The sequence below is a fragment of the Variovorax sp. 10L426 genome (genome assembly GCF_056395305.1).
Genome location: NZ_JBFTJF010000020.1, coordinates 1 through 103,427, shown reverse-complemented (window position 1 = coordinate 103,427; position 103,427 = coordinate 1). Strand labels below are relative to the sequence as shown.

The window sequence follows — 103,427 nt, the reverse complement described above, 5'->3', positions numbered from 1 at the left end:
CCCTGCGCTGCTCACGGTACGCGGGGTCCGCGCGAAACTCGCTTCGCTCAAACACGCGCAGCCCTGATCCGCGTACCGCTGCGCTGCTCGGCGGTGCCTCAACGGCCGGCCCAGCGCACACCGCCCGCCTCCGCGGAAAGGGTGGGGGTGAACTGTCCGCCGCTACCGCTCTTGTTGTGGGCAGGCTGTCGACGTCGAGGAGGTGGGCTTGTCCGGCGGAACTTCCGGTTCGGGCCCGAAAGAGACGTTCGCCGCCCTCCAAAGCGGCCTTTCATCGAAGCCTATGGCGCCCGTCTACGTGAGCAAGTCGAAGCGAAATCCTTTCAACCGCAGGCGCTCAACGTCTGCAACAAACGTCTCGTTGACGTAGGTCTGACCTACCCTCGTTTGGGGCATCTTGAATATCGGAGGCAGGTCGACGACCGATTGCTTGAGCACGTGTCGGTCCACCTTCCAGATGCGGCCGCTGCTCTTGAAGCGGGAGATTTCTGACCGCTCCTCGTCCAGCGCATCCACGACAGTCGTCGCGTTGAAAGCGAAGTAGCGCATCGGTTCTGGCACCGCGATTGGAACGAATTCGCCATGTGCGCTCAGCAGCTCTCCCAAGGCGTCAATTGCGCGCTCAGAGAAGGCTGGGATGGGTCGGAGGGCGAAGTCCGTGAAGTCCGGGAGAGGCCCGTCACTCCTTTCGTCGCCCCTCACTGCCTCAACGCCAGGAACGGACGTCCCGCGCGGCGTTCCGTCGAAGCATTCGTCCCACACGTGAATATCCTGCCCGGCGCTGAAGCTGAACGTGCAGCAGGTAGCGAAATCAGCGCGCAAATCGAAAAGCTTCATCGTTGCGTCCCAAGGTAGGGAATTAGGTCGAAGGGCAGCTCATGGCCGGTGACGGCTGTTAACCGTACGCGAGCGAAGACGCTAGGTCGAGCCGTTCATTGCGCACGCCACCTAGCGAAGCAACGCTTGTTCAAGCTCCCGGCCGTATTGGGTAAGGAGGTTGCTGCACACGTCGATTTGGTATGGCATGAAACCTTCGTCTCGCATTCGCTTCCCAGGTTCAGTGCTAGGAGCGGTTGCATCTCTGAACTCCGAATCGAACTCGCTTAGCCACACATCCATCTGTTCGCGGCTGGCACCGAGCTTGGGGGCAACACGCATCAAGTCCCTTTGCATTGCGCCCGCTCGAGAGGTTGACGAGCCGTTTGCGGCCGCCGCCATTCCATACACCACCGAGCACCGCACGGACTGACGGGCGAGTCGCAATTCATCCGGACCGCCTGCAGCGTGTGCTTGGGAAATCCCGGCCTGTGAAGCGGCGAGTAGCGCCAACATCACAAGATTTCTCTGATGAGCCATTCGAAAGAGCACCTATTCGTTGGGGGGCGGCCGATTGTTCATCGTTCGCCAGTTTGTGTGCAAACGCTTCAGGCCAATCAACCTCGACTTCGTACTGCACGTTGTACGCTCGCGTCGAGCGTCTGCTGTCCCGTGAATTCTGCGGCGCCGACGAACGGCCGGTTTTGGCCGACTGTAGCCTGTCGGCTGTCCGGCGCTTCGGGCCCGAAGCGGAAGTAGCACCTTCTCGGAAGCAGACATTCGAGGCCCTCGCCGAGTGTCGTTCGCGGCGTCCGCGTCGAAGGCGCGCTCAACGCCCCTCGGATGGGTCGGCGTCCATGGCCATCTCGACCAGATTTGCCATCGCTCGTTCTTCCTCACGCGCGCTGTTTTGCAAGGCCGCTACTGTGCCGCGCCTATCCTGCAAGGCTTCGTCTTGGCTCGCCTTGAGTTTTCCCTCAAGCCTGTCAATCGGAATCTCGATTCCGACGATGGCGCCCATCAACTTGTCGATGTACGAAGCGGGGGCGTCGTCAATGCGCCACGGTGCCTCCTGCCTAGCCTCCTGAGCACCAGTGAGCCTGTTCAACATATGCAGTAGCCACCCGCGCTCATGAACAGCGCGCGCAACGCCGTGCGCGTGGACGACTGCATAGTTCCAGGTGGGCACGACCATCCCGTGCTCCACCTTGCTCGGATACCACCCCGGCGTGACGTATGCCTGCGGCCCCTGGAACATCACCAACGACGAGGTGTGGGCATCTAGCTCGCGCCAGATGCGGTTGGCTCGAGAAACGTGGCCAATCAGGGCGCCTAGCGGCCCTCTGCTTCTATCCAGCAAGAATGGAACATGGTTGGCGTCAAGGGCACCGCCGACCTGGCAGACCCACGCCCCAAGGGGATGGGACTCCATGAGCGAGAAGATGGCTTCCTGATTTGTCAGCTGGTGATGCTTAGAAACGTACATGGCATTTCACAGAAGAGAAGTTGAATTCTGACGTCAGAAGCCTGTGACGACGCGACCCACTAATAGCGCAGCCAACATCATCATGGTCAGGCCAACCAGACCGTCCAGCATCTGCCAGGCTCGCGGACGAGCAAACAAGGGTGCGAGCCAGTGCGCGCCATAGCCAAGAAGTCCAAACCAAAGCATGCTGGCCGTGGTCGCGCCGGCGACGAACCACCCACGCAGCGCGCCGGGCTGCTGTGCCCCAATGCTGCCCACCAGAAGCAGGGTGTCCAGGTAGACATGCGGATTGAGCAGAGTGAAAGCTGCGGCTTGCGCCACGGCCGCACCCCGGCCGAGGACCGCATTCCCTTCCGCTGCCCGCAGTTGCTGGGGTGTGCGTGCTCGGCGCAGCGCCTGGACCCCATACGCAGCCAGGAAAACGGCGCCAGCCAGTGCCAGCGCGCGTGCCAGCCCGGGACGCCCACCCAAGGCCTGCGCCATGCCCAGGACACCCGCGGCAATCAGCGCCCCGTCTGCCACCGCGCAGAACAACACAACGGTTCCCACATGCTCGCGGCGCAGCCCCTGGCGCAGCACGAAGGCGTTCTGAGCGCCTATGGCGACGATGAGCCCCAAACTCAGGGCGAGGCCCTGCATGAAGACCGGAAGCGCGAGCGAAGCGGAATCTGAAAAGTTCAGCATGGGCGAAGCTTGCCCGGGCGCCACGATGAAGACAAACTATCTTTGCTAAGGCCACTTTAGGGATACTTACGCCATGTTGGACTATTCGGCGCTCTCCGCTCTCTCTGCAGTCGTGCGAGAAGGAAGCTTCGAGCGCGCAGCCCGCGCCTTGAACGTGACGCCATCGGCCGTCTCGCAGCGCATTCGGCTGTTGGAGGAACGTATCGGTTGCGCGTTGGTAGTGCGTGAACAACCGTGCCGCGCGACCGAAATCGGCCGACGCCTATGCCAGCACGTGGACCGCGTTCGCCTGCTGGAGCAAGCCCTTGAAGGAGCCGTTCCGTCGCTGGCACCGGAGGGGATTGCCCGGGTGCCTCTACCCGTCGCGGTCAATGCCGACAGTCTGGCGACATGGTTTGCTCCGGCCGTCGCCGAGTTCGCGGCAGCAGCGCCGGTTCTCATGGAGATTGCGGTAGATGACCAAGACCACACCGCCGAATGGCTGCGCAGCGGCGCAGTGCTGGGCGCCGTCACCGGCAGTAGCCGTGCCCCCGCCGGATGCAACAGTCGACCATTGGGCTCGATGCGCTATTTACCCGCTGCCAGTCCGCAATTCATGGCCCGTCATTTCGCTGACGGCGTCGGAGCGGGTAGTCTGGCCTGCGCCCCCAGCCTCGTGTTCAACGCAAAGGATGAGTTGCAGGCCCAGTGGGCACAGCGCCTGTGCCATCGGCACGTGGAACTACCCCGGCACATCCTTCCGTCTACCCAGGCGTTCGTGACCGCGACCTTGGCCGGCATGGGGTGGGGCCTCCACCCGCAGGCGTTGATTGCGCCGCACTTGAAAGACGGGTCGCTCGTCGAGCTAGTGCCGAAAACGCCACTGGACGTCCCCCTGCACTGGCAGCATGCCCGTGCCGCCTCAGCGCTTCTTGATAGTTTGACCAAGCAACTCGTCGCAGCCGCCCGGCGGGCTCTGTTGCCGCCCTGACTCGGCCTCAGGGTCGTGTGGCGTCTGCCGACAGTTGCGCGGCCTTGGGGCAGAAGGTCTGCTATGTGGCGAATAGCCCCGCTTCAGCGAATGTCGGGTTCTGGCCGAACTTTGCCACACGACAGACGATGGTCAGTCTTGCCCCAAACACCTGAGCAGCAGGCACAGCGGGTCAGCGGTTTGCGCCGGAGCGCTTCTTCGTGGCGACCTTCCCCACTGACGCCTTCTTCGCGGCCGGCTTCTTCTGAGGCACCTTCGTCGCCGCCATCTTCCCGGCAGCCGGCTTCTGTCGCGCGGCCGCGCCGCCCTTGCGCAGGACGGCCTCCCAGGCCAGGCGGGCCCAGCGCGCCGCTTCCTCGCGGTCTTCGTAGATTTCGGGCGGCGCTTCCACGTACGAGGTCGGCGTCAGCTTGCCCGAGCGCATGTACTCGAAGGGCGCGAGCCCCTTCGCCTCAAACTTCGCTCGGCTCTCCTCGTCGGTCTTGAGGTACAGGCGCTCGCCGCTCACCAGGCCGAACATGCGCCCCTCGTGGAAGATGCCGTGGCCTCCGAACATGCGGCGGGCTGACACACGGCCGAAGCGCTCGAACACTTCGGGGAGTTCCTCGGCCAGCTTCACCGTTTTGTGCCCCGTGTCATGAGGAAGTGCTGGCGGACCGATAACCAAGGGCTCATGCCGCGTAGGAAAGAAGAGTGGTTCGGAGCGAAATTCTGACCGAGGTCGGAAAGTGCGGAGTTGGCCGCATCTTGCCCCATTCAATGGCGCACCCTACTTGCGCGCTCGCGCGCCCCCAACCGCATCTTCCTTTGGCCCCACCGCTTCGGCTATGCAAGTCACGGACGCCCTCGACGCATTGCAAGAGGCATATCGCGCCGCCTCATGCGTCCACTGCTTGCTCGTGCACATGGAGGACGTACGCGAAAGCCAGCGCTACTTCACCCGCTCCGAATTGACGGCGCTGCATGCGGTCGTCGATTCGGAAGTCGAACGCCGAAGGCAGATCGCCCACTCGGCGATCCAATCCGCACCCGCGTCGTCGTGATCGGCGCGCAGGCTGTCGGCATTCGAGACGCACGCATCCGTCGCACACCCACGGAGCCCGGTATGCGGTGCGGGCTGTGCGACCCTTCTGCGCCGCCGAAGCGCGCAGCCTCAGGCGGATCAGGGCCGCGTGTGTTTGAGCGAAGCGAGTTTCACGCGGACCCCGCCTGAGGCGAGCACTGCAGGGAAGCCCGAAGGGCCGGCGCAGCGGGGTCGCACAGCCCGCACCGCATACCGGGCGGACCCCAAAAAACGCGCGAAGACATTGCAAATCCAACATAGCTCCCTCCAAAACCGAGCGCCTCCGCCTTCCACACCCGCGCTACGATCCGCCCAATCAACGACCGCGCTGGTCACAAAAGGAGACATCCATGCCAAAAATCCTCGAAGCCCCACGCTGCATCTGGCCCGCTGGTGCCACCCTTGGCGAAGGCACCCTGTGGTCGCAGCGAGAGCAGGCGCTGTACTGGGTCGACATCCTCGAACGCCGCCTGTACCGCCTCGACCCCGTCACCGACGCCCGCGCAAGCTGGCAGTTCGACGAAGAGATCTCCGCCGTCTCCGAACGCGCTTCGGCGCCCGGCTTGATCGTCACCCTCCGCAGAGGCTTCGCTTTCTTCGACCCGGCTGCGCCCGATACGCAGCCCAAGTACCTTCACCAGCCGGAGCCCGAACTCACCGCCAATCGCTTCAACGACGGCAAATGCGACCTGCAAGGCCGCTTCTGGGGCGGCACCATGGACGCCGCCTGCGAAGCGCCCACCGGTTCGCTCTATCGCTTCGACCCGGATGGAAGCTGCAGCCGCCATGACCAAGGCTTCGCCGTGACCAACGGCCCTACCTGGTCGCTGGACGGACAGACCATGTACTTCAACGACACCGTCACCGCCCGCATCCTTGCCTACGACTTCGACGCAGCGACCGGCACCCTCACCAACAAGCGCCAGTGGCATCGCTTCGCGCGCGACGAAGGCTACCCCGACGGCATGACCACGGACGCCGCCGGCCGACTCTGGATCGCCCACTGGGGCGGCGCCTGTGTCACCTGCCATGACCCGTCCAGCGCCGCCGAACTCTGCCGCATCCCGTTGCCGACCAGCCACATCACCGACTGCGCGTTCGGCGGACCGGACCTGAGCACCCTCTACATCACCAGCGCCACCAGCGGCCTCACGCCTGCGCAACGTGAAGCCGAACCGCAAGCCGGTGGGCTCTTCTTCGTTCGGCTTGACACCGCCGGCTTGCCCGCATCGCTATTTGGCGGCTGAAGAGAAAAAAACTTCCATTCTGAAAACAAACAGGTTAATTTTTCAAGCCCCTTACACCAAAGGGCAGGTTGCCATGCCCCTTGCCTCCATGTTCAATGCACCTCGGTTCTCGCTGAATCAGCACCCCAAACCTTGAACAGCCACCGGCAGACGGTGGCCCCGGAGATGTGGAATGAGTGAACTGACCGACCTGAATCCCGTGGATGAATCACCGATCGTCCGCCTGATCGACGACGACGTGTCGTTCCGACGCGCCGTCCAGCGCCTGCTACGAGCAGCCGGGTATCGCGTCGCGGAATACAGCTCGGTCGGCGCCATGCTGCTCGAAGGCATCGGACCATCGCCCGGTTGCCTGGTGCTCGACATCCACATGCCCGGACCGAGCGGGCTCGACCTCCAGGAAATGATCGCCACGCAACCGGAGCCGCTGCCCGTCATCTTCGTGACCGCCGAGGCCACCGTGCACGAGACCTTGCGCGCCATGAAGGCCGGCGCGGCCGACTTCCTCTTCAAGCCAGTGGACGGCGATGCCCTGTTGTCGGCCGTGAACAAGGCCGTGGCCGAAGACGCCACGCGGCGCCAGGCGCGCAGGCGCCTGAACGATCTGCAGAACCGCTACTCGCGACTCAGCCCCCGCGAGCGGCAAGTGCTCGACATGGTCGTCAACGGTGCCCTGAACAAGCAGATCGGCGCCGAACTCGGCGCCGCGGAACGGACCGTCAAGGCCCATCGTGCGCACGTCATGGAAAAAATGGAAGTGACTTCGCTGGCCGATCTCGTGCGCGCCGTCGGCCAGTTGGGCGCACCCGGCAGGCAACTGGGCCGCGTCGGTGCCTGACGCATCGAACACGCCCGGCGTCATCTTCATGTTCATGCCGGCCAAGCCCGCCGCGGGCATCGCGGCATCCGCCCTCGTCATGCTGATGTTCACGATGGTCCGGTCCGGTCGGCGCAAGCCGCTGGGCAAGGCCGCCGCGAGGCAACGCACGGGTTCCGCCGGCGGCATCGATGCACCGACGACAGCGATCACCAGCGAAATCAGCCAGCCGCTCAGCGCCATCCTGGCGAACGTCGACGCCGGCACCCTGCTGTGGAAGCAAACGCCGCTGCCCGCCGACGAACTCAAGAACATCCTTGCCGACATCCGCGACGACGTCCTGAAGATCAGGGAAGCCATCCGGAAGCCCGCGTCGGGGCAGGACGTGCCGGCAGCCAGTGAAGCGCCCCGCGCGACCCGATTGCCCCAAAGGGCAACACGCGCTGCCCGTTGGCCCGATGGGCAATGACCCCAGGGCATTCCATCATCGCTTCGTGAACACTCCCACTCGCGCCGGCATGGTCTGGATCCCCGATGGCGCCTTCCTCATGGGATCGGACCGCCACTATCCGGAAGAAGCCCCGACGCACAAGGTTGCGGTCAAGGGCTTCTGGATGGATGCCCATACGGCCACCAACGCCGAGTTCAAGCGCTTCGTCGAGGCGACGGGCCACGTCACCCTCGCCGAGCGCCCGGCCAACCCGGACGACTATCCCGGCGCGGACCCGGCGATGCTCGTGCCCTCTTCCGTCGTGTTCCGCAAGACCGCCGGACCGGTCGACCTGCGTAATCCGCACAACTGGTGGACCTACCAGCCAGGCGCCAACTGGCGCCATCCGCGCGGCCCCGGCAGTTCGCTGCAGGGCCTGTGGGCGCACCCCGTGGTGCACGTCGCCTTCGAGGATGCCGAGGCCTATGCGAAGTGGGTCGGCAAGGAACTCCCCACCGAAGCGGAATGGGAATACGCCGCTCGCGGCGGCCTGGAGGGCAAGGAATACTGCTGGGGCGACGAGTTCAAGCCGGACGGGAAGTCCATGGCCAACACCTGGCAGGGCGAGTTCCCGTGGCAGAACCTGCTGGAAGACGGCTACGAATGGACCGCGCCGGTGGGCTCGTTCCCGCCCAATGGCTACGGCCTGTACGAGATGGCCGGCAACGTCTGGGAATGGACCATCGACTGGTACCAGGAACACGAGAAGATCACCCACGCCTGCTGCACGCTCGACAACCCGCGCGGCGGCAAGATGGACGAGAGCTACGACCCGCGCACGCCGCAACTCCGCATTCCCCGGCGCGTGATGAAGGGGGGCTCGCACCTCTGCGCGCCGAACTACTGCCACCGATATCGCCCTGCCGCGCGCATGGGACAGCCGATCGACACCGCGACCAGCCACCTCGGTTTTCGCTGCATCGTTCGAGAAGAAAAAGCAGCGTGAAAGGAAGAACGATGGTGACGCGATTTCTCCGCCGGCCCCTGCTGGCGACCATGATGCTGGCGCCGCTCGGCGCCGCGGCGACCGAAGGCGGGATCGGTCGCCCCATCACGGGCCAGCAGGTGACTTCCGACGCGGGGATCGTGCCGCCGACGCCGGGCTTCGCGCTGACGCTCGCCAGCATCTACTTCAGCGGCGACATCGACGGCTCGCGCCAGGTCTCGATCGGCCGGGTCATCAGCGCCGGCGTGGACGTCACGGCCGGCTACAACATCGCCAACCTGACCTACGTCTGGAACACGGGTCCGGGCCAATGGAATTTCGCTTCGGCCATCGGCCTGCCGGTGCAATACACCAAGGTCGAGCTCGGCGTATCGAGCAACCTTCGGCCGGGGCTGAGCAGCACCGACAGCGGCACGCAGTTCGCCGACATCCTGATCAACCCGATCGTGGCCGGCTACCACTTCAGCGAGACGGAGCACATGGCGCTCTCGCTGCCGATCTACGCACCGACCGGCGCCTACAACCCGGATCGCCTGGCCAACGCAGGCCAGAACACCTGGACCTTCTCGCCGACCATTGCCTACACGCAGCTTCTCAAGGGCGGCGGCGAGTTCACTGCCCTCGCAGCCATCGACATCTACACACGCAACACGGCCACCGACTACAAGAACGGCTCGGTCTTCCGCATCGACGCCATGTGGACGACCACCGTCGCGCCGCAATGGCACCTCGGCGTGGTCGGCGGCTGGATCGAGCAGTTCCAGGACGACACCGGACCGACCGCCGACAAGCTCAACGGCTTCAAGGGTCACTCGATCGGCCTGGGGCCGATCGTGACCTGGGGCGGAAAGATCGGCAACCAGCCCGCGGCGTTCTCCGCGCGCTGGGTCTACGACGTCGAGGCAAAGAACCGGCCCAAGGGCAACGGCGTTTCCGTCTCCCTCACGCTGCCCTTCATGTAAGTCTCAGCTCAGCGCGGCAACACGCGCGCGTTCTCGCCGCTGCCCTCGATGTAGACAGCCTGCCCCATGCGCAAGGCGGGATTGACGGGCTGGCTCACCGAGACCAGCACGCCGCTCTTCACCCGCACGACGATCTGCTGGCCCGGCGTCGGGCGGTCGTAGCGCTTCGCGATCTCGTTCCCGGCGATCGCGCCGCCGATCGCACCTGCGACCATTGCAACGTCGCGGCCCGTTCCTCCGCCGATCAGGCTGCCGAGGCCCACACCAGTGAGACCGCCGACGACCGCGCCCACGCCCGTGTGCTGCGAACTCTGAAGGTCCATCGGCGTGATCTGTTCGATCACGCCCTGGCGTATCTCCATCGATCCTGGAGCCTGGGAACCCGGCGCCGCGCAGGCCGCCAAGAAGAGGGCCAGCACGACTGCGCTGATGCGAGAGAAGAGTTTGATCATCAGATTTCTCCTTAGGTGGATAGAGGCTTCGCACGAATGCCGGCGACAAGGTAAGTCAGACCTAGCGCCAGCGTCAACATGGCGACGAGCGAGCGGCGACCGTCGTCCGTCGAGAAACCGAGCACCAGGGCGACTCCGAAGAGCAAGGTGCACGCGCTCGCGATGAGAGCCGGCAATGCGCCGGTACGGCGGCCGTCCACGGCTCGCCGCTTGCTCATCGAAACGTAGATCAGTCCGATCGCGCCCAGGACGATGCACGCGACGACGATCGCGCCCAGGTAGACGACGGCGCCCAGTACTCGCGACTGGATGTTCGGGGCGATGAAAGTCACCACGCCGGTGACGAGCCGCATGGCCCCGTCCGCGAATGCGAGCCCCGACAGCCACCGGCCCGCGGGATCCTTCGACAGCGCAAACCAGAGCGTCAGGCCCAGCACGCCATCGAGCAGCGCGAAGTAGCCGTTGTGACCGGTCTGCTGGTCCGCGGCCGGCATCACGAACATCAGATACGCCCCGAAGAGCACGCTGATGGCCCCCCGCAGCAACAAGACAGTTCGCAGGTTCATGAGATGGCTCCCGGAACGACGGCTTTCAGAGGGCGCTCGCCGGCTGGACAACGAGCGCTTCGCCCTGGAGCAGCGTCGCCTCCACCTGGTCGCCCACCTTCAGCGAAGCGAGAAGCTTCGGATCGTTGACGTCGAACTTCCGGGTTTCCCTCACGCCGCGCAGCGTGACCTTTCCCGTCTTCCGGTCGATCGCCGTCACGTTCGCAACCGCCTGGATCCGGTGCCTCACCACGACCCCGGGCCGGTCGCCGGGCTGCGCCACGTGCACCTCCACCCAATCGGTGCGTTCGCGGATACCACCCGCCACCTTCCGGAGACCGATCAAGAGCGCTTCACCCTGTTTCAGCGTCACGCGATCGCCGACCTTCAACTGGTCGAAGTTCTTCACCGCTTCGCTGGCATGGATCACGACGTCCGGGCCGTTGGGCCGCGACAGCGTGACGTCGCGCGTCGCCGGGTCGATGGCCTTGATGGTGGCTGTGCGCACGCGCACGCTTGCCGCCATCGCCTCGCCGGGCTCCCTGCCGATCACGGCCGCCCCTTCATCGGACGCCGGAACCGCGAGCTTGTCCTGCGACCACGCAGGAACGGCCAGGGTCGCCGACAACGCCAATGCAAGACCGAGAATGCGCTTGTTCATGCAGAAGACTCCTTGTGAAGCTGAATCGGGCTAGGGCCTGTTAACAGGCCCTAGTTGGGAGACCAAGGACTGACCAACTGCCACGGCACCGCCTTGTCGTTCTTGTTCTTGTTCCGGCAGAAGATGAAGTCCCCGGCGTTCTGCAGCGATCCCGCCTTGTTTTCGACGCGCGCCATCCTGCACCCCGGGCGCCCCTTGGGGTCCTTGGCGGGCGTGACGCTGCCGCTATTGGACGTGCCGGCGTGTTCCCATGTGACCGTGACGCCATCTTCGCCGCTCTCCAAGGCACGATTGACGGCCTGGGTCATCAGGTCGATGTCGGCTTGCTTGAACCTCGTGATCGGCGTGTCGCGCATCGCGTTGTAGCGCTGAAACGGCTGCGCTCCGGCGACAGCCGTCGCCAGCATGGCCGCGGCGAACGCCAGAAGCCTCATTGTGCGGATACCTTGCATGGTGGCCCTCCTTGTCCTTATTTGGGAAGAATGAAGTTCACCTGGAAGCGCACGAACCAGTCCGATGCGTTGTCAGGCCGGATGACGTTGTAGCCCGCGCCGACAACAAAATCCATCGGTACGAAGGACTCCGGCTTCACCAGCAGCGAATAAGAGACACCCAGGGGCACCGTCCAGCGCTGGCTCTGCCGCTTCTCGCCACCGCTGCCGGACCGAGGGACCATTTGTCCTGTCCCAGCCGGTCGTCGGTGGCGGAGGGCATCGATGTCCGCGATCGGATTGGCCAGCTTCTCCTGGAGATCCTCGTCGCCTTGCTGGGCCCAGGCACCGCATGCCGTCAAGCACCCGTGGGCCACGCAAACGTTCCGGAGGGCGCAAGGGACATTCGACACTGATGTTTCAAATTGGAACCTGACGGCGATGGGCCCATCTTGAGGGTGGCCACCGAAGCTGCAAATTGGCCTGATGGGCAATGCCGTCTGCCCCTTCGGGCAAGTCAAAGAAACATGCCGATCAGTTTCTGCAGCAGCTTGTCGAACGGCACCAGCGCAAGCACGACGATGCTGAACGGCAAAGCCGTGGCGACGGCGAGCGCCAGCAGGCCCCGCAGGTCGAGCGGCATGATCCGCATCGTGTAGACGTTGTTGGCTGTCTGGTAGAAGTCGGTCGCCGCCGAGAAGTCGCCGGTCGAGAGCGGATCGGCGGTTTCTTCCGCGGGCGGGCCGTGCATCCACTTGTCCTCCAGCGCCACACCGATGCGCTGGGCGAGCGCGCCATAGATGACCACCCCGCCCTCCCAGGCGCGCATCAGCGGGGCGATGAATACCGTCAGCGGCGCGACGAAGATCACGAGGACAAAGACAACGGTCCCGAGCGCTGCCCCGGCGAGTGCTTCGGGCCTGCCGGGCGCGCCGGCCAGGACGTGCGCCAACTCCGTGGCCGCCGCGATCGCGCCGATGGCCATGCCGAGCACGAAGAAGGCGCGCAGCGAATAGCTGACGAACATCAGCCCCGCGGCGCCTTCCGGATGCGACGCCACCAGCCGCAGTTCCAGGCGGGACACCCTTCGGAGGTAGAGCGCCCAGAGATATACGCGCCAAACCCAGCCCATCAGCAGTATCAGCACCAGCGGCAGGCTCACCAGCGCATGCCACCAGCTCGCCAGCGATCGACCCAGCGGCGCGCTCGCGCTGCCGTGATGCCAGTCGGGCAGGAAGGACGACGGCACATAGCGCACCACCAGAAGCGAGAGCGCATAGGCCAGCACGACGGCGAGCGCCTCGATCAGCCACCAGTCGCGCAGCCGGAGGATGGACCTCACGACGGCTTCGTAGGCCTGCGACTGTGAATCCGGAACGATGCCTCGCTGGCGAAAGATCTGCGCGATGGCCCCGAGACGGGGAATGCAGGCGGCTTCGGCGAGCACCAGCATCGGGGCGACGACCAGCGACCGCGCATGAACGGACGCGTCGCGCAGGAACGCGAGGAAGACGTCCTGCTGCCCATCCGCATAGGAAAGCAGCGCCAGCACCATCAGCGGCAGCCAGCCCACGCACACGACGACCAGCGATCGGAACACGACGCGCCGGTGATGCGGATCGAAGCGCCCCCAGAGACGCAACAGGCGCAGCGGCGGCCCGCCGTCGAACATCTCGGCTTCCACGTCGGCAGACAAGGGGACATCGCGGGTCGATTGCACGTCAGGCAAGCCTCCGGGAATCGCGGCGGCAGTCGCGCCGGTACGAACAATAGGCCACCTTCCCCGAAACGCACATTGGTACTCGGGGCAACGCGCTCCGCCCGTTCGGGCAGTTGGGCAACAGGCGATCGTGTGGGCGCGTGACCAGTTCGCAACAAATGCACGCGTGCCCCGCAATAGATCGCTTGGCAGATGGTGTCGCTGGTCGACGCGGCATTAGGATGAAGTGAGCATCAACACATCGCAGGCAAGCAGGGAGCCCCGCATGAAAACGAGTTTCAGCATCGAGGCCATCCTCACGGCGACGGCGGTCGCCATCTTCGTTCCGTTGACGACGAACGCCCAGCCCGTGTCGGCGCCCGTGCCCGCGGAACAACAGGAAGCGGACTATCGCGTGATCGCGGCGCGCTGCGGAACCCCGGCTTTCGAAAAAGCCTTCTACAACCAGTCGCGAGCCGCTGTCGCCGCCGGCCTGGTCAACAAGAACCGGCCACCCGCGGATGTGGAGAAGACCGTCACCGCGCTGCGGCGCAGTCCCTTCGTGCTGATCGCGGCGAATGCCGATTGCCCCGTCCAGCTGAAGCAGCTTGCCGATCTTCAGAAAAGCCGGAGCGAGCTCATCAGGACATCGCGCGGACGCAAGTCGCCGGGCAAGTAGGCGCGCGGCCGCGCTCAGGCGAGATAGTCGAACTCCACGGTGCCGAGTGCGAGCGTCATGTCGGCGATGTAGTGCACGGCGGATTCGACCTTGAGCACCGGCAGTTCGGCCACCGGCGCCAATGCGTGCGGATGCAACTCCAGCGATGCCGGGCCGCTCCAGGCACCGTGCAGCGTGACGTTGACCATGTGATAGCGCACCAGCTCGCAGATGCGGGCCGTGCCGTCGACGTGCGGAATGATCTTGAGCAGGAAGTTCGGCTGCGCGATGGCCGCAAGGATCGGTGCGGGTTCCAGCGTGCGGTGCTTGAAGCCCATCGTTGCCTTCGCCACGCGCACCTTGCCGTAGTCGAGCGTGCCGACCACGACATCCGTCTCATAGTCGAGCACGGGCGAGGCCAGCTTCTTGGGAAAGCCCCAGAGCTCGCGTCCTCCCGCAATGGGCGGGTGGTCGTTCAAATACATCGCGTGCACATAGGCGCCCTGCTCGACCCCGCGGTCGGTTCGCAACTGCACCGGAATGACCTGCCCTGACTCGGTGTAGTCGCCGAAGCCGGTCGAATCGGGCATGCGGATGAACTCGTACTTGACCAGCGGCTCGACGACTTCGAGCGGCTCCGGCACGACCGCGCGCAGCGCATCCGGGTCCGTGCGGTAGGTGACGACCATGAATTCGCGCCGCACGAATCGATAGGGCCCGGGCGGGAACGCCGGGTTCGTGAGGGGCATGGCGAAGGCCTTGCGTCTGACGTCTTGGATGTTCATTGGCGCTTTCGTTGATGGTCTGCCGACAGGGCGACCATCCCACAAGCGTCAGTGTTCGTCGAGCGGCAGGCGCCGGCCGGGCGGCTAGAGCCCGCCGAAGACGCTCGCGTCGGGGTCGGCGTGCTCGTGCCGCTTGGACGCGCTCCGCAGGCTCTGCACCCAGAGCCGGGCGTGGCGTTGCTCACGACTCTCGAAGCGCTCGGCAAAACGCCGGATGGCCGGCCGCTCGATGGCGGCGATGGTCATCCAGTCCGTACCACCGAACGAGGCGGCCTCGCCGCTGCGGTCGACCAGCGCCGGCCGCAGTGCCATGACCCATTCGGTGGGAACGCGCGGATCGCGATCCAGCGTCCGCAACGCGATCTTGGCGGCCATGGGGCTGAGCGATGGAATCTTTTGAAGATGGAATTCGAGGTCCAAGACAGCACCCTCCTTTCAGACACAGGACGATACATCTGTATCTGAAATTTACGCAAGGGTGTTACTGGGTGTTTTTTGCCGGAACAGCACCCGTCGCTACTGCGTACTCATTCGTTTGTATTCATTCCGCTTCATCGCCAGGTAATCGTCCCGCTCGACCTCGTGGAGTTGCCGCGCATAACGCTCCGTGCTGTCGAACCACAGCGCGAGCCGGTCCGGCAACTTCGCCTTCGTCGGATGCTCCATGAAGGCGTCGATCGCGAGGTAGTAGCGCATGGTGTTGCGCTCGACCACGCCGAGCACGCCGCCGACATAGTCGGGCTGCCCCGAGGCGCCCTTGCCGGTGGACGTGAAGCCGACCTTGTCGCTGCCGATCGTCTTGAGATAGCCCTGCATCGCGATCCGAGCCGCGGTTCCATAGGCGTACGAGTAGCCGAGGTGCATGAAGGTCTTGCCGTCCGGCGTTGGGGTCGCCTCCAGTTCGATGCGGTAGTCCCGCGTCGACAGCGGCCCCTTGTCCGCGCTCAACCCGACACTGAGATAGTCCGCCCCGACCGTCGCGGGCTGCCAGACGAAGTCGATGCGCTGGGCTTCCGACAAGGGCTGATCGAACTTGCGGCCCGCAAAAACGGCCAGCGTCTTCGCGTCACCCGTCGACTTCACGGTGCAGCCCTTGGTATTGAGGTGGAGCATCAGCACGTCGCACCAGACCGTGGGCTGGCTGAGCGCTTCGCTCACTTCGCTGAAGGGATGGTTCAAGACCGCGAAGATGTTGCCGCTCAACTGGCCCGATGCCTCGGCCGATTCGAGCACCAGCGGCCGTCCGAAGATGTTCTGCGCAAGCTGGGACTGCACGGCGCCGTATTTGGCCTGCAGGGCTTCGGCACTGCCGAGCTGCCTTTGCGCCAGCGCGACGGCCGGCAGGAAGAGAAGGAAGAGCCAGAGCGCCAGGCGGCGGAACGTCGAGTGCTTCATGATGAATGGCATTCTTTCCGCACGGCGGGAGCTCGGCTTGCAGGTGGACCTGCGCGGGGCAAAGGCACGCTGCGCGCCGTGCGCAACGCAGCATGCCCGCCCCGTGGCGTCAAACCGCCATGATCGACACGGCCTTGGTCACCAGATAGGCCTCCATGGCTTCGGGTCCGCCCTCGGAACCATAGCCCGAATCCTTCACACCGCCAAAGGGCATTTCAGGCGTCGGCGTCGCGGGCTGGTTGATCCACAGCATGCCCACTTCCATGTGCTGCGACAACAGGTGCGCGTTCTTGATCGACTTGGTGAACGCGTAGCCGGCCAGACCGTATGGCAGGCGGTTCGCTTCGGTGATTGCCTCTTCGAGCGTGTCGAAGCCGCGGATCGCGGCGATCGGGCCGAAAGGCTCGTTGTTGAATACGTCGGACTTCAGCGACACATCGGTCAGCACGGTGGGTGCGAAGAAGTTGCCCTCCGTCCCGATGCGCTCGCCGCCGGTCGCGACCTTGGCGCCGGTGGCGCGGGCGTCGTCGATCACCTTGGCCATCGCCGTCAGGCGCCGGGCATTGGCCAGCGGGCCGAGCGTCGTGCCTTCCGTCAGGCCATCGCCCAGCTTCAGGCCTTCGGCGTGCTTGACCATCGCGCGTGCGAACTCTTCGCGGATGCTGTTGTGAACCAGGAAGCGGGTCGGCGAGATGCAGACCTGCCCCGCGTTGCGGAACTTCGCGGCGCCTGCGGCCTTGACCGCCAGCGCGACGTCGGCGTCCTCGGCCACGATCACCGGGGCGTGGCCGCCCAGTTCCATGGTCGCGCGCTTCATGTGCGCGCCGGCCAGCGCGGCGAGTTGCTTGCCCACCGGGGTCGAACCCGTGAAGGTCACCTTGCGGATGATCGGATGGGGAATGAGGTAGCTCGAAATCTCGGCCGGATCACCGAACACCAAGCCGACCGTACCCTTGGGCACGCCGGCATCGACGAAAGCCTGGAGCAATGCGGCGGGCGATGCCGGGGTTTCTTCAGGCGCCTTGACCAGGAAGGAGCAGCCGCTCGCCAGCGCGGCGCCCAGCTTGCGCACGATCTGGTTGATCGGGAAATTCCACGGCGTGAACGCAGCCACCGGACCGAGCGGCTCCTTGATGACCAGTTGCTGCGCCGCCAGGTTGCGCGAAGGCACGATGCGGCCATAGACGCGCCGGCCTTCGTCCGCGAACCATTCGATGATGTCGGCGCCGGCGAGCACCTCGCCACGGGCCTCGACAAAGGGCTTGCCCTGCTCCTGCGTGAGCACGCGGGCGATGTCGGCGGCGCGTTCGCGCACCAGCGCGGCAGCCTTGCGCATCGTGGTCGCGCGCTCGTTGGCCGGGATCTTGCGCCAGGCCTCGAAGCCGCGCTGCGCCGCGTCGAGCGCGCGATCCAGGTCGGCCGTGCCCGCATGGGCAACCTTGCCGATGGTCTTGCCGGTTGCCGGATTGACGACGTTCAGGGTCTTGCCGCTGACGGCGTCGCACCACTCGTTGTCGATGAGCAGGCGCGTGTCGGGATAGCTGGATGTGGTCATGCTGGGTCCTTGAATCCATGAAAGAGGGGTGTGTCGATTCGAGCGGGACGAATGCGACGGAGGCCGGGATGCCGGATGCGGCATTGGGCGCAAGGCCGATCCTAGCGCTGTTTGAAGTCAGACCGGGCGGCATGGGCACTGGGGCGGCCCGCTCTCAGCCGCCCTCACCTTCTAAGGCTGCTTCTTGTCTTTCGCCTCGACCATCCCGACGGGCCGTGGCGTCATCGAATCCGCGATGTCCACCCAACCCCCGCCCATCGCCTGATAGACATTCACGACCTGCGTATAGCGGTCGGTGGTCAGCGACACCAGCGCGAGTTCGGCCGCGAAGAGTTCGGTGTCGGCGACGAGCACTTCGAGGTAGCCGATCAGTCCGCTTTCGAACTTGAGCCTGGACAGCCGCGCGAATTCGCGCAGTTGAATCACGCGCTCGGTCTGGAAGGCCACGCCTTCGATCGTCTTCTGCGTGCCGATGAGCGCGTCGTTGGTGTCGCGGAAGGCGTTGAGGATGGCTGATTGATAGATCAGTTCCGCCTGCGTCTTCTGTGCCTCGGCCGATTGGACCTGCCCTTCGATGGCGCCGAAGGTGAAGATCGGCCCGGTCAGGCTTGCGGCGGCCTGCCAGGTGGTCGCTGGCCCGGTCAGGAAGCTGCCGGCGGCGGTGCTGACGGAGCCGAAGGCGCCGGTCAGCGAGATGGTCGGGTAGTACAGCGCGCGCGTCGCGCCGATGTTGGCGTTCGCGGCCACGAGGTTCTGCTCGGCCGCCAGGATGTCGGGCCGGCGTTCGAGCAAGGTCGACGGCAAGTCCGCGGGAATGAGCGGCACTGCGAGCTGATCGATCGTCTTGCCGCGCGGAATCGGTCCCGGATCGCGCCCGAGCAGGACCGAGATCCGGCCTTCGACCGCGGCGATCTGCTGCTCGATGACCGGGATCGATGCGAGTGCCTGCTGGTACTGCGAGCGCACCTGCGCCACTTCCGTCTTCGACACGATGCCGGACTTGAACCGCAGATCGAAGATCCGCGCGGTTTCGCCGAAGTTGGCGGCTGTGGCCATCGCGATCTCGCGCTGGCGGTCCAGGCCGCGCATCGCGAAGTAGCTGGTCGCGACACCCGTCACCAGCGTGAGAACGACGCCGCGCTGCGCCTGCTCGCTGCCGTAGACCTGCGCCTGCGCCGCTTCGCTCAGGCGCCGCACGCGGCCGAAGAGATCAACCTGCCAGGTGGCGCCGAGCGCAGCCTGGTAGAGCGCGAAGTACGGATCGGCGGGCTCCGGCACCGGCGGTTGGCCCACGCGGCTGGCGCGGGACCGGCTCGCGCCGCCGTTGTAGCCGAGCTGCGGATAAGCCTGCGATTTCGCCGAAGTCAGCGTGCCGATGAATTGGTCGACACGCGCCGCCGCGACACGCACGTCGAGGTTCTGGCGCAGCGCGGTCTCGATCAACTCGTTGAGCACCGGATCGCCGAACTGCTCCCACCACTTCGTGTTGGCGACATCGGCGGCCTTGGGGTAGTCGATCCGCCATGCAGCGGGCACCTGCACGTCGGGGCGAACGTAGTTGGGGCCGACCGTGCAGCCGGCGATGGCAAAGCAGACGGCAGCCAGCGCTGCCAGCGTGAACGTCTTCATTTGGCTTTCCTCACTGGAATGTTCGACAGGGAGATCGATATCGTTTGAAGCATCAGGAGATCCGCCAGGGCATGCAAGTGTTTTTCAGGGTCAGGCTGCGACTGCGAGCAGCCAGACGAAGAGCAGCGTGATGACGAGCAAGGCGATGCAGGCGATCGGCCAGCGCCGCAGGAAGGTATCGCTGTGTTCGAACCCCGCGGCGGCTGCCAGGCTCGCACCCTTCAGCCCGCCCAGCGCGATGCCGATGTCGCCCGCCGGTACGCGCGGGAGAAGCTGTCTCGACCGATCCAGCACGAAGGCGAGCACAGCACCCACCAGGACCGGCCACAGCGCTGCCCACAAGGCCTCGGGCGCGAGGGCCTTGGGCAGTGCGTCGACCGGGAATTCGAGATACAGCATCCACGGCACCACGAGCGATGCCAACGCCATGACCAGCCACGCGCCGACCAGCACCCCGGGCGCGCGTGCGTCGGCATCGGGCGCCGCGTTGTCGCTCAGGCAACGAAGGAAGTGGATCATGAGGAGCGTGGACGCGACCGACGACACAACCGCGATGCTGCCGGCCAGCCCGTCGCCCAGCAGATCCTTGGCCGCGTACTTGGCGAGCGAACCGCCGGTCAGCGGCAGGCCACCCAACCCCAGCGCGATCACCGCGGCCGGTATCAGCATCGGCCACAGATGCCGCCGCCCCGTGAGACCGATCACGCCGACGGCGAGGAACAGCCCGCCCTTCACCAGCAGATGGTGCGCGGCATAGAAAGCCACGGCCATCGGTGTGCTGCCATCGCCGGCGGCTAGCCCCATGCCGATCACGGCCGCGACGAAGCCCATCTGACTCACGCTCGAATAGGCAAGGACGACTTTGGGCCGCGACTGCGTGATGCCGATGAGCACGCCGTACAGGGCGCCGAACAGGCCGACGGTGGCGAGCGGATAACCGAAGTCCGGCAGCGCCACGTCCAGCGGCAGGAAGCGCACCATCGCGATGACGCTGGCCTTGACCACCGCGCCGCTCATCACCGCGGCGGCCGGGATCGGCGCGGCGCCGTAGGCCAGCGGCATCCAGAAATGCAGCGGCACAAGGCCGGCCTTCATGCCGAGGCCGATGAGCAGCAAGGTCAGCGTGAGGTCACGCGTCGGCGACGTGGGCAGCGCGGCCACGGCATCGCGGATCAGCAGGCTGCCGTCCGGCGTCGCGTTCGCCATCAGGATCAGGCCGGCGAGCAGGAAGGCTTCGGCGAGCAAGGCCAGTCCGAGGTAGAGCGCACCCGCACGCAATGCATCGGGCCCTTCACCCTGGAGCACGAGCCCGCTGGCGCCCACGCTCAGCACGGCGAGCAGGAAATAAAAGCCGATGAGGTCCGCCGCGAGGAACACGCCGACGCAACCGGTCAGCGTCATCAGCCAGCACACGACGAGGCCGTCGGGCTCGGACTTGTCGCGCAGGAAGCGCGCGGCATACACGCCGGCGACCATCCACAGCAGCGCGGCAACACCCAGCAACATCGCGCCAGGCGCATCGACAGCGAAGCTGAGCGCGAAGCCTGCATTGCCCACCACGAGGCTCGTTCCATCGTTGTCGAACAAGGCCGCCAGGAGCGCCGGGATGGGCGCGAACACGAACAAGCTCGGCATGCGGCGCCGCAGCGGCTTCCAGGCGCAGGCGATCAACAGCACGAGCGGAACACCGATCGCCAGCGGCACCATGACCTGCACGCCGAGCAGGATCGCGAGGAAGGTCGCGGAACCGATGATCATCGCGCCCCCGTCGGCAACAGCGCCGGGCGGCCGATCTGCGCCACGTCGATCGGACACAACGCAGCGGCACCCAGCAGGAACGAGCACAGTGCCAGCACCAGCACGGCCACCTGCTGGTAGCGCGGGACGGACTTCTTCGGCGTCCAGCCGGGCTCCGCGGGCGCCATGGCGCGCACGACCACCATGAACACGTAGGCGCTGGTGAGCAGCCCGCCGATGAGCATCACGAGCACCCACCACCATTGCGCCGTCGCGATCGCGGCAGAGAGCAGCAGCCACTTGGCGAGGAAGCCGCCCGACGGGGGCAGGCCGATCAGCGACGCGCCGCCGAGCGCGAACGCGAGCAGCGTCATCGGCAATGCACGGCCAACGCCGCGCAGGTCCGCAACGCGGTCGTGCCCCAGCGTGGAATAGATCAATCCCGCCGCCATGAACATCGCGGCCTTCGCGGTCGCATGGGAGATGGCCTGGAGCATGCCGCCGGACACGGCCGATGCGCTGTCGATCTGCGCAGCCTCCAATCCGGCGACGAGCGGGAACATCAGGAACAGATAGCCGATCTGCGCGACCGTCGAATACGCGATCAACAGCTTCAGCCGCGCCTGCCGCAGCGCGACGACATTGCCGACCAGGATCGCCGCAGCGCCGAGCGCCGCGAGCAACTGCGTCGAGGGCAGCGTCAGGACATCCGCGAACACGTCGAGCCACAGGCGCACCACGAGAAACCATGCGCCCTTGATCACCAGTGCGGAAAGCACCGCGCTGGCCGCGGCCGGCGCGCCGGCATGCGCGGGCGGCAACCACAGGTGCAACGGAAAGAGCGCGGTTTTTGCGAGCAGCCCGACCGTCATCAGCGCGGCCGCCGACCAGGCGATGGGCTCGGGCCGGATCTGCGCCGCCAGCAGCGCCATGTCCATCGTGCCGTAGGCGCCGTAGAGCAGAAAGGCGCCCAGCAGGTAGAACATCGAACCGAGCAACGCGAACAGCAGATAGCGCAGCGCCGATTGCAAGGTTTCGCCGCGCCCGTCGAGACTGACCAGCGGAACGCCGGCGAAAGTCAGCAATTCGAGCGCGACATAAAGCGTGAACACGTCGCCGCTCACGAAGACGAGGTTGAGCGAGCCCCAGACCGCCAGCAGCAGCAACCAGAACATGAACGGCGCCCGTGCCTCTCGCACGCCGGCCGGCGTGCCGAAATCGCCGCGCGCATAGATGCCGATGACGCCGATCACCACCGCCACAGCGACCAGCATCACCACCGACAAGCCGTCCGCCCGCAGCGCCACGCCGAGCGGCGGCACCCAGCCGCCGAGGAGATACACCAGCGCGCCGCCCGATTCCACGAGCGCGTCGGCAATGGCGATGGCGATGCCGAGCCCGATGAGAAGCGTCGCCATGGCCACCCGTTGCGCATGGCGGCCGCCGAGCACGAGCCCGACCAGCACGCCCACGAAGGGTACGAGCACGGCCAGCACGAGCAGCAGGCCGCCCGGTGTGGTCAGGTCCATCGGGGCGGAAACCGGCACCTAGTGCCCCCCAAGGGCATCTGTCGCCTCGGGCCTGGGCGGCTCGACGATCAGCGTTGCCGAGCCGGTCTCCTCGAACAACCGCAGCAGCAATGCGACGGCCAGCGCGGAAGCCGCGAAGGCGACGACGATGGCGGTGATCAGCAGGGCCTGCGGCACCGGATCGCCGCCCATCCCGGCACCCGCTCCCCGGCGCGCGATGACAGCGCACACCAGGAAGATGCCGTTGCCGATCAGGTTGAACGACAGGATCTTGCGCAGCGGTTGCGGGCTCACGATCAGGCCGTAAAGCCCGAGGCCGACGAGCACCGCCGCGCAAAGTCCGAAGAGCGTGGGCGCGTTCATTTCGGCTCCGCCCTTTGCGGTGCGCCCGCGAGCAGCAAGCCCAGCGTGAGCGCAAGGGAAGGCAGCAGTGCGAACTCGACCACGAGAATCCACGGCTTCGCGTAGCCCTCTGGATAGGCAAGGAACGCACCGGCCGCGCCGACGCCTGCCAGGCCGATGAGGATGAACACCACGGGCCCGATGGCGAGCCCGATGCGCAGCGACGTGCCGCTCACCGGCGGCGCATCGGCGAGGCCCGCCATCATCACCAGCAGCCACATCGCGGCCAGGATCGTCGCGCCCTGGAACTTGCCGCCCGGGTTGTCCGCGCCCACCCACAGGATGTAGACGGCGATGACGATGCCGATCGGTGGCAGCACGCGCGCGAAGTAGGCAAGGATGCCGTTGGGATCAGACACCGGCGCCGCCCCCGGCCGTCCGCCCCAGGCCCGGTCGGGCGCGAGCGACCACACGCCGATCAGCGCGAACAGCAGCACGACGGCCTCCAGCAGGGTGTCCATGGCGCGGAACGAGAGCAGCACCGCGGTGATCGGGTTGCCGACACCGGTGGACGCGATGTTGTCCGCCACCGCTTGCGCGAGCGTCGGCGCAGGGTCGGGCAGCAGCAGCACGCAGGCAGCGATCACGGCCGCCACCGCGACGGAAACGATGGCCGCCACCACGCGCGTCAGCACCCCGGGCCGCTGGGCGACGGACTGTGCTTCGGTCGCGCGCAGCCGGGCCGCCGCGCCGACCAGCAGCGCACCGGTCAGACCCGCACCGATCGCAGCCTCGGTCATGGCCACGTCGATCGCCGACAGCCGCAGCCACACCGCGGTGAGCAAAAGTCCATAGGGAATGAATCCGGCGACCGCCGAGAACGTGTCGCGCACGAAGACAGTCCAGGTCGCGAGCCCGAGAAAGAGCAGCACCAGCGCGACATTCAACGTCAAGCTCATCGCGATACCTCCCGCGGCGTGGCCGACCCTGAAGCGCCGCTTCGCTCACCGCGTCGAATCGCACGTGCGATCAACTGCGACGAGACCGCAGACGCCAGCAAGACCAGGAACCAGATGAAGATCAGCTTGAGCCCCAGCAGCACGCTGCCGACTTGCGGGAGCAGGCCCAGCACCACGAGACCCAAGCCCAGGTTGTCGGCCTTGGTCAGCGCATGCAGCCGCGTGTACGAATCCGGGAAGCGCAACAGGCCGACCACGCCGGCAAGGAAGAAGAATGCACCCGCCGAGATGGCGACGATGGTGAAGATGTCGGCGACTGCGCTCATGGCTTGTCACCCTCATCGGCATCTTGGTCGACGAGCGAGGACCCTGCCTTCACGAACGCGATCGCGCTGAAGGCCGCAAGGATCGACAGCGTCAACACCACATTGATCACGGACTCCATGTCGTGCAGCGCACCCAGCAGCAGCATCGCCGCGATCCCGCCTGTCCCGAAAAGCTGCGCCGCCATCATGCGGTCGACGTTGCCCGGGCCGCGCAGGACGCAGACGAGCCCCGCGGCCACCATCAGGAAGACAAAGGAGGAAGCGCCGAGAAGGAAGTCATCCATGGCGCTCCCCTGTCACCAGCGCGCCCGTGAGCAGCTTTTCCTCTTGCGCCATCTGCTGCGCGAGCGGCTGGGTGATATCGAGGCAGTGGAAGACGATCGCGTGCTCCGATTCGCCGACCGGCACCGAACCCGGCATGAGGCTCATGATCGAGGCGAACTCGTTGCGCGCAAGCCCCGGCGGGAAGTTCACCGGGCAGTCCACGAAGCCCGGGTTCAGGGGCATGCGCGGATCGAGTGCGCGGCGCCCCACATCCACGCCCGCCAGCACCGACTGCCAGAGGAAGTGCGGGACGAACGCCAGCAGCGAGCGGAAGCGCACATGCCCCGCCTCGCGCGGCAGAAGGCGCACGCTCGTCCACGTCGCGGCGATGGTGGAAATCAGCCCGATGGCGAGATCACCGGGCTTCGCGCTCGGCATCAGCACCACCCACATCGCGAAGAACATCACGCCGCGGGCCAACGCGGTGCGGGCCAGCGTCGGCGTGCGGGCCTCGGCATGATTGGAAGAATCGGTGGTCAAGGCGATCACCTCCGCCGATCACGCCGTTTCGATGACCGGTTCCGCCGGGTCGCCGGGCGGCGTCGGCTCTTCCTTGCCGAACACCGCCACGTACACCGTCGGCAGGAACACCAGCGTCAGCAGCGTGGCCACAAGCAGGCCACCCATGATCGCGAAGGCCATCGAGCCCCAGAACACGGTGGGCGCGATCGGTATCAGCCCCAGCACGGTCGAGATCGACGTCAGCATCATCGGCCGCAATCGCGAGGTGCCCGAGGCCACGACGGCGTCGTAGACGCTCTGCCCCTCGGCGCGGTTGGTCTCGATCTGCACGATGAGAATCACCGCGTTCTTCGCGATCATGCCGATCAGCGCCAGGATGCCGAGGATCGCGACGAAGCCCAGCGGACGGTTGAACAGCAGCAGCGTGATGACCACGCCGATCAACCCCAGCGGCATGATGCAGACCACCATCGCCAGGCGCCGGAAGCTCACCAGCAAGATCATCATGCTCACGAGCATGAGCACGATCATCAAGGGCACGACGGCGTAGACCGATGCGCTCGATGCGGCGCTTTCCTCGAACAGGCCGCCGGTCTCCACCTTGTACGACGTCGGCAGCTTGGCGTTGAATTCCTTGACCCGCGAGGCGATCGCCTCGACCACCGTGTCCGGCAGCTCACCGTGCACGACGTCGGCACGCACCGTCAGCGTCGGCACGCGATTGCGCCGCCAGATGAGCGGCAGTTCCTGCTCTTCGGTGAAGGTCGCGAACTGGCTCAGCGGCACCATCCGGCCGGTGGGCGTCGGCACCTGCAGCGAGCTCAGCGTCGAGAAGGACACCCGCTGTTCGTCGGTCGCGCGGGCCACCACGTTGACGAGGTAGATGTCGTCGCGCACCTGCGTCACGGCCGATCCCGTGATGGCTGCGTTCAGGATGGCCGACAGCGTCGCGGTGCTGACGCCCAGTTGCCGCGCCTCGTCCTGGTTGATGCGCACCTTGACCTGCCGGGCAGGCTCCATCCAGTCGAAGTTGACGTGCCGCACGCGCGCATCGGAGCCCAGGATGTCGGCCAGTTCGAGCGCATGCTTGCGCACCTCGTTCTGGTCAGGGCCGCTCACGCGGTATTGCAGGGGCCATCCCACGGGCGGTCCGAGTTCAAGCGGGGAGACGCGTGCAACGACATCGGGGAACTGCTCTGCCAGTGCCTTTTCGAGCTTGTTCTGCAGCCTGTCGCGCGCATCGAGGTCCTTGGCGACCACGACAAACTGCGCGAAGAAGGGATTGGCCAGCTGCACATTGAGCGTGAGGATGAAGCGGATCGCGCCACGCCCGACGTAGGTGCTGAAGTGGTCCACATCCGGGTCGTCCTTCAGCAGCGCCTCGAAGCGCTCGGCCTGCGCTTCGGTCGCATGGATCGACGCGTTCTGCCGCAGGGTCATGTCGATGGTCAGCTCAGGCCGATCGGAGGCCGGGAAGAACTGCTGCGGCACGAAGCGGAGCAGGAAGATCGTCGCGACAAAAGCCGCAATGGTGAACGCGATGGTGATCCACCTCGCGCGAATCGCGGCCTGCAGGAAGCGGCTGTAGAGCACCAGCACCTTGCCCGGCTTGGCCGGCGCGGCATCGGCCTTGGGCGCCTTCAGGATCGCCTTGCCCACCAGCGGAGAGAAGATCACCGCGCCGAACCACGACACGATGAGCGCGATGGCCACGACTGCGAAGATCGAGAAGGTGTATTCGCCCGCGGAACTCTGTGCAAAGCCGATCGGCACGAAGCTCGATATGGAAACCAGCGTGCCGATCAGCATCGGCGCGGCGAGCGTCCTGTACGCGAAGGTCGCGGCCTGGTCCTTGGTGTCGCCCGCGGTGAGCCGGTTGATCATCGCGTCGACGGTGGTCATGGCGTCGTCGACGAGCAGTGTCAGCGCGATGATCAGCGCCCCCAGCGAGACCCGGTGCAGGTCGATGTGCAGGACATCCATGATCGCGAACACGATCGCCAGCGTCAGCGGGATCGACAACGCGACCACGGTACCGGGCCGCACGCCGAGGCTGACGAAGCTGCACACCAGGATGATGATGATGGCCTGCCACAGCGACGCCATGAAGTCGTTGATCGCGACGTCGACCGTCACCGCCTGGTCCGCGACCAGCGTCGGCTGGATGCCGTGCGGCAAGTTCGCGGTGATGCCGTCCATCTCGTGCTTGAGGTTGCGGCCGAGCGCCAGGATGTCGCCGGCGTCGCGCATGGCGATGGCCAGGCCGATGGCAGGCTTGCCGTTGACGCGGAACATCGGCTGCGGCGGATCGACGAAGCCGCGCCGCACGGTGGCGATGTCGCCCAGCCGGATCATGCGGTTGCCGAGCACGAGGTTGACGGCCTCGATGTCGCGCTCGGAATCGAATGAGCCGCTCACGCGCATGAAGACGCGCTCCTGGTCGGTCTGGATGGTGCCGGCCGGCCGGATGACGTTCTGCGCCTGCAGCGCGCCGACGATCGTCGGATAGTCCAGCCGCAGGCCGGCAAGACGCTCGGTCGAGAACTCGATGTAGATCTGCTCGTCCTGCGCGCCGAGCACTTCGATCTTCGAGACGTCCGGCACCTGCAGCAGTCGCGAACGTGCCGACTCGACGTAGTCACGCAGTTCGCGGAAGGTGAAGCCGTCGGCGGTGAACGCGTAGATGATCCCGTAGGTACTGCCGAAGTCGTCATTGAAGAACGGCCCCACCACGCCCGACGGCAGCGTCTGCCGCATGTCGCCGATGTTCTTGCGCACCTGATACCAGATGTCGGGCACCGCGGCGGCTGGCGTCGACTGCAGCAAGTCGACGAAGATCGTCGTCTGGCCCGCGACCGTGTAGCTGCGGACGCGGTCGAGATGGTTGGTCTCCTGCAGCGTGCGTTCGAGGCGTTCGGTGACCTGCTTGAGGGTTTCATCGACCGTGGCGCCGGGCCACCCGGCGGCGACGACCATGGTGCGGAAGGTGAAGATCGGATCTTCAGCGCGCCCGAGGCGAAGGAATGCCAGCGTTCCAGCGGTCACCGCGATGATCATCAGGAACAGCACCAGCGAGCGCTTGGAGAGCGCCCATTCCGACAGGTTGGGGCCGATCACTGCGCAGCCTCGAGCATGCGGACCTGCTGGCCGGGGCGCAGCGCCTGCACGCCCGCGGTCACGACGATGTCGCCGGGCGACAGGCCGGACGTGACCTGGACGCGCGCCGCGTCAAAGGCACGGACCTCGATCGGGCGCGCCGATACGATTCCGGTCTTCGGGTCCACCACCCATACGGATGCGGCCTTGCCCGAGCGATTCAGGGCCGAGGCGGGGATATCGATCGCGGGCGCGGTTTCGAGCTTCATGCGCCCGGTGACCGTCGAACCCAGCCGCATCGCGGCGGGCGGGTTGACGAGCCGGACTCTCACACTGAATGTGCCCGTCACCGGATCGGCGCGCGGCGAGACTTCGCGCACCTGGCCTGCGGCCGTGATGCTCGGGTCGCTGGTGAGCGAGACCGTGATGGAAGGATTGGAAGGCGCGCTGTTCTTGACCGCTGCAGGCACGTCGAACACCGCGTCTCGTGCGCCCTCTCGCGCCACCTGGACGATCATGCGTCCGGCCTGCACCACTTCACCGGGCTCCGGACCGCGCGCCGTCACGACACCCGAGACACTGGCGTTCAGTCGCGTGTAGTTCACGCGGTTCTGCGCCAGCGTCACCTGCGATTGCGCCGTCTCGACCTGCGACTGCGTGACCTTGAACAGCGCATCGGCCTGGTCGAAAGAAGCGCGCGAGACCGCGTTCTCCTTCAGCAGATCGCGCAGCCGACCTTGATTGGTGCGCGCTTCGACGTTCTGTGCCTGCGCCGCCGCGAGCTGAGCGCGTGCAGACTGCAGAGCCGTCTCTTCATTGAGCGGGTCGAGGCGCGCCAGGAGCTGGCCCGGCTTCACGGTGTCGCCGACTTCGACGTTGCGCTCGATCAGTCTTCCATCGATACGAAACGACTGGTTGATTTCGGTCTGCGCCTGGACATTGCCGGTCAGGCTGACCGTGTCCCCGGCCACCCGAGTCTCGATCTTGATCACGCGCACCGGACGGATCTCCGCGACCGGTGCCTCCTCCCCACGTTTGCAAGCTGACAGCAATACCAGTGCGGCGAGAGCGAGGAGCGTCGTCGTTCTGGGCAAGCGACCAAGGTCTTGAGAGGCAAGTTTCACAGGCACGAGTGACGTCCTATCGAAGAGGTTGACCACGGTCAGCAGCAGGCGGGACCTGCGACATGCGTGACTTAGCATCCGTGGCGCGCAAATCTTTGTCAAGTCGACGAAAGCGAGGCCTGACCTCTCACGCTGCCCGCATAGAGCGGAAATTCGTTCGATTGCACAACGGATTCAATGACGCCGGCATGACGCCGGCGACTTCAAGACTCGCCTGCTAGAAGCTCTTGCGCACGTTGATCCAGTACTCGGTCGAGCTGTAGTTGAAGCCGATCGAGTTGCTCTGGTCGCGAATCCAGAGAATCTCCGGCCGGAGCGACCACGTCGGCGCGAAATCCCAGACCAGATAGGCCCCGACTTCGTAGAGGTTGTCCCGGCGTCGCAGAAGGACGGTGTTGTCGAGCGTGTCCGGATGAAAGTGCTCGACGTTGTCCGCATTGAAGAGGTCACGTTCCCACCACAGGAACGTTCCCCAGGCCAGTTTGCTGCTGACGGTGAAGTCCAGCGCCACTGTGGCGCCGAAGACGTCGGAATCGCCGTCAGGCCGGCTCGTTGCATAGTTGTGGCCGGCATGTCCGGTGACGGACAGGCTTCCGTCTCCCTCCATGAACGAACGGACCCAGCCCGCGGAAACGAGCGCGGTGGTCCGGCTCAAGTCGCGCAACGTACCCTCGGGGTAGCGGCGCCGCCGGATGTCCGCTCCCACGCTGAACTGGTTGTCGGGGTCATACCGCATGCGGTAGTCCGTGTAGATCGAAACATCGTTGCGGTAGTCGCCATTGCCGCGGTAGCTCGTCCGGCCCCTGAAGCCGGCCGCGAGGTTGTTCTCGCCGAAGGACTTGCTGCCGGCCAGGTTCCAGCGCAGGTCGGAGTCGTTCCTGCTGTTGGAGTTGTCGTAGTTCCGGTAGCGATAGTCCAGCGTGGCATCGATCGCATAGCCGTTCTCCAACGCGTAGTTCACACCGCCGCCCGCGCGTGCATTGAAGAAGGTGTCGCGCCGGTCGCCGCCGCCGAGCGCATTGGTGCCTACCGTGTTGTTCACGCGATATTGGCCGACGCCCGTCTCCGCATAGCCGAAGTGCGTCAGTGCCTTGTTCTCGTCGAGCGCCTGCCGCGCGGCCTGGTCATAGATCTGGACTTGCGAGAGAACGTCTTGCGGCACGTTGTCGAAACGCAGCACCGTCTCGAACTCGATCTTCGCCTCCGCGTACCGCCCGAGCAGGGAGTAGGCACGGCCCAATCCGAGGTGCGCCGCCGGGAAGTCCGGTCGCGCCGCAAGGCTGCGCTCGAAGAGTGTCTTCGCCCTTTCCCCCTGCTGCATGCCGAGGGCAGCGCGGCCCAGCAGATAGTTGAAGTCGGCATCGCCTGCGCTGGCGCCCTCGAAAGGCGCGAGCAGGTCGTAAGCCTCCTGGTACTTGCCGTCGCCAACCAGTTGCCGGGCGCGCGCAACATCGGGATCAGCGGCGAACGCAGCATTTGCGAACAGCACGGCCGTCGAGATGACAAGTGCCCGGAATGCGGGCCGCCACCGCGGATGAAGATTGCCACGGCCTTCAGCACGGATCTCGGTCATTTGGATGTCTCCTCGCATGCTTGAATCGCAGCCCGGCGCAGCGCCTTGGGCTCGAACCCTCTTCGGAAGCGCATTAAACACGCGGGCCGCCTCACGCGCAACGCGAACGATCGAGAGGCGCGAAGTCGTCGGATGGGCCATGATGCCGGGCCCCGACGGGTGGCGAATCTAGGGCTTGCCGTTGCGCGACAGCAGGACCGCAAGGGGCCGCGTGCCCGGAAACTCCGAGAAGATGATGGTCATCATCGCGGTGATCGGCACGGCGAGGAAGGCACCGGGAATGCCCCACAGTGCGACCCACACGGCAAGGCTCACCAGGATGGCGAAGGCGCTGAGGTTGAGCGAGCTTCCCATGACGATGGGGTCCAGGAAGTTCCCGATGAGGAACTGAACGATGGTCAGCCAGAGCGCGATCGACACGACGTCGCCCGTGGCGCCGAACTGCGCCATCGCCATGGCGCTCGGCAGCAGGATGCTCAGCACCGAACCGACGTAAGGCACGAAGTTGAGCAGGGCGATCATGACCGCCCAGAACGGCGCGAACTCGAGTCCTTCGTATCGCATGATCACCCAGCTCAACGCGCCGAGCAGGACCCCGAGGAAGGTCTTGAGCGCGAGATAAGCGCCGACACGCGCATTGATGTCGGAGATGACTTGCTTGATGCGCAGCGCATGCTGCGGACTGCGCGCAATACCCGCAATCTTGGCGTCGAGATGGTTCCTCTCGACCAGCAGGAAGCAGGCGTAGAGCGCGACCACGCCCACGCTTGCGAACAGCGACGACACCGATGACAGCGCCGAGCCCACCACCCTTTGAAGGCTCACCTGCGCGAGAAAGTCCCGCCGCAGCGTGGTCCATGTCGGCTCCCCCTCGAAGCGCAGGAACACCGCCACTTTCTGAACCCCGGCGAGCAGCGACTCCTGGTAGCGCGGCGCCTGGGCGATCACGCTGTCCTTGTTGGCGAGGATCGTGTAGACCACCATGCACAGCCCGAGGGCGATGATCAGCACTGACAGGATCGAAATGACCGATTCCGGCAGTGCGGGCCCGAGCAGCGGAATCCTGCCGATGAGGCGCGAGAGGCCGAGGATCACGTACACGACGAAGACGCTGAACATGATCGGCACGAACACATCGCGCCCGACGTAGAACACCCAACCGATCATCAACGCAATGGCGGTGCCATACACGAACGTTTGAAACCGGTGGTTCATCTTGAATGCAGCTCCGTGAAATGGATCAGGAAACGACGGCGGGGCCGATCTTATTCGCGCACAGCCCGTCGAGACCGCGCCGATGCGAGGCCTTCGAGATGCGACAAGAGCAATTTCGCCGCCGGCGACAGTTGCTTCTCGTCGAGAAAGCAGATGGTGAAACTGCGCTGCGCCCATCGATCGGTCAAGGGCAGCACCTTCAGGCCGTAGGCGGCCGCTACCGGTTCCGCCACCTCGCGCGGCATGACGGCGATGCCCAATTCGGCGCGCACGCAGCGCAGGGACGCATCGAAGGTCGACACGACCGCCCGATAACTCAAGGGCCGGCCGATGATGGCCGCGGCGCGCGCCAGCATGGTGTGCACAGCCGTGTTGGCCGGAAGGCCGACATGGTCGAAGTCCACGGTGTCCTCGAACGCGCACCGCTTTCTCCGTGCAATCGGATGCGCGGGATGAGCGACGATCGCGAGATGATCGTTTCTGTACGGCCGCGTCTGCAGGCCTTCGAGGTCGGCAGCATCCCAGCACACGCCCAGGGGTGCGAGGCCTTCGCGTAGGCCACGCACGAGATCGCGGCTCAGGCATTCCTCGATGTCGACGCGAATGTCGCGGTGCGCGGAAAGCTGCAGGAAGGCCGCGATGTCATCGGGAAGAAACTCCGCGATGGACGACACGGTCGCCAGCACCCGGACCTGCCCCTTGATGCCTTTGCCGTAGGCGGCCATGTCGCGCGACACGCGGTCCTGGCCGGCGAGCATCGCGCGCGCATGTTCGAGCAGGATCTCGCCCGCGCCGGTCGGTACGACGCCCCGACGCTTGCGCTCGACCAAGACATTGCCGACCACGCTTTCGAGCTGCGCGATCCGCTTGCTGACGGCCGAGGCCACGATGTGGTGCTGCTCCGCCGCACGCGCGATGTTCCGGGTTTCGCACACGGCCACGAAGAGCCGCAAGGTGGTCAGGTCTAGATCATGCATTCGAGTCATGAGATTCCGATGCGGAACGTCCAGCGTTCCAGAATACCGCTTTCATCATCATTCTGGAATCCCTAAAGTCCTCCCATCGGTGCTGCCCAACCGCACGCCCCCGAGATGGAGACACACATGACACCCCGACATCCGCGCCTGCCTGCGAGCGCCGTGATCCGCGAAGTGGGACTGCGCGACGGCTTGCAAAGCATCGCAACGATCCTGCCGACGGAGCACAAGCGCGAGTGGATTCGCGCTGCGCATGCGGCAGGCCAGCGCGAGATCGAAGTCGGCTCCTTCGTGCCCGCACGACTCTTGCCGCAGCTTGCCGATACCGCGGAGCTCGTCGCTTTCGCGAAGACACTGCCCGGTCTTTTCGTCTCGGTGCTGGTGCCGAATCTGCGCGGCGGCGAGAACGCCATGGCAGCGGAGGCCGATCTGATGATCGTCCCCCTGTCGGCCAGCCATGCGCACAGCCTCGCCAACTTGCGCAAAACGCCGGATGACGTGGTCGGCGAAGTGGCGCGCATTCGTGCGGCTCGCGACTCGACGGGGTCAAGCACCTTGATCGAAGGCGGCGTGGGCACCGCCTTCGGCTGCACGATCCAGGGGCAAGTCGAGAAGAGCGAGGTGTTGCGCCTCTTGCAAGCGTTGCTTGACGCCGGCGCCGATCGTGTCAGCCTTGCCGACACCGTCGGTTACGCAGACCCCGCGATGGTCCGCGACCTGTTCGAGGAAGCCTTGAAGATCGCCGGCGAACGCTTCTGGTGCGGCCACTTCCACGATACGCGCGGCCTGGGGTTGGCCAACGTCTACGCGGCACTCGAAGTCGGCGTGAACCGCTTCGACGCCTGCCTCGCCGGCATCGGCGGTTGCCCCCACGCACCCGGCGCGAGCGGCAATGTATCCACGGAAGACCTGGCCTACATGCTCGGCAGCATGGGCATCGCAACGGGTGTCGACATCGCTCGATTGCTCGCGCTGCGCCAGCGGGCGGCCGGTTGGCTCGCCAGCGAGAAGCTGCATGGCGCGCTGTGGCAAGCCGGGTTGCCGAAGACATTCCAGAGCACTCAAGGCACATTCCAATGACCGACTTCACCTCGCTCCCTCTCGCCGGCATTCGTGTCGTCGAATTCACCCACATGGTCATGGGCCCGACCTGCGGAATGATCCTGGCCGACCTTGGCGCCGAGGTGATCAAGATCGAACCGCCCGGCGGCGACAAGACGCGCAAGCTGCCCGGCCTCGGCATCGGCTTCTTTCGATCGTTCAATCGCAACAAGAAGAGCGTGGTGCTTGACATCACGACCGAAGAAGGCCGCGCGACCGCGACCGAACTGGTCGGTGAATGCGACGTCGTGCTGGAGAACTTCAGGCCGGGTCTGATGGAGAAACTCGGCCTCGACTATCCATCCCTGTCGAAGAAGTTTCCGCGGCTCATCTACGTCACGCACAAGGGCTTCCTGCCGGGGCCCTACGAGCATCGTCTCGCGCTGGACGAGGTGGTGCAGATGATGGGCGGGCTGTCGTACATGACCGGGCCGGTCGGCCGGCCGCTGCGGGCAGGCACGTCCGTCAACGACATCATGGGCGGCATGTTCGGCGCGATCGGCGTGCTGGCCGCGTTGCGCGAGCGCGATGCGACCGGCAAGGGCCAGGAAGTGCAGAGCGCATTGTTCGAGAACTGCGTGTTCCTGAGCGCACAGCACATGCAGCAATACCTGATGACGGGCGAAGCCCCGCCACCCATGCCCTCGCGCGTTTCGGCCTGGAGCGTCTACGACGTCTTCACGTTGGCGGAAGGCGAGCAGCTCTTCATCGGCGCGGTCAGCGACAAGCAGTTCGTGACGCTGTGCAACGTGCTCGAACGGCCCGATCTTCTCGATCACCCGGAATTCGGAACCAACGCTTCGCGCGTCGCCGTTCGGCCGGAGCTCCTGCTGAAGCTCGGCGAGATTCTTGCCGGCCACCGGGTCGAGGATCTGGCCCCCAAGCTCGAAGCAGCCGGCATTCCCTACGCGCCGATCATGCGGCCTGAGCAACTGGTCGATGACCCGCACCTCAAGGCCAGCGGCGGACTCGCACCCATGACGACGGATGAGGGCGACGTGACGGACGTGGTTCTCCTGCCGCTGATGATGGGCGGACGCAGGCCCGGTGTCCGATCGGCACTACCGAAGGTCGGCGAGCACAACGAGGAAATTCTTTCCAGGCTTGCTTCACGAAGCCAACCAGCCTGAATACGGCGATGGTCGAGATCGCCCGCACATACCTGCAAGGAGACAAGACGACATGAAAGACGACAAGAGTAGTTTCGGCGCTTCGAGCGCGGTCATTTCGCGCCGCACGCTGCTGGGCTTGGGCGCCTCGGCGCTGGCCGCCACCGCGCTTCCCGCGCTGGCGGAATCCGACAAGCCTGTGCGCATCATTCTTCCGATCAGCGCGGGGTCCGGCGTGGACGTGATCGCGCGTGCCGCGGCCCCCGCACTCGGCAAGTCCTTCGGCCAGCCGGTGGTGATCGAGAACCTGCCGGGCGCCGGCGGCATCACGGGCGCATCGGTCGTCGCGAAGGCGCTGCCCGACGGGTCGACCTTGGGCCTGTTCTCCAATAATCACGTGATCAACCCGGCGGTCTACAAGAAGATGCCCTTCGACGCGATCAACGATTTCACACCGATCAGCGTGATCGGCGCGACACCGCTCGTGCTGGTGGCCACCAAGACCCTGCCGGCGAAGAACGTGAAGGAACTCATCGCGCTGCTCAAGGCCAAGCCGGAGGAATACAACTTCGCATCGTCCGGCAACGGCACCGTGATCCATCTCGCAGGTGAACTCTTCCTCGATCAGGCGGGCGCGAAGGCGCGCCATATCCCGTACAAGGGCACCGGCCCGATGGTGACGGACCTGATCGCCGGCCAAGTGCAGTTCGGCGTGGTCGCGCTCCCGGCAGCGCAGCAGCACATCAAGAGCGGCGCCGTGCAGGCGATCGGGCTGTGCGGCGCCAAGCGCTCGCCCGCGGCGCCGGACATTCCGACCATCGCGGAGCAAGGCCTGCCCGACTACGATATCGAAGGATGGTTTGCCGTGGTGGGCCCGGCCAAGATGGCGCCCGCCGACGTGAAGCACATCCACGAAGCCTTCGTCAAAGCCTTCACGAGCCCCGAAGTGATGGACACGATGAACAAGCAAGGCAACGTGATCAAGCCCACATCGCCCGAAGACGCCGCCAGGCTCTTTCGCAGCGAAGCAAGCCGCTATGCGGTGCTCGCGAAGAAGGCGAACGTGACGCTGGATTGAGCCACGCGCCTAGACCCAGATCTGCAGTACGTAGTCGAACGGCGCCTGGCCGTTGAACAGGTCGACGCGTTGCAACGCGATGCGCAGCGCGCCGGCCGCATCTCGCACCAGCGTGTGCCGATAGGTACCGCCGAAATGGCGCATCGTGTCGCGCCGCAGCTCCATCATGTGAAAGCGCGAGCGCACCTGGATCGTCGTGCCGTCGACGGATTCGATCGCGACATTGCCGACGACGTGGTGGGTCTCCCACATCGGCGCCTGCGACCACGCATTGGGGTGCGAGACGCGGCCCTTGCGGATTTCCATCATCAGCTTGTCTTCGGCAAAGATCGACGGCGAGCCCTCCCATTCGGTCTGTTCCGGCGTCACCGGCATCCAATAGACGCCGCGCTCGTCGAACAGGTCCATCCACGCTTGCCAGTGCTTGCCGTCGAGCAGTTCGGACTGGAGGTAGAGAAGTTGCTCGACCTCGCGCTGCAGCTCGACGCTCGCGCCTGTGGCGATGATCAGGCCGGCGCGAGGCAGGGCCGCTGCGGTGTCCACGGGCGCGCGCGGCGAATGGTCCGGTGCGATCACCTGTGCGCCGGTGCGCGCCTCGCCCGGGGTCGCCTCGATCACGACTTCCTGCGCGAGAAGATGCTCGAAGTCGGGGCCGGCGTTCGGGATCGCCGCGGTCTTGCTTGATGGGTCCTGGGTACTCATCGCGTGCTCCTGACCTATGCAGCCTGCATGTAGGCAGACCAGGCGCGAAACTGGCTGCGCATGACAGCCTCGGAGGTGCCGTGATTGGAGTAGGTGACGCCACCCTCCTCCCGGTCATCGCCGAAGTAGCGATGGAAGCTGACCCAGTCGCCGCCGTTGGACTGCAGTCCCCATTGGCCTTTGGTCCAGTTCTCGAGATCGTCGGCATTGATCATCGTGGCCGGCGAGTTCACGAGGTTGTAGTACCAGAGGCTGCGACGGTAGATCGCCTCCGGCGCACCCTTCAGGCGGAAGTGCCAGATCTCCGACAGCGTCTTGTCCGCCGAGATCGGCCGCAGGCATCGCAACTGCTGCAGCGGCGATTGCACCGACAGGTACGGATAGACGAGCACATGATGGATGCTGCGCGAGAGGTACTCCTCAGTGCGCTGCTCGCCGTAGGCTTGCTTGAGCAGCGCCTCGTATTCGAGCGTATCGGGGTCCTGGGGACGCAGGCCCATGTAGGCCTTCAGGATGCCGTGGCCATGCGGGAAGTTGATCGTCTGCACTGAATTCCACTGATCGAAGCTCGACGCGAAGGTCGACAGGTAGTGGTAGTACAGCGGCGGGGAAACTCCCTCGGCCTTCAGGCGCTTCTCGACCCTTCCCGCGGCGATGCCGGTCGACTGGTGCGTGACCGAGGGGTGCAGCGCATCGAGTTGGTTCTCCATGAAGAACTTCCAGTTCGAGTGCTGGATCACGCGATGGCAGATCGGGACAACCTCGACCTCGCCCACGGGCGAGCGGTCGCACATGTCGTCGAAGGCGATGCGCGCCTCACCGAGGAAGTCGAGCAAGGAGGGCCCGTCCGCGGCCAGGCTGGCAAAGACGAAGCCGCGGTAGCTGTCGACGCGGGGCGCGCGCTTCACGCTGCAATCAGGGTTTTCGCGTGTCATGCGCGTGCCCTCGTAGCCCTGCGCGAGCGGAATCGCGCGCACCTTGCCGTCGAGATGGAAGCTCCATGCATGGTAGGAGCAGACAATGCTGCTGCCGGTGTTGCCCTTGAGGTTGCCCACCAACTGCACGCCGCGGTGCGGGCATCGGTTGTAGAGCACCTGCACGGAGCCGTCGGTCTGGCGGACCATGATCATCGGCTGGCGGCCGATCGTGACGGCGTAGTAGTCGCCCGGATTCGGCACCTGCGACACATGGCCGCAGTAGACCCAGGTGCGTTCCCAGATCTTTTCCATTTCGGCATCGAAGATCTGCGGGTCGGTGTAGACGGTCTTGTGGACCCGGTCGGGTTCGACCAGCGAATTCAGCTTCATCATCGGCTTCCCTTCATTCATCGGGCGAATGGGCGTCGCCCTGCGCCTGGCGCGCAGTTTGCTCCCCGCTGCGGCCGGCGAGGTCTCAGATTTACCCGCACCACCCCTTCGGCGGGCTCTCGGGGTAACTCAGTGGCCGCTAACCTCGCGTGCTCGGCCATCATCGCTGTGAAGTGGCGCAGACCCGAAAAGGAGCCCCCATGGCATCGCTTGCACTGTTCGACACCGCGGTCGCCGCGCTGACATCGGCGCTGTCGACACCGACGGGCATCGTCGCGCTTTGCTCGGCGGCCATCGCCGGGGCCCTGGTGATCGTCAGCTCCTTCGTCAAGACGATGATCCCGTTGCGTTGCCTCGCGGTGGGCGGCAACCTGGGCTTCCTGATCTACGGCGCGCTGCATCCGTCGCTGATCATGGTGTTGCTGCATGGCACGCTGCTTCCGATCAACATCTATCGGACGGCCGAAATGATCCGGCTCACACGCCGCGTACGCGCGGCGTCGGCATCGAGCGACCTGTCGGGTGTCTGGCTAAGACCCTACATGCGACGACAGAGCCTGAAGGCGGGCGACGTGCTGTTTCACAAGGGCGACGAAGCAACGCACCTGTACTTTCTGGCGCAAGGCCGCATCGACTTTGTCGAGATCGGCGAGACGATGGAAGCCGGCCGCCTGTTCGGCGAGATCGCGTTCTTCGCGCCGAACAAGCGGCGCACCCTGACCGCGCGCTGCGCCACGAACTGCATCGTGCTGCGGATCGACGAGACGACATTCAGGCAGCTCTACTACCAGAATCCGGCCTTCGGCTTCGAGGTCGTGACGATGGTTGCCGGCCGCCTGTTGGCCGATCGGCAGCGGCTGGAGGAACGGCTGGCGGCCGCTCCTCCAGCCGCGTGACGGTTCAGGCGAGATCGAACCGGTCGAGGTTCATCACCTTCGTCCACACGGCCACGAAGTCATCGACGAACTTCTTCTTCGCTCCCGAGGTCCCGTAGACCTCCGCGATGGCGCGCAGTTGCGCATTCGAGCCGAAGACCAGATCGACGCGCTTGGCGGTCCACTTCAGATCGCCCGACTTGCGGTCGCGGCCTTCGAACTCCTCACTGGCATCCGATACAGCCTTCCACTCGGTACGCATGTCGAGCAGGTTGACGAAGAAGTCGTTGCTCAGCGTGCCGGGCTTCTGCGTGAAGACGCCGTGCTTGGCCTGGCCCGCATTGGCGCCCAGCACCCGCAAGCCGCCGAGGAGCACCGTCATCTCCGGCGCGGTGAGCGTCAGCAACTGCGCCTTGTCGACCAGCAGCGCTTCAGCGGGCACGGCGAAACGACCCTTCAGGTAGTTGCGGAACGCATCCGCCACGGGCTCAAGCTGCGCAAACGACTCCACCTCGGTCTGCTCTTGCGAAGCGTCCGTGCGCCCTGGCGCGAAGGGCACGGTGACGTCCTGGCCGGCATCCTTCGCGGCCTTTTCCACACCGGCATTTCCGGCCAGCACGATCAGGTCGGCGAGCGAGATCTTCTTGCCGCCGCTCTGGGCGCCATTGAACTTCTCGCGGATACCCTCCAGCACCTGCAGCACCTTTGCCAATTGCGCAGGTTCATTGGCGGCCCAGTCCTTCTGGGGCGTCAGGCGGATCCGCGCGCCGTTCGCGCCGCCGCGCTTGTCGGAGCCTCGGAACGTGGAGGCCGAGGCCCAGGCCGTCGATACCAGTTGCCCGACGGTCAGACCGGACGCCAGCACGTCCTTCTTGAGGGCCGCAACGTCCTTCGCTTCAACCAGCGGGTGGTCGACCTTGGGGACCGGATCCTGCCAGATCAATTCTTCCTTCGGAACTTCAGGACCCAGGTAGCGGGCCAGCGGACCCATGTCACGGTGGGTGAGCTTGAACCAGGCCCGCGCGAAAGCGTCGGCGAACTGGTCAGGGTGCTCCATGAAGCGACGCGAGATCTTCTCGTAGGCGGGGTCGAAACGCAGCGACAGGTCGGTGGTCAGCATGGTCGGCACCAGCTTCTTCGACGGGTCGTGCGCATGAGGAATGGTCGCGCCGGCGCCCTTGGCGACCCACTGCTGCGCGCCGGCGGGGCTCTTGCTCAGTTCCCACTCGTAGCCGAACAGGTTCCAGAAGAAGTTGGTGCCCCACTTGGTAGGCGTGGTGGTCCAGGTCACTTCCAGGCCGCTGGTGATCGTGTCGCCACCCTTGCCGGTGCCGAAGCTGTTCTTCCAGCCCAGGCCCTGTTCCTCCAGGCCGGCCGCCTCGGGCTCGTGCGCGACATTGGTTGCGGGAGCAGCGCCGTGCGTCTTGCCGAACGTATGGCCGCCGGCGATCAATGCCACGGTTTCCTCGTCGTTCATGGCCATGCGGCCGAAGGTGTCTCGGATGTCCTTCGCCGCGGCGAGCGGATCGGGATTGCCGTCGGGGCCTTCGGGGTTGACGTAGATCAGGCCCATCTGGACCGCGGCCAGCGGGTTCTCGAGATCGCGCGAGTGCGGCACCATGCTGTCGTCGTCTTTCACGAGCACGGCATGATCCTCTTCGACCCCGGGCGAGCCCTTCGAGTAACGGATGTCGCCGCCCAGCCATGTCGTCTCGCGGCCCCAATACACATCATGGTCCGGCTCCCAGACATCCGCGCGACCACCCCCGAAGCCGAAGGTCTTGAAGCCCATGGTCTCCAAAGCCACGTTGCCCGTGAGGATCATCAGGTCGGCCCACGAGATGTTCTGGCCGTACTTCTGCTTGATCGGCCAGAGGAGCCGGCGAGCCTTGTCCAGGCTGACGTTGTCCGGCCAACTGTTGAGCGGCGCGAAGCGCTGCTGCCCGCGGCCGGCGCCCCCGCGGCCGTCACCGATGCGATAGGTGCCGGCGGCGTGCCAAGCCATCCGAATGAACAGCGGACCGTAGTGCCCGAAATCGGCCGGCCACCAGTCCTGGGAGTCGGTCATCAGCGCGGCCAGGTCCTTCTTCACCGCCGCGTAATCCAGGCTCTTGAACGCCTTCGCGTAGTCGAAGTCATTGCCCAAGGGGTCGGACTTCGATGAATGCTGATGAAGCAGGTCCAGGCGCAGTTGGGTGGGCCACCAATCGCGGGTGGTCGTGCCTCCGCCGGCAACTGCGTGGAATGGGCACTTCGCCTCTGTCTTTTCGCTACTCATATAGGGCTCCTATGTTCGTATCGCGGGTGGGAAAGCGGAAAGGAGATTCTGTGGCAGAACCTGCGCCGGCGCGAGCCCAAAAGGCTATCGCCGCGATAGCTCGTCATCCTCCCTGGACGTCAGGAGACTTGGGCAGCGGAAGATTTGCGCGAACTGACGAATGTGCTTCTAACGCAGGCGCTCACCGATGGCAACCGCATCAATGTTGGTTGGATCGGATGGGCTCAATCCGGGGCCAGATCGAGGATGTGGTTGGGCGCCGCCACCACGCACGCAGGCGTGACGACTGCGACCGTAACGGCAGAGCCGTCCGCGCGCTTCAATGTTCGCGTTCCGGTCTGCTGACCGACAACACCGATTTCGCCCCGCTCCGTCAACTCACCTTCGCGAAAAAGTCTGGCGTTCTTGTCGATCGCCACCACCGCCTGGTGGTCGCGCAGGCGAACGAGGAGAATTTCGCCCTGGATCTGCTGGACCATTGCATCGAAGTAGCCAACGCCCTGAGGTGCGCGATAGGCAATTCGACTGATTTCATTTGCCTGAAGCTGGTACCGGTCCAGCCCCCGACCGACCATCCACTGCGCACAATTCTTGGGGGTGATGGTTCCTGCCTTCAGTCCGGCAAGCAGTGCTTGACGACGGGTCTCGTAGTCGTCCGCCTCCTTGCGCGCCTGCGCGCCTTTCGCCCGTTCTGACTCCGCTCGCCGACGCTCCTGCGCCGCATCTGCTTGTTCCTTGTTCCTCTCGTCCTCGTCAAGGGTGGCTGTGCACTTTGCTACCAGCTCGCTCCAGCCACTCCCTTGCACTTTTGCCGGTCGAAACGGGTTCGCGGCCAGTCCGCACCATGAGTCTGAGCCCATGGTGGTGCCGGAATTGCGTTTGCGCTCTCTTGCCTCCTTCACCACCGCTTCCAAGTTTGGCGCCGAATCCACGCCACCTGCTGCACCAGGGTCTGCTGTCCGTTGTGCGCCGCCGGCCCCAGGTTGCTGCAGTCCTTGGAGTGCCCCGAAGAACTGATTGAGCCCCTTCTGAACATTGTCTGACTGCGCTACAGCGGCTTGCACACACAGCGCGATGGCAGCACCTATACACGCGCGGCGCCAAGTAACTCTGGGTCGTTGCACGGCTCTGTCCTCGTAGTTAGGTCTTGAGTTTACAACTGGTAACTCATTACCTCGGCCACGCGCTTTGCGGATAGGTGCATCATTCCGGCCGACCGGGTGCCAAGCGGGAAACGGACTGGATCTCGTTGTGGATCTTCAAGACGGCCTCGACATACGGAAGGCACCGGTCCGAGAAGAATTCCCGTGATCGATTGATGCGGAATGGATCCAGAAGGTGATGAAGCGCCTTCTCAAGTTCTGCATAGTTGGGCGTCTCAAGCTGGAGTACCACTCGAAATGGCATTGCCGCGCTTGTCGTGAACAACTGCTTGATGCGCTGCTCCACGGTCCCGGCAGTGATGCCGATCTTCAAGATCTCGGCACCTTCTCTCGTGTAGGTATGGGTCGCCAGAACGTAAAGCGTGCCGACTCCAGCCTCCAGCTTGGCGATGGTCTCCGCACTCATCTGCGGCACCTCGGGTTCCTCGCTCATTGGAGCAATTGGCTGTTGCGTTGACGGCAGCGCTTCGTCGGATACGTCTGTTAGAAACAGTCGCATCGGCCGGACCGTTTTGTCGGCCTCGACACCCTCGATCTTGGGGTAGGTGAAGTAGATGTCCGCCTTCAAGGCGTGATCCAAGCTTGTGACAGTTTTCTTGGCCAGAGACTCCCGGTGGCGCTCCGTGTTGAACAGGTGCGGCACCTCGCGCTTCATGATTTGCACCATTTCCGCTGGGGATAGTCCTTCCGGATGCTGCCGGAGTACGTGACGAATGGCTGCAGTCAAGTTCATTGCGGAAACTCTATTCCAAAACATCCGGGAGGCGCAGGGAAAGAATATGTCTGGTTCCGGACCGGAAGCCACCATTCCTAACCAATCGGCTATTGGCCCGCGTGACTTCCTCTGTACGCATCTCGGAAACCTCGTGAAACTCGTCGGATCGAATTCGATTTTCACTGATGGGGAATTAGATGGGTAAGGCAAAGGTGCTGGGGCCGTTCATCGACGTTTCAATCTCGACCAGCGTACCGAAGGAGCCGTTCAATTCTTTCTTGAATCCTTCGAAGATCTGGCGCTCCCTTCGAAGCGCACTGGTCAAATACATCAAGATATCCCCTCCCCCTATATCGTTGTATTTTTCCGGCGGCAGCGATCCCTTGACGACGGCGCTCACCAGCTTCACGCCGAGGCCGACTACGGGAAGCTGGTCGGCCACGATGACGCCGAACTCTCCGCCATACTCCAGAACCAAGTCAACAAGACGCTTACCGATCTGGTCGTTCAACGCCTCGCCGAGTTCGTCTTGCAGCTCATCGGCGACCGCATCCTGAACCGCCTGTACGAGTTCGTCGTTCAGCTCATCAACGACCGCATCCCGAATTCGCTTCAAGCTACTGTCGAGATTCTCTCGCCGGAACGCTTTCAGCGTCGCTGCCCGCAACACGATCACGCCCGTGGCCCCGTCGAGCATGTCGACCGTCTTTGCACCGGCCGCTTGGAGTGCGTCATCTGCTTTGCACTTCGCCTCCGCCGCGCGCTGCTGCCGCGCCAGCAGGTCCGCTTGCTGCTGAACCACCCACTGCAGAGGATCGGCACCGACGCTCGGCCCGGCCCCGCCCGGTTCCAAAAATTGCGAAAGCACCAAGAGGTGAGCCGCACTTCCCACCTGATCGAATTTCGCAAACAGCGAGTTCAGCCGCTCCGCGAAACTCACACGGAGTTCGGAGAACGCGCCAATCTCGCTTGTCGCTTCGCGCGTCAGGTCCTGCAGAATCTCCGATTGCATCGCCTCGCGTTGCGCCAGCCGATCGAGAAAGCCTTTGATGATTGCTCGCTCCATTGGGGCGAATAGCTTTTCGTACCGCTCCTCAGCCACGAGGTATCGCGCCTTTGCGGCATTCATGGCCTTGTCATCGAGCGGCATCGCATGATCTCCATCTGGAAAATCGGCAAGGAGCCGATCCTATTCGAGGAAGCACCCACGATGTCTGCGTTTTTGCACCTGCGCACCCAGGTACAGCACCATGCTGCATCCTCCCGACTGCGCCAGAAGAGGCCTCATGAAGCCGACGATCATGTTATGGCGGACGGGTCCGCCGCCACGATTCGGTCATCGGCAAGGAAGCTTGGCGGGCAGGCCGTATCTCCCAATCCTTTTCCCCACCCGAGCGGTCACCTACTCTCGCATAGGCTTCCTGGATCACGGCGGTGAGTGCCTTCTCGGCGGTGCGCCGGGGCTCCAGGAACTCGGGGACTTTGGGCTACGGCTCTTCAAATGCCGCGTCAATTGGCTTGACTGGACGGCGTTAGCTCGACAGTGTAGGGTCCATCCTATCGAAATCGAGGAGCCCTTCGTGCCAACCACTCAGCAAATGAGCATCACTCCGCCGAACGACGTGGCGGACGTTGCGAGGGGCAAGATGCAACGCGTTCTTTGTTCAATCATCGGCACGTTTGCCATCTGGACACTGGCCGCCTGCCAGCATCCGACGCCAGGTCCGTCGATCGGCGTCGGCAATCCCTATCCAGTCAGCAGCTACGTTTGCGATGGGACACGCTTGGCTGTGCGCTTGATGGGAGACAGCGCCTCGGTCTCCGTTGACGGAGCGGCCGCCATCGATCTTCCCGCGCTCGGAAAGTCGGGGACCACGTTCTCCAACGGACGCCAAACGATGATCATCGAGCAGGGCCGCACGTCGTGGGCCATGGGGCGCGCGACGCCGGTTGCTTGCACCGGCGGCTAGCGGCGGATGGGTAAACGGATGGGGCGAAATATCGAACTGGCCGAGCGTCGATGAAAGACATCAACCGCTGGCGGAGAGTGTGACCACTGGGCGGATACCGGCAGAATGCCTCACACAGACTCACCGGCAACCAGCCCCCGATGGTAGTGAGCCGAGCGATCTCTTCAACTCATGTCAGATCGTCTCGCAGAAACGCATAGATTCGGATGGGTATCTGGATGGGGCGGGATCACGACGATGCGCCGTCTGTGCGCGGTTGCTGGTCGACGAAGCTGGCACGTCTACGACGCGGAACCTCGGGCGTCCCGGAGACACGTCCTGACGGATTCTCCAGGATATCTGAGATCGGCTGCCGCTTTCCTCCTGATTTGGCCAATGCCTCCGCCATCTCAGGGAAAAGCACCGACAGGAATCGGTCATACACGGGGTCGCGAAGGTAGGTCGCTTCGCCTGCGCGGATGCTGCCGCGTACCTCGGTCGCCCACGCCTCGAACCAAGACTGCTGAGTGGGTTCAAGCGGCGGGCGGTAGACACGAACCGCGATGAAAAACAGCGTGTTCAACGAACGCTGGGCGCCGCGGCTCTGTCGGATGGCATTGAGCACTCCCATCACGTTCTGCACCCGGTACCCAACCGGTCGGGCGAGCCGGCAGGTCAGAATGCGCGAAAGAATCCCGTGAAAGCCGAGGAGGTTGTCGTCAGCCGCCTCCGGGTAGCCGTGCAGCGCGAGCTTGTCAGAGGCATCGGCGACAAGCTCCCGCGCTGCTTGCTCCGTGACGATTGCGGTCGCTGACTGCCGGCCCTCTGCGTCGGCCTCAGCGCCCGCGTCCAGCATTGAGACGACGGCCTCCAAGTACTCCCTCGCAATGTCAGCGATCGGAGTGGCCAGTACACGCCGCTGACGCTCAGCCAACCAGCGTGCTTGTTCATCAAGGGCCGACTTCTCTCGCGCTACGGCAGCCTGAAGCTCGTGGCGCTTCTCCTCCCGTTCCGGATGGAAGAGCCAGCGCTTCAAGGGCAGTTCCTCGACCACGAGCCGAGCCAGTTCGTCGCGGGTCACCCGGCCACCTGCCAAGCTCAGGTCGATTTCGAGGGTAGCTACACCGTGCTCGCAGATGCCTCGGAGACGTTCTTCGTCGATCTGGTTGGTCACGGTAACCTCGACGAGCAGCGGCCAAATGACCCGCCCGCCAATAGCCGGCCACGACTTGCAGGTAATGTCCGGAACGATGCGCCCGAAACGCTGCTCAAGCTCAACGTGATCCAACGCCAACTCTTCGGCTTCGCAAGACCACCGCTTCCGAAGTGCCCGGCCATCATGCGTCAGCGCTTCAACCACGACGTCAAGACCCGGGACGCATAGCCGACGTTGCTCAGCCAAGATTCGCTTCACCTCGTGGTGCAGTACTGTCTCGCGGCGCAGCGCCGGGTCCATCTCTTCCGGTAGGTCGAGTCCTTCCGGGATGTCATCGAAGTAGAAATGCGCTTTCTCCTTCGCTTCAGCCTCGGCACGGGCCTGCAGTTCTACGTCATTCCAATGGCCGCGCCAGCACAGGTCATCCGGCAACAGTCGCATCCGCCTCCGAATCTCGCCAGGCTCCATTGAGGCCAGTGATGGATCGTCCACTCCGAGGTAGATCGTCGGAACCGGAAGACCATCCGCCCCGAACGGGCCATCGATCTCTCCCGGCGTCCCGGTGAGCTCGACACGTAGCTGGCGTCCATCGTCGAACGTGACGACAGCAAAGGCGCGATCGCGGTAGTCCACCTGAAGAATGTGCAGCTTTTCGGCTGGCATCTCGACCCACGCTTCGTAAAGTTCGCCGGTCAGGCCGATCGCGGTCGCGGATCGGCGACGACGAGGCAATTCGAGCCAGCCGTCCTCCTGGAGTTGCCGTAGAACCGCAACGCGAGCGGCCAGCACCATGCACTCGCTGCGCTCGGCGCCCTCCGGATGACGGAAGTGCGGGCGCTTCCGGAACTCGGCCTTGGCCGCGTTCACCGCCGTGAGCGCCAGGCCGCAGCTCGGGCACACGCAGCCACACTTCGCGCCTGTGTGCTGGGCATCAAGTTCGAGGATGAATCGCGGCTCACCGGTTTCGGCGTCGTTCGCCCACGCCATTACCAGCTCGGCGAGCACCCTCTGGGCGCCGGCGTCCTTGACAACGAGTTTCCCGGGTCCGCTCATGGGCCGACCTCACGAGCGCAATGCGGCAGTGAGTTCCTCCCACCCATCGGGGTAGAAACTCCTGCAGATCAGGGCGGAAGCGGGAGTACGGCTCTTGAAGACGCGCGTGCCAACCAGCGGCGCTAAGGAGGGTACGGCCTTGAACCAAGGGGCCCATGCGCGCGCCATGATGAACAACGCGCCGCGATCAACCAGATGCTCGACGAAGCGCGCGATCGGCTCGCGGCTCGGGAAATTACTCAGCGCCGCATCCAACTTCCCATTGCCGGGCCACTTCTTGCTCGCCCAGGGGCACAGTTCCACCTTCAGCATCTTGCGGCTGATGTCGTGAAGCGTGACGCCTTCCTGCTGCAAGTGCAGGAAGACAGTATTGACGTAGTAGGCACGCGTCGCCGGGTGAACGTGCGAGCCGGCAACCGAGAGGGGCCAGTCGGGGTGCGGTTGGTAGTGCGTCTCGCGTGTGGCGTCGTCGCCGTAGCTCGGGTTGGCCTGCAGGTAGACCACCGGAGCCGATGGGTCGCCATCCATGCACAAGGCGCCGAGATCCGGGCGCAGTCGCCAGCCCTGGGCCTCCTTGATCTTCGCGGCCTTCTTGCCCGACTCGGGATTTGACATACGGCGAGCGACCTCAGCATCAACCTGTTGGTTGTAAGGCCCGATATATGGCAGATCCATGGCCTCCAGCGCATTCGGGGACAACGCTTTCATGTTTGGCATCTGTCAATGACCGCCCTTATGGGCGAAAAATCCTTCGATTAGCCCATCGTCCTCAACCCGAGTGACATTCAGCCAATAGAGCTGATCCATGATGTCTACGGACTCGACTTGGCTGTTCTCGTGGCCGCTGCGGCGCTTACCGTTGAGCGTGATTACCTCACCAGGAATCCCCTTTGCCATGCATTCACGGGCATGTTGGATGTAGAGCCGGCCCGGCACCTCATTGATCCAGGGATCGCCCCCTGCACAAAAGAAGTCGCTCCGTCGAAGGACCTTGTTGAAGCGAATTTCCGATTCTCCGGGGCCCCATACGTCGTTCCATACGGTAAAGATATAGCGGTCAGTGCCCTCAAATCGGTGGCTCCAGCGACTGCGGTAGTCAACGGTTACGCCCTTGGCTCGCCATGCTTCGAAGAATTTCATGATCCCAATTTCTGCCGCCGTCCCGGCGATTCACTGTTTCGCGCCCGGCACGCGGCATTTCTAGCAAGAAGATCATCGTGCCTGATCCGCATCGCCACCAGCATAGACGGAGATACCGTTGGTCTTCACCACAAGCGTTTTGCCGCGTCACCCCTATACGCATCAAGCACTTGCGTCGCTCAACACCCTCAAAATCGTCGAAATCGGGGTTGAGTGAGAAAGATGGGCTAATGCATCGGCGAACCACCGACCCGGGTGAATCGCTCGAGCCCATCCCACTTTGACCGCACAGGCTCGCGCAAGCGCGGATCGGACAGGCCGACCTCCTCGAGCGTGTAGGCCACGCGAGCATAGTTGCAGGCAGCGCAGGCGACGACCATGTTCGAGGGGTCGTTCGTTCCTCCATGGGCATGAGGAACGACATGGTCGTATTGCGCCCACAGCACTTGGAAAGCCGCGTGCTGCAGAGCGTTCTGTCGTCCCCATGGCAGTGCCGTCGGGTAGACCACGGCGATCTTCACTCGCACTTCCTTCCGAATGACCGGGATTCCGCAGAAACGACAGTGATAGCCGTCTCGATCATGCAGCGCCTGCTTCTCCGCCGCAGACGGCATCCGCTGAGCGATCTTCTCGATGGACGCCTTGCTCGGAAGCGGGAGCGCCACTGGCCTGACTCGAACGTATGGGCTATTCGCCCCCCACATGGATTCAATGAAATCACGAAGGATCGGCGTGTTCGTCGAGCGAATCAAGTGCTCGGCACTCGCACGATCGCCGCGTAGATGCGCGCTCACCGCCTCGTCGAGCGTTTGAGCGGCCTCAGCGATTTCTGGGATGGGGTCGCGGAGGCAAAAGCGTGTCGTGCTATCGATCATGGTCGGATGGTCTCTTGTTCGACGGAAAAGGTCGCCAGGGCCGCGTGCATCAAGCTTTGCGCGGCTTCAAGGCGGCGACGAAGATTACCCGAGCGAACTAGAAAACTGGACGGTTGTGACGAAAGTCCGGACTTGGCCCGACTGCTGCAATTGACCAATGTCACACACCCTCAGCAAGTATCACCCAGTCGCACTGCCGGCGGATGGGTACGAGATGGGTAGAAATATCCAACTGCCCGAGCGTCGATGAGAGACATCGCCAACTGGCGGAGAGTGTGAGATTCGAACTCACGGACGGTTGCCCGTCGGCAGTTTTCAAGACTGCTGGTTTAAACCACTCACCCAACTCTCCTGGGATGCCTTCGGATGGAAGAAGGCAGTCGGCGATTTTAGCGGTTGTGTTCCTGCGATCCGGCTGCCGGCGCCCAACCTCGCATGACCAGATCAAGAATACCTTCCGCCCAGGCGCGGCGCTCCTCGGGCCCGGCCAGGGGCTTCGAGATGAAAAAACGCACGCCGCCAAAGGCCAGGGTCGACAACTGCACCGCCGCCAGTTCGGGCGCCGGCACATGCAGCGTTCCGGCCCGGTGCGCTTCGGCGAGGTAATCGACCACGGGCGCGAGCACGTAGCTGTTTTCCGCATAAAGCGATTTCGCCAGCTCCGGGAAGCGCACTGCCTCGGCGATCACAAGGCGCAGCAGTGCCAGGGTCTTCGGCTCCGTGGCGCTCAGGTACATGCGCTCGATCAGGTCGAGCAGGACTTGTCTCTCATCGGCATCGCGCCGCACCAGCGTCGCCTGCATGGTTTCGCGCGCGCTGCTCACGGCGCGGTGGACCACCTCCCGGAACAAGGCTTCCTTGTTGTCGAACTGGCGGTAGATCGTGATCTTCGCGACGCCCGCCTCGCGGGCGATGGCCTCGATGCTGGTGGCCGCGTAGCCCTTTTCCAGGAAGGATTCGAGCGCGGCCGCAAGGAAGGACTCGCGCAGCGCGACCGCCTGCTCTGGGCTGGGTCGTCCACGCGACCGGCGTTTGACTTCTGGGGATTCGAGGTTGTCCATGGCAGTGTCCCTCCTCACGAGTCTGGCAGGAAGATCGCCTGAAGATCGCTCAGGAAGTCGAAGCCGCGCGTCGTCGGCCACACGCGCGCAAGGTCGCGTTCGATCAATCCCTTGCGTTCGGCTTCTTCCAGCCCGCGCTGGATGGCGGTGACGGCCAAGCCCGTCCGTTCCCCGAACTGCGCGAGCGTAAAGCCGTCTTTCAAACGCAAGGCATTGAGCATGAATTCAAAAGGCAAAGCACCAATGCCCACCTCCTCATTCTGCGCAACGGCATGGGCAGCGAGTGCGTTGTCCATATAGAGGCGAGGCTCCCGGAACCGCACTTGCCGCACGACACGATGCGCGAAACTGAGCTTGCTATGAGCACCGGCGCCGATACCCAGATAGTCGCCGAACTGCCAATAGTTCAGATTGTGCGCGCACTGGTGGCCCTTGCGCGCGTACGCCGAGATTTCATAGCGTTCGAGGCCGACCGCCGCCGTGCGCTCGCCGATGCGGTCCAGCATGGCGTAGGCCGCGTCGTCCTCCGGGATCACCGGGGGAAACTTGGCGAAATAGGTGTTCGGCTCGATGGTCAGGTGATAGACCGACAGGTGCGGTGGCGCGAGCGACAGCGCCTGGTCGAGGTCTGCATCGAGATCCTCCGGCGTCTGGCCCGGCAGCGCGTACATCAGGTCGAGGTTGAAGGTGTCAAAAGTCGCGGCGGCTTCTTCCACCGCGGCAATGGCCTGTGCGCGATCGTGCACGCGGCCGAGCGCCTTCAAATGCTCGTCGTTGAAGGACTGCACGCCGACCGATAGCCGCGTGACACCGGCAGCACGGTAGGCGCGGAAGCGATCGCGCTCGAACGTGCCTGGGTTGGCCTCCAGCGTGATCTCGCAATCCGGCGCCAGCTTGAGCCGGGCGCGCATATCCCCGATCAGCCGGTCGATGGATGCCGGGGAGAACAGGCTCGGCGTGCCGCCGCCGATGAAAATCGTGTGAATCATGCGTCCCCAGATCAGGGGCAACGCCGCCTCGAGGTCGGCGACCAGGGCGTCGAGGTAGCGTTGTTCGGGCAGTTCGCCACCCCCATTTCGCCATTCGTGGGAATTGAAGTCGCAGTACGGGCACTTGCGCAGGCACCACGGAAGATGAACATACAGCGACAGTGGGGGCAAGGCCGACAGCTGCAGCGGACCCGGTCGCATCAGGTGCAGCACGTCGTTGGCGCCGGCCGCACCGCCGGGACTGTCGTCAGCGTCTTTCGCGATCGGGATGATGGCGTTCACGACCAGCGCTCGCGCATCAGGGCCAGCATCGCGCGCGCCGCCTGGCCGCGATGGCTGTTTGCGTTCTTCACTTCGGGCGGCAGCTGCGCAAAGGTCTTGCCGAACTGCGGCAGGAACATCACGGGGTCGAAGCCGAATCCGTTGTCGCCGATGGGCTCGCAGGCGATCACGCCGGCAACACGCCCCACGGCGATCAGCGGCTCCGGGTCGTCCGCGCTGCGCAGGGCGACCAAGGTGCTGACCAGCGCGGCGCGGCGATCGGCCTTGGAGGCCAGCTGTTCGAGCAACGCACGCACGTTGTTCGCATCGCCCTTCTCGTAGCCGAACTGCGTTGCATAGAAAGCCGTGTCGACACCAGGAAGCCCGCCGAAAGCTTGCACGCACAAGCCCGCATCGTCGGCGATCGCGGGCAGCCCCGTCTGCGCGGACGCATGGCGCGCCTTGGCGAGCGCGTTCTCGACAAAGGTGCGAAACGGCTCCTCGGCCTCACCGACGCCAAGTTCCGACTGCCGCACCAGGGTGACGTCGAGTGGCGCGAAAAGAGCCTGCAGCTCCGCGAGCTTGCCGGCGTTGTTGGAGGCGAGAACAAGTTTCATCGTCGATGCGCAGGGTGGGTCAGCTCGACAGCGCCTTGGTTTGCAGCGCGGTCAGTTCGATGATGCCTTTTTCGGCCAGGGCCAAAAGGGCGTTCATTTCGTCGCGCGAAAACGCGGCGCCTTCGGCCGTGCCCTGGACTTCGACAAAGTGCCCCGCGCCGGTCATCACGACGTTCATGTCGGTGTCGCAGGCCGAATCCTCGATGTATTCGAGGTCGAGCAGCGGCGTGCCCTGCACGATGCCCACCGAGATGGCCGCGACGTGGCCGCGAATCGGCGAGGCCGGGATCTTGCCTTCGGCCAGCAGCTTGTTGACCGCGTCCTGCGCCGCGACGAAGGCACCGGTGATTGCCGCCGTCCGTGTGCCGCCGTCGGCCTGCAGCACGTCGCAGTCCAGATGGATGGTGCGTTCGCCGAGCGCAGCCAGGTCGAACACGGCGCGCATCGAGCGGCCGATGAGGCGCTGGATTTCCTGCGTCCGTCCGCTCTGCTTGCCGCGAGCGGCTTCACGGTCGCTGCGGGTATGGGTTGCACGCGGGAGCATGCCGTATTCGGCGGTGACCCAGCCCTCGCCGCTGCCGCGCTTGTGCGGGGGCACTTTTTCCTCGACCGAGGCCGTGCAAAGGACGCGCGTCTGGCCGAACTCGATCAGGACCGAACCTTCGGCATGGATGGTGAAGCCCCGGGTAATGCGCACAGGGCGCAACTGGTCGGCGGCACGGCCGCCGCTACGTACGAAAACAGTCATGGTGGAAGGAGGAAAAAAGAAAAAAAGACTCAGCCCTTGCGCGCGGCAGAGCGGCGTATGGCTTCGTTGATTTCAGCGATCGATCGCTCGATGGCGTCCTCGTCGAGGTCATCGAGCTCGCTGTCGGAGGGCATGCCGGCCTGGATGGTCGACGCGAACACGCCGTCGCTGATGCTGTCCGTGGAAACACCGCGCTTCTGCCCTGGCGCGTCGGGGGTTTCCCATTCGAGCGCAATCAGGGTCACGTTGTCGCTGTGGCTGCCGCCATTGCGCAGCGCCATCTCCGCAAGGTCGGGGGCGGCGTCGGACACCGGCTTGCCGGAGGACAGGATGTGAACGATCACGCCGTCGTCCAGGACTCCCCAGAGGCCGTCGGAACACAGCATGATGCGATCGCCGCGTTGCAGTTGTAGCGGCGCGGAAATGTCGAACAGGGGCGGAGTCGGTGAGCCGAGACAGGTGAGCAACAGATTGCGGTTGACTGGCTCCGGCCCGGCGTTGGCGCGCGGACGCTCGGCGTGCGAGTGATCGCGGGTGCGGATGAGCAGTTCGCCATCCCGGACGACGTACAGACGCGAATCGCCGCAATGAATCCAGGTGGCCGTCGTCCCCTGGATCACTGCCGCCACCACGGTGGTACGCGGCGTATCGAGCATTCCCTTGTTGCCCGCGTACCGCATGATCTGCTGGTGCGCCGCCATCACGGACGAGGTCAGGAAGGCCTTCACGTCCTTCACGATGGGCCGCGCTTCGCGCTGGTACAGCGCGGCGATCGTCTGCAAGGCCAACTGCGCCGCGATTTCGCCTTCGGGATGCCCGCCCATGCCGTCGGCCAGCACGAACAACCCCGATTCGCGGGTGTAGCAGTAGCCCATGCGGTCTTCGTTCTTGAGACGACCGCCCTTGCGGCTGACTTGAAAAACAGAAAATTTCATGCCGGGCGTGTCGTCGGCGCTGCCGCCTTCGGCAGCCCCTTCTTTTCAAATGAACGCATGTTGTCGATCGAAAGTCTTACTTTCTCGCCAACCGTGAGCTTGGTATAGCGGCGTTCGCCTTCGCGGCTCAGCTCCTTCTGCAAGGCGAACACCGACTGCGGACGCGAAAGCGGGTCGAGCGACATGCACCATTCGACCACTTCGATCAGGTTGTCGGAGTAGATGCCGCGCAGCCGGGACAGAGAGAGACCAAGGCGATCCTTCTCGATGCGCTGGGGGGCATCGTTCGGGGGATACCCCTGCATGCAGGCGTAGATGCACGCACCGATGGCGTAGATGTCGGTCCACGGCCCCATGGACGAGTCGCGACGGTACATCTCGGGCGCCGCGAAGCCGGGGGTGTACATCGGCCGGATGAAGTTGCCTTCCTTCGACAGCACTTCGCGCGCGGCCCCGAAATCGATCATGACCGCCCGATCGTCGTCCGTCACGAAGATGTTGGCGGGCTTGATATCCAGGTGCAGCATCTTGTGCTGATGAACGATGCGCAAGCCTCGCAGGATCTCGTCGAATAACGAACGAATCGTGGATTCGCGGAATACCTTCTGCTTCTTGAGGTCGCGCGCGGTGACGACGAAGTCCTGCAGGGTCGCCCCTTCCAGGTAATTCATGACCATATAGACCGTTTCGTTCTCGCGGAAGAAATTGAGAACGCTCACAACGGAGGCATGCGAGATCTGCGCGAGCGAACGCCCTTCCTCGAAGAAGCTCTTCAGCCCCAATCGGTAAAGGGAGAGCTTTTCGGGCGAGACCTGCGGCGACAATTCGCCGGTGCCCCGCGTCGCGAGGGACGAAGGAAGATATTCCTTGATGGCAACCTGCTGGCCGCTGTGGTCGACGGCCAGGTAAACAACACCAAAGCCACCGGCTGAAAGCCGGCGCACGACGCGATAGCCGCCAATGACCGTATCAGGCAGCAAGGGCGAAGGTTTGACCTTTGACATAATCCGGGAGTTTCGCCCGAAGGCGATGGTGCGGCAAGCGAACGCCGTGCCGACGTCACGGTGCAAACAACAGATTCACAGCGAGGCGCGATGCCAGTTTACAGCATGACCGGCTACGCCAGCGGGCAGAACAGCCCCGCAGGCAGCCACCCCGAAGCCGAGGCGCGCCCCCACGCCGGAGCTCGTCTTGGGGTCGAAATCCGTTCGGTCAACAGCCGATTTCTGGACCTGACTTTCAAGTTGCCCGAGGAACTGCGCCAGCACGAACCGGCGCTGCGCGAATTGATCACCGGGCAACTCAAGCGCGGCAAGGTCGAAGTGCGCGCCGCCATCGAATCCACGGCCGCCGCCGGCATCGGTGAGCCTTCGTCCAAGCTGCTTCAGCGTCTCAACGGCGTGCAGGACCAGATCAAGTCATGGCTGCCGAGCGCCCGGGATCTCAGCGTTGCCGACGTCCTGCGGCTCGCCGCCGGCGACACTGCGAGCAAGGGAGACTGGGGGCCTGAACTTGCCGAACTGAGCGAAAAGACGCTGAAGGCCCTGCTTTCTTCTCGGGAACGCGAAGGCGCGCGCCTCGCCCGCATGTTGCAGGACCATCTCGCGCAACTGCGCGCGCTCGCGACCCAGGCGCTGCCATTGGTGCCGATGCTTGTCGAGCAGCAACGTACGCGATTCCTTGAGCGCTGGCAGGAGGCCATGGGCTTGAGCGGCGGCGCCATACTCCCGGAAGCGGCCCAGGATCGCGCGCTGACCGAAGCCACCGCCTACGCAATCCGCATCGATGTGGCGGAAGAACTGACCCGGTTGAACTCCCATCTCGACGAGATCGAGCGCCTCGTGAAAAAGGGCGGCGAAATCGGCAAGCGACTCGATTTCCTGATCCAGGAGTTGCACCGTGAGGCCAATACGCTGGGTTCAAAATCCGCGACGCTCGAGCTCACGCGCATCGGCGTGGACATGAAGGTCCTGATCGAGCAAATGCGCGAACAGGTCCAGAACATCGAATAGAGAACCAGCGAATGGACTACCCCGGCAACATCTTCGTGGTCGCGGCGCCCAGCGGCGCCGGCAAATCGAGTCTGGTCAAAGCCTTGATGGAACTCGATTCGGCCGTTCAACCTTCGGTCTCGCACACGACGCGCCCTCCCCGCGGCCAGGAAAAGCACGGCCGGGAGTACTTCTTCGCCTCCCATTCGGAGTTTGACGCGATGGTGGCGGCCGAGGCCTTCGTCGAATGGGCGCATGTCCACGGTCAGCGCTACGGCACGTCCAAGAGGGCGATCGAGGAACGCATCGCACAGGGCGCGGACGTCATTCTCGAGATCGATTTCCAGGGTGCGCTGCAGATCCGGAAGACGTTTTCGAATGCGGTGATGATCTTCATTCTTCCCCCAAGTTGGGAGGAATTGCGTTCCCGCCTGGAGCGTCGCGGCGAGGACAGCGCTTCCGTCATCGAATTGCGACTGCGGAATGCCGCCGAAGAGATGGCACGGGCCAACGAGTTCGATTTCGTTATAATCAACGAGGTATTTGAGCGCGCACTTTTCGACCTGAAAGCGATTGTCCACGCTCAGCGGCTTCGCTACTCTGCACAGCGCCGCGCACGTGCGAGCACCTTTGCCGCGCTGAACATTCCCTGATCCGCCAACCGTCCGCCCACCGCCGAAAGATCCTCATGGCCCGCATCACTGTCGAAGATTGCCTGCAACACATCCCCAATCGATTCCAACTCGTGCTGGCCGCAACCTACCGCGCGCGCATGCTGAGCCAGGGACATGCCCCGAAAATCGAAAGCAAGAACAAGCCCGGTGTGACTGCACTGCGCGAGATCGCCGAAGGCAAGATCGGCTTGGAGATGCTCAAGAAGGTCCCTGGTTGAGTTGATGCAGACATGCAACAAGGAAGCACCGCATGCGGTGCTTTTTTTATGGCTGAATGCGTCTGTTCGGCTGCCACGCTAAAGTGGTAGCTATGAGTGCGGTCGTCAAGCCCCAGTCCGAGGCTCCTCGAAACCCCCAGCCGAGTCCGGCGGCGCTGAATGCGGCCGCCGCGAGTTTCGCCGCCCTGACCGATCGGCTCGACTATCTGGGTGCGGAAGACATCGACCAGGTTCGCCGCGCCTATCGCTTTGCCGACGAGGCGCACCTGGGACAGCTACGCAACAGTGGCGAACCCTACATCACCCACCCTATCGCCGTCGCCGCCCAGTGCGCAGAATGGAAGCTCGATGCGCAGGCACTGATGGCCGCTCTGCTGCACGATGCCATCGAAGACTGCGGCGTGACCAAATCCGAGCTGATCGAGCGGTTCGGCGCCCCGGTGGCAGAACTGGTCGACGGCCTCACGAAGCTGGACAAGCTTCGCTTCAACACCCGCGAAGAGAACCAGGCGGAGTCCTTCCGCAAGATGCTCCTCGCCATGGCGCGCGATGTGCGGGTCATCCTGGTCAAGCTGGCGGACCGGACGCATAACATGCGCACGCTGGACGATGCGCCGCGCGAAAAATGGGCGCGCATCTCCCGCGAAACGCTTGAAATCTACGCACCGATCGCGCACCGACTGGGCCTCAATCAAACGTACAGGGAACTGCAGGACCTGTCATTCCGACACCTGCGCCCATGGCGTTACGCCATCCTCGCGAAAGCAGTTGCCAAGGCACGAGGGCGCCGCCGGGACCTGATTCAGAAGGTCCAACAGGAAGTGGAAACGGCCTTTGCCAACGCCGGGATGAGTGTACGAATCGCCGGCCGCGAGAAAACGCTCTATTCGATCTACCGGAAGATGGACGAAAAGCACCTGAGCTTTGCCCAGGTCACCGACATCTACGGTTTCCGGTTGATCGTCCCCACCGTGATCTCCTGCTACACCGGACTCGGCATCCTCCACCAGATGTACAAGCCGCTGCCCGGTAAGTTCAAGGACCACATCGCGATTGCCAAGCTCAACGGCTATCAGTCCCTGCACACCACGCTGGTGGGCCCTGCCGGCGTCAACGTTGAATTCCAGCTTCGGACCGAGGCCATGCACGTGGTTGCCGAATCGGGTGTTGCGGCGCATTGGCTCTACAAGGCTGCGGAGCCGACTGCGGCAACCAGCGAGCGCCTGGGCGCCAAATGGCTCCAGTCGCTGCTCGACATCCAGGACGAAACGCGCGACGCGGCCGAATTCTGGGATCACGTCAAGGTCGACCTCTTTCCCGATGCGGTGTATGTGTTTACGCCGAAGAGTCAGATCATGGCGCTGCCGCGCGGAGCGACTGTGGTCGACTTCGCCTACGCGATTCACAGCAACATCGGCGACCATACCTCGGCGGCGCGCATCAACGGCGATCAGGTTCCGTTGCGCACCGAACTCAAGAACGGCGATGTCGTCGAGATCATCACGGCGCCGGTGTCGACCCCGAATCCCGCCTGGCTCGGATTCGTGCGGACCGGCCGGGCCCGCTCGAAGATCCGTCACTACCTCAAGACCCTCGCACATGCCGAGTCTGAAGGTCTGGGCGAAAAGCTGCTGGCGCAGGCCTTGCGCGCCGAAGGTCTGGGCAACTTGCCGGAAGACGACGCGGAGCATCAACAACTCTGGGAAAAACTCCTGCGCTTCACCGGCAATCGCACGCGCTCTGAACTGCTGACCGACATCGGATTGGGCAAGCGCATCGCCAGTATCGTGGCGAAACGGCTCATGGCGCTGATGGCCGAGCGCGGGGAAAAACCCGATGCGCTGATGCTCAGCCGCGAGCGCTTCGCGGCGCACGACGCCGTCTCGCAAGGCGCAGTGACGCTGGACGGCAGCGAGAATTCATCCGTGCGCTTTGCGCTGTGCTGCCGTCCTATCCCGGGCGACCCGATCGTCGGCTACCTCGGACATGGCGAAGGACTGGTCGTTCACACCGAGGAATGCGGCGTCGGCCAGCGACTTCGTTACAAGGACAGCGAAAGATTCTTCGCGGTCGAATGGGCCGATGACCCGGTTCGGACTTTCGAGACGGGGGTGGTCATCACCGTGCGAAACGACAAAGGCGTTCTGGCACGCGTCGCGGCGACGCTGGCGGACGCCGAGGCTGACATTACGCATGTGGAAATGGCTGACGAGACGCCGCAGGATTCGACGGATCTGCGGTTCGTGATCGCAGTGCGTGATCGCACGCATCTCGACGCCGTGTTGCGCGCGGTGCGGCGGACATCTTCCGTCCTCGCTGCCGCGCGGACCGTGCCGGTCCCCTGAATCCCCAACCGTTCAACCGACCCCGGTTGAAGGCGCCGGGTAGCTGACCGACAGCACCTCGATCTCATGCACGCCGCCCGGCGTGGCGAGTTTGACCACATCGCCCTCCCGGGACTTGAGCAGCGCGCGCGCAATCGGCGAAATCCAACTGACCTGCGACTGCGCGCTGTCCGCTTCGTCGATTCCGAGAATGGTGACCGCACGCTCTTCGCCGTTTTCGTCGGCGTAATGCACTGTCGAGCCGAAAAACACCTGGTCGCTACCGTGATGCACAGACGGATCGGTGACTTCGGCGACTTCGAGTCGCTTGGTGAGAAATCGAATCCTGCGGTCGATCTCTCGCAGACGCTTCTTGCCGTAGAGGTAGTCGCCGTTCTCGGAGCGATCGCCGTTCTTTGCAGCCCAGTGCACGGCTTCGACCACCTTGGGGCGCTCCGTGTCCATCAGATCGAGCAATTCGGCACGCAAACGAGCATAACCAGCGGGCGTCATGTAATTCTTGCCGCCAGCGGGCAGCGGAGGCAGCGCGCCGCCTTCGCTACCGTCATCGTCGTCGGTTTCGATTTCCTTCGTGAATGCCTTGCTCATTGCTCCAGCCTTCGACCCGCAGCAGGATCGGGCGCCGGTTGTATCACACCACCGGGCCTTCGTCGGACGCTGGAATCGGCCCGTTCCGGGGCCCGCCCGGTTCAGCCCGATTGCTGATCAGGCATGGACACTTCTGAATCTGGCACGGCTTGCTGACTTTGCGGGGTGTCGGCCGATATGTCCAATCCTCGTCTGCCTTGCTCCCCACGAGCGATGCCCTTTACGAGATGCCGCGGCAAGTGGTGGGTTCGCTGCAGGCGGGACAGTGCCTCACTGCGTGCGGGCTCAGAGACCGGCAGGAACATTTGCAATGAACTCATCTTGGTCGTCCCCATGAGCGCCAGAGATGGAAGCGCTCGATTCGCATCAGCTCGAATCGAGGCCAAATGGATCCAAGCGGCGCTGGCGTCGCCGCCGGCAAATTATCGCTGCGGACGAATCCTCTGGTGCTTGCGGCCATGCGCGCGGTAGTGTCAACGCCACCTGCAGCGCGCCTTGTTTACATCAAGTGACCTAGTTTCAACCACAATTTACAGGAGACGCTCATAATTGGTGCTCTCCTCTGGACTCCAAGGTCCTTTAGCCCGCTTCGGCGGGCTTTTTCATGGCCTGTGTACATCGCGTTGGCGCAAAGGTCGCGCCAAAAGAAAAAGGGTTAGCTCGCGTTAACGAGCTAACCCTTTTATGAGAGTGGTGCGGCTGGCAGGAATTGAACCCACGACCCCTTGGTTCGTAGCCAAGTACTCTATCCAACTGAGCTACAGCCGCACAGCTTGCGAGTATAGCATCCAAATCTGGTGCCCTGTCTCGAAGTGCTGAACCTTCGCGCAAAAGCGAAGAAGAACTGGTGGTAGGCCGTGCTGGGCTTGAACCAGCGACCAACGGATTATGAGTCCGCTGCTCTAACCAACTGAGCTAACGGCCCACGCGATGCGGATTCTAGTGGGCCGCAGAGCTCACTCCTTACTTCCGGTGACTCAATGCGTTCGTGAGGAGCTTCGAAGTGATGTCGACGATCTGGATCATGCGGTCATACGGCATTCTTGTTGGCCCGATGACACCGAGCGTTCCGACCACTTGCCCATCGACTTCGTAATTCGCGCTCACGATGGAGAGATCGTCGAAAGGAACGACCTGGCTCTCGCCACCGATGAAGATGCGCACGCCTTCGGCTTGGCTGGAAACATCCAGAAGGCGCATCAGTTGCGCTTTTTGCTCGAACAGTTCGAACGCGCGGCGCAAATGGCCCATATCGCTGGAGAAATCAGTCACCGCGAGAAGATTACGCTCCCCGGCGATCACGACCTCGTCTTGCGCCTCGGTCAGGACTTCGGAGCTCACCTTGACAGCCGCCTGCATCAGTTCGGCGATCTCTCCCCGCAGTTGTTCGACCTCCGACTGAAGGCGATCCCGCACTTGCTCGATCGACAGCCCGGCGTAGTGGGCATTGATGTAGTTGGACGCCTCGACCAATTGCGATTGCGAATAGTCCGCCTCCGGAAAGATCACCCTGTTCTGCACGTCGCCATCTGGCGAGACGATGATCACAAGCAATCGGCGATCGGAAAGTCGAAGGAATTCGATCTGTCGGAAGATCGAGGCGCGCCGCGGTGCCATCACGACTCCCACGAACTGCGACAGGTTGGACAGCAGATTCGCCGCATTGGCGATGACCTTCTGCGGTTGGTCAGGCGCAAGACTCGGCGCGGCAAGGTGCTCGCGCTGCGCAGTCAGCATGGTGTCGACGAAAAGACGGTACCCGCGTGCGGTCGGGATCCGACCTGCCGATGTATGAGGGCTGGCGATCAGACCGAGCCCCTCGAGGTCGGACATCACGTTGCGAATCGTCGCAGGCGAAAGATCCAGCCCCGACGCGCGAGACAGCGTGCGCGACCCCACAGGTTGCCCCTCGGCGATATAGCGCTCGACGAGTGTCTTCAGCAGCAACTTGGCGCGGTCGTCCAGCATCGGGCAATTTTAATGTTGTAATTTGTAGATGAGCTCCCGCTTTCGTCACGTCGCACTCATAGGCAAGTACCAGGCTTCCGGTGCGCGGGCGCAATGCGGCGCGCTCGATGAAGTCATGGAGGGCATCGGTGCCTTTCTCGAAGCACAAGGGTGCACGGTCTTCGTCGAGCAATCCCAGGCCGACGACATCGAGGTAAGTCGCTACAAGGCGCTCACGGTGGAAGAAATCGGCGAGGAGTGCGACCTCGGCCTGGTGGTCGGCGGCGACGGCACCATGCTCGGTATCGGACGGCAGCTCGCGCCCTACGGTGTCCCGCTGATCGGCATCAACCGGGGGCGGCTTGGCTTCATCACAGACATCGCCCTCGACAACTACCAAGCGACGCTGATCCCGATGCTGGCCGGCGAATACGAAGAAGACCACCGCAGCCTCATGCACGCGCAGGTGATGCGCGACGGTGTGTCGGTCTTTGACGCGCAAGCCATGAATGACGTCGTCGTGAATCGCGGCGCGACGTCGGGCATGGTGGAGTTGCGCGTGACGGTCGGCCGTCATTTCGTGGCGAATCAGCGCGCCGACGGGATGATCATCGCGTCACCCACGGGTTCGACGGCTTATGCGTTGTCGGCGGGCGGGCCCCTGCTGCATCCGGCGGTTCCCGGTTGGATCGTGGTGCCGATCGCACCACACACGCTCTCCAACCGGCCGATCCTGCTTCCCGATGCCGAGGAAGTCTCGATCGAACTCGTCGGCGGGCGCGACGCGAGCGCCAATTTCGACATGCAATCCCTCGCAACACTGGCCATCGGCGATCGGGTCGTCGTGCGCCGCTCGGACTACCGCGTCCGCTTCCTGCATCCCAGGGGCTGGAGCTATTTCGACACGCTGCGCAAAAAACTGCATTGGAACGAAGGAGGTTCCTGAAATGGCATTGCGCCGCATCGCATTGCGCGATTTCGTGATCGTGCGCGCCTTGGAGCTCGATCTCTCCAAGGGCTTCACCGTCCTTACCGGGGAGACAGGCGCGGGTAAGTCGATCCTGATCGATGCTCTACAGCTCGCTCTCGGCAATCGCGCCGACGCCGGTTCAGTGCGCGAAGGCGCCGAGCGGCTGGACGTCACTGCAGAGTTCGATGCCGACCCGGCCCTGGGCAACTGGCTGGACGAAGGAGGGTTCGAGGCCGGGGATTCCTTGATGCTTCGCCGGACGGTCGACCTTCAGGGACGCAGCCGTGGCTGGATCAACGGCAGCCCCGCCACCGCGACACAGTTGCGCGAACTCGGCGACCGCCTGCTCGACATCCACGGCCAACATGCATGGCAAAGCCTGACGCGCCCCGAGGCCGTTCGCGGTCTGCTCGACGCCTACGCGGGCGTCACGACCACCGCGCTCGACAGCGCATGGCACGCCTGGCGGCAAGCCATGTCCTCGCTCGAAACCGCGCGCTCGGCACAGGATTCCCTGCAACGCGAGCGGGAACGCCTCCAGTGGCAGGTCGCCGAGGTGATGAAACTGGCGCCCGGTGCCGACGAGTGGGAAGAGCTTTCAGCCAATCACGCACGCATTTCCAATGCGCATGCGCTCATCGATGCCGCCGAGGGCGCATGCGCTGCACTCGAAGACGACGATGGCGGCGCGCTGGCCGCGCTCAGCCGTGCCGTGACGATGCTGCAAAACTGTGAGCACATCGAACCCGAGTTCAAGGTACTCGGCGAGGTCCTGGCGTCGAGTGTGGCGCAAGCCGCAGACGCTGCCCATTCGCTGCACGGGTATCTCCGTCAGGCCGACACCGACCCAGAGAAGCTCGCCGAACTGGATGAGCGGATGGGTCTCTGGATGTCGCTCGCCCGACGCTACAGACGTCAGCCCGGGGAGCTTCCGGCTCTGCTTTCCGGGTGGCAAGACGAGTTGCAGGCCCTGGATGCCCAAAGCGACCTCGACGCGCTCGAACGAGCCGAGCAGGCATCGCAGCAGGCCTATATGAAGGAAGCAAAGACACTGGGCAAGGCGCGCAAGCAGGCTGCGCCCAGGCTCGCCCAAGCGGTGACGCAGGCCATGCAAGAGCTCGGCATGAAGGGCGGTCGCTTTGAAGTCGCGCTACAGCCGTTGCCGCAACCCGGCCGGTCCGGCCTCGAGGACATCGCATTCCTGGTGAGCGGGCATGCAGGCAGCACGCCACGCTCCATTGGCAAGGTGGCCTCCGGTGGCGAGTTGTCGCGCATCGCGCTGGCCATCGCCGTGACAACCAGTGAACTCGGTGCGGCACAGACCCTCATTTTCGACGAAGTCGACGCCGGCGTCGGCGGCGCGGTCGCGGAGACCGTCGGCCGCCTCATGAAGCAGCTCGGCCGCGACCGACAGGTCCTTGCGGTCACCCACCTGCCGCAAGTGGCCGCCTGTGCCGATCACCACCTCGTTGTTGCGAAGCGCCAGACCGGCGCCAAGAGCCAGGACGGTCTTCGCACCGAAAGCGGCGTCTCGGTGCTGGACAGCGAAGGCAGGGCACAGGAAATCGCGCGCATGCTCGGCGGCGAACGCGTATCGCAGACCTCACTGGCGCACGCGCGCGAGATGCTGGGCAGCAAGGCGCGGGAGACCTCAACGTGAGCCTGGAACTCGTCCTGATCACCGGGATGTCCGGCTCCGGCAAGTCGGTGGCGCTGCATGCGCTCGAGGATGCGGGCTACTACTGCGTCGACAACCTGCCGCCAGAACTGCTAGCGCCCTTCATCGCATTGCAGCAGCAACAACAGACGGCGCGGGTGGCAATCGCCATGGACGTCCGCAGCGGTGTTTCACTGCCACTGGTCCCTCAGCAACTCGAAGTCTTGCGGCGCGAAGGCGTATCGCTGCGCTCGCTGTTTCTCGACTCGACGACCGACGCGCTGGTGCGGCGCTATTCGGAAACCCGGCGCCGGCACCCGTTGTCCCGGCACGAAGGCCACACCGACGCACCCGAGCAGCAGCGCGTGCTGGTCCAGGCCATCGAACTCGAGCGGGAGTTGCTCGCTGATCTGCGCGACGGCGCCGACGTGATCGACACCAGCATCATCCGACCGGCGCAACTACAAAGCTACGTCAAGTCGCTGATCTCGGCGCCGCAGAGCACCCTCACCCTGGTGTTCGAGTCATTCGCGTTCAAGCGTGGCGTGCCGCTCGATGCCGACTACGTGTTCGACGTCCGCATGCTGCCCAACCCACACTACGTGGCTGCGCTGCGACCATTGACCGGTCGCGACGCGCCCGTCATCGAGTGGCTGCGGGAACACGACGATGTCGCGCGCATGTACGCCGATATCGAACAGTTCCTCGGAAGATGGCTGGACGCACTCGCGCAAGACCATCGCAGCTATGTCACCGTGGCCATCGGCTGCACCGGCGGTCAGCACCGCTCGGTTTTCCTCGTCGAGCAACTGGCGCGCGGGTTCGGCGCGAAATGGGCAGCCCTCAAAAGGCACCGCGAGCTGGACGGAGCCTGACCGCTCGTGCGGCCTCCTCAACCGCCGTTCGCCAGCAGCTTGCGCACCGGCGCCGGTATTCCGAGTTCTGGCCACTCCCGCTCGTCGAACCATCTCCCACCCTCGCCAAGTGACGACGAGGCACGGCAATCGACGGCGACCGGATGCAAATGAAGGTCCTTGTGCGTGAGCACGTGGACGAATCCCGCTTCGTCGCGTGCCTCCTTGCGGTCGGCAGCCGACAGTTCATCCAGCAACGCGTCGCGGCTCTCAAAGACCGGGAGACAGTAAAGACCCGCCCAAATGCCTCTCGCGGGGCGCTTTTCAAGCCACACGCGGCCCTGGGTATCACGTGCGCGCAGCATCCACAGCGATTCAGCGCTACGGCGGAGCTTGCGGGTCTTGACCGGGTACTTCTCGGGCGCGCCTTGACGTCGTGCGATGCACGCATCTCCTACCGGACAGATGATGCAGCTCGGCTTGCGCGGAAGGCAAACCGTGGCGCCCAGATCCATCAATCCTTGCGTGTAGCGAGCGATGGACCGTTGCTGCGTCGCGGGCGGCAACAGCTCAGTCGCTTCGTTCCACAAGGCGCGCTCCTGGGCCGAGGAAGACAGGTCGCCGTCGAAACCCAGCACCCGCGTGAGCACCCTCTTCACATTGCCGTCGAGGATGGCAACCCGCTCGCCGAAGCAAAAGGCCGAGATCGCCGCCGCGGTGGAGCGGCCGATGCCGGGCAGGCTCTGCAATTCAGCCGCAGTGCGCGGAAACGCTCCGCCGAACCGTGCGACGACTTCCTGGGCGCACCGATGCATGTTGCGCGCTCTGCTGTAGTAGCCGAGCCCGCTCCACAGCGCAAACACCTCGTCCTCGGTACCGGCGGCGAGCGCCTCCACGGTCGGGAAGCGTTCGAGGAATCGCGCAAAGTACCCCAGCACGGTCGAAACCTGTGTCTGCTGCAGCATCACTTCGGACAGCCAGACGCGATAGGGATCCTGCGTGTTCTGCCATGGCAGTTCACTGCGTCCATGGGTGCGCTGCCAGGCGACGACGCTTTCTGCAAAGGTCCGGGCGATCCGCTGCGCCGCCGACCGCGGGTCTTCAGGCTGCACTGAGTTCGCTGCGCACCGGCGCGGCGTTGGGCGCCTCATGGCTCACGAGCAGTGTCGTGAGTTCGCCCAACCGGCGATGCAGCTCGACGAGGTTGCTCTCTTGAGCCGCCAATTCGGCAAGACGCTCGTCGAGGCTGCCGGCAGCACCCTGGATGCGTTCGACCGCCTCGATCCGCTTGGTGAAGGTGCGACGCCGCTCCTTCAGTTGTGCATCGAGCTGTGCGCCGGCGCCCTTGCTCCAGCGCTCGACCTCTGTCATGGCGGCTTCGTTGACCACGCGCAGGCGGCTGGCCAGCGCGCGCACCAGCTTGTCGCAGAAGTCAGGCTGCGCCAGCTTGAGCAGATTGCCGACGCCGAGGTAATGGGTGTGACTGCGCTCGATCTGCGTCAGTTGCTGCTCGAATCCCGTGAGATCGGGCTCGGGCGGCGCCTGCAGCGTGAAGCCATGTTCGGCGTTGAGTTGCCGGAAGGTTGCGTGCAGCATCGCTTGGATCTCGGCGGTGGTCGCCTGGACTTCGCGCAGATTGTTGCGCAGCGCATCGAAGGTTTCGCCGTACACCTTGCCCACGTTGAACTTGATGCCGCGTCGCTTCAGCGCCGCGGACAGTCGGCCCATGTCCGCCTTCAGCGCGGTGCTCCCGAGGACGGCATAGACCTCTCGCAGCAGCTTTCCCTGAACCGACCTCAAGGCAAGGATGCGGGTATTGCTGCCCTCGAATTCGGTCTGTTCCTGCTCGATGCGAACTCGCATGTGCCGGATGACCGAGCCGTTCTTGCCGCGCAGGCCCTGCAGCTCGAGCGCCTGCTCGGACAGATCGCGCTGGCGTACGTGAAGGATGCGGGCCGCCTCCGTGCGTAGCGCGGCAATGCCCGCGTCGACAGCCAGCCGCAGCATCGTCTCGCGTTTGCCGAGCAGCCCTTCGCCCAGCACAGCTTCCAGCGCGGGAAGCCGACTCGCCTGAAGTAGCGGCACATCCCGGCGGATCTTGGCCTGCAATCCCTTTTGAGCCGAAACCGGAAGCACTTGCGACAAGGACACGCCAAGCAGTTCGGCCGCGCCCTTGCGCTGTCGCTGAATCTGCGCGTCGACCTGCGCGGGCGTGCTGAGGATGTCCCACATCGTGTCGATCTTGTTGAGCACGACGATGCGGGTGTCGCTCACATCGCCCTCGGTGACCAGATGTTCGCGCCAGATCGACATATCGGATCGCGTCACGCCGGTGTCGGCACCCAGGATGAACACGACGGCGTGGGCTTGCGGGATGAGGCTCACCGTCAATTCGGGTTCGGCGCCGATCGCGTTGAGTCCGGGTGTGTCCAGGATCACCAGGCCTTGCTCAAGCAAGGGATGCGGCATGTTCAACACCGCGTGACGCCAACGGGGAATCTCGACGCGGCCGTCTGAATCGGGGACGGGGTTGTCGTCGGGCGTGTCGTCGCTCCAGAAGCCGAGTGCCTGCGCCTCATCCACCGGCACCCAGCGCACGTCGGCGACCTTGCTCATCGACTGCGACAGTTGCTCGGCATTCTCGACGTCGATCGCGATTTCGGTCCAGCGGTCCGGTTCGTCACGCCAATGCGCGAGCGAATGGGCTTCGAGACGGGTTTCGATCGGCAACAGTCGCAGGCTGGCCGGATGCATGGGGTCATAGCCCAGCTCAGTCGGGCACATCGTGGTGCGCCCCGCGCTCGCGGGCATGATTCGACGACCGTAGCCCGCAAAGAAGATCGCATTGATCAACTCGGATTTGCCGCGCGAAAACTCCGCGACGAACGCGACCATGACCTTGCTGGTTCGCAGCTGTGCCTCGACATCTCGAAGCCGCTCCGCGACGCTCTGATTCAGCAGCTCGTTCTCGTTCAGCCAGCTCGCAAGCCACTTGAGGCGGTGCGCGAAATTGCGCCGCCAAGTGCCATGCTGGTCGAATTGCTGGTTAAAGGAGGCGGTCAAGGGGACAAATGTAAGGACAATTTACAAAATATAGCATCGGCACGGCTCCAGGAGATCATTCGCCCGAATGGTCTCAGGACTTTTGGCAGTTTGGGCAGAAATACGTCGATCGCTGCCCCTGCCGCACTTGCCGAATCGGTGTCGCACATACCCGACAAGGGTCCCCGGCACGGCCATAAACCGTGGCTTCCAACTGGAAGTAACCACTTTGCCCGTCAATATTTGAAAAGTCACGCAGCGTGCTCCCGCCCCGTTCGACAGCCCTGGCCAGGATCTCTCTGATTGCGGCATGCAGGCGTAAGGCCCGGGGCCGGCTGATCCGGGACGCAGAAAGCGTGGGGCGAATTCCCGCTAGAAACAGCGCCTCCGAGGCATAGATATTCCCCACGCCCACCACGACATCGCCGGCCAGCAGCACCTGCTTCACCGGCGCCCTCCGGCGGCGAATTCCCGCCAGGAATGCATCGAAGTCGAAGCTGTCCCCGAGCGGCTCCATACCCAAGCCGCCCAGCAGCTTTCCCGCGAGCGGCGAGGCCTCGTCCTCAACATAGACCACGGCGCCGAAGCGGCGCGGATCATTGAGGCGAAGGGTGCCCTTGCTTGTCACGAGGTCAAAGTGGTCATGCACGCCTGCGGGTGGCAGTGAGGCGTCGAAGCGAAGGCTGCCGGACATGCCGAGATGCATGAGAAGAAGGCCGGCATCAAGGTCGACGAGCAGATATTTCCCGCGTCTTCGCACTGCCCTCACCGTGCGCCCGACCAGCGAAGTCGGTTCAACGGCGAGCGCCCAGCGCAGAGGCTTGCCGACACGAATCGCCTCGATGCGGGCGCCGGCGATGCGATCGGCAAAACCGCGGCGAGTGACTTCAACTTCAGGTAGTTCGGGCATGGCGGGAAGCCTGACACGATTCGCTAGGGTATCGAAACCCCCGCACGACCATCGTTCAGGAGCCTGGATTATTATGGTCCGATGACCTTTTCGCCTCGTCGATCCCGCCTTGCGGCGGCTGCGCTCTCGGCTCTGATCGCGCTTGCCGCCCAGGCCCAGACAGAACCGCAGGCGCCTGCAATCCCCAGCGACCTCACACCCCTTGTCGAGCCTGCCGCAACCCCGCCGTCCGCCGCTGCCGCCGCCACGGATTCCGACAAGACGGTGGCGCAGCCTTCCGCCATGACGGCCGAGCTCTTCTACGAAGTGCTGGTGGGCGAGCTTGAGGTGCGATCCGGCGACCCCGGCGGGGGCTACACACAGATCCTCAACTCCGCGCGACAGTCGCGCGACAACAAACTGTTTCAGCGCGCCGTCGAGATCGCGGCACAGGCGCGTTCATGGGATGCTGCGCTTGCGGCCACGCGGGCCTGGAAAGAATCCATACCCCAGTCGCGCGACGCGCGACGCTTGGAATTGCAGATCCTGATCGCGCTCAATCGCATCGGGGAAACGGTCGAACCTCTTCGGGCCGAAGTCGCCGCAACCCCTCAGATCGAGAAGCCTTTGTTGATGGCCGTCGTCGCTCGCAACTACGCCAGGGCCACCGACAAGAAGCTCGCCGCGTCGGTCGTCGAGCAGGCTCTTGCCGACGACCTCAAGAATCCCGCCACGGGAGGCGCGGCCTGGGCAGCCGTTGGACGCCTGCGCCTCTCAGCGGGAGACACTGCCGGAGCGCTCGACGCCGCCGTCAAGGGCCAGGAAATGGACCCTTCGTCGGAAGGGCCGGCGGTGCTTGCGCTGGATTTGATCGACCCCTCCCAGCCGCTTGCGGAGCCGATTGTCAAACGCTATCTCGCGAATCCAAAGGCCCAGCCGGAAATGCGCGTTGCCTATGCGCGGGTGCTGGTCGAAGGCCGCCGCTACGACGACGCGACCGCCGAACTCGCCGCCCTCACAGTGGCGCGCCCCGAACTGCCTGAGCCCTGGCTGCTCCTCGGAAGTCTTCAAGCACAGGCGCGCCAGGATGCGGCGGCGGATGCTTCAATCAGACGCTATATCTCGCTGGCCACCACGCAGCCCGACGACGACGCCCGCGATCGGGGACTGACACAGGCCTATCTGCTGATGTCCCAACTGTCCGAACGTCGCAAGGACTTTGCCGGCGCCGACAGTTGGCTGGCACGCATCGACAACTCCGACGATCTCCTGGCTGCACAGGTGCGCCGCGCATCATTGCTGGCGCGGCAGGGGAAATTGGCGCAGGCTCGCGAACTGATCCGCAGCCTCCCAGAGCGCACCCCCGACGAGAAGAAGCAGAAGTTCCTGGCCGAAGTCCAACTGCTGCGCGATGCCAGACAGTACCAAGCGGCCTTCGACATGCTGGCCAAGGCGAGCGCGGCAGCGCCCACGGACACCGATCTCATCTACGACCAGGCAATGGTCGCCGAGAAGCTGAATCGACTCGACGAGATGGAGCGCCTCCTTCGTCATCTGATCGAAATCAAGCCCGATAACCAGAACGCCTACAACGCGCTCGGATACTCATTCGCCGATCGCAAGGTTCGCCTTGAAGAAGCGCGCACGCTGATCCAGAAAGCCGTCCAGCTTGCGCCTGATGACCCTTTCATCGCGGACAGCCTCGGGTGGGTTGAATTCCGGCTCGGCAATACAGGGGAAGCCGCGCGAATCCTCGAAGACGCCTACAAGCGCCGCCCCGACCCCGAGATCGGCGCCCATCTGGGCGAGGTCCTGTGGGCGACAGGCCAGCGCGATCGTGCGCTTTCCATCTGGAAGGAAGCATCACTGGCGGATGCGGACAACGAGACGCTGCAGGAAACGCTCAAACGCCTGCGCGTGAAACTTTGAATCGGCGTTCGCTGCTGTTGACCACCTGCGCCGGTGCGTTGCTCGTCGCGGGCTGCGCAAGCCCGGGTCGTCAGGGCGCGATCGGCGCGATTACCGCCGAGGCCTGGAGCGGACGGTTGTCCCTGCGCGTTGACAGCCAACCCGTGCAGACCTTCTCTGCCCTGTTCGAACTTCGCGGGGTGCCTCAAGCAGGTGAGCTGACGCTGACCAGCCCGATCGGCAACACCTTGGCGCAACTTCATTGGGCGCCGGGCGAGGCGTTGCTCAGAAACGGCGGCAAAACGCAGCGTTTCGACTCGGTCGACGCGCTGATCGAGGCCGCGACAGGCGCGGCCATCCCTGTCGGCGCCTTGTTCGCCTGGTTGGCGGGCCGCGACGAGCGCGTGCCCGGCTGGCGCCCGGATCTCTCGCAGGTCGGCACCGGGCGCTTGCAGGCAACCCGTGAGTCGCCACAGCCTCGAGCCGACCTGCGCATCGTCTTTGAGCGCGCATGAAGGCAATCTACGATCTGCCTGCACCAGCAAAGCTGAATCTCTTCCTGCACATTACGGGACGGCGCGCAGACGGGTACCACTTGTTGCAGTCGGTATTCATGCTGATCGACTGGTCCGACACGTTGCATGTCGAGTGTCGAAGTGACGGCGTCATCAGTCGAGAGGATCTGACCGTGGCCCTTCCAGCCGACGATCTGATCGTGCGCGCCGCAAAGGCATTGCAGGAATTCGCGCGAACAACGCAAGGCGCCCACATCGGCATTGCCAAGCATGTCCCGGCCCAAGCGGGGATGGGGGGCGGCTCGTCGGACGCGGCCACATGCCTCCTGGCATTGAATCGTCTGTGGGGCTTGAACCTGCCGCTGCCACAGCTGGAACAAATAGGCTTGGGACTCGGCGCCGACGTTCCGTTTTTCCTTCGCGGACGCAATGCGTGGGTCGAGGGAATCGGCGAGCAAATTACGCCGGTCATCTTGCCTTCAGGGCGGTTCGCGGTTGTCAAGCCAACCGAGGGGCTGGACACTCGTCAAATTTTTACAGCGCCGGATCTCCAACGCGCAACACCCGCTGCTATAATCTCGGGCTTTGCTGCATACAGCGAAGCGAAGGCAAACAGTTTTCGCTTTGACTTTGGTCATAACGACCTGCAGCCGGTCGCACAAAGGCTTTGCCCCGCGGTCACCGCAGCCATCGAATGGCTCGGCCGGCAGGGATTGCAAGCCCGCATGACCGGTTCAGGAAGTTCGGTGTTTGCAGCAATGCCGCATGAAGCCGAATTGGCAGTGCCCCCTCAGGGCTGGCAGGTTCGCAAATGCAGCAATTTGGTTGTTCATCCCCTCGTGGGCTGGGCGGCCTAAAAAATCAGGCCGCTTGCGGTCTGGTGCGACATATATCGGTTGATGACGTTGGTCATCGACCCGTGTAGGGGAGTCGCCAAGCTGGTTAAGGCACTGGATTTTGATTCCAGCATGCAAAGGTTCGAATCCTTTCTCCCCTGCCAAATCTTCATTCACGAGATTTTTGGCGGCTCCTTCAAGAGCCATTTCGCATTGCCGGATGCACTTTGCCGGGACGCTCATGCAGGCTCATAACCCTGATTTCATGGTTTTCACCGGCAACGCCAATCCTGGGCTTGCCGCCGAAATTTCGCATCACCTCGGCACCTCGCTGGGCGCGGCCCGGGTCGGTCGATTCTCAGACGGTGAAGTCACCGTCGAGATCAACCAGAACGTGCGGGCGCGCGATGTTTTCGTGGTTCAGTCGACCTGTGCGCCGACCAACGAAAACCTGATGGAACTTCTCATCATGGTCGATGCGCTCAAGCGCGCTTCGGCCGAGCGCATCAGTGCCGTGATCCCCTACTTCGGCTACGCACGCCAAGACCGTCGCCCACGTTCGAGCCGTGTGCCGATCTCGGCCAAAGTCGTTGCCAACCTGCTCGAAACGGTAGGCGTGGCCCGCGTGCTGACCATGGACCTGCACGCCGACCAGATCCAGGGCTTCTTCGACATTCCGGTCGACAACATTTATGCGTCACCGGTACTGCTGGGTGATCTGCGCCAAAAGAACTACGAAGACTTGATCGTGGTTTCGCCCGACGTCGGCGGCGTGGTTCGTGCCCGTGCGCTGGCCAAGCAATTGAATTGCGACCTCGCGATCATCGACAAGCGCCGTCCGCGCGCCAACGTGAGCGAAGTCATGCACGTCATCGGCGAGATCGACGGCCGCAACTGCGTGATCATGGACGACATGATCGACACCGCCGGCACGCTGGTCAAGGCAGCCGAAGTATTGAAAGAGCGGGGCGCGAAGAAGGTCTACGCCTACTGCACGCACCCCATCTTCTCGGGTCCCGCCATCGAGCGGATCGCCCAGGGGTCCGCGCTCGACGAAGTGGTCGTGACCAACACGATCCCTCTCTCCGACGGCGCGACGAATTGCGCAAAGATTCGCCAGCTCTCCGTGGCACCGCTGATTGCCGAAACGATTCAGCGCATCGCCAAGGGCGAGTCGGTCATGAGTTTGTTCTCGGATCAGGAAAACCTGTTCTGAACAAAAAGCCGGGCTTCCTTCAGGAGGCCCTTTTTGAAACCGGAGTCGCACTGGTCGCGGTCGACTTCCACAGGAGTCAGTTATGAAATTCGTCGCTTATGAGCGCGCAAAGCAGGGTACGGGTGCGAGCCGCCGTCTCCGCATCTCGGGCAAGACGCCCGGCATCGTCTACGGTGGTGAAGGCCAGCCCCAGCTGATCGAGCTCGATCACAACGCGCTGTGGCACGCCCTCAAGAAGGAAGCCTTCCACTCGTCGATCCTCGAAATGGAACTCGGCGGCAACTCCAGCAAGGTGCTGCTGCGCGACGTGCAATACCATCCGTTCCGTCCGCTCGTGCAACACGTCGACTTCCAACGCGTTGACGCACGCACCCGCATGACAGTCAAGGTGCCGCTGCACTTCAAGGGCGAAGAGGAGTCCACGGCCGTCAAGCTCGACCACAACCTCGTGAACCACGTGATGAACGAACTCGAAGTCAGCTGCCTGCCGGCCGACCTGCCCGAGTTCATCGAAGTCGACCTCTCGGGTCTGACGAAGAACGCAACGATCCACGTCAACGACCTCAAGCTGCCGAAGGGCCTGAAGTTCGTGAGCCACGGCAAGGGCAATCCGGTGGTTGTGTCCGCCGTGTCACCGCTGGTCGCTGAAGAGCCTGCTGCCGGCGCAGAAGGCGCTGTCGCCGCAGAAGGTGCTCCGGCCGCAGCCAAGGCTGATGCCAAGGCGCCCGCGAAGAAGAAGTAATCTCCCCTTCGCTCTTGCCTCCCAAGATGGCCCGCCCTGTGCGGGCCATTTCTTTTTGAGGTCGGCCGACAAGACGCCGACAAGATAATCCACGCATGATCAAGTTGTTCGTTGGCCTCGGCAATCCGGGCCCTGAGTACGAAGCCACCCGCCACAACGCCGGATTCTGGTGGATCGATGCGCTTGCGCGCGATCTGAAACTCACGCTGTCGCCGGAACGGTCCTATCACGGCCTTGTTGCACGCACGCAGGTGGGCGGGCGGCCGATATGGCTACTCGAACCGCAGACGTTCATGAACGTCTCGGGCAAGTCGGTCGCGGCCCTGGCTCGCTTCTTCAAGATCGAACCCAACGAGATCCTGGTGGCACATGACGAACTCGACGTGGTGCCCGGACAGGCCAAGCTCAAACTGGGCGGCAGTCACGCCGGACACAACGGCCTGCGGGACATCCATGCACAACTCGGCACCGGCGACTACTGGCGCCTGCGCCTGGGCATCGGCCACCCGGGCGTGAAGTCCGAAGTGGTCAACTGGGTACTGAAAAAGCCGCTGAAAGAACAGCGCGAAGCCATCGAAGACGCCATCGTCCGCACGTTGCATGCCTTCCCGGCGCTCGTCGCGGGCGAGATGGACAAGGCGACACTGCTCATTCATACGAGCAAGCCGCCGCGCCCCAAACCACCGAGGCGCGAGCCCGGCGACGGGGGCGAACCCGCCGCGGGCTAGCGGAGAGAGAAAGCGAAAGGGAGCAAAAAGAATGAAACTGTCACACTCGAAAATCGCCGCACGCAGTGCCTTGCTTTTAGCCGGGGCCTGCTTCCAGTGGGCCGCGCTTGCCGCAGAGGGCAACGGCGGTGCCTGGCGTTGCGGCAACACCTACACCGACCAGCCTTGCACGGGCGGCAAGGCGCTCGACCTCGATGACGCGCGCGATGCCGACCAGAAGCGCGCAGCCGACGCATCGACTCGCGAAGCACAGGCCGCCGCAGATCGAATGAAGAGCGATCGTCTGCGCCTGGAAGCCAGGCAACCACGACCGATCCTCATCGACGCCAGGCCCAAGGAGTCCAAGAAGACGCCGACTGGTCCGGGCAAGGAAGCCGCGAAGAAGCCCAAAAAGGGAAAGAAGGACCCGGCCTACATGAGCTGGCAAGGCGCCGAAGCCCCGCCGAAGAAGTCGAAGAAGGCCAGCGCCAAGTAATCGGGCGAGCAGCTAGGAAGCGGCCAGGGGCGGGCCGCTATGGGTCGCGCCGTCCTGGACGGCCGCCTTTGCGGCAGTGAGCCGCTGGAACTTCTGCCACAAGGTCTCACGCGACTCGACATGCTCGGGGTTGGTCGGAATACACGCGACCGGGCACACCTGAACGCACTGCGGCTCATCGAAGTGGCCCACGCATTCGGTGCACTTGTGCGGATCGATCTCGTAGATCTCCACGCCCATGTAAATTGCGTCGTTGGGGCACTCCGGCTCGCATACATCGCAGTTGATGCATTCGTCGGTGATCATCAAGGCCATGCGCCGATTATCGATCGGCCGGCACGGAACCGCCCTGCACGCGACCGATGTCCCCACCACGGGCACGCTCGTTGCGTGACTCGGGTTATGCTGCGGCCCGCCCTATGAGTCTGTTTCTTTTCAAGCGCTTCATCACGCTGATTGCCACGCTGATCGGCGCCTCGATCATTGTCTTTCTCGTGCTCGAGATCCTGCCGGGCAATGCGGCGCAGATGCTCATGGGTCCGGACGCGTCGCCCGACGCCGTGGCGGCGCTCGCCACCAAGCTCGGACTCGATCAGCCGGCATGGAGCCGCTACTGGCACTGGATCGGCGGTCTGCTGACCGGTCAACTCGGCGACAGCTATACCTACAGTTCGCCGGTGCTGGACCTCATCCTGGAGCGTCTGGCGCTGACAGTCCCGTTGGCCCTGCTCGCAATGGTCTTCACCACCGCTCTGGCACTGGTGGTCGGTGTGACGGCCGCGGCACGGCACAACAAGCTCGGCGATGTCGGGTTGATGGGGCTGACGCAGATCGGCGTCGCCATTCCCAATTTCTGGTTCGCGATCCTGTTGATCCTGGTCTTCTCGGTTCAGCTTCAGTGGTTCTCTGCGGGCGGCTTCGAGGGCTGGGGCGAAGGCGTTTTCGCAGGCCTGAAGGCGCTGCTGCTACCGGCGCTGTCGCTCGCCGTCGTGCAAGCCGCGATCCTCGCGCGCATCACGCGCTCGGCGGTGCTCGAGGTCATGCGTGAAGACTTCGTGCGCACCGCGCGCGCCAAGGGTGTGTCGCAGCGTGCCGTACTCTGGCGCCACGTGTTGCGAAACGCCCTGATCCCGGTCATCACGGTGATGGGCATGCAGTTCTCCGAATTGCTCGCCGGCACGATCGTGGTCGAGAACGTGTTCTATCTGCCAGGCCTCGGCCGGCTGATCTTCCAGGCGATCAGCAATCGCGACCTGATCGTGGTGCGCAACTGTGTGATGTTGCTGGCCGCGATGGTCGTCATCGTCAATTTCGTGGTCGATGTTCTGTATGCCGTCATCGATCCCCGCATCAAGGCGAGCGACATATGAGACCCCCCGGCTTTTCACTTCGCTTTGCTCCGCGTCACAGCACCCCCCAAGGGGGAGGCGCGGCTCGCCTTGGGGCGGCCCGGCGGCGGCCGCTATGAGCGCCATTCCCGCAACCACGCCGAGCGCGGCAGCGTTCAAGGTCCCCGGCTTCTGGCGCCGTGCACTGCACCACCCGAGCTTCGTCATCGGGGGTGTCCTCACGCTGCTCCTGCTGCTGGCCGCTGCCGTCTCGTTGGTCTGGACGCCCTGGTCGCCGTATGAGATGGACCTCGCCAGCAAGCTCCAGCGGCCCAGCGCTGCACACTGGCTGGGCACCGACACCTTTGGGCGCGACGTGGCGTCGCTGTTGCTGGTCGGTGCGCGCGCGTCGATTCTCGTCGGCGTGATCGCGGTCGGCATCGGCCTGACCGTCGGCACGGCGCTCGGCCTGCTTGCGGCGGCCCGTCGCGGCTGGGTCGAGGAAGCGATCATGCGTTTCGCCGACTTCACCATGGCTTTCCCCGCGATCCTTTCGGCCATCATGATGACGGCGGTGTTCGGGGCCGGCATCGTCAACGCAATCATCGCCATCGGCATCTACAACATACCGACCTTTGCGCGCATCACTCGCGCGTCGGCAAACGCGATCTGGTCGCGTGAATACGTGGCGGCGGCCCGCGCCTGCGGCAAGGGGCCGTTCGCAATCACCATGCAGCACGTGCTGCCCAACATCTCGGCGGTGCTGATCGTCCAGATCACGATCCGCTTCGCGATCGCGATCCTGGCCGAGGCGGCGCTCTCGTACCTCGGCCTCGGCACGCAGCCGCCACAGCCTTCGTGGGGTCGCATGCTGAGCGAGGCGCAAACGATGATGTTCCAGGCGCCGCTGCTCGCGGTGTTTCCCGGCCTGGCCATTGCGTTGGCCGTGCTCGGGCTGAACCTCCTCGGCGACGGGTTGCGCGACCTGCTCGATCCCCGCCTGGCCCGCGCGCGCTGAATCCGTATGCCTCTTCTCGAAGTCAACAATCTCCACGTCCAATTGCAGACACAGCGCGGTCCGGCCGAGGCGGTGCGTGGCATCGGCTTCACGCTGGAGCGCGGCGAAACGCTCGGCATCGTCGGCGAGTCAGGCTGCGGCAAATCCATCACCGTGCAATCGCTGATGGGACTGCTGCCGTCCACCGCGAAAGTCACGGGCAGCATCCGATTCGACGGCACCGAAGTCGTCGACTTGCCGGAGCGCGAGATGTGCAAGATCCGCGGCGACCGCATCGGCATGATCTTCCAGGAGCCGATGACCGCGCTGAATCCGGTCCACACCATCGCGCGCCAGGTGGGCGAGCCCTTGCGCTTGCACCGCGGGCTTTCCGCAGCCGATGCGCGCAAGGAAGCCCTCGCGCTGCTCGAACGTGTCGGCATCCCTGACGCCGCCTCGCGCCTCGATGCCTATCCACATCAGTTCTCCGGCGGACAGCGTCAGCGCATCGGCATCGCCATGGCGCTGGCCTGCGGGCCCGACCTGCTGATCGCCGACGAGCCGACGACGGCCCTCGATGTCACGATCCAGAAGCAGATCCTCGAACTGCTCCGAGGCCTCGTGGCGGAGCGCGGCATGGCGCTCATCCTGATCTCGCACGATCTCGGCGTGATCGCGCAAAGCGTGTCGAAGATGCTGGTGATGTACGGCGGCAGTGTGGTCGAGAGCGGCCCCACCGCAGCCGTCTTCGCGGAGCGCGCGCATCCCTACACCCAGGGCCTGTTTGCGGCGCGACCGGCGCTCGACGCGGCACGCGGCGTCAAGCTCGCGACCATCAAGGGGAGCGTGCCTGAACTTGTCGACTTGCCGGCGGGCTGTCCCTTCGCCGGTCGCTGCAGCTACACAGTGGATGCCTGCCACACGACGCGCCCCGACGCGGTACGGCTTCCGAATGACCATCTGGTGCGATGCATCCGACTCGACGAAGTCGCCGCGAGCGAAGGACTGGCCGCATGACAGCTCCCGTCGAATCCGGCGTACTGCTGGAAGTCACCGACCTCGTTCGGCACTACACGCTACCGCGCGAACGCCTGTTTGGGCCACCGCCGATGGTCAAGGCGCTCAACGGCGTGAGTTTCAGCATCCCTTCCGGCCGGAGCCTGGGCATCGTCGGTGAATCGGGATCAGGCAAGTCGACCATCGCGCGGCTGGTGATGGCGCTCGATCGCCCGAATTCGGGGACCGTCAAGCTGCTCGGCCGCGATCTGCACGCATTGCCCCATGACGAACTGCGAAAGGCGCGGCGCAATGTGCAGATGGTGTTCCAGGACCCCTACGGCTCGCTCGACCCGCGCCAGACCGTGGCGCGCATCGTCGCGGAACCCCTGGAAGCACTTGGCGAAACCAGTCGCGCCGAGCAGCACGAGCGAGCGGGCGAATCGCTGGCAGCCGTCGGCCTGCGCGCCAACGACCTGCACAAGTACCCGCACGAATTCTCCGGCGGTCAGCGGCAGCGCATCGCCATCGCGCGGGCGCTGATCACGCGCCCCAAGCTCATCGTGGCAGACGAGCCCGTGAGCGCGCTCGACGTGTCGGTGCAGGCGCAGGTGCTCAACCTGATGCAGGACCTGCAGCAGCGGTACGGCATCAGCTACCTGCTCATCAGCCATGACCTCGCGGTGGTGAACCACTTGTGCGACGAAGTCTGCGTGCTTCATCGCGGCCTCGTCGTCGAGCGTGGTGCGCCGCAGCATCTCTTCGCCCATGCGGAGCATCCCTACACGCAGACTTTGCTGGCGGCAGTGCCACGCGCGGAGCCCGTCGCCGTGCCATAGGCAAAAGCCCGCGCGGGCCGCGGCTCGCGATGCTGTAACGTTCTATTTCCATCCCACAGCCTTTCCCTGGAGCCCTGACCATGTTGAATCGCCGAACCCTCCTGACCACCGCCGCACTCGCCACCGTGTCGCTCGCGCTGCCGCAGATGGCGCTGGCACAGGGTCGCAAGGACGCGATCGTGCTGGGCATGGCGCTCGAACCGCCAGGCCTGGACCCGACCGCCGGTGCTGCCTCGGCGATCGCAGAGATCGTCCAGTACAACATTCTCGAGACGCTCACCAAGATCAACTCCGACGGCAACGTCACGCCGCTCCTGGCAGAAAGCTGGGAGATCTCGCCGGACCTGCGCACCTACACCTTCAAACTACGCCGCGGCGTCAAGTTTCAGAACGGCGAGCCGTTCAATGCCCAGGCCGTCAAGTTCTCCTTCGACCGCGCCGGCAGCGAGAAGAGCACCAACAAGGACAAGCGGACCTTCGCCAATCTGAGCACCCAGGTGATCGACGACTACACGGTCGTGATCATCAACAAGGAGATCGACCCCGACCTGCCTTTCCTGCTCGGCCAGGCCACGGCTGTCATCGTCGAGCCCAAGAGCGCCGACACCAACGCCACCAAGCCCATCGGCACTGGCCCGTACAAGCTCGACAGCTGGAACAAGGGCAGTTCGATGACGCTGAGCAAGTGGGACGGCTTCCGCAACCCCGGCGCAGCGAAGATCAACAAGGTGACGTTCCGCTTCATCTCGGACCCCGCCGCGCAGGCTGCCGCGGTGCTGGCCGGCGATGTCGATGCGTTCCCGCGCATCGCGACGCGCGTGGTGCCGCAGTTCAAGGCCAACCCACAGTACCAGGTGATCCTGAGCGGCTCGCGCGCCAAGACCATCGTGTCGATCAACAACAAGAGGAAGCCGCTCGACGACGTCCGCGTGCGCCGTGCGATTTCGATGGCCATCGACCGCAAGGCCGTGATCGAAGGCGCGGTCGATGGCTTCGGCGTACCCATCGGCAGCCACTACGTGCCGGGCGCTGCGGGCTATGTCGACACCACGGGCGTCAACCCCTTCAACATCGAGAAGGCCAAGCAACTGCTGGCCGAAGCCGGCGTGAAGACGCCGCTCGAACTCACGATGACATTGCCGCCGCCGCCCTATGCCCGCCAGGGCGGTGAGGTGATTGCCGCGCAATTGGCCAAGATCGGCATCAACGTGAAGCTCCAGAACGTCGAGTGGGCCCAATGGCTGAGCGGCACCTACGGCAACAAGGACTACGACCTCAGCATCGTTTCGCACGTCGAGCCCTTCGACCTCGGCAACTACGCCAAGGCGGACTACTACTGGGGCTACCAGTCGAAGGAATTCAACGCGCTGTACGACAAGATCAAGACCACGGGCAACACGGCCGAGCGCAACAAGCTGTTGGGCGACGCACAGCGCATGCTTGCCAATGACGCGGCCAACGCTTTCCTGTTCCAGCCGCAATGGCCAACCGTCGCCAAAAAGGGCGTCAAGGGCCTCTGGAAAGACATGCCGATCTTCGTCAACGATCTGTCGGCGCTGTCGTGGTCGTGAGCAATCGTCTGAACGACCTGAGCGCGCGGGAACTCGTCGCCGCCTATCGCGAGAAGCGCCTCTCGCCTGTCGAGGTCACACAGGCCGTGCTCGATCACGTCGCGCGCTGGGAGCCACATCTGCAAGCCACCTGGTTGCTTCGACCCGAGGCCGCGCTCGAACAGGCGCGCGCGTCCGAAGCACGCTGGCGACGCGGCGAGCCGTTGGGGCCGCTCGACGGTGTTCCGACGACGATCAAGGAAAACATCGCGACGCGTGGCGATCCGCTACCCGCAGGCACAGCCGCGGTCGAGCTGAAACCTGCGGCCGCGGACGCGCCACCTGCCGCCCGTTTGAAGGAAGCCGGCGCAGTGATCTTCAGCAAGACCACGATGCCCGACTACGGCATGTTGTCTTCGGGGCTGTCGAGCTTCCACAGGCTGGCGCGCAATCCCTGGGACCTGTCAAAGACGCCCGGTGGGTCGAGCGCCGGCGCCGGCGCGGCAGCGGCTGCGGGCTACGGTCCGCTGCACATCGGCACTGACATCGGCGGCTCGCTGCGCCTGCCCGCCGGCTGGTGCGGCATCTTCACGCTCAAGCCGAGCCTGGGCCGGATTCCGATCGATCCGCCCTACATGGGTCGGGCCGCCGGACCGATGACCCGGACCGTGGCCGACGCCGCGCTGATGATGCAGACACTCGCGCAGCCCGACGCACGCGACAGCATGAGCCTGCCCGCGCAAGAGATCGACTGGGCTTCCTTCGATACTGCCGCCGATCACCTGCGAGGCCTTCGGATCGGCCTCCTGCTGGACGCCGGCTGCGGCCTTGCCGTGGAGCCTGAAATCCATCAGGCCGTCGAGCACGCCGCACGACTTTTCGAGCGTGCGGGCGCGATCGTCGAGCCGATGCAGCCCTTCATGTCGCAGGCCATGCTCGACGGCATGGATCACCTGTGGCGCATGCGCTCACTGGTAGACATGAACGCATTGAAGCCCGAACAGCGCGCCAAGATCCTGCCGTACATCCGCGCCTGGGCCGAGAGCGCGGCGGGATTCAGCGGCGAGCACGTGTTCCGTGCCTTCAGCCAGTTTCATGCGACCCGCGTCGCGGCCGTGGCGGCCTGCGCGAAGTACGACTACGTGATCTCGCCCACAGCGCCGAACATGCCCGCTACCGCCGAGGCGCCCTCGCCCACCAACGACCCGCTTCGGCCGTTGGAGCATATCGGCTTCACGGTGCCGTACAACATGTCGGAGCAGCCGGCCGCGTCGATCAACTGTGGCTACGCCCCGAGCGGATTGCCGATCGGCCTGCAGATCGCCGGACACCGCTTCGACGACCTGGGCGTTCTCAAGGTGTCGCGCGCGTTCGAGCTGATCCGCGAATCGCAACGGCCCTGGCCGCAGCCGCCCCAGCTCTGACGCGGCGTCGGGCCGGCGCGCATCTCAGACGAGATGCGACGTCAGCAATTCGCGGGCGCGCGTCACGAACTCGGTCTCGCCGCGACGCGCGGGCAGCAGGTAGAACGCCACGCGCGGCAGTGCCGGCAGTCCATGCGGCGGCGCGAGAGGTGCCACGCCCTCGCACAATGCCGATGCGTTGAGACATGCAACGCCCAGACCGGCCGCCAACGCCGACTGAAGGCCCGCGACGCCTGAAGCCACATGCGCCACGACGTAAGGCACTCGACGTTGGCGAAGCAGCTTGACGGTGTACTGGTGCAGCGAACAACTGTCGGGCAGCACCAGCAGCCGCAATGGCTCCGTGCGCACGATGCGGGCGCCGGCGGCCGCCATCCAGGTCAATGATTCGCGTCGCAGGACTGGCGTGCGCGGACGCGCTTCGTCCGGCGACGCTTGTCCCGCAATGCGCATGGACAGACCGACGTCGAAATCTCCGCGAGCGTAGCCGGCTTCGATGGCACCGCTCTTCAGGATGCTCACGTGCAGGCGCACCTGCGGATAACTCTCGCCGAGGCGGCTCAACAGCCGCGTCCAGTCACCAGGCCTGAAATAGTCGGTGACCGCGAGACGGAGCTCGCCTTGCAGCGATTCACCGTGCAGGTCGCGGAAGGCCTCGTCGCTCATGGCAAGAATGCGCCGCGCATGCCCGACGAGGCGTACACCCGCGGTCGTCGGCGTCACGCCTGTCTTGCTGCGTGTCAGCAGGACGTGCCCGGCACGTTCTTCGAGCTTGCGGATCTGCTCGCTCACGGCGGACTGAGAAAGAAAGACCTGTGGCGCCGCAGCGGTCAGGCTGCCGGCGTCGACGACCGCGACCAGGGTCTTGAGTTGATCGATGTCGAAGGTCTGCACAGACTATCCATCCGTTTTTATGGTGGATCAGATCATATATTCCCGCTTTTCAGATGGCTTGGCGACTTTGACAATGACACCTTGTTCAACACAGCCAAGGACGCCCACCATGCCTCACATCGTCATTCATCTCTCAGGCGAGCCCGATCAACAACTGACGCGGCGCGTGGTCGACAAGGTCGCCGAACTCACACAGACGGTCCTCGACAAGAAGCTGCCGGTGATCGCCATCACCGTGCAATACATCGCCGCCGACGCCTGGTTCATCGGAGGTCAGTCGCTCGCGGAACTGGGCAAGTCGGCATTCCACCTCGACATCAGCATTACCGACGAAACCAACACCAAGGCGGAGAAGGCGCGCTATGTCCGCGAAATCCACGCCGCAATGGCAATGCTTCGAGGCAATCTTCACGAAGTCTCCTACGTGCACCTGATCGATGCCCGCGCAGCAGCCTACGGATACGGCGGAAAAACCCAGGAATACCGCCACCAGCAGGCCGGGGTTTGAACGCAGGCGCTCGGGGCGTGGCAACATGAGATTCTTCGATCACGCCTACAGGAATCGCCTTGCGTTCAGCGTCGCGCCTCTCCGACAGCCTCGGCAACCCGGTCAGCGTCGCCGATCCTGCCGCCTTGCGCGCGATCAACGACTTTGTCGAAGGATTCATCTCGTGCGAGGCACGGGCCGTCGACGTGCTCGCCGCCGCGGATGATCCCAGCGCCATCGTGCAGGCGTATTGCGCAGCCCTGCACCTGTTCGCCGAATCGGGCGATGCCGCGGCAAACGCACGTCCTTTTGTCGAACGCGCACAGGCCGCTGCGGCGCACGCCACGTCGCGCGAGCAACGCTTCATCGCCGCTGTCGCGGCATGGGCCGACGGTGACATCGCCCGGGCCATCGCATTGCATCAGGAGCAGGCCAGGGAGCATCCGCGCGACCTGGCATCCCTCAAGCTCGGGCAGTACCACTGCTTCAACACCGGCGACTGCCCCGGCATGCTGCGCCTTGCGCTGGCCGCGTTGCCTGAGGCTGCCGACGTGCCCTATCTGCACGGCATGGCGGCCTTCGGCTACGAACAATGCCACCTGATGCGCGAGGCCGAGTCCAGCGCTCGCCGTGCGATCGCCATGGAACGCAAGGAACCATGGGCTCACCACGCGCTGGGCCATGTGATGCTTACCGAAGGGCGCCTCGGCGAAGGCCTGGATTTCATGCAGAGCGTCAGCGACACATGGGTCGGACTCAATTCCTTCATGGTGACGCACAACTGGTGGCACGTGGCCCTGTTCCAGATCGACCTCGGGCGCGACGCGGAAGCGCTGAAGACCTACGACCGCCACGTGTGGGGTGTCGTCAAGGAGTACTCGCAGGACCAGATCGGCGCGGTTTCACTGCTCGCGCGATTCGAGTTGGCGGGCATCGATGTGGGTGATCGTTGGCAGGACGTCGCCGCTTATCTCGCCAAGCGGCTCGACGACCATGTGTTGCCATTCCTCGACCTGCAATATCTCTACGGCCTCGCACGCGCTGGCCGACCGGAGGCCGACACGCTGCTGAATCGCATCGAAGACTTCGCACCGCACGCGCCACCGTCGACACGCGATGCGTGGCAGCGCGTCTGCGTGCCGGCTGCGCGCGGATTGCTCGCACATGCACGCGGCGATGCCGCGGCTGCCATCGAAGGGCTGGGGCTCGCGTTACCGCGGCTCGTCGAGATCGGCGGCAGCCACGCACAACGCGATCTGTTCGAGCAGGTCTATCTCGATGCCCTGATCCGGAACGGAACCGAAACGACGCTGGCCGGTGCGCAGGGCATCCTCCAGCAACAACTCAATGGCCAGCCGGAGTCGGCGCGGCTTCGCCGGCAGGCCGCGGCGATCTACGCGCGGCTTGGCTTGCCAGTGTGAATCAGCCCTTCGCGACTTCGTGCGCCGCCATTTGCTCCAGCGCCTTCACCAGCGCAGAGTGATCGAGTTGATCCCAACCGTGGGCGGCGCATGACTGCATCAGTTGTGCAGCCGAGGCCGTCTGCGGCAGCGCCACGTCCATCTCTTTCGCACCGGCCAGCGCCAGATTCAAATCCTTCTGGTGCAGTGCGATGCGGAAGCCGGGGTTGAAGGTGCGCTTGATCATCCGCTCGCCGTGCACTTCAAGGATGCGGCTGGCCGCGAACCCGCCCATCAGCGCCTGACGGACCTTCGCCGGATCGGCGCCTGCCTTGCTGGCGAACAGCAGGGCCTCGCCGACGGCCGCGATGTTGAGCGCGACGATGATCTGGTTCGCCACCTTGGTGGTCTGGCCGTCGCCGTTGCCGCCGACCAGCGTGATGTTCTTGCCCATCGCTTCGAAGAGCGGCTTGGCGCGCTCGAATACGGCCTCTTCGCCGCCCACCATGATCGTCAGGCTCGCCGCCTTTGCACCGACTTCGCCGCCTGAGACAGGCGCGTCGAGATAGTCGCAGCCGAGCTCGTTGATCTTTCTCGCGAAGCGCTTGGTCTCCATCGGCGCGATCGAACTCATGTCGATCACGAGCTTGCCCTTGGTGAGGCCGGAGGCGACGCCGTCTTCGCCGAACAGAACCAGTTCGACGTCCGGCGTGTCCGGCAGCATCAGGATCACGACATCGGCCGCGCGAGCGACGTCGGCGTTGGTCGCGCAAGCGGTGGCCGTCTTCAGCGCTTCGGGCACCTGGCGACGCGTGCGCACGAACATTTCGTGGCCGGCCTGCAGCAGGTTCTGCGCCATCGGCGCGCCCATGATGCCGAGTCCGATGAATCCGATTTTCATGATCGAAGTCCTTTCAGTAGGAGGTTGAGACCGAGGTGCCGTTCGCGGGCTGCGTGGCGCGCATCTTCGCGAGCACCTGCTGCGAGCCGGCGGCCATGAGCCGTGCATCCGAACTCACGGTGACGAACTGGAAGCCCTTGGCAATGCGCGCCAGCGCGCCCTCGGGCGTACCGTTGTGAATGCCGGCCACGAGACCGTGCGCCTTGGCGCGTTCGAGGATGTGGTCGATGGCCTGCGCGACCGGCGGGTCCACGTCGTCGAAGACCGGCCTGCAGCCCAGCGCGAGCGAAAGGTCCGACGGGCCGATGTACACCGCGTCCAGCCCCTCGACCGACATGATCGCGTCGAGGTTCTCGAGCGCCTGCGCGGTCTCGATCATTGCGAAGGTGACGATGGTGTCGTTGGCATGTTGCGGGTAGTCCGCGCCGCCGTACAGCAATGCCCGCACCGGCCCGAAGCTGCGTGTGCCGCGCGGCGCGTAGTGCGTGTAGGCGACCAGCCGTGCGGCCTCCTCGGGCGTGTTGATCATCGGGCAGATGACACCGTAGGCACCGGCATCGAGCGCTTTCATCAACGCGCCGGGATCAAGCCACGGTACGCGAACCACCGGTACGGCGTCCGTGGTCGAGATGGCTTGCAGCATCGGAATCATCGACCGGTAGTCGACCACCCCATGCTGCAGGTCGATGGTCAGCGAATCCCAGCCCTGGTGGGCCATCGTTTCGGCCGAAAAGCCGTTGGGAATCGCGAGCCAGCCGTTGACTGCGGCGCCTCCCGATTTCCAGAGTGCCCGCAGGCGGTTTTCTCTCATTCGGACTCCTTGGTTCAGCGGTCGAAGGCAGGGCGCTTCGGGTCGAAGGTCCAGCCGGGGATCAGACTCTGCATCGCGATCGCATCATCGCGCGATCCGAGGCCGTGCTGCTTGTAAAGCTGGTGGGCCTTTTCGACCTCGGCCATGTCCAGTTCGATGCCCAGCCCGGGCTTCTTCGGCACTTGCACCAGGCCGCCCTCGATGCGCAACGGCTCCTTCGTCAGTCGCTGGCCATCCTGCCAGATCCAGTGCGTGTCGATCGCGGTCACGCGCCCGGGCGCGGCGGCGCCGACGTGGGTGAACATCGCGAGCGAGACATCGAAATGGTTATTCGAGTGGGAGCCCCAGGTCAGACCCCAATCGCGGCAGGTCTGCGCGACGCGCACCGAGCCGGCCATGGTCCAGAAATGCGGATCGGCCAGCGGAATGTCCACCGACTGGAGCGCGAGCGCGTGACTCATTTGGCGCCAGTCGGTCGCGATCATGTTGGTCGCTGTCGGCAGGCCGGTGGCTCGGCGGAACTCGGCCATCACCTCGCGGCCCGAGAAGCCTTCCTCCGCGCCGCAAGGATCTTCCGCATAGGCGACGACGCCGCGCATGTCGCGCATCAGGCGGATGGCGTCCTTCAGCAGCCAGCCGCCGTTCGGATCGAGCGTGACGCGCGCCTGCGGAAAGCGCTCGTGCAGCGCGACGACGGCTTCGATCTCTTCTTCTCCGCGCAGCACACCGCCCTTGAGCTTGAAGTCGTTGAAGCCGTAGCGCTCGCGAGCAGCCTCGGCCAGCCGCACGACCGCTTCGGGTGTCATCGCCTTCTCGTGACGGAGGCGGAACCATTCGTTGTCGGCCTGCGGCTCGCGCGCGTACGGCAGATCGGACTTGTCGCGATCGCCGACGAAGAAGAGGTAGCCCAGCATCTCCACTGCATCGCGCTGCTGGCCCTCGCCGAGCAGCGCGGCGACGGGCACGTCCAGATACTGGCCCAGCAAGTCGAGCATCGCGGATTCAACGGCCGTCACCGCGTGGATGGTGGTGCGCAAGTCGAAGGTCTGCAAGCCGCGCCCGCCCGCATCACGGTCCGCGAACTTCTGCTGGACCTGCTGCATCACGCGCTGGCAGCCACCGATGGACTGTCCGACAACGAGATCGCGTGCGTCTTCGAGTGTCTGGCGGATCTTCTCGCCGCCGGGCACTTCACCTATGCCCGTGCGGCCCGCGCTGTCGGTGAGGATCAGCAGGTTGCGCGTAAAGAAAGGGCCGTGGGCGCCGCTCAGGTTCAAGAGCATGCTGTCGCGACCGGCAACGGGGATCACGCGCAAGGCGGTGATGATGGGTGTGGAATTGGACATCGGATGGTCTCGAATTGGAATTGCGCGTCAATCGGCGGTGATCTTGCCGGTCTCGATCACGTTCTTCCAGCGTGCTGATTCCTGCTGCTGAAAGGCCGCGAACTGTGCGGGCGTGTTGCCGACAACCTCCAGCCCAATCGCCGTGAACTGCGTCTTGACGACCGGATCGTTGAGCGCGGCGACCATGGCAGCGTGCGCCTTGTCGCGCACGGCGGGCGGCAAGCCCTTGGGCGCGACGATGGCTTGCCACGAATAGACCTCGACGTTCTTCACCCCGACCTCGGCGGTGGTGGGCACATCGGGAAGCACGGGCGAACGCTTTTCGCCGGTCACGGCGAGCGCCTTGAGCTTGCCGGCCTTGATGTTCTGGAACACCGCGTTGACGTTCTGGAACGACGCGTCCACCTGGCCGCCGAGCAGGTCGGTGATCGCCGGCGCGCCGCCCTTGTAAGGCACGTGGAGACCGCTCGTTCCGGTCTGCTGCCAGAAAAGCGCAGCCGTCAGGTGATCGCTCGATCCGTTGCCTGAAGACGCAAAAGTCATCTTGCCGGGGTTCGCCTTCAGGTACGCGATCACGTCGGCGACTGTCTTGTGAGGCGAACTGGCGGGCACGACCAGCACGTTTGGCGCCTGCACCGCGACCGTGATCAGGTCGAAGTCCTTGAAGGCGTCGTATTGCATGCCCTTGATGAGGTGCGGTGCGATCACCAGCGGACCGAGCGAGGTGACGAGGAAGGTGGAACCGTCCGGTGCCGATCGCTTGACCAGGGTCGCGCCGATGGTGCCGGTGGCGCCGGCCTTGTTGTCGACCAGGAAGGTCTGGCCCAGCTTGTCGGCCAGTTTCGGCGAGATCGCGCGCGCGACCATGTCGGTGGAACCGCCTGGAGGGAAGGGCACGACGAGTGTCACCGGCTTTTGGGGCCAGTCCTGCGCGTGTGCACCAACAGCGGCGGCCAGGCCGATCGCGAGGGGGATCAGTAACTTCTTCATGATGCTTTGTCTCTTTCAAATGGTAGCGCTATCTTTTAGGATGATAGCGCTACCTCAGGCATTCGGAAAGCGTTCCAACTCAGGGTTTGTACGAGGTCAGGTGCTATCTCGGTCGACGATCGAGAAGCCGATGTCGATCACGCGCTCATCGACCTGGCGCCCTTCCGCCCGGTCGACGATGAACTGCGCGGCTTGGCGGCCAATGGCCGCGCCGTCGATTCGCACAGTCGTCAAGGCGGGTTGCAGGTCGGCCGCGAATTCGAGATCGCCGAAACCGACGACTGCCAATTGAGCCGGCACCGAAATGCCCTGTGCCTGCGCCTCGATCATCACGCCCAGCGCCAGAAGGTCGGAACTGCAGAACACCGCATCGATATCCGGGGATTCGCGGAGCAATTCCGACAGCGCTGCCCGCCCACTCTTCAGCGTGGTCGGCGCAGGCACCCGAATGACGGGCACTTCGCGCAAGCCCGACGCGCGCGCCGCATTCCGGAACGCCTCGTGGCGCCGCTGAGAGCGCTCGTCATCGCCCGCCACCACGGCCAGGCGGCCACGGCCCTTGTTGCGAAGGAAGTCGACCACCGCGCGACCGACTTCGGCATGGGAAAAGCCGACGAGCATGTCCAGCGGCGTGGGTGTGAGATCCCAGGTCTCGACCACCGGAATGCCGGCGGCCAGGAGGCGCTTCCGACCCTCGGGCGAGTGCATGATGCCGGTGAGCACGATGCCATCGGGTCGGCGGCCGATGATGGCTTCGAGCAACGCATCCTCGCGCGAGTCCACGTAGCCGCTCTGCCCCAGCATCAACTGGTAGCCGCGCTCGGCGAGTGCTTCGGTCAGGGACTGAACCGTCTGCAGGAAGACTGGGCCCGACATGGTCGGAACGACAGCAGCGACGAGGCGGCTGCGCGTCGAAGCGAGCCCCCCGGCGAGCACGTTGCGCACGTAGCCAGTCCGGCGGACAGCGTCGGTGACCTTTTTCAGCGCCTCGGCCGACACCTGCGATGGCGAACTCAATGCGCGCGAAGCCGTGATGGGCGCCACGCCGGCAAGCTTCGCGACGTCGTGCAGCGTGACGGCGCCGCTGCCCCGGCGGGTGCGTCGAGCGGGGGTGCCGTCTTTGCTCATCGGCACATTCTAGGCGCGAAGATAGCGCTACCGACGGCGATGCCCGACTTCCAAATCGTTGTGGCCGCTTCGATCCACCCCTTTGAGCAGCCACAGCGGCCGCTCGGCGAAGTTGACGGCAACCCCGGTCTTCCCGTCCGCTGGTCGCAGATTGCGCTCGAAAACCGAGGTCGACGGCATGTACCGCAGCGCCACCCCAGTACGCCGCTTTGCCGAGGTGTTGGCCGTTGCACCGTGGATCATGAAGACGTCGTGCAACGACATCTGCCCCGGCTGCAGTTCAAGGTCGACTGCATTCGCTTCGTCGAAACTACCGGCAGCCATGCGCTGGTTGAGGGTCAGGTCGGAACGGTCCTCGTGCAGATGCTCGTGCAGAACCTGGGCGCGGTGGGACTGCGGGATCACGCGCAGGCAGCCGTTCTCGGTCGTCGATTCCTCGAGAGCAACCCAGACGGTGCAGTTGGCGAGCGGGCGGATCGGCCAATAGTGACCGTCCTGGTGCCACGGCGTTTCATAGCCCTCGGCCGGCGGCTTGCAGAAAACATGGCAGCCCCAGAGGATCACGTCGTCACCGATCACCCCGGACACAAGCTCGACGATCTCCGGGTCCATGGCCAGATCGAGGAAATGACGGCTGCCACGCACGCCCTCGCCGTTGTCGCCCTCGATATGCGCGGAAACCAGCTTTTCAGGACGCACGCCCGGGTTGTCGCGGATCAACGCATCCAGCGCATCGCGCATCATCGCGACGCGCTCAGGTGAGAGGCGGAATTGCGGTATGACCCAGCCCTCGGACTGGTACTGCTCGATCGCTTGCGCGGACATTCGGGCCATGGATGCGTCTCCTGCAAGGCGCCCATTATGGGGAAATCAGGCGCCGAAGCCGGGCGGCGCCACAAAGCCGCCGAATTCGCGCTCCATGGCCTGGGCGAAAGCGATCGTCGTGCGGTCTTCGAGGCGCGGACCGATGATCTGCATGCCGATCGGCAGGCCTTCCTCACTGAGTCCGATCGGCATCGCGGTTGACGGCAGCCCGGTGAGCGTCGCGATGCTGGACCAGGCCGATTGGTCCTTGTAGGGAATCTCCCGATCGTCGACGCCACGCCGCCGCGTCTCGATGTCGCCGTGATCGTGCAAGAAGGCGGGCGTCGGCATGACGGGGCACAGGATGACATCCCACTGCCGGAAGAAATCCCGCCACTGGTGTGCGATCCCCATGCGCGCACGATCCGCGTGGATCCAGTCGCGATGGCTGATGCCACCCGAGTCGCCCGGAATGTCGGCGCTGATCAACGCCCACATCAACTGCCCCCAGAGCGATGCGACGTGTTCAAGGTCCGGCAGCAAAGGGCTCGCCCGCTCGACCCGGCAGCCGATGCGCGCCAGGTTGTCGCCCATGCGCCGCAGTGCCGCGCACACGGCGTTCGATGTGGGCACCATCGGATGCTCGTCGAGCAGCAGGACGCGAAACCCCTCGAGTGCCGTCTGCCGCGCGGGCGGCAGCGCAAGGCGATAGGCGAGCGCATCGGCGTCGTCCGGCCCTGCAACGACGTCGAGCGCCAGCATCAGGTCGGCCGCGCTCCGCGCCATGGGGCCCACCACGGCGAGGTCGATGTTGCCGCCCACGGACAGCACGGGCGTACCCGGCGGGGCGCAGCCACGCATCGGAACGAGACCGTGCGACGGCTTGTGCGCGAAGACACCGCAGCAGTGCGCCGGTACACGCAGCGAGCCGCCGAGGTCCGAACCGAATTCCAGCGACACGTAGCCTGCGGCCAGCGCAGCCGCGCCTCCGCCGGACGAACCGCCGGGTGTTCGGTTCACATCCCAGGGGTTGTTCGTCGTGCCGAAAAGAGGATTCGAGCTCTGCCAGTCGGCGAGATGCATCGCGACGTTGGTCTTGCCGATCACCACTGCACCTGCGGCCTTCAGGCGACGGACCAGGACGGCGTCTTCGGCGACCGGTACCTTTTCCGTGCCGGGTATGCCCCAGGTCGTCGGCAATCCCGCCACATTGAACGCCTCCTTGACCGTGACGGGGACCCCCAGCAGCGGGAGGCGCTCGCCGCGTGCCAACGCCGCATCGGCCGCGACCGCCGCCGTCCGCGCTCGATCGAAGTCGCGCGCGATGACGGCGTTGATCCGAGTGTCGAAGGTCTCGATACGAGCGATCGACCCATTCAGCAGTTCGACCGAAGAGATGCGCCCCGCTCGCAGATCGGCGGCGAGGTCGCTGGCAGTTGCGTAGTCCATGGCAAGCAGTCGGTTGGTTGCACAGATGGCGATGATGAGGGCGCCATCGTGTGCGCTCTTGATCTTCGTTGCGGCGTGCTTGACGAATCTTGCGATTCCGGAGGCAGCTTTACTTCTTGAGGCTCTTCAGGTGACGCCGCTGGTCATAGGTGGGCTGCTCCGGCAGGTCTGCGAGATGGCGGGTGTCGGCCCAATCGACGATCTCGATGACTTCCGGTGCCGAGGCGTCGGCAATGCGAATCCGGTTGAAGCCCGCATTGGGAATCTCGCTTTGGCGCGGCCCGTTCAGGCCGAGCCCGCGGGCGGTGCGCCAGACCATGTCGAGCACGCCGCCGTGCGTCACGACCAGCACGCGCTGCCCCGCATGGACAGTGGCGATGTGTCCGAGCGCCTCGATGATCCGGGCGTGGAACTGTCGCGGCGATTCGCCTTCGGGCATCGCGTGGTCTTCGCGGAACTGCAGCCAGTCCTCCCATGCGCGCGGATGCAGATTCTGTATCTCGTCAGCGCGCATGCCTTCGACGATGCCGAAGTTCTGCTCGCGCAACGCAACGGTGGTGACGATTTCCAGCGCCAGTTGCTGCGCAGCGGGCGCGGCTGTCTGCTGTGCGCGCATCAGGTCGCTGCTGACGAGATGATCGACCTGTTCGTCCGCCATGCGAAGGCCGAGCCGGCGCGCCTGCTCATGGCCCATGTCGTTGAGAGGAACGTCGACGTGGCCCTGGAAACGGAGTTCGCGGTTCCAGTCGGTTTCACCGTGGCGGATCAGAATGAGTTCGGTAGTGGGCATAGGCTGACGCGTATTGTCCTCGCAGCGGGTGACGGCGAGGTGTCCGTGCGCGATGGCGGAGAATTCGCCCATGCCAAGTCTTGTCCTGTTGCCCGGCCTCGCCTGCGACGAGCGCCTCTGGGAAGCCCAGATCCCCGCCCTGCCCTCGTCGCTCGGCGTTCGCGTGAGCGACGTGCACATGCGTCATGACCGCATTGAGACCATGGCCACTGCCTTGTTGTCGGAGCAAACCGGTTCTCTGATCCTATGCGGCGCGTCGATGGGCGGAATGATCGCCATGGAGGCAGCACGCCAGGCGCCCGAGCGCATCGCAGGGCTGGCGCTGCTCGGCACCAATGCGCGACCGGAGACGCCCGACATGTACGAACTCCGCAAATCGGCGATCGAACTGTTCGAGCACGGCGAGGCGCGCGACGTGATCGAACTCAACGCCGGCTTCGCCTTCCACCCCGTCCAGGCCGGCGATGCGGCACTCGTCCGGCGCTACGTCGACCTGATCCTCGACGCCGGCACCACGCAGCTGATCCGCCAGAACCGTGCGCTGATGGAGCGTCCCGACCAGCGACCGCATCTGGCCCGGCTGCGATGCCCCACGCTGGTGATGTGCGGCGACGGCGACCGCCTCACGCCTCCCGAGTGTTCGCGCGAAATTGCCGCGCTGATGCCCCACGCCGAACTCGCATGGGTCCCGCAGTGCGGCCACATGCTCACGATGGAGAAGCCGGAGTTCGTCAACACCGCACTCCGCCGCTGGCTGGAAAACCTGAACACGAGCACCGCCAGCTGAGTCCGCGCCGCAGCGCGTTCAATCGGCTTGAGGCTCCGCCGAAACGGACTTCCGCGCCGGTGCGATCCAATCCATGGAAGCAAGGCCTTGCGCGAGGTGCGCGAGATAGCGCTGCTGTTCATGCAAGGCGGCAAGCGCCTCCGCGGCATCGACCTGCCGGAATCGAAGACGACCGTCGAGCGGCGCCTGCGCCAGCTTCCACAGATCCGCCTGAATGATCACGCCGATGCGCGGATAGCCGCCCGTCGTTTGCGCGTCGCCCATCAGCACGATGGGCTGCCCCGAAGGCGGCACCTGGATCGTTCCGGGAATCACGCCCGACGACAGGATGTCGAGTCCGCGCTTGCGCTTGAGCTCCGATCCTTCCAGCCGGTTGCCCATGCGGTTGCTCCGCGGCGTGATGCGCCAGGGCTCGCGCCACAGCAGTTCGCGTGAAGCCGCTGTGAACTGCTCGTACTCAGGACCGGGCATGGCGCGCAAGACAATCGCGCCGTCGTCCACATTGACGTGCCATTGGGGCATGCGCACGCCGAATGGCCGCCTCGACAGCTGACCGGCACTCAGGGCTGACAGGCCCGACATCAAGCTGTCGCCTGCTTTCAGGAGCCGACCTTCATGGCCGCCGAACCCGGCCTTCAGGTCTGTACTTCGCGAACCGAGGATCACCGGCACGTCGATACCACCTGCAACCGCCAGCCAGGTCCGTAGGCCCATTTTCCGGCTTGAGCGATTGGCGCGCCCAAACTTGAGTGTCTGGCCGGCGCGCACGGGCACGCTCCAACCGGGCCAGAGGGGCGCGCCGTCCAGACGCGCGTCGAAGTCATCGCCAGTGATCGCGATGCGCGTCGCCGCATCGAAACGCAACTCGCATCCTCCCATCGTGAGTTCGAGCCCGGCCGCGCCGTCGGGATTGCCCGCGAGACGATTCGCCAGCACGAGCGCCAACGGATCGAGCGCGCCACCCGGACAGACGCCCAACTGCCGATGGCCGTGCCGGCCCAGGTCCTGCACCGAAGCCATCATGCCGGGGCGCAATACGGTGACGCCGACAGCCATCATGCCTCCACGCTTTCCACGGCGAAGCGCACATGGTCACCAGGCCTTAACAGGGTGGGCTCGGCGGCACTCGGATCGAACAGCTTCAGCGAGGTTCTTCCGATCAACTGCCACCCTCCGGGCGACGCCATCGGATAGATCCCCGTCTGCTCGCCGCCGATACCGACTGCCCCTGCAGGCACTTCCAGCCGAGGCGCGGACCTGCGCGGCGTGGCAAGCTCGGGCGCGAGTCCGCCCATGAAGGCAAAGCCCGGCAGGAAGCCGAGCAGGTACACCACGTAATCTCCCTCGCTGTGCCGCCGGACGACTTCGGACGGCGTGAGACCGGTGTGCAGGGCCACCTCCGCCAAGTCGGGGCCGAACTCGCCGCCGTAGTTGACCGGAATCTCGATGCGACGCCCCTCGATCGACGACGCATTCAACTGCGGCCACGCGGAAAGCACCTGCATCTCGAGCTCGGCGCTGTCGATCTGATCGGGATCGAAGAGCAGGCTCAGGTTGTTCATCCCAGGGAGCACCTCGCGAACGCCGCGCCACTGCATGGCTTCGGCCGCGAGCGCCCAGATCCGCTGCTGCTGCGTCAAGGTCGCCGGCGCGGGCAACTCACACACCAGGGCCGCCTCGCCGAGGGAGTGCAGGCGAAGCGGCACCGACTCGGTCATTCGCGGCCGAGGCTGCGCACTTTAGCCATCAGGCTTTCCTGCACTTTGGGCGACACGAACTTGTCGACTTCGCCGCCCAACATCGCAATCTCTCGTACGAACGTGCTGGAGATGAACTGGTACTTGTCGCTGGGTGTGAGAAACACGGTTTCGACTTCGGGCATGAGCGAGCGATTCATGCCGGCGAGTTGGAACTCGTAGTCGAAGTCCGTCACGGCGCGCAGCCCACGCACCATGGCTTTGCCGCCGCGCGCGACGACGAAGTCGCGTAGGAGGCCCGAGAAGCTTTCGACAGTGACCTGGTCGCTGAATGGCTTCACGGCCTCGCGCGCCATGTCGATGCGCTCCTGCAGCGTGAAGAGTGCCTTCTTGTGATGACCTGCAGCGACGGCGACGATGACACGGGAGAACAACTGGGTCGCGCGCCGGACCACGTCTTCGTGGCCGAGCGTCATGGGGTCGAAAGTGCCGGGATATACCGCGATCACGTTGCTGGTCATGGTTGCTTCCTCCTGATGCAGCCGCTCGCGGCCTGGTTCGGCGGATTATGCAGCCGCGTCCGCCGTGCGTTGAAGAAGGTGCGCGTGTACTGCACCGGCCTTCAGATGGCGATAGATCGTCAATCCCAGCACAGCGAGTTCGTCAACGTCCCACCGTTGCGCAGCTTCGAGATAAATCACGCCGCCGGGTCGCAACGCGCGCTCGGCTGCGCGCAGCGCGGGCACGTACAGGGCTGTGTTTTCGAATGGCGGGTCGAGGAACACTGCGTGCAGACTCCCGGCGGGGGCACGCTCCAGGGCAGTGACGCCGTTACCCCGCTCGACGCGCACGGCATCGGCGGTGAGCTTGGTCTTCAGCGTCTGCAACTGCGCAACGAGTGCCGGATCCTGTTCGCACAGCAGCACCGCGTTCGCGCCGCGCGAAGCAGCTTCGAGGCCCAGCGCACCGGTCCCGGCGAAGGCATCGATGCATTTCCACCCTGGCAACTCGCCGCCGCCAGCGCCCGCGAGGCTCGCGAGCCAATTGAAGAGTGTCTCGCGGACTCGATCGGGCGTGGGACGCAAGCCGGGTTTGTCGGCGACGGCCAGGCGAGTGCGCTTCCATTCACCGCCGATGATCCGGACGAAATGCGGCGCCTTGGCCAGCTTGGCAGAAGCGGCCGTCTTGGCCGCGGCGGGGAGAGGGGTTCGGGAAGTTGGCTTCACACGCAAAGCTTAACGGCACCGCGCCGAACCCCGGCGTTTGTCAGGGCTGGGCGCCCACAATCACAGTCACCATGCGGTCCGGCTGGAGCTTGCGCGCGAACGCGGCCTTGATGTCGGCCACCGTGACGGCGTTCATCCGGGCCGTCCACGTGTCGAGGTAATCCAGCGGCAAGTCGTTCCACGCGATGTTCGCGACATTGCCGAGCAGCTTGCGATTGCTGTCGAGCAGCAGCGGAAAACCGCCGATAAGGTTGTCCTTCGCGGCTTTCAGCTCGGCTTCGGTCGGTCCGTCGGCAACGAATTTCGCCAGTACCTCGCGCGAGACCTTCACCGCCTCCTCGGCCTGGTCGGGCCGCGTCTGGAAACCGATGCGGAAGGCGCCCGCATGCAGCCCCGGAGAGAAGCCGCTGTAGATGCTGTAGGTCAGTCCGCGCTTTTCGCGCACCTGCTCGGTCAGGCGCGACACGAACCCGCCCCCGCCGAGGATGTAGTTGCCGAGGTTGAGCGCGAAGTGGTCCGGGTCGGCGCGCCGGTAGCCAGGCTGGCCGATGAGCACGTGCGCCTGCGCCGAGTCGAACGGCAACCGCTCTTCCTTGGCCGCGGTGAGCGGCATCACCTCGGGCACGGCAGGGAGTTCGGCGCATGAAGACGAGGCCGGCAAACGGGACAGCAACGTCGTCGCGATGCTTTCCGCTTGCGGACGTGTCACCGCGCCGACGATGCTGATCTTGGCGCGGCAAGGGACGATGAGTTGCTCGTATCGGCGGCGCATGGCGGCGACGTCGATCTGCGCCAGGGTCGCCTCGGTCACGTCGAGGCCATATGGATGCGTGCCGTAGACCGCCTGGGAAAAGGCCCGCTCCGTGATGGTCGCCGGCTTCGTGTTGGCTTCCTTGATGGCCGCGTTGAGCCTCTCCCGCTCGCGCTTCCAGACATCCTCCGGAAAGGCCGGCTCGCCGATCTGGCGCGCCGCGAGCCGAACCGCCTTGTCGAGCAGCGCAGGCTCGGACAATGTTCTCAGCGTGAAACTGGTGCGTTCGGAACCGGCGCTCACGTCGAAATTCGCGCCCAGATCGGCCCAGGCTTCGCCGAGGGCGTTCTGGTCCATCGCCGGATCGCTTCCGCTCGCGCGCATACCCTTTTCGACCATCATCGCGGTCACGCTGGCAAGACCGGCTTGCGCGGGCGGGTCGCGACGGGCGCCGGCGTCGAAGTCCGCCTGGACATCGACGATCGGCAACGCGCTGGTTGCGGCGAGATAGATCTTGGCGCCGTTCGGCAAGGTCCAGTGCTGGATCGGTATGGCGGCGAAGGCGTTCGCGCCAAGAAGTACGGCAGTGCCGGCGAGGACAGCGCGGAGGGCCATCTTTGGAATCTTGAACATGGGAATGCAGCCCTCTTTCAGCGCAGATCGCCCGTCGGCGCTGCAAAGCCGCGCGGGCGGCCGTTTTTCTCGGGCGGCAAGGGCCGCAGGACGGCGGTCGTCATCTGGTCATCGCCGAAATACTTCGCCGCCACTGCCTGCACCTGCGCGGCCGTGACGCCCTGCAGGCGTTCGATGATCCGGGCGCTTGCATCCAGCGGAAGGCCCTGCACCCAGTTGCTGCCGAGTTCACGCGCTTGCGCCATGACGGAGTCGAGCTTGTAGGTCTCGCTGGCCACCCACTGAGTCTTCACGCGGGCCAGTTCGGCCTCGCCAATGCCGTCGCGAGCAATCCGCGCGACTTCTGCGCGCAGCGCGGTCTCGACAGCCTGGGCGGTCTTGCCTGCCGCCGGGACACCTTCGAGCACGAACAACTGCGGACCGCGGCCGACGAAACCGGAATAGGCCCCCGCCTGGTCCGCCACGCGATCGGGACCTTGCGTCAACGCGCGGTCCAGCCGAGCACCCTGGTAGCCGTCGAGCACCGCCGACAGCACCACGAGCGCGTAAGGATCGATGTCGCCCGCGAACTTGTCGGCGGGGTCGATCTGCGGCACACGGAACGCGAGCGACACATAGGCCTGCTCGGCCGGTGCCTTGAATTCGATACGGCGAACGCCGCGCTGGGCGGGTTCGGTGCGAGGCTTGCGCACCGGCAGCGCGCGCGCCGGGATCGAGCCATAGTATTTCTCGGCCATGGCGCGCACCTGCGCCACGTCGACATCACCCACCACGACGATCACCGCGTTCTCGGGCGTGTACCACTGCTTGAAGAAGGCGCGAGCGTCCGCAGGCGTCATGGCATCGAGGTCGCTCATCCATCCGACCACCGGGCGGTGGTACGGCGACGCGGTGAAGACAGCGGCGTTTTGTTGTTCGCCGAGCAAGGCGCGCGGCTGGTCGTCGGTGCGCATGCGGCGCTCCTCCTTGACGACCTCGATCTCGCGCTTGAATTCGTCGTCCGGCCATTGCATGTTGGCAAATCGGTCAGACTCCAGCTTCATGACCTGTTCGAGCTTTTCAACCGGGATCTGCTGGTAGAAGCCGGTGTAGTCGCGGGTCGTGAAGGCGTTTTCGCGTCCGCCGAGTGCCGCGACCCGCCGGGAAAACTCACCCGGCTTCAGGTCCTTGGTGCCCTTGAACATCATGTGCTCCAGAACGTGAGCAACGCCTGAAGTGCCGTCGACCTCATCCATTGAGCCGACACGAACCCAGAGCATCTGGACGGCGGTAGGGGCGCGGCGATCAGGCTTGACGATCAATGTCATGCCGTTGGCGAGCGTGAACTTCTGTGGCTCGGCCGATGCGGCGGCCGAAGGCGATGAGTCTGAATGGGGTGGGGGGGAGGACTGCGCGGACGCGGGCAAGATCCAAGGCGCCATCAGCACCGAGGCCAGCACCGCACCAAACGCTGCGCGGCGTGGCGAGGGGTGTTTCATAGAATGGCTCGGATTGTAAAAACGACTCAATGTTCAGTTTCTTCAAGAAAAAACCGCCCGCCGAGGCGCCAGCCCCGGCGCCCGAGCCCGAAGTTTCGCCGGTTGAACCCTCGGCGGAGCCTGCGGCACCCGCAAAGTCGGTCTTTTCGCCATCCACCTGGTTCGGGGGCCGTATCGCCTCGCCCGCGCCGGTCGTTCCGCCCGAACCGGAGCCTGTACCTGCGAAGTTCGAGGAACCGCTGGAGAAGTCACCGACACCGGTGCCAGCACCAGTGTTGGTGCCCCTGCCCCCGCCGGCAGCCGAAGTCGTAGTTCCGGCCGCCGAGCCGCCAGCAGCCGAACGCAGCGGTTGGCTCAACAAGCTCAAGAGCGGCCTGCGCAAGACCGGCAACAGTATCGCCGCCACCTTCGTCAACGCCCAGATCGACGACGCGCTCTATGAGGAGTTGGAAGAAGCGCTGCTGATGGCCGATACCGGCGTCAAAGCCACTGAGCACTTACTGGACGATCTACGTCGCCGCGTAAAGAGCAACATGGCGACCGACGCCGGGCAAGTGAAGGCCCTGCTGGCGGATGCGATCGCCGACCTGCTGCGCCCGCTCGAAAAACCATTGGTGATCGGCCAATACACGCCGACGGTGATCATGGTTGCCGGCGTGAACGGAGCAGGGAAAACCACGTCCATCGGCAAGCTGACCAAGCACCTGGCCAACGAGGGCGCGTCTGTGCTGCTGGCTGCGGCCGATACTTTTAGGGCGGCAGCGCGGGAGCAGTTGCTGGTCTGGGCGGACCGGAACACTGTCGAAATCGTCAGCCAGGAGGGCGGCGACCCCGCCGCGGTGAGCTTCGACGCGGTCAACGCGGGCAAGGCGCGCGGCAAGGACGTGGTCCTGGTCGACACGGCCGGCCGGCTGCCGACGCAGATTCACTTGATGGACGAGCTGAAGAAGATCAAGCGGGTCGTCGCTCGCGCCGATACGACCGCGCCGCACGAGGTGCTCCTCGTGATCGACGGCAATACCGGGCAGAACGCACTGGCCCAGGTCAGGGCATTCGATGAGGCGCTCGGCTTGACGGGTCTGGTCGTTACCAAACTCGATGGCACTGCAAAGGGCGGCGTCCTGTGCGCGATCGCTCGCGAACGGCCTATCCCGGTCTATTTCATCGGGGTCGGCGAAAAGCTGGAAGATCTGGAAACCTTCGACGCCCGGGAGTTCGCCCAGGCCCTGCTCGGATAGGCGCGGGTCGCGGCCGGCCCATTGGTGGCCGGAAGCTCAGTCTGGCATCATGCCCCGACAGAAGAACGAGGAGACACCATGAATACCGCGGCAACACCGCTGACGGGCGCCGATCGCAAGGTCGATCGCCTGCTCGCGTACTATGGCGAGAGCCATCGCAACCCGACAAACGAAGCCATTCACATGGTGGCCATTCCGGCGATCATGCTGAGCATCGTTGGCTTGCTCTTCGCGTTGCATCCCTGGGTGGCCTACGCCTTCGTGGCGGCCAGCCTCGTCTACTACGCCACCCTGCGTTCGCCGGCCTTTCTGGTCACCATGATCGGCGGGACGGCGATCCTCTTGGCAGCCATCCACGCCATGGGCGACCTTGTATTGCCCGTTTCCGCCGCTATCTTTGTTGTCGCATGGGCTTTCCAGTTCATCGGCCACAGGATCGAAGGCAAGAAACCCTCATTTTTCGAAGATATCCAATATCTCTGGGTCGGCCCGCTTTTCGTACTTTCGAGGCTATTTCTGCGCCTCGGTATCCGCTGGTAAGCCCGCCGCCGGAACAGCTTGGCCAGCTTTTCGACGGGTTCAAGCTATCAGCCTCATTGAAAGTAGGTGGGAACCCTGACCTTAGCACTCCCTCTAATCGAGTGCTAATATGGTCACCAACAAAGGAGTTTCCCGAATGACATCATTGTCTGGAGCCTCTGCCAACCAGCTCGCCGTCGCCAATCCCTGGTCGATGGTGCCGTCGCTGGGTAACCTGGACGCCTATATCTCGGCAGCCAACCGGCTGCCTTTGTTGACGCTCGAGGAAGAGCAGGGTTTTGCGCGCAAATTGCGCGACCATAACGACCTGGAAGCTGCCAGTGCGTTGATCCTGTCGCACCTGCGGCTCGTTATTTCGATTTCCCGCCAATACCTGGGCTATGGTCTGCCGCACGGCGACCTGATCCAGGAAGGCAATGTCGGCCTGATGAAGGCCGTGAAGCGCTTCGACCCCGACCAAGGCGTGCGGCTGGTCAGCTATGCCATGCACTGGATCAAGGCTGAGATCCACGAATACATCCTGAAGAACTGGCGCATGGTCAAGGTCGCGACGACCAAGGCCCAGCGCAAGCTTTTCTTCAATCTGCGCTCGATGAAGCAAGGTTTCAAGGCCGACGCGGCCGCCCTGGATGGCCATACGCACCGTGACACCCTGAGCGCGGACGAAGTCACGCAGATGGCGACCCGCCTCAACGTGAAACCTGAAGAAGTCCTGGAGATGGAAACGCGCCTCTCCGGCGGCGATGTGCTGTTGGACCCCAGTCCATCCGACGATGGTGATGAGGGCTTCGGCCCCATCGCTTACCTGGCCGACGCGAGCCAGGAGCCGACCGCGCAGATCGAATCGCGGCAGCGTGATCGGCTGTCGACGGACGGCATCTCAACCGCGCTGGCATCCCTGGATGACCGCAGCCGCCGCATCGTCGAAGAGCGCTGGCTCAAGGTGAACGACGACGGCTCGGGCGGCATGACGCTTCATGACCTGGCTGCGGTTTACGGCGTGAGCGCCGAACGCATTCGCCAGATCGAGGTCGCGGCCATGAAGAAGATGAAGAAGGCGCTCGCGGAATACGCGTAAGCCGTCTTTCGCTGCCATCGAACCCGGCCCGCTGGCCGGGTTTTTTCTTTCTAACCCGGATATTTCATCAGTAGGCCGATGTGGCGTTGACCGAACCTGGTGGCGGACATTGAGCGCGGTCTTGCGTCCAGTGTGAGCTACTGGATGGAGTCGCGGCTGTTTTTAGGCACACGACCCCCTTACCCCCGTTGTTTGTCAGCGTG

General features: G+C 64.5%; 103 protein-coding genes and 4 tRNA genes. 40 read left to right on the top strand and 67 right to left on the bottom strand.

Annotated features, from left to right (window positions below):
• Window positions 1-294: 294 nt before the first annotated feature.
• From AC1DHL_RS25015 to AC1DHL_RS25005, 3 genes are all read right to left on the bottom strand, one after another.
• Window positions 295-837: an imm11 family protein gene (locus tag AC1DHL_RS25015; protein ID WP_478163724.1), complete on the bottom strand. Its 543-nt coding sequence runs from the start codon at window positions 835-837 to the stop codon at window positions 295-297.
• Between the two features lie 808 nt (window positions 838-1,645).
• Window positions 1,646-2,302, bottom strand: a complete 657-nt coding sequence (locus AC1DHL_RS25010) for an FMN-binding negative transcriptional regulator (protein ID WP_478163723.1) — start codon at window positions 2,300-2,302, stop codon at window positions 1,646-1,648.
• Window positions 2,303-2,335: 33 nt separating this feature from the next.
• A complete protein-coding gene (locus AC1DHL_RS25005) occupies window positions 2,336-2,986 on the bottom strand; it encodes a LysE/ArgO family amino acid transporter (protein ID WP_478163722.1) in 651 nt (216 codons plus the stop codon).
• Window positions 2,987-3,059: 73 nt separating this feature from the next.
• Here AC1DHL_RS25005 and AC1DHL_RS25000 point away from each other — a divergent pair, with 73 nt between their 5' ends.
• Window positions 3,060-3,956, top strand: coding sequence for a LysR family transcriptional regulator ArgP (locus AC1DHL_RS25000; protein ID WP_478163721.1), 897 nt, complete (start codon window positions 3,060-3,062; stop codon window positions 3,954-3,956).
• Window positions 3,957-4,128: 172 nt separating this feature from the next.
• Here AC1DHL_RS25000 and AC1DHL_RS24995 read toward each other — a convergent pair whose 3' ends face one another.
• On the bottom strand, window positions 4,129-4,548 hold the full coding sequence (locus tag AC1DHL_RS24995; RefSeq protein ID WP_478098120.1) for a TfoX/Sxy family protein: 420 nt from the start codon (window positions 4,546-4,548) through the stop codon (window positions 4,129-4,131).
• Between the two features lie 235 nt (window positions 4,549-4,783).
• Here AC1DHL_RS24995 and AC1DHL_RS24990 point away from each other — a divergent pair, with 235 nt between their 5' ends.
• The 6 genes from AC1DHL_RS24990 to AC1DHL_RS24965 all read left to right on the top strand — a co-directional run bounded on the left by AC1DHL_RS24990 (window position 4,784) and on the right by AC1DHL_RS24965 (window position 9,481).
• A complete protein-coding gene (locus AC1DHL_RS24990; protein WP_478163720.1) occupies window positions 4,784-4,999 on the top strand; it encodes a hypothetical protein in 216 nt (71 codons plus the stop codon).
• Window positions 5,000-5,369: 370 nt separating this feature from the next.
• Window positions 5,370-6,266, top strand: coding sequence for an SMP-30/gluconolactonase/LRE family protein (locus tag AC1DHL_RS24985; RefSeq protein ID WP_478163719.1), 897 nt, complete (start codon window positions 5,370-5,372; stop codon window positions 6,264-6,266).
• A 172-nt stretch (window positions 6,267-6,438) separates the two neighbouring features.
• Complete coding sequence (locus tag AC1DHL_RS24980; protein WP_478163718.1) at window positions 6,439-7,104, top strand: response regulator transcription factor; 666 nt, start codon at window positions 6,439-6,441, stop codon at window positions 7,102-7,104.
• Window positions 7,097-7,552 carry a hypothetical protein gene (locus AC1DHL_RS24975; RefSeq protein WP_478163717.1) on the top strand — a complete coding sequence of 152 codons (456 nt, stop codon included), beginning with the start codon at window positions 7,097-7,099 and terminating at the stop codon, window positions 7,550-7,552. Before AC1DHL_RS24980 ends, AC1DHL_RS24975 begins: the two co-directional genes overlap by 8 nt.
• A gap of 25 nt (window positions 7,553-7,577) precedes the next feature.
• Window positions 7,578-8,519 (top strand): formylglycine-generating enzyme family protein, encoded by a 942-nt coding sequence (locus AC1DHL_RS24970; RefSeq protein ID WP_478163716.1) that lies wholly within the window; start codon window positions 7,578-7,580, stop codon window positions 8,517-8,519.
• Window positions 8,520-8,530: 11 nt separating this feature from the next.
• Window positions 8,531-9,481, top strand: coding sequence for a SphA family protein (locus tag AC1DHL_RS24965; RefSeq protein ID WP_478163715.1), 951 nt, complete (start codon window positions 8,531-8,533; stop codon window positions 9,479-9,481).
• Window positions 9,482-9,489: 8 nt separating this feature from the next.
• Here AC1DHL_RS24965 and AC1DHL_RS24960 read toward each other — a convergent pair whose 3' ends face one another.
• From AC1DHL_RS24960 to AC1DHL_RS24935, 6 genes are all read right to left on the bottom strand, one after another.
• Window positions 9,490-9,933, bottom strand: coding sequence for a glycine zipper 2TM domain-containing protein (locus AC1DHL_RS24960; protein WP_478098106.1), 444 nt, complete (start codon window positions 9,931-9,933; stop codon window positions 9,490-9,492).
• 11 nt (window positions 9,934-9,944) lie between these two features.
• Window positions 9,945-10,499, bottom strand: coding sequence for a hypothetical protein (locus AC1DHL_RS24955; protein ID WP_478098104.1), 555 nt, complete (start codon window positions 10,497-10,499; stop codon window positions 9,945-9,947).
• Window positions 10,500-10,524: 25 nt separating this feature from the next.
• Entirely contained in the window at window positions 10,525-11,139 is a 615-nt protein-coding gene (locus AC1DHL_RS24950; RefSeq protein WP_478098102.1) for a hypothetical protein, read from the bottom strand.
• A 50-nt stretch (window positions 11,140-11,189) separates the two neighbouring features.
• Window positions 11,190-11,591, bottom strand: a complete 402-nt coding sequence (locus AC1DHL_RS24945; RefSeq protein WP_478098100.1) for a hypothetical protein — start codon at window positions 11,589-11,591, stop codon at window positions 11,190-11,192.
• 17 nt (window positions 11,592-11,608) lie between these two features.
• The gene (locus tag AC1DHL_RS24940) at window positions 11,609-11,815 is read right to left on the bottom strand and encodes a hypothetical protein (RefSeq protein ID WP_478098098.1); all 207 of its coding nucleotides are present in this window, start codon (window positions 11,813-11,815) and stop codon (window positions 11,609-11,611) included.
• Window positions 11,816-12,087: 272 nt separating this feature from the next.
• A complete protein-coding gene (locus AC1DHL_RS24935) occupies window positions 12,088-13,290 on the bottom strand; it encodes a hypothetical protein (protein WP_478163714.1) in 1,203 nt (400 codons plus the stop codon).
• Window positions 13,291-13,555: 265 nt separating this feature from the next.
• Between AC1DHL_RS24935 and AC1DHL_RS24930 the strand changes: the two genes are divergently transcribed.
• Window positions 13,556-13,948, top strand: a complete 393-nt coding sequence (locus tag AC1DHL_RS24930; RefSeq protein WP_478163713.1) for a hypothetical protein — start codon at window positions 13,556-13,558, stop codon at window positions 13,946-13,948.
• A gap of 14 nt (window positions 13,949-13,962) precedes the next feature.
• On the opposite strand, the gene AC1DHL_RS24925 is transcribed toward AC1DHL_RS24930, so the two are convergent.
• The 17 genes from AC1DHL_RS24925 to AC1DHL_RS24845 all read right to left on the bottom strand — a co-directional run bounded on the left by AC1DHL_RS24925 (window position 13,963) and on the right by AC1DHL_RS24845 (window position 32,955).
• The gene (locus AC1DHL_RS24925; RefSeq protein ID WP_478098092.1) at window positions 13,963-14,712 is read right to left on the bottom strand and encodes an acetoacetate decarboxylase; all 750 of its coding nucleotides are present in this window, start codon (window positions 14,710-14,712) and stop codon (window positions 13,963-13,965) included.
• Window positions 14,713-14,796: 84 nt separating this feature from the next.
• Window positions 14,797-15,132 carry a hypothetical protein gene (locus tag AC1DHL_RS24920; protein WP_478098090.1) on the bottom strand — a complete coding sequence of 112 codons (336 nt, stop codon included), beginning with the start codon at window positions 15,130-15,132 and terminating at the stop codon, window positions 14,797-14,799.
• A 96-nt stretch (window positions 15,133-15,228) separates the two neighbouring features.
• Complete coding sequence (locus AC1DHL_RS24915; RefSeq protein ID WP_478098088.1) at window positions 15,229-16,107, bottom strand: hypothetical protein; 879 nt, start codon at window positions 16,105-16,107, stop codon at window positions 15,229-15,231.
• 109 nt (window positions 16,108-16,216) lie between these two features.
• Window positions 16,217-17,662, bottom strand: a complete 1,446-nt coding sequence (locus AC1DHL_RS24910) for an NAD-dependent succinate-semialdehyde dehydrogenase (RefSeq protein ID WP_478098086.1) — start codon at window positions 17,660-17,662, stop codon at window positions 16,217-16,219.
• Between the two features lie 171 nt (window positions 17,663-17,833).
• Entirely contained in the window at window positions 17,834-19,291 is a 1,458-nt protein-coding gene (locus tag AC1DHL_RS24905) for an efflux transporter outer membrane subunit (RefSeq protein ID WP_478163712.1), read from the bottom strand.
• A 90-nt stretch (window positions 19,292-19,381) separates the two neighbouring features.
• On the bottom strand, window positions 19,382-21,049 hold the full coding sequence (locus AC1DHL_RS24900; protein ID WP_478163711.1) for a proton-conducting transporter transmembrane domain-containing protein: 1,668 nt from the start codon (window positions 21,047-21,049) through the stop codon (window positions 19,382-19,384).
• Entirely contained in the window at window positions 21,046-22,575 is a 1,530-nt protein-coding gene (locus tag AC1DHL_RS24895; protein WP_478163710.1) for a complex I subunit 5 family protein, read from the bottom strand. Before AC1DHL_RS24895 ends, AC1DHL_RS24900 begins: the two co-directional genes overlap by 4 nt.
• Entirely contained in the window at window positions 22,576-22,920 is a 345-nt protein-coding gene (locus AC1DHL_RS24890) for an NADH-quinone oxidoreductase subunit K (RefSeq protein ID WP_478163709.1), read from the bottom strand.
• On the bottom strand, window positions 22,917-23,858 hold the full coding sequence (locus AC1DHL_RS24885) for a hydrogenase subunit MbhD domain-containing protein (RefSeq protein WP_478163708.1): 942 nt from the start codon (window positions 23,856-23,858) through the stop codon (window positions 22,917-22,919). The genes AC1DHL_RS24890 and AC1DHL_RS24885 overlap by 4 nt, the downstream gene beginning before the upstream one ends.
• Window positions 23,855-24,184, bottom strand: a complete 330-nt coding sequence (locus AC1DHL_RS24880; protein ID WP_478163707.1) for a cation:proton antiporter — start codon at window positions 24,182-24,184, stop codon at window positions 23,855-23,857. The genes AC1DHL_RS24885 and AC1DHL_RS24880 overlap by 4 nt, the downstream gene beginning before the upstream one ends.
• Window positions 24,181-24,468, bottom strand: a complete 288-nt coding sequence (locus AC1DHL_RS24875; protein ID WP_478098072.1) for an MrpF/PhaF family protein — start codon at window positions 24,466-24,468, stop codon at window positions 24,181-24,183. Before AC1DHL_RS24875 ends, AC1DHL_RS24880 begins: the two co-directional genes overlap by 4 nt.
• Window positions 24,461-24,988, bottom strand: a complete 528-nt coding sequence (locus AC1DHL_RS24870) for a Na+/H+ antiporter subunit E (protein ID WP_478163706.1) — start codon at window positions 24,986-24,988, stop codon at window positions 24,461-24,463. The genes AC1DHL_RS24875 and AC1DHL_RS24870 overlap by 8 nt, the downstream gene beginning before the upstream one ends.
• An 18-nt stretch (window positions 24,989-25,006) precedes the next feature.
• Entirely contained in the window at window positions 25,007-28,087 is a 3,081-nt protein-coding gene (locus AC1DHL_RS24865; RefSeq protein ID WP_478163705.1) for an efflux RND transporter permease subunit, read from the bottom strand.
• On the bottom strand, window positions 28,084-29,160 hold the full coding sequence (locus tag AC1DHL_RS24860) for an efflux RND transporter periplasmic adaptor subunit (protein ID WP_478163704.1): 1,077 nt from the start codon (window positions 29,158-29,160) through the stop codon (window positions 28,084-28,086). Before AC1DHL_RS24860 ends, AC1DHL_RS24865 begins: the two co-directional genes overlap by 4 nt.
• Before the next feature lie 247 nt (window positions 29,161-29,407).
• A complete protein-coding gene (locus AC1DHL_RS24855; RefSeq protein ID WP_478163703.1) occupies window positions 29,408-30,763 on the bottom strand; it encodes a tetratricopeptide repeat protein in 1,356 nt (451 codons plus the stop codon).
• 168 nt (window positions 30,764-30,931) lie between these two features.
• Window positions 30,932-31,978 (bottom strand): AI-2E family transporter, encoded by a 1,047-nt coding sequence (locus AC1DHL_RS24850; RefSeq protein ID WP_478163702.1) that lies wholly within the window; start codon window positions 31,976-31,978, stop codon window positions 30,932-30,934.
• Between the two features lie 50 nt (window positions 31,979-32,028).
• The gene (locus AC1DHL_RS24845) at window positions 32,029-32,955 is read right to left on the bottom strand and encodes a LysR family transcriptional regulator (RefSeq protein ID WP_478163726.1); all 927 of its coding nucleotides are present in this window, start codon (window positions 32,953-32,955) and stop codon (window positions 32,029-32,031) included.
• 126 nt (window positions 32,956-33,081) lie between these two features.
• Here AC1DHL_RS24845 and AC1DHL_RS24840 point away from each other — a divergent pair, with 126 nt between their 5' ends.
• The 3 genes from AC1DHL_RS24840 to AC1DHL_RS24830 are packed head-to-tail and all read left to right on the top strand — an operon-like array spanning window position 33,082 to window position 36,243.
• Entirely contained in the window at window positions 33,082-34,035 is a 954-nt protein-coding gene (locus AC1DHL_RS24840) for a hydroxymethylglutaryl-CoA lyase (RefSeq protein WP_478163701.1), read from the top strand.
• Window positions 34,032-35,186 carry a CaiB/BaiF CoA transferase family protein gene (locus tag AC1DHL_RS24835; RefSeq protein ID WP_478098056.1) on the top strand — a complete coding sequence of 385 codons (1,155 nt, stop codon included), beginning with the start codon at window positions 34,032-34,034 and terminating at the stop codon, window positions 35,184-35,186. Before AC1DHL_RS24840 ends, AC1DHL_RS24835 begins: the two co-directional genes overlap by 4 nt.
• A 52-nt stretch (window positions 35,187-35,238) precedes the next feature.
• Window positions 35,239-36,243, top strand: coding sequence for a Bug family tripartite tricarboxylate transporter substrate binding protein (locus AC1DHL_RS24830; protein WP_478098054.1), 1,005 nt, complete (start codon window positions 35,239-35,241; stop codon window positions 36,241-36,243).
• A gap of 9 nt (window positions 36,244-36,252) precedes the next feature.
• Here AC1DHL_RS24830 and AC1DHL_RS24825 read toward each other — a convergent pair whose 3' ends face one another.
• Both AC1DHL_RS24825 and AC1DHL_RS24820 read right to left on the bottom strand, forming a co-directional pair.
• Entirely contained in the window at window positions 36,253-36,945 is a 693-nt protein-coding gene (locus AC1DHL_RS24825; RefSeq protein WP_478098052.1) for an aromatic-ring-hydroxylating dioxygenase subunit beta, read from the bottom strand.
• A gap of 14 nt (window positions 36,946-36,959) precedes the next feature.
• Window positions 36,960-38,255, bottom strand: a complete 1,296-nt coding sequence (locus AC1DHL_RS24820) for an aromatic ring-hydroxylating oxygenase subunit alpha (protein WP_478163700.1) — start codon at window positions 38,253-38,255, stop codon at window positions 36,960-36,962.
• A 197-nt stretch (window positions 38,256-38,452) separates the two neighbouring features.
• On the opposite strand from AC1DHL_RS24820, the gene AC1DHL_RS24815 reads away from it, so the two are divergent.
• The gene (locus tag AC1DHL_RS24815) at window positions 38,453-39,148 is read left to right on the top strand and encodes a Crp/Fnr family transcriptional regulator (protein WP_478098048.1); all 696 of its coding nucleotides are present in this window, start codon (window positions 38,453-38,455) and stop codon (window positions 39,146-39,148) included.
• Window positions 39,149-39,152: 4 nt separating this feature from the next.
• Here the strand turns inward: AC1DHL_RS24815 and katG are convergent, their stop codons facing one another.
• The 4 genes from katG to AC1DHL_RS24795 form a co-directional block, all read right to left on the bottom strand.
• Window positions 39,153-41,405: a catalase/peroxidase HPI gene (katG, locus tag AC1DHL_RS24810; protein WP_478163699.1), complete on the bottom strand. Its 2,253-nt coding sequence runs from the start codon at window positions 41,403-41,405 to the stop codon at window positions 39,153-39,155.
• A gap of 224 nt (window positions 41,406-41,629) precedes the next feature.
• A complete protein-coding gene (locus AC1DHL_RS24805; RefSeq protein ID WP_478163698.1) occupies window positions 41,630-42,319 on the bottom strand; it encodes a hypothetical protein in 690 nt (229 codons plus the stop codon).
• 289 nt (window positions 42,320-42,608) lie between these two features.
• Window positions 42,609-43,301: a GIY-YIG nuclease family protein gene (locus AC1DHL_RS24800; protein WP_478163697.1), complete on the bottom strand. Its 693-nt coding sequence runs from the start codon at window positions 43,299-43,301 to the stop codon at window positions 42,609-42,611.
• Window positions 43,302-43,476: 175 nt separating this feature from the next.
• Window positions 43,477-44,433 carry a hypothetical protein gene (locus AC1DHL_RS24795; RefSeq protein WP_478163696.1) on the bottom strand — a complete coding sequence of 319 codons (957 nt, stop codon included), beginning with the start codon at window positions 44,431-44,433 and terminating at the stop codon, window positions 43,477-43,479.
• A 136-nt stretch (window positions 44,434-44,569) separates the two neighbouring features.
• On the opposite strand from AC1DHL_RS24795, the gene AC1DHL_RS24790 reads away from it, so the two are divergent.
• Window positions 44,570-45,253: a hypothetical protein gene (locus tag AC1DHL_RS24790; protein WP_478163695.1), complete on the top strand. Its 684-nt coding sequence runs from the start codon at window positions 44,570-44,572 to the stop codon at window positions 45,251-45,253.
• Window positions 45,254-45,482: 229 nt separating this feature from the next.
• Here the strand turns inward: AC1DHL_RS24790 and AC1DHL_RS24785 are convergent, their stop codons facing one another.
• From AC1DHL_RS24785 to AC1DHL_RS24735, 11 genes are all read right to left on the bottom strand, one after another.
• A complete protein-coding gene (locus AC1DHL_RS24785; RefSeq protein WP_478163694.1) occupies window positions 45,483-47,441 on the bottom strand; it encodes a hypothetical protein in 1,959 nt (652 codons plus the stop codon).
• A 9-nt stretch (window positions 47,442-47,450) separates the two neighbouring features.
• Window positions 47,451-48,056 carry a hypothetical protein gene (locus tag AC1DHL_RS24780; RefSeq protein WP_478163693.1) on the bottom strand — a complete coding sequence of 202 codons (606 nt, stop codon included), beginning with the start codon at window positions 48,054-48,056 and terminating at the stop codon, window positions 47,451-47,453.
• Window positions 48,057-48,161: 105 nt separating this feature from the next.
• Window positions 48,162-48,581, bottom strand: coding sequence for a hypothetical protein (locus AC1DHL_RS24775; protein ID WP_478098035.1), 420 nt, complete (start codon window positions 48,579-48,581; stop codon window positions 48,162-48,164).
• Between the two features lie 227 nt (window positions 48,582-48,808).
• Window positions 48,809-49,456, bottom strand: coding sequence for an HNH endonuclease (locus AC1DHL_RS24770; protein WP_478098033.1), 648 nt, complete (start codon window positions 49,454-49,456; stop codon window positions 48,809-48,811).
• Window positions 49,457-49,720: 264 nt separating this feature from the next.
• Window positions 49,721-49,808, bottom strand: a tRNA-Ser gene (locus tag AC1DHL_RS24765).
• A 37-nt stretch (window positions 49,809-49,845) separates the two neighbouring features.
• Window positions 49,846-50,517, bottom strand: coding sequence for a TetR/AcrR family transcriptional regulator (locus tag AC1DHL_RS24760; protein ID WP_478163692.1), 672 nt, complete (start codon window positions 50,515-50,517; stop codon window positions 49,846-49,848).
• Between the two features lie 14 nt (window positions 50,518-50,531).
• The gene (hemW, locus tag AC1DHL_RS24755) at window positions 50,532-51,707 is read right to left on the bottom strand and encodes a radical SAM family heme chaperone HemW (protein WP_478163725.1); all 1,176 of its coding nucleotides are present in this window, start codon (window positions 51,705-51,707) and stop codon (window positions 50,532-50,534) included.
• Window positions 51,708-51,784: 77 nt separating this feature from the next.
• Window positions 51,785-52,384 carry a non-canonical purine NTP pyrophosphatase gene (locus tag AC1DHL_RS24750; RefSeq protein WP_478163691.1) on the bottom strand — a complete coding sequence of 200 codons (600 nt, stop codon included), beginning with the start codon at window positions 52,382-52,384 and terminating at the stop codon, window positions 51,785-51,787.
• Between the two features lie 19 nt (window positions 52,385-52,403).
• Window positions 52,404-53,132, bottom strand: a complete 729-nt coding sequence (gene rph, locus AC1DHL_RS24745) for a ribonuclease PH (protein WP_478163690.1) — start codon at window positions 53,130-53,132, stop codon at window positions 52,404-52,406.
• A gap of 29 nt (window positions 53,133-53,161) precedes the next feature.
• A complete protein-coding gene (locus AC1DHL_RS24740) occupies window positions 53,162-54,067 on the bottom strand; it encodes a PP2C family protein-serine/threonine phosphatase (RefSeq protein ID WP_478098027.1) in 906 nt (301 codons plus the stop codon).
• Window positions 54,064-55,071: a serine/threonine protein kinase gene (locus AC1DHL_RS24735; RefSeq protein ID WP_478098025.1), complete on the bottom strand. Its 1,008-nt coding sequence runs from the start codon at window positions 55,069-55,071 to the stop codon at window positions 54,064-54,066. The genes AC1DHL_RS24740 and AC1DHL_RS24735 overlap by 4 nt, the downstream gene beginning before the upstream one ends.
• Window positions 55,072-55,161: 90 nt before the next feature.
• Here AC1DHL_RS24735 and AC1DHL_RS24730 point away from each other — a divergent pair, with 90 nt between their 5' ends.
• From AC1DHL_RS24730 to AC1DHL_RS24715, 4 genes are all read left to right on the top strand, one after another.
• Window positions 55,162-56,079 carry a YicC/YloC family endoribonuclease gene (locus tag AC1DHL_RS24730; protein WP_478098024.1) on the top strand — a complete coding sequence of 306 codons (918 nt, stop codon included), beginning with the start codon at window positions 55,162-55,164 and terminating at the stop codon, window positions 56,077-56,079.
• An 11-nt stretch (window positions 56,080-56,090) separates the two neighbouring features.
• Window positions 56,091-56,711, top strand: coding sequence for a guanylate kinase (gene gmk, locus AC1DHL_RS24725; protein WP_478098023.1), 621 nt, complete (start codon window positions 56,091-56,093; stop codon window positions 56,709-56,711).
• 35 nt (window positions 56,712-56,746) lie between these two features.
• Window positions 56,747-56,950 (top strand): DNA-directed RNA polymerase subunit omega, encoded by a 204-nt coding sequence (rpoZ, locus tag AC1DHL_RS24720; RefSeq protein ID WP_028249368.1) that lies wholly within the window; start codon window positions 56,747-56,749, stop codon window positions 56,948-56,950.
• A 92-nt stretch (window positions 56,951-57,042) separates the two neighbouring features.
• Entirely contained in the window at window positions 57,043-59,295 is a 2,253-nt protein-coding gene (locus tag AC1DHL_RS24715) for a RelA/SpoT family protein (RefSeq protein ID WP_478098021.1), read from the top strand.
• Between the two features lie 12 nt (window positions 59,296-59,307).
• Here the strand turns inward: AC1DHL_RS24715 and greB are convergent, their stop codons facing one another.
• The 4 genes from greB to hrcA form a co-directional block, all read right to left on the bottom strand.
• Window positions 59,308-59,883: a transcription elongation factor GreB gene (gene greB, locus AC1DHL_RS24710; protein ID WP_478163689.1), complete on the bottom strand. Its 576-nt coding sequence runs from the start codon at window positions 59,881-59,883 to the stop codon at window positions 59,308-59,310.
• A gap of 691 nt (window positions 59,884-60,574) precedes the next feature.
• Window positions 60,575-60,651: transfer RNA gene (locus AC1DHL_RS24705), tRNA-Arg, on the bottom strand.
• An 80-nt stretch (window positions 60,652-60,731) separates the two neighbouring features.
• Window positions 60,732-60,808 (bottom strand) — tRNA-Ile (locus tag AC1DHL_RS24700).
• A 38-nt stretch (window positions 60,809-60,846) separates the two neighbouring features.
• Complete coding sequence (gene hrcA, locus AC1DHL_RS24695; RefSeq protein WP_478097992.1) at window positions 60,847-61,851, bottom strand: heat-inducible transcriptional repressor HrcA; 1,005 nt, start codon at window positions 61,849-61,851, stop codon at window positions 60,847-60,849.
• Window positions 61,852-61,879: 28 nt separating this feature from the next.
• Here hrcA and AC1DHL_RS24690 point away from each other — a divergent pair, with 28 nt between their 5' ends.
• The 3 genes from AC1DHL_RS24690 to rapZ are packed head-to-tail and all read left to right on the top strand — an operon-like array spanning window position 61,880 to window position 65,332.
• Entirely contained in the window at window positions 61,880-62,776 is an 897-nt protein-coding gene (locus AC1DHL_RS24690) for an NAD kinase (protein WP_478097990.1), read from the top strand.
• Window position 62,777: 1 nt separating this feature from the next.
• Window positions 62,778-64,460, top strand: a complete 1,683-nt coding sequence (gene recN / locus AC1DHL_RS24685; protein WP_478097988.1) for a DNA repair protein RecN — start codon at window positions 62,778-62,780, stop codon at window positions 64,458-64,460.
• Window positions 64,457-65,332 (top strand): RNase adapter RapZ, encoded by an 876-nt coding sequence (gene rapZ, locus AC1DHL_RS24680; RefSeq protein WP_478163688.1) that lies wholly within the window; start codon window positions 64,457-64,459, stop codon window positions 65,330-65,332. The genes recN and rapZ overlap by 4 nt, the downstream gene beginning before the upstream one ends.
• Before the next feature lie 17 nt (window positions 65,333-65,349).
• On the opposite strand, the gene mutY is transcribed toward rapZ, so the two are convergent.
• From mutY to mutM, 3 genes are all read right to left on the bottom strand, one after another.
• Window positions 65,350-66,462 carry an A/G-specific adenine glycosylase gene (mutY, locus tag AC1DHL_RS24675; RefSeq protein WP_478097984.1) on the bottom strand — a complete coding sequence of 371 codons (1,113 nt, stop codon included), beginning with the start codon at window positions 66,460-66,462 and terminating at the stop codon, window positions 65,350-65,352.
• A complete protein-coding gene (locus tag AC1DHL_RS24670; RefSeq protein ID WP_478097982.1) occupies window positions 66,413-68,374 on the bottom strand; it encodes a dynamin family protein in 1,962 nt (653 codons plus the stop codon). Before AC1DHL_RS24670 ends, mutY begins: the two co-directional genes overlap by 50 nt.
• 73 nt (window positions 68,375-68,447) lie before the next feature.
• The gene (gene mutM, locus AC1DHL_RS24665; protein ID WP_478097980.1) at window positions 68,448-69,263 is read right to left on the bottom strand and encodes a bifunctional DNA-formamidopyrimidine glycosylase/DNA-(apurinic or apyrimidinic site) lyase; all 816 of its coding nucleotides are present in this window, start codon (window positions 69,261-69,263) and stop codon (window positions 68,448-68,450) included.
• An 81-nt stretch (window positions 69,264-69,344) separates the two neighbouring features.
• Here mutM and AC1DHL_RS24660 point away from each other — a divergent pair, with 81 nt between their 5' ends.
• From AC1DHL_RS24660 to AC1DHL_RS24625, 8 genes are all read left to right on the top strand, one after another.
• On the top strand, window positions 69,345-71,171 hold the full coding sequence (locus AC1DHL_RS24660) for a tetratricopeptide repeat protein (protein ID WP_478163687.1): 1,827 nt from the start codon (window positions 69,345-69,347) through the stop codon (window positions 71,169-71,171).
• A 17-nt stretch (window positions 71,172-71,188) separates the two neighbouring features.
• The gene (locus AC1DHL_RS24655) at window positions 71,189-71,665 is read left to right on the top strand and encodes a lipoprotein insertase outer membrane protein LolB (protein ID WP_478163686.1); all 477 of its coding nucleotides are present in this window, start codon (window positions 71,189-71,191) and stop codon (window positions 71,663-71,665) included.
• Window positions 71,662-72,522, top strand: a complete 861-nt coding sequence (gene ispE / locus AC1DHL_RS24650; RefSeq protein WP_478097974.1) for a 4-(cytidine 5'-diphospho)-2-C-methyl-D-erythritol kinase — start codon at window positions 71,662-71,664, stop codon at window positions 72,520-72,522. The genes AC1DHL_RS24655 and ispE overlap by 4 nt, the downstream gene beginning before the upstream one ends.
• A 66-nt stretch (window positions 72,523-72,588) precedes the next feature.
• Window positions 72,589-72,665: transfer RNA gene (locus AC1DHL_RS24645), tRNA-Gln, on the top strand.
• A gap of 77 nt (window positions 72,666-72,742) precedes the next feature.
• Window positions 72,743-73,717, top strand: a complete 975-nt coding sequence (locus AC1DHL_RS24640; protein ID WP_478097972.1) for a ribose-phosphate pyrophosphokinase — start codon at window positions 72,743-72,745, stop codon at window positions 73,715-73,717.
• An 82-nt stretch (window positions 73,718-73,799) separates the two neighbouring features.
• Window positions 73,800-74,459, top strand: coding sequence for a 50S ribosomal protein L25/general stress protein Ctc (locus AC1DHL_RS24635; RefSeq protein ID WP_478163685.1), 660 nt, complete (start codon window positions 73,800-73,802; stop codon window positions 74,457-74,459).
• Window positions 74,460-74,554: 95 nt separating this feature from the next.
• Window positions 74,555-75,187 carry an aminoacyl-tRNA hydrolase gene (gene pth, locus AC1DHL_RS24630; protein WP_478097968.1) on the top strand — a complete coding sequence of 211 codons (633 nt, stop codon included), beginning with the start codon at window positions 74,555-74,557 and terminating at the stop codon, window positions 75,185-75,187.
• Between the two features lie 31 nt (window positions 75,188-75,218).
• Window positions 75,219-75,662: a hypothetical protein gene (locus tag AC1DHL_RS24625; RefSeq protein WP_478097966.1), complete on the top strand. Its 444-nt coding sequence runs from the start codon at window positions 75,219-75,221 to the stop codon at window positions 75,660-75,662.
• Between the two features lie 12 nt (window positions 75,663-75,674).
• On the opposite strand, the gene AC1DHL_RS24620 is transcribed toward AC1DHL_RS24625, so the two are convergent.
• A complete protein-coding gene (locus tag AC1DHL_RS24620; protein WP_478163684.1) occupies window positions 75,675-75,977 on the bottom strand; it encodes a YfhL family 4Fe-4S dicluster ferredoxin in 303 nt (100 codons plus the stop codon).
• Window positions 75,978-76,081: 104 nt separating this feature from the next.
• On the opposite strand from AC1DHL_RS24620, the gene AC1DHL_RS24615 reads away from it, so the two are divergent.
• The 6 genes from AC1DHL_RS24615 (at window position 76,082) to AC1DHL_RS24590 (ending at window position 82,796) form a co-directional block, all read left to right on the top strand.
• Window positions 76,082-77,032 (top strand): ABC transporter permease, encoded by a 951-nt coding sequence (locus tag AC1DHL_RS24615; protein ID WP_478097962.1) that lies wholly within the window; start codon window positions 76,082-76,084, stop codon window positions 77,030-77,032.
• Window positions 77,033-77,126: 94 nt separating this feature from the next.
• Entirely contained in the window at window positions 77,127-78,008 is an 882-nt protein-coding gene (locus AC1DHL_RS24610) for an ABC transporter permease (RefSeq protein ID WP_478163683.1), read from the top strand.
• A gap of 6 nt (window positions 78,009-78,014) precedes the next feature.
• On the top strand, window positions 78,015-79,004 hold the full coding sequence (locus AC1DHL_RS24605) for an ABC transporter ATP-binding protein (protein WP_478163682.1): 990 nt from the start codon (window positions 78,015-78,017) through the stop codon (window positions 79,002-79,004).
• Complete coding sequence (locus AC1DHL_RS24600; protein WP_478097956.1) at window positions 79,001-79,822, top strand: ATP-binding cassette domain-containing protein; 822 nt, start codon at window positions 79,001-79,003, stop codon at window positions 79,820-79,822. Before AC1DHL_RS24605 ends, AC1DHL_RS24600 begins: the two co-directional genes overlap by 4 nt.
• 80 nt (window positions 79,823-79,902) lie before the next feature.
• Window positions 79,903-81,393: an ABC transporter substrate-binding protein gene (locus tag AC1DHL_RS24595; RefSeq protein WP_478163681.1), complete on the top strand. Its 1,491-nt coding sequence runs from the start codon at window positions 79,903-79,905 to the stop codon at window positions 81,391-81,393.
• Window positions 81,390-82,796 carry an amidase gene (locus tag AC1DHL_RS24590; protein WP_478163680.1) on the top strand — a complete coding sequence of 469 codons (1,407 nt, stop codon included), beginning with the start codon at window positions 81,390-81,392 and terminating at the stop codon, window positions 82,794-82,796. The genes AC1DHL_RS24595 and AC1DHL_RS24590 overlap by 4 nt, the downstream gene beginning before the upstream one ends.
• A 24-nt stretch (window positions 82,797-82,820) precedes the next feature.
• Here the strand turns inward: AC1DHL_RS24590 and AC1DHL_RS24585 are convergent, their stop codons facing one another.
• Complete coding sequence (locus AC1DHL_RS24585; RefSeq protein ID WP_478163679.1) at window positions 82,821-83,690, bottom strand: LysR family transcriptional regulator; 870 nt, start codon at window positions 83,688-83,690, stop codon at window positions 82,821-82,823.
• A gap of 109 nt (window positions 83,691-83,799) precedes the next feature.
• Here AC1DHL_RS24585 and AC1DHL_RS24580 point away from each other — a divergent pair, with 109 nt between their 5' ends.
• Window positions 83,800-84,198 carry a tautomerase family protein gene (locus AC1DHL_RS24580; RefSeq protein ID WP_478097948.1) on the top strand — a complete coding sequence of 133 codons (399 nt, stop codon included), beginning with the start codon at window positions 83,800-83,802 and terminating at the stop codon, window positions 84,196-84,198.
• A gap of 59 nt (window positions 84,199-84,257) precedes the next feature.
• On the top strand, window positions 84,258-85,598 hold the full coding sequence (locus AC1DHL_RS24575; protein WP_478163678.1) for a tetratricopeptide repeat protein: 1,341 nt from the start codon (window positions 84,258-84,260) through the stop codon (window positions 85,596-85,598).
• Window position 85,599: 1 nt separating this feature from the next.
• Here the strand turns inward: AC1DHL_RS24575 and glxR are convergent, their stop codons facing one another.
• From glxR to AC1DHL_RS24535, 8 genes are all read right to left on the bottom strand, one after another.
• Entirely contained in the window at window positions 85,600-86,478 is an 879-nt protein-coding gene (gene glxR / locus AC1DHL_RS24570) for a 2-hydroxy-3-oxopropionate reductase (protein ID WP_478097947.1), read from the bottom strand.
• Window positions 86,479-86,491: 13 nt separating this feature from the next.
• On the bottom strand, window positions 86,492-87,289 hold the full coding sequence (locus AC1DHL_RS24565) for an HpcH/HpaI aldolase family protein (RefSeq protein WP_478163677.1): 798 nt from the start codon (window positions 87,287-87,289) through the stop codon (window positions 86,492-86,494).
• A 14-nt stretch (window positions 87,290-87,303) separates the two neighbouring features.
• Window positions 87,304-88,635: a glucarate dehydratase gene (gudD, locus tag AC1DHL_RS24560; protein WP_478163676.1), complete on the bottom strand. Its 1,332-nt coding sequence runs from the start codon at window positions 88,633-88,635 to the stop codon at window positions 87,304-87,306.
• 27 nt (window positions 88,636-88,662) lie between these two features.
• A complete protein-coding gene (locus AC1DHL_RS24555; protein ID WP_478163675.1) occupies window positions 88,663-89,625 on the bottom strand; it encodes a Bug family tripartite tricarboxylate transporter substrate binding protein in 963 nt (320 codons plus the stop codon).
• 96 nt (window positions 89,626-89,721) lie between these two features.
• On the bottom strand, window positions 89,722-90,753 hold the full coding sequence (locus AC1DHL_RS24550) for a LacI family DNA-binding transcriptional regulator (protein ID WP_478163674.1): 1,032 nt from the start codon (window positions 90,751-90,753) through the stop codon (window positions 89,722-89,724).
• A gap of 27 nt (window positions 90,754-90,780) precedes the next feature.
• Window positions 90,781-91,587 (bottom strand): phytanoyl-CoA dioxygenase family protein, encoded by an 807-nt coding sequence (locus AC1DHL_RS24545; RefSeq protein WP_478163673.1) that lies wholly within the window; start codon window positions 91,585-91,587, stop codon window positions 90,781-90,783.
• Window positions 91,588-91,623: 36 nt separating this feature from the next.
• The gene (locus tag AC1DHL_RS24540; RefSeq protein WP_478163672.1) at window positions 91,624-93,006 is read right to left on the bottom strand and encodes an amidase family protein; all 1,383 of its coding nucleotides are present in this window, start codon (window positions 93,004-93,006) and stop codon (window positions 91,624-91,626) included.
• 109 nt (window positions 93,007-93,115) lie between these two features.
• Window positions 93,116-93,796 carry a histidine phosphatase family protein gene (locus tag AC1DHL_RS24535; RefSeq protein ID WP_478098147.1) on the bottom strand — a complete coding sequence of 227 codons (681 nt, stop codon included), beginning with the start codon at window positions 93,794-93,796 and terminating at the stop codon, window positions 93,116-93,118.
• Window positions 93,797-93,866: 70 nt separating this feature from the next.
• Here AC1DHL_RS24535 and AC1DHL_RS24530 point away from each other — a divergent pair, with 70 nt between their 5' ends.
• On the top strand, window positions 93,867-94,583 hold the full coding sequence (locus AC1DHL_RS24530; protein WP_478097935.1) for an alpha/beta fold hydrolase: 717 nt from the start codon (window positions 93,867-93,869) through the stop codon (window positions 94,581-94,583).
• An 18-nt stretch (window positions 94,584-94,601) separates the two neighbouring features.
• On the opposite strand, the gene AC1DHL_RS24525 is transcribed toward AC1DHL_RS24530, so the two are convergent.
• The 6 genes from AC1DHL_RS24525 to AC1DHL_RS24500 all read right to left on the bottom strand — a co-directional run bounded on the left by AC1DHL_RS24525 (window position 94,602) and on the right by AC1DHL_RS24500 (window position 100,368).
• Complete coding sequence (locus AC1DHL_RS24525) at window positions 94,602-95,642, bottom strand: 5-oxoprolinase subunit C family protein (RefSeq protein ID WP_478163671.1); 1,041 nt, start codon at window positions 95,640-95,642, stop codon at window positions 94,602-94,604.
• A complete protein-coding gene (gene pxpB / locus AC1DHL_RS24520; protein ID WP_478097932.1) occupies window positions 95,639-96,301 on the bottom strand; it encodes a 5-oxoprolinase subunit PxpB in 663 nt (220 codons plus the stop codon). Before pxpB ends, AC1DHL_RS24525 begins: the two co-directional genes overlap by 4 nt.
• Window positions 96,298-96,801, bottom strand: coding sequence for a pantetheine-phosphate adenylyltransferase (gene coaD / locus AC1DHL_RS24515; protein ID WP_478097931.1), 504 nt, complete (start codon window positions 96,799-96,801; stop codon window positions 96,298-96,300). The genes pxpB and coaD overlap by 4 nt, the downstream gene beginning before the upstream one ends.
• A 45-nt stretch (window positions 96,802-96,846) precedes the next feature.
• The gene (locus tag AC1DHL_RS24510; protein ID WP_478098145.1) at window positions 96,847-97,446 is read right to left on the bottom strand and encodes an RsmD family RNA methyltransferase; all 600 of its coding nucleotides are present in this window, start codon (window positions 97,444-97,446) and stop codon (window positions 96,847-96,849) included.
• 100 nt (window positions 97,447-97,546) lie between these two features.
• On the bottom strand, window positions 97,547-98,872 hold the full coding sequence (locus AC1DHL_RS24505; RefSeq protein ID WP_478163670.1) for a M16 family metallopeptidase: 1,326 nt from the start codon (window positions 98,870-98,872) through the stop codon (window positions 97,547-97,549).
• A gap of 35 nt (window positions 98,873-98,907) precedes the next feature.
• Window positions 98,908-100,368 carry a M16 family metallopeptidase gene (locus AC1DHL_RS24500; protein WP_478097928.1) on the bottom strand — a complete coding sequence of 487 codons (1,461 nt, stop codon included), beginning with the start codon at window positions 100,366-100,368 and terminating at the stop codon, window positions 98,908-98,910.
• 29 nt (window positions 100,369-100,397) lie between these two features.
• Here AC1DHL_RS24500 and ftsY point away from each other — a divergent pair, with 29 nt between their 5' ends.
• The 3 genes from ftsY to rpoH all read left to right on the top strand — a co-directional run bounded on the left by ftsY (window position 100,398) and on the right by rpoH (window position 103,224).
• Window positions 100,398-101,606 carry a signal recognition particle-docking protein FtsY gene (gene ftsY, locus AC1DHL_RS24495; RefSeq protein WP_478163669.1) on the top strand — a complete coding sequence of 403 codons (1,209 nt, stop codon included), beginning with the start codon at window positions 100,398-100,400 and terminating at the stop codon, window positions 101,604-101,606.
• 78 nt (window positions 101,607-101,684) lie between these two features.
• Window positions 101,685-102,146, top strand: a complete 462-nt coding sequence (locus tag AC1DHL_RS24490) for an Mpo1 family 2-hydroxy fatty acid dioxygenase (protein WP_478097924.1) — start codon at window positions 101,685-101,687, stop codon at window positions 102,144-102,146.
• A gap of 136 nt (window positions 102,147-102,282) precedes the next feature.
• Window positions 102,283-103,224 (top strand): RNA polymerase sigma factor RpoH, encoded by a 942-nt coding sequence (gene rpoH / locus AC1DHL_RS24485; protein ID WP_478097922.1) that lies wholly within the window; start codon window positions 102,283-102,285, stop codon window positions 103,222-103,224.
• Window positions 103,225-103,427 lie beyond the last annotated feature (203 nt).

Bases quoted from the DNA above. Each gene is read 5' to 3' on its own strand.
- ftsY (WP_478163669.1), top strand. From the start codon at position 100,398: ATGTTCAGTTTCTTCAAGAAAAAACCGCCCGCCGAGGCGCCAGCCCCG.
- AC1DHL_RS24910 (WP_478098086.1), bottom strand. From the start codon at position 17,662: ATGACCACATCCAGCTATCCCGACACGCGCCTGCTCATCGACAACGAG.
- pxpB (WP_478097932.1), bottom strand. From the start codon at position 96,301: ATGACCGAGTCGGTGCCGCTTCGCCTGCACTCCCTCGGCGAGGCGGCC.
- AC1DHL_RS24610 (WP_478163683.1), top strand. From the start codon at position 77,127: ATGAGCGCCATTCCCGCAACCACGCCGAGCGCGGCAGCGTTCAAGGTC.
- glxR (WP_478097947.1), bottom strand. From the start codon at position 86,478: ATGAAAATCGGATTCATCGGACTCGGCATCATGGGCGCGCCGATGGCG.
- AC1DHL_RS24930 (WP_478163713.1), top strand. From the start codon at position 13,556: ATGAAAACGAGTTTCAGCATCGAGGCCATCCTCACGGCGACGGCGGTC.
- AC1DHL_RS24690 (WP_478097990.1), top strand. From the start codon at position 61,880: ATGAGCTCCCGCTTTCGTCACGTCGCACTCATAGGCAAGTACCAGGCT.
- AC1DHL_RS24990 (WP_478163720.1), top strand. From the start codon at position 4,784: ATGCAAGTCACGGACGCCCTCGACGCATTGCAAGAGGCATATCGCGCC.
- AC1DHL_RS24775 (WP_478098035.1), bottom strand. From the start codon at position 48,581: ATGAAATTCTTCGAAGCATGGCGAGCCAAGGGCGTAACCGTTGACTAC.
- AC1DHL_RS25005 (WP_478163722.1), bottom strand. From the start codon at position 2,986: ATGCTGAACTTTTCAGATTCCGCTTCGCTCGCGCTTCCGGTCTTCATG.
- AC1DHL_RS24835 (WP_478098056.1), top strand. From the start codon at position 34,032: ATGACCGACTTCACCTCGCTCCCTCTCGCCGGCATTCGTGTCGTCGAA.
- AC1DHL_RS24550 (WP_478163674.1), bottom strand. From the start codon at position 90,753: ATGAGCAAAGACGGCACCCCCGCTCGACGCACCCGCCGGGGCAGCGGC.
- AC1DHL_RS24625 (WP_478097966.1), top strand. From the start codon at position 75,219: ATGAAACTGTCACACTCGAAAATCGCCGCACGCAGTGCCTTGCTTTTA.
- AC1DHL_RS24980 (WP_478163718.1), top strand. From the start codon at position 6,439: ATGAGTGAACTGACCGACCTGAATCCCGTGGATGAATCACCGATCGTC.
- AC1DHL_RS24535 (WP_478098147.1), bottom strand. From the start codon at position 93,796: ATGCCCACTACCGAACTCATTCTGATCCGCCACGGTGAAACCGACTGG.
- AC1DHL_RS24840 (WP_478163701.1), top strand. From the start codon at position 33,082: ATGACACCCCGACATCCGCGCCTGCCTGCGAGCGCCGTGATCCGCGAA.
- AC1DHL_RS25000 (WP_478163721.1), top strand. From the start codon at position 3,060: ATGTTGGACTATTCGGCGCTCTCCGCTCTCTCTGCAGTCGTGCGAGAA.
- ispE (WP_478097974.1), top strand. From the start codon at position 71,662: ATGAAGGCAATCTACGATCTGCCTGCACCAGCAAAGCTGAATCTCTTC.
- AC1DHL_RS24500 (WP_478097928.1), bottom strand. From the start codon at position 100,368: ATGAAACACCCCTCGCCACGCCGCGCAGCGTTTGGTGCGGTGCTGGCC.
- AC1DHL_RS24660 (WP_478163687.1), top strand. From the start codon at position 69,345: ATGACCTTTTCGCCTCGTCGATCCCGCCTTGCGGCGGCTGCGCTCTCG.
- AC1DHL_RS24785 (WP_478163694.1), bottom strand. From the start codon at position 47,441: ATGAGCGGACCCGGGAAACTCGTTGTCAAGGACGCCGGCGCCCAGAGG.
- AC1DHL_RS24740 (WP_478098027.1), bottom strand. From the start codon at position 54,067: ATGAAATTTTCTGTTTTTCAAGTCAGCCGCAAGGGCGGTCGTCTCAAG.
- AC1DHL_RS24770 (WP_478098033.1), bottom strand. From the start codon at position 49,456: ATGATCGATAGCACGACACGCTTTTGCCTCCGCGACCCCATCCCAGAA.
- AC1DHL_RS24890 (WP_478163709.1), bottom strand. From the start codon at position 22,920: ATGAACGCGCCCACGCTCTTCGGACTTTGCGCGGCGGTGCTCGTCGGC.
- gmk (WP_478098023.1), top strand. From the start codon at position 56,091: ATGGACTACCCCGGCAACATCTTCGTGGTCGCGGCGCCCAGCGGCGCC.
- mutY (WP_478097984.1), bottom strand. From the start codon at position 66,462: ATGAGGCGCCCAACGCCGCGCCGGTGCGCAGCGAACTCAGTGCAGCCT.
- AC1DHL_RS24915 (WP_478098088.1), bottom strand. From the start codon at position 16,107: ATGAAGCACTCGACGTTCCGCCGCCTGGCGCTCTGGCTCTTCCTTCTC.
- AC1DHL_RS24565 (WP_478163677.1), bottom strand. From the start codon at position 87,289: ATGAGAGAAAACCGCCTGCGGGCACTCTGGAAATCGGGAGGCGCCGCA.
- AC1DHL_RS24900 (WP_478163711.1), bottom strand. From the start codon at position 21,049: ATGATCATCGGTTCCGCGACCTTCCTCGCGATCCTGCTCGGCGTGCAG.
- AC1DHL_RS24815 (WP_478098048.1), top strand. From the start codon at position 38,453: ATGGCATCGCTTGCACTGTTCGACACCGCGGTCGCCGCGCTGACATCG.
- hrcA (WP_478097992.1), bottom strand. From the start codon at position 61,851: ATGCTGGACGACCGCGCCAAGTTGCTGCTGAAGACACTCGTCGAGCGC.
- AC1DHL_RS24505 (WP_478163670.1), bottom strand. From the start codon at position 98,872: ATGGCCCTCCGCGCTGTCCTCGCCGGCACTGCCGTACTTCTTGGCGCG.
- coaD (WP_478097931.1), bottom strand. From the start codon at position 96,801: ATGACCAGCAACGTGATCGCGGTATATCCCGGCACTTTCGACCCCATG.
- AC1DHL_RS24540 (WP_478163672.1), bottom strand. From the start codon at position 93,006: ATGGACTACGCAACTGCCAGCGACCTCGCCGCCGATCTGCGAGCGGGG.
- pth (WP_478097968.1), top strand. From the start codon at position 74,555: ATGATCAAGTTGTTCGTTGGCCTCGGCAATCCGGGCCCTGAGTACGAA.
- AC1DHL_RS24530 (WP_478097935.1), top strand. From the start codon at position 93,867: ATGCCAAGTCTTGTCCTGTTGCCCGGCCTCGCCTGCGACGAGCGCCTC.
- hemW (WP_478163725.1), bottom strand. From the start codon at position 51,707: ATGCGACCGGGTCCGCTGCAGCTGTCGGCCTTGCCCCCACTGTCGCTG.
- AC1DHL_RS24715 (WP_478098021.1), top strand. From the start codon at position 57,043: ATGAGTGCGGTCGTCAAGCCCCAGTCCGAGGCTCCTCGAAACCCCCAG.
- AC1DHL_RS24985 (WP_478163719.1), top strand. From the start codon at position 5,370: ATGCCAAAAATCCTCGAAGCCCCACGCTGCATCTGGCCCGCTGGTGCC.
- AC1DHL_RS24555 (WP_478163675.1), bottom strand. From the start codon at position 89,625: ATGAAGAAGTTACTGATCCCCCTCGCGATCGGCCTGGCCGCCGCTGTT.
- AC1DHL_RS24605 (WP_478163682.1), top strand. From the start codon at position 78,015: ATGCCTCTTCTCGAAGTCAACAATCTCCACGTCCAATTGCAGACACAG.
- AC1DHL_RS24750 (WP_478163691.1), bottom strand. From the start codon at position 52,384: ATGAAACTTGTTCTCGCCTCCAACAACGCCGGCAAGCTCGCGGAGCTG.
- AC1DHL_RS24795 (WP_478163696.1), bottom strand. From the start codon at position 44,433: ATGCCGCTCGATGACAAGGCCATGAATGCCGCAAAGGCGCGATACCTC.
- AC1DHL_RS24580 (WP_478097948.1), top strand. From the start codon at position 83,800: ATGCCTCACATCGTCATTCATCTCTCAGGCGAGCCCGATCAACAACTG.
- AC1DHL_RS24855 (WP_478163703.1), bottom strand. From the start codon at position 30,763: ATGACCGAGATCCGTGCTGAAGGCCGTGGCAATCTTCATCCGCGGTGG.
- AC1DHL_RS24595 (WP_478163681.1), top strand. From the start codon at position 79,903: ATGTTGAATCGCCGAACCCTCCTGACCACCGCCGCACTCGCCACCGTG.
- AC1DHL_RS24925 (WP_478098092.1), bottom strand. From the start codon at position 14,712: ATGAACATCCAAGACGTCAGACGCAAGGCCTTCGCCATGCCCCTCACG.
- AC1DHL_RS24635 (WP_478163685.1), top strand. From the start codon at position 73,800: ATGAAATTCGTCGCTTATGAGCGCGCAAAGCAGGGTACGGGTGCGAGC.
- AC1DHL_RS24945 (WP_478098100.1), bottom strand. From the start codon at position 11,591: ATGCAAGGTATCCGCACAATGAGGCTTCTGGCGTTCGCCGCGGCCATG.
- AC1DHL_RS24730 (WP_478098024.1), top strand. From the start codon at position 55,162: ATGCCAGTTTACAGCATGACCGGCTACGCCAGCGGGCAGAACAGCCCC.
- AC1DHL_RS25015 (WP_478163724.1), bottom strand. From the start codon at position 837: ATGAAGCTTTTCGATTTGCGCGCTGATTTCGCTACCTGCTGCACGTTC.
- rph (WP_478163690.1), bottom strand. From the start codon at position 53,132: ATGACTGTTTTCGTACGTAGCGGCGGCCGTGCCGCCGACCAGTTGCGC.
- katG (WP_478163699.1), bottom strand. From the start codon at position 41,405: ATGAGTAGCGAAAAGACAGAGGCGAAGTGCCCATTCCACGCAGTTGCC.
- AC1DHL_RS24825 (WP_478098052.1), bottom strand. From the start codon at position 36,945: ATGAGTACCCAGGACCCATCAAGCAAGACCGCGGCGATCCCGAACGCC.
- AC1DHL_RS24880 (WP_478163707.1), bottom strand. From the start codon at position 24,184: ATGAGCGCAGTCGCCGACATCTTCACCATCGTCGCCATCTCGGCGGGT.
- AC1DHL_RS24965 (WP_478163715.1), top strand. From the start codon at position 8,531: ATGGTGACGCGATTTCTCCGCCGGCCCCTGCTGGCGACCATGATGCTG.
- AC1DHL_RS24545 (WP_478163673.1), bottom strand. From the start codon at position 91,587: ATGGCCCGAATGTCCGCGCAAGCGATCGAGCAGTACCAGTCCGAGGGC.
- AC1DHL_RS24875 (WP_478098072.1), bottom strand. From the start codon at position 24,468: ATGGATGACTTCCTTCTCGGCGCTTCCTCCTTTGTCTTCCTGATGGTG.
- gudD (WP_478163676.1), bottom strand. From the start codon at position 88,635: ATGTCCAATTCCACACCCATCATCACCGCCTTGCGCGTGATCCCCGTT.
- greB (WP_478163689.1), bottom strand. From the start codon at position 59,883: ATGAGCAAGGCATTCACGAAGGAAATCGAAACCGACGACGATGACGGT.
- AC1DHL_RS24845 (WP_478163726.1), bottom strand. From the start codon at position 32,955: ATGCATGATCTAGACCTGACCACCTTGCGGCTCTTCGTGGCCGTGTGC.
- AC1DHL_RS24525 (WP_478163671.1), bottom strand. From the start codon at position 95,642: ATGATGGCTGTCGGCGTCACCGTATTGCGCCCCGGCATGATGGCTTCG.
- AC1DHL_RS24735 (WP_478098025.1), bottom strand. From the start codon at position 55,071: ATGTCAAAGGTCAAACCTTCGCCCTTGCTGCCTGATACGGTCATTGGC.
- AC1DHL_RS24800 (WP_478163697.1), bottom strand. From the start codon at position 43,301: ATGAACTTGACTGCAGCCATTCGTCACGTACTCCGGCAGCATCCGGAA.
- AC1DHL_RS24600 (WP_478097956.1), top strand. From the start codon at position 79,001: ATGACAGCTCCCGTCGAATCCGGCGTACTGCTGGAAGTCACCGACCTC.
- recN (WP_478097988.1), top strand. From the start codon at position 62,778: ATGGCATTGCGCCGCATCGCATTGCGCGATTTCGTGATCGTGCGCGCC.
- AC1DHL_RS24955 (WP_478098104.1), bottom strand. From the start codon at position 10,499: ATGAACCTGCGAACTGTCTTGTTGCTGCGGGGGGCCATCAGCGTGCTC.
- AC1DHL_RS24820 (WP_478163700.1), bottom strand. From the start codon at position 38,255: ATGATGAAGCTGAATTCGCTGGTCGAACCCGACCGGGTCCACAAGACC.
- rpoZ (WP_028249368.1), top strand. From the start codon at position 56,747: ATGGCCCGCATCACTGTCGAAGATTGCCTGCAACACATCCCCAATCGA.
- AC1DHL_RS24640 (WP_478097972.1), top strand. From the start codon at position 72,743: ATGCAGGCTCATAACCCTGATTTCATGGTTTTCACCGGCAACGCCAAT.
- AC1DHL_RS24830 (WP_478098054.1), top strand. From the start codon at position 35,239: ATGAAAGACGACAAGAGTAGTTTCGGCGCTTCGAGCGCGGTCATTTCG.
- AC1DHL_RS24850 (WP_478163702.1), bottom strand. From the start codon at position 31,978: ATGAACCACCGGTTTCAAACGTTCGTGTATGGCACCGCCATTGCGTTG.
- AC1DHL_RS24615 (WP_478097962.1), top strand. From the start codon at position 76,082: ATGAGTCTGTTTCTTTTCAAGCGCTTCATCACGCTGATTGCCACGCTG.
- AC1DHL_RS24760 (WP_478163692.1), bottom strand. From the start codon at position 50,517: ATGGACAACCTCGAATCCCCAGAAGTCAAACGCCGGTCGCGTGGACGA.
- AC1DHL_RS24960 (WP_478098106.1), bottom strand. From the start codon at position 9,933: ATGATCAAACTCTTCTCTCGCATCAGCGCAGTCGTGCTGGCCCTCTTC.
- AC1DHL_RS24885 (WP_478163708.1), bottom strand. From the start codon at position 23,858: ATGAGCTTGACGTTGAATGTCGCGCTGGTGCTGCTCTTTCTCGGGCTC.
- AC1DHL_RS25010 (WP_478163723.1), bottom strand. From the start codon at position 2,302: ATGTACGTTTCTAAGCATCACCAGCTGACAAATCAGGAAGCCATCTTC.
- rpoH (WP_478097922.1), top strand. From the start codon at position 102,283: ATGACATCATTGTCTGGAGCCTCTGCCAACCAGCTCGCCGTCGCCAAT.
- AC1DHL_RS24940 (WP_478098098.1), bottom strand. From the start codon at position 11,815: ATGGTCCCTCGGTCCGGCAGCGGTGGCGAGAAGCGGCAGAGCCAGCGC.
- AC1DHL_RS24620 (WP_478163684.1), bottom strand. From the start codon at position 75,977: ATGGCCTTGATGATCACCGACGAATGCATCAACTGCGATGTATGCGAG.
- AC1DHL_RS24790 (WP_478163695.1), top strand. From the start codon at position 44,570: ATGAAGCCGACGATCATGTTATGGCGGACGGGTCCGCCGCCACGATTC.
- mutM (WP_478097980.1), bottom strand. From the start codon at position 69,263: ATGCCCGAACTACCTGAAGTTGAAGTCACTCGCCGCGGTTTTGCCGAT.
- AC1DHL_RS24950 (WP_478098102.1), bottom strand. From the start codon at position 11,139: ATGAACAAGCGCATTCTCGGTCTTGCATTGGCGTTGTCGGCGACCCTG.
- AC1DHL_RS24905 (WP_478163712.1), bottom strand. From the start codon at position 19,291: ATGAAGACGTTCACGCTGGCAGCGCTGGCTGCCGTCTGCTTTGCCATC.
- AC1DHL_RS24490 (WP_478097924.1), top strand. From the start codon at position 101,685: ATGAATACCGCGGCAACACCGCTGACGGGCGCCGATCGCAAGGTCGAT.
- AC1DHL_RS24780 (WP_478163693.1), bottom strand. From the start codon at position 48,056: ATGTCAAATCCCGAGTCGGGCAAGAAGGCCGCGAAGATCAAGGAGGCC.